The organism is Shewanella sp. 0m-6 (assembly GCF_052977325.1).
The window spans coordinates 57,672-142,771 of the sequence record NZ_JBRIMD010000011.1 but is presented as its reverse complement, the minus strand read 5'-3'; the positions used below and the strand labels follow the sequence as shown (position 1 = coordinate 142,771).

The following is an 85,100-nucleotide window of genomic DNA, read 5'->3' as shown; positions in this document are numbered from 1 at the left end:
CCCAGAACAGTAAAACCAAGGCCTCAACGGTATGCCAAAAATAAAAATGCCGTTCACCTTAAGTGAACGGCATTACTAATATTTAGGGGCTTTTTTTTATATGAAATTTTTGATGGGTAAGTGTTTTAGTAAACAAGATTGACTAAACAAGAGATTAGTGGTTGTTTAGTCAATCATGGAATACTAATTTAATGTGTTTTGGCCTAGTCAGAGCAGCTTTATCGATAAGCAGAGGTTATTAGTAGTCTTTGAAAGTAGTGGGCTTTTTTCGATGAGGTACGAGAATAATGAGTGAAGCATAAAAAAGCCCCCCTTATTACTAAGGAGGGCCGCTTTGCGCTAACAAAACTTCAAGATAAATCTTGCATTAGAAAGCAGTGTTTATAGCTCTCTAGAAGTATAAAGTTCAACGAAAACACGCTGATAGCTAACAACTAGACGCTCGAATAATTTTGTCATAATGGTATCTCCACCAAGATTGATAATAATAAGCGGAGTAAGTCTTTACCGGGCTACATCACCGGGTTAATCAGACTGTCTCCTTAACTTGGTGCTCATTTTAGGCGAGGTCTAATTTTTGATCAAACGAGAAAAATTACACTTTGACATTATTAAAACTTATCCGAAAATGTAGGTCTTGAAATCAATTTCCGCAGGATTTTTTGTAAGGCGTTGTTTTAAATGGCTTTACTGTAGAAATTCAATTTTTGCATTACCTATTTGCACTATGATTACTGTTGCTGGGTTTGTTAAGGAATGGTGTTTTGCAAGGTTAGGTGTGAAATAACTGCTTATTAGCTAAAACTGTCTACTTTGTTCACTTTTGAATCGCTCCTATCATGAGTGTTTTATGCTGTCAACGGTCTTCATGGTGGAACTGTGTGCTTCACCTCAAAACCCGTTGAAACCGAATGCTTTGATTGATTTGAATCAATTTTGAATGGTATAAAAACACTGCGGATAACCTTATTTCGTATTGCAAGTGACTGATATTAACTAATTTGTTTATTCTTTATTTGCGTTTTCGAGAAGGAAGTCACAACGGCCATTAAAAATGTGATCGCAAGCGTGGGCTTGCTAGTGTTTTTGGCTTTAAAATACAAAATTTATGAATTAAACAACGAAGCGCGGTTGAAGTTGGGGTTTTGTAATAAAACCTAACTATTTTACTGCATTAATATTCCTATATAGGCAGTCACTCTCGTTGATGGGGATCTAACGAAAGTGATTTGACGCACCACCTAAGGAGTCACAAATGATTTTAGAAGAGGTTGTTGAGCTGTCGCGTTTTCAGTTTGCGATGACAGCCATGTATCACTTCCTATTTGTTCCCTTGACCTTGGGGTTAGCATTCTTGCTAGCCATTATGGAATCACTTTATGTGATGACCAATAAGCAAATCTATAAAGATATGACCAAGTTCTGGGGTAAGTTATTCGGTATCAACTTTGCACTTGGCGTTGCAACTGGTTTGGCGATGGAGTTCCAGTTCGGAACTAACTGGTCATACTATTCGCACTACGTCGGTGACATCTTTGGTGCTCCACTTGCTATCGAAGGCCTAATGGCGTTCTTCCTAGAGTCTACCTTAGTCGGTATGTTCTTCTTCGGTTGGGATCGTTTCAGTAAACGCCAACATTTGGCGGTAACCTGGTTAGTTGCGCTAGGTTCTAACATGTCAGCATTGTGGATCTTAGTGGCTAACGGCTGGATGCAAAACCCAGTGGGTAGCACATTCAACTACGAAACCATGCGTATGGAAATGACCAGCTGGGGCGAAGTACTCTTTAACCCAGTTGCGCAGGTGAAGTTTGTTCACACTGTAGCGTCAGGTTATGTTGCCGGTGCGATGTTCGTTCTAGCAATCAGTGCTTACTACATCTTGAAGAAGCGTGACTTACCATTTGCACGTCGCTCGTTTGCGATTGCTGCAAGTTTCGGTATGGCATCTATCTTGTCTGTAATCGTTCTTGGTGACGAGTCAGGCTACAAGGTGGGTGAAGTACAACGTGTTAAGTTAGCAGCAATTGAAGCTGAGTGGCACACTGAGCCTGCTCCAGCAGCCTTTACTGCAGTAGGTTTCCCTAATCAGGAAACCCAGCACACTGATTACGCAATCAAAATTCCTTATGCTATGGGTATCATTGCCACTCGTTCACTTGATGAGCAAGTAACGGGTATCAAGGACTTAATTGCAGAGCATGAAGTGCGTATTCGTAACGGTATGGTTGCATACGGTCTGCTTGAGCAATTGCGTAACGGTAATGAAACGCCTGAAGTTAGAGCGGCATTTGAAGACGCTAAAGTTGACCTAGGTTATGGCTTACTACTGAAGCGTTACACTGACAAAGTGACTGACGCAACAGAAGAGCAAATCAAAGCCGCGGCTAATGACTCGATTCCAAACGTAGCACCTATGTTCTGGTCTTTCCGTGTCATGGTTGGTGCCGGTATGGTGATGTTATTAGTGTTTGCTGCTGCATTTTGGCAGAGCACGCGTCATCAAATCGAAGAGAAGAAATGGGTTCTTAAAGCGGCACTTTACAGCTTACCACTACCGTGGATTGCGATTGAGTGTGGTTGGTTTGTGGCTGAGTACGGCCGTCAACCTTGGACGATTTCTGAAGTACTGCCGACATTTATGTCAGCCTCTAGCTTGTCTGTAGGCGATTTAATGTTCAGTATTATTTCTATCACGCTATTTTATTCAATCTTACTAGTGATTGAGCTTTATCTAATGATTAAGTTCGCGCGTATTGGCCCAAGCTGTTTGAAGACGGGTCGCTATCACTTTGAAAAGCTTGATGCCTAAACTGGAGATCTGATTATGTTTGATTATGAAATGTTAAGATTTATCTGGTGGGCACTGATTGGTGTGCTTTTCATCGGATTCGCTGTCACAGATGGCTTCGATATGGGTGTGGGTGCCTTATTACCGATTATCGGTAAAGACGACACTGATCGCCGTATCATGATTAACTCTATTGCACCGCATTGGGATGGTAACCAAGTTTGGTTGATCACCGCGGGTGGTGCATTGTTCGCAGCTTGGCCTATGGTCTACGGCGTGTCTTTCTCAGGTTTCTACGTGGCAATGATGTTAACACTGTTTGCATTATTCCTACGCCCTGTAGGTTTTGACTACCGTTCAAAGATTGAAGATCCAAGATGGCGTAAGTCTTGGGACTGGGCACTGTTTGTGGGTGGTTTTGTTCCGCCACTAATCATCGGTGTTGCGTTTGGTAACTTGCTACAAGGTGTTCCGTTTAACTTTGACGAATACTTGCGTGCGACATACCACGGCGGTTTCTTCGGTTTACTAAATGGCTTTGGTATTCTAGCTGGCCTAGTGAGCGTGAGCATGTTTATGCTACAGGGCTCAACCTGGCTACAAATGAAGACAGAAGGCGAGCTACGCGAACGCGCTGCTAAGATGTCGCAGTTGCTATCTGTAGCACTATTCGTATTCTTCGGCGCTGCGGGTGTGTGGTTAGTGAATGGTATTGACGGTTACGTGATTACTTCAGCTATCGACACGTATGGCGTTTCTGACCCAACCCTTAAAACAGTTGCTGTTGAAGCAGGCGCTTGGTTAGTGAACTACGATAAGTATCCACTGACTATGGCGTTCCCAGTGATTGGCCTACTTATGCCTATTTTAGTATTGCTATGTAGCCGCATTAACCGTTCAGGTTTTGCGTTCTTCTTTAGCTCAGTAGGTATTGCAGCGGTTATTCTAACGTGTGGCGCAGCAATGTTCCCATTCGTTATGCCATCTTCACTAGAGCCAAACGTCAGTTTGACTATGTGGGATTCGACAGCGAGTGAGATGTCACTAACCGTGATGACATGGGCTGCAATCATCTTTGTACCGATTGTACTTAGCTACACTGTTTGGACTTACTTGAAGATGTTTGGTCGTTTATCTCGCGACTTCATCGAAAAGAACAAGACCTCACTTTACTAATAGGAGCCTAGATTATGTGGTATTTTGCTTGGATTTTAGGCGTATTGTTAGCCTGTTCTTTCGGTATTATCAATGCTCTATGGCTTGAAACGACTGAGAATATGGACCGTGACGCTGAAAAAGAAGATTAATCTTTAAACAGTTGAATGGTTAAGTATGAGCCCCGCTAATGCGGGGCTTTTTGTTTTTAAAGAAGGTAGAAACAGGTGCTAGGGAAAGCAGGTTCTAGGAGCTAGGAAAAGCTGAGACGGTGAAAGCTGAGACGGTGAAAGCAAAGACGATGAAAGCAAAGACGATGAAAGCGGAGCGGCCTGCGGCCTTACGGTTGACGGAACGTTCGCTGGCTCACTTACGGAAAGCTAAGATGATACGAGCTAAGATAATACTAGCTAAGATGATGTAAGCTAAAACGGTATAAGCTGGGTAGGCAAGGAGTAAAGCCTAACTCTTGTTTATTGTAGGTTGAGCCTCAGCCCATCAATCTTTTAAGGGTAAGCTGAGATGGTAAAGCAAAGACAATATAAGCTGAGACGGCAAAAGAAGGTGCTAAGAAAGGCTGGTACAGGCTAAGGGAAAGTAAAGGATTACTAGGCTTCAGCCGAAGCCTAGTGGCAGAACATGTCAATGAGTCAATTATTATAGCTCGGCGCGATAGATAAACAGCGAGGTGTCCATTACCATTTCTGATACGGGGGTGTCATTAAACTGCTCAGTTTTTTGGTCGACAATTTGATAGATTTTATCGCCTATTTTGTCTAGCTCTTTGACGCTATAACAATTTTTAGAGGTGCGTAGATCGCAGCCTTTGACCATCAGATCAGTAGTGAAATACGTTGCGTAAACTGCAATTTCATTAACCTTATCATTTTTAGTATGCAGCACTTTTATTTCAGCGACACCATCAATGGTTTCGTCGGTCATCAAGCGGTTTACTGCGCGTTGATACTCTTGCTTATAGGTCGCCGAGTCTTTGCTGACAAACAGATAAGACTCAAAGCCAAACTCTTCCAGTTTATGACCAAGATCTGTGGCAAAGGTTTTACCTACTTCAAAAAGAAAACCATTTGCGGCGGGGCTATCTTCATAGGTGGTATTGAGTCCTTCACCGGCAATGATCAGTAATTTCTTACCCTGGACCGAATTAATTTGCGGACTGGCACAGCCGGCCATAATCAAGATGAAACAAACGATGAAAAAGTTGCGTAACATATAGGTACTCAATATGAATGGTCGTTGTGTTGTATAACAGTATTGTGAAACAACACTGTTATACATGAATGTGGCCGGATTATAGAACGCTGTTAGTTAAAAAATCTAGCAGTTAATCAGTTAAATATATTTAAAATCATAGCTATAGCATGTGTCTTCGGCTTGTTTGAACAAAGAAAAAGGCAGCTCTCTTGGCTGCCTTTGTGACTTCATTGATGAGTCATTGTGCTCTTGGCTGAAACATTACGCCTTAAACACGCTGATCTTAGTATTAATCTCATTGGCAATAGAAGCTAAGCTTTCAGCTGAATCGACACTGTCTCCAGCGCGTTGTTCGCCGTCTCTAGCAAGTTCGGTAATTTGATGTAGATTGCGAGTGATCTCTTCGGCTACAGCACTTTGTTGCTCTGTCGCACTGGCAATACTACTGGCTGTTGTGGCGAGTTCTGCAATGCTGCTGTTGATCTCTATAAGCTGTACAATCGCTTCATTACCTTGAGCGGCAGAGGCATCACCAAGCTCATTACTTTGGTTCATCTGCCCAGCAGTCAGTTTCACTTGAGACTGCAGCTGAGTAATGGTTTTTCCAATCTCGGCTATAGACGTTTGAGTTCGCTGCGCTAGGGTGCGCACTTCATCGGCGACGACGGCAAAACCTCGACCTTGCTCACCCGCTCTCGCCGCTTCAATGGCTGCATTTAGTGCAAGCAGGTTGGTCTGCTCGGCAATGCTGTTAATGACTTCGGTAACTTGGCTGATTGCTTGACTCTCTTTATTGACCACTTCGACACTATTGTGGCTATCAGTCAGTTGATTACTTAGGCTTTGTAGGCCATTAACTAAGTCATTAAGAAGGGCTTGCCCACCTTTGGCTGCATCATCGACTCGCTGGCTCATGCTCGCACCTTCATTTGCATGGTTAGCAACATCGCGTACAGAGGCTGACATCTCTTCGATGGCTGTGGCGATTTGGTCTGTTTGTGCCATTAAGGATTGTGCTTCTTCACCATTTAAACGAGCGGTCTCTTGAGTGTGGTTAGAATGTGTTTGCAGTGCGGTGACCGACTGCTGCAAAGCTAATATAAGTTCCCTGAGATTCGTCGCCATCTTAGCGGTACTGTTAGTGATTAAATCTACCTCATTTTTGCTGTTAGCCTCGCTAGCTGCAAAGTGTTGGGACAGATCGCCCGAACCCAGCTTTTCAAGCTGATTTTGTAATGTTCCAAGTGGTTTGAGAGCTCGAACCAGAACCAAAGACAACAGCAAGGTAATGACCATCATGCCGATTAACGACACGCCCATATTAATGTTGAGTAAGGTAACACTTTCTTCGTTAAGCTCTGCGCCATCCACTTGCCCAATCAGCGACCAGTTCCAGCCTGGGATATCGATGGTATAGGCATAAGCGGTTTCTCCCTTACTATTGGTATATTCCCACGAGCCAAGGTGAGTTAGAGCTTGCTCTAGGGTTATCCCATCAAGGATGTCAGTGTTGACTTTGCTACCAGCAGAGTGCTTTGGATGAGCGACTATGGTGTGGTCTAATTTACGTACTAACAAATAGTGGCCAGACTCTTCTAACTGGAGCTTATTAATCGCACCGCGTAATTGTGCTAATGAACCACTGATATCGAAGCCTATGTATAAAATGCCGATTACGCTGCCACTACTATCTTTAATTGGGCGGTAGATAGTCATGTAGTCTTTACCAAACAGCTGAGCATAACCTTCATAGTCATTGCCCTTTAACATGGCATTATAAGCAGGATGCTGTTTATCAAGGTAGGTCGCTAATGCCCGTTTACCATCAGACTTTTTTAACGAAGTCGAGATGCGGATAAAGTTATCACCTTCGCGAACAAATACGGTTGCGTTGCCGCCAGTTAAGTTAGAGTAGCGGTCGACTTTACTCTTAGAGGCGTTAATTTGCTCCCTTTCATGCCTGAGCGCTGGCGTTTCAACTCCCATGACTCGGACCGTTTTATCTGGTTTATGGAAGTTACCAGGATACATGGCGCGAAACACGTCAGCATTACGCTTGGCGAGCGATAATAGACTTTCGTATTGCAGCTCGATTAAATCTGCAGTGCCTTTGGTTTGAGCCTGCATCGCGCTAATGCCCTTATCTCTTAACACATCTGATGCGGTTAAATAGGAAACGCAGCCAAGAAAGCCAAAAATGAGTACGGTGAGTAATAAAGCAAGCATGCCAATTTGCTTAGCAATCGGCCAATTCTTATAGTTCATACAGTTTCAATTTTTGCTGAGGGTTAAGTCAATGTAATTGAATTCTTTTTAAAAAGAATTGATGCAGGTCTATAAGTTAACCATTGATAACAAATTGGCTAAAGATATCTTTACAGTAAGCAGGATGTGAAATAACTGCGATCGCTAGCTAAGCGTTAAGCTAACGACGATAATGTCTACTGGTTGCATAATAATGAATACATAATAAGGAGAGAAATATGTTGGGTGAAAACCACTTGCTGACCCACGAGTTTCCAGAATACTTGTCAGCGATTATTGAGCTTAAGAGCCGCAATAAAGCATTTTGCGTGTTAGCGAAACGATATCATCAACTCGATCATCAAATTCGTGGTTTTGAAGAAAATGAAGTGCCGACCAGTGATGCGCACTTTATGGCGTTAAAGGCGGAGCGGGTGGCACTTAAGGATCAAATCTATCAGATATTAGTCGCACACTCCAAATTAGCTTAATTGTGCACTTAGCTCTAATGATTAGCTTTGATGATTAGCTTTGATGATTAGCTTTGATGTGTATTAGATTAACTTAGCTTTGATGTTCAACTGCTGTGCTCCCACAGCGACTTCTTATTACACGGCTATATGTTATAGCCGTTAAATCGTGTTTGAATAGTGTTGAAATCTCTTTTTAATCTCACTTGAATACTCATAGCATCAGTCTGAATGCCCTTGAATGAGTCGTTCTTGCAGTACTCTTCTTAATATAACCACTCCCATTACTTATGTGAGTAAGGGAGTGATGCTCAATACCGAGGAACAAACCGTTAACGACTGACTTCGCCACTTGCTAGCGGGGCATTTGGGCTTAGCTGTTTAACTTTCTTAGGCCGCATAATCAAGTAATACATTGTTGGCACCCATACTAATGAAAGTAAGGTCGTCAGTAAGGTTCCGCCAGCTATCGCAATGGCAAAGGGCGGCCAAAAACCGCCTCCTGCAATGATTAACGGCAGGAATCCACCAATGGTTGTAATGGTCGTTGAACCGATATGGCGGCCACAGCTGGAGACAAGTTCGACAATCAAGTGGGTATCGCCATTTCGCGTGGCTGGCACCTCTTCAAGCTCGGCTAAAATGACGATAGCCGCATTAATCGCAAGCCCCATTAAACCTAATAAACCGATAATCACTGTAAAGCCAAACGGATAACCAAATGTATATACCGCGAGTAGGCCTAAGCCTGCAGACTGAATGGCGCTAAATAAAATGATCCCAGTGAGTCTAAACGAGTTGAACGACAATACTACCGTGGCCAACAGCAGAGTGATCACAAGGACCAGATTAGACATTAAGTTGCCTACCGCCTCATTACGTTTAGCACTTTCACCACCGAGCTCTAGGCGGTAGCCACTAGGCAGCTCAATCGCGTCGAGTTTAGCATTCACATTATCCACTACAGTTTGTGGTAACACGCCAGCTGTAATGTAAGCTTCAATCACGTTGACTCGCTGGCCATCACGTCTAGGGATCGCGCCGCGGCTCACCTCAATTTGACTGCTTGAAATCGCCGATAACGGGATACCAGTACCTTGACCCGACACTAGCGTGATAGCCGACAGTTTGGTTTGTTGCTCGCGGGTGCTGTCACCCAATCTAACGCGCACCGGCAGGGATTCAGTTTGCTCCAAAATACTGCCGCCTTTAATACCAGTGGTGGCCATTTCTATCTGTTTAGCGATATCGGTTAATGACAGACCGCTGATTAAGCTGGCGTCTTCATTGATCTGGAACCAGACTTTGGGCGCCCCAGCACTTAGGGTGGCACGGGTATGGATAACATCTTGAGTATCCGATAACGCTTTGCGAACTTGCTCGCCAAGTAGCTTAAGCTGGTCAAGATTGGGGCCAAAAATACGCACCTCTACAGGGGCATTAAATGGTGGACCTTGCTCGAGCTTACGCACAATAATTTGTGCGCCTGGATACTGTTTATCGAGTGAAATTTGCAGCTGAGGGATCAACTGATTTGCGGTAGCAAAATCTCGGGCTTTTACCATAGCCTGGGCATAATTACTCGCCCCTTGCTGGCGCTGTAATAGGTTGTAATAGAAAGAGGGCACATTGCCGCCGACGACCCAATCAATTCGAGTTATGCCATCCGTTTGGCGTAAGTTAGCATCGATTTTTGCCACTTGCGCTCGGGTATTGCTAATACTGGCTTGCGGAGCGAGATAGACTTCAATTTGAAACATATCTCTGTCAGATGGCGGAAAAAATTGCTCGGTCATCTTGCCAGCGGCAATAAAGCCCATCACGGGTAATACGCCGATGACCACAGCTGCTAGCAAAGGGCGTGATAACGCAAGCGTCAATGTTTGCCTAAAGGCATTGCTCATAAAGGGTAAGTTAATACCGTGGTGATACCAGTGAGTGCCTTTGCCATCAGCGCCAAAGCGGCCGGCAAGGCCTGCAATAATCGTATGCGAGATAATAAAAGAGCCGAGTAAGGCAAACATGACCGAGATAGCAATGCCGCCAACAAACTCACCGGCAGCGCCAGGCATTAACACAATTGGCGCAAAGGCGAGCATGGTGGTAATGGTTGAGCCAGCTAAAGGTAACCATAGGTGCTGCAAGGTTTCTTTCACGGCACTGAGACTATCCATGCCTTTTTGGCGGCGCTGAGAGATGGCATCAACAATCACAATGGCGTTATCGACCATAATACCCAGTGCGACCACAAGACCTGTGACCGACATTTGGTGGATTGGTAGGCCAATATATTTCATACAGGCTAAGGTGAAAAGCGCGGTGAGAGGCAATGACAATGCGACTATAAGGGCATTTCTCAGTCCGAGTGTCAGCATCAACACCACTAAGATAATCACAAAGCCTAATAATAAGCTGCCCACTAAATCGCTTAGTCTATCTGTGGTGTAACCTTCTTGGTCAAATAGCCATTCAATCTCGATATTGGCAGGAATACTGCTTTGTAACTCATTAACTGACAGCCTAACTTGTTCAAGCCAAAGGTCGACACGGGTGTTACTGAGCATTCTTGCGGCGACCATCACGCCTTGTTGTTGATCAATGAGTGCAATACTGTTGGCGGGTTCTTTGGGTTGACGACTAATGTGTGCAATGTCACCTAAACGGATTATCTGCCCATTCTCGGTAACTTTTAACGGCACTTGGCCGATGCGTGCAATCGAGTCAAGTTCACCGGAGACTTCGATGAGCGCACGAAAGTTGTCGTTATTGATCTCACCTGCAGATACCTTAGCATCGGCAAGTTGTAAAATTTGTGCGATAGACTGCGCTGATAGGGCTAACTGGTTAACTTTATTACCGTCCAGCTGGACCCAGATCTCTTCAGTTGGTTGGCCATAGATGTTAACAAAATCGGTGCCACTGAGTAGCCGTAGCTGACTTTGCAATTCTTTAGCGTAGCGGTTAAGCATATCGGTACGCACTTCGCCGCCACCGCGCCAAACGATACCGAGTATAGCGGTATTAGCGTAACCGAGTTGGTCGTCAAGAGTGGGATTTTGTGCTGACGCGGGCAGCAGGCCTTTGGCATCGGCGATTAAATCTCGTGCTCTGGACCATACGGGCGCGGTTTCAATCACACTGTCTTTTAATTCAAGTTGGATGACAGAGATCCCGGGTCTTGATGTGGACTGCACCAGCTTTAACTCTTCAAGCCGTCTCAGCTCACTTTCAAGTTCCTCGGTAACTAATGCTTCAACTCGCTCGGCAGAGGCGCCAGGATAATGAGTGATCACCGATGCAAAGCGGTTGGTGATCTCAGGATCTTCCATACGTGGCAGGCTAGATATTGCGCCAAAGCCTGCGACAATCAGCAGGGCTATGATCAGACTGATTAGGCGTCCATTTTCAACTAATGACTTAACCATCTGCGTTACCTCGTCACGAGCTGAGTTTGGCGAGTGACCAATTGACCCGCGACCAGTTTATGTAACCCTTGTGAGACGTATTGTTCATTAGGGCTAACCGCGCCATTGATAAAGGCTTTATCTTTAGCGGTATAGATGATCTCAACATCCCGACGTTCGATGCTAAACAGTGGTTCATCAGTTTGAGTCAGGACATAAATATTCCATAATCCGCGCACACCATCGGTTAATGCACTTATCGGCACCCAATAGCCTTGATTGATGATGGTTTTATCGTAGTTTAAGTAACTTAGCTCACCGTTAATAACATTAGCGTCAGCGGGCAGAGTCAGCCTCACTTCAACTGTGCGAGTCACTGGGTTTAGCTCGGCACCAATACCAGCAATGCTTGCAGGGTAGTGTTGCTGCCTGACTCTTAAGTCGACACCTTGACCTGCCACCAAGTTATTGGCTATTTCGACTGGCACCCCTACATACGCCTGAACATTATTTTGCTCTATGATGGTGAAAACTGGGCTGCCGACACCGATGACCTCACCTAAGTTATGGCTTCGCTTGCTAATAACGCCATCAAAGGGGGCGAGTAAGTCTGACTTTTCAATTTTTAATTGGTTAGCAAGTAATGACGCATGTAAGCGGTTTTTGGCTGCCAGTAAACTGCTCAGTTGGCCTTTGAGTTCATCAAGCTGCTGCTCTGATACATAGCCTTGTTGTTGCAAGCCTAGGCTTCTGTCTAATGTGGCCTTAGCTAAGTCTACGTCAGCTTTGTTTTGCGAGAGACTTGCATCTAACTCATTTTTTTCAGCCATTAACAGGCGAGTATCGAGTTTTGCCAGTAGCTGGCCTTGTTTGACTCTGTCACCACTATCAACGGCTAAGGTATTAATTTTCCCCGCCAGTTCAAAACCTATACCAGTGGTGTTACCAGCACGAATGGTACCTGAAAATTCTTGAACAAATTCATAGCCCTCACTGAGATTTAACACCTCTGCATTAACAGACTGATAACTTGGCGTAGCAGCTTGCTCGACCGATGAGTCCTGGCATGCTGGCAATAGAGTGACTACAACTAAGCTAAGTAGCAGCTTACGACGAGTTATAACTCTTTTGATATTCATTACTTTCAGCCTGTATTGGTAACGCAATTTCGTGCATTAGGTTAAAAATTGGTTAAACTAGACTGCCTAGTCTAGTGATTCAAAACTAGACTGTCCAGTCCATTTGCGTACTAAATGGACTGGGTAGTCCATCTTATGCTTAAATAGCACGAGTGATTTACCAACAAGGCCTACCGCAGGAGTGAAGCCCTTTATGAATTCACCAGTATTGAGTCGAAGTGAGCAAAAGCGTGAGCAGATCTTGCAGGCTGCAAAAGATCTCTTTTGCGAGCAGGGTTTTCCCAATACCAGCATGGATGAAGTGGCTAAGTTAGCGGGGGTCTCGAAACAAACGGTGTACTCTCATTTTGGCTGTAAAGACGATCTCTTCGTTGCATCGATTGAGTCTAAGTGCCTAGTACATGGGGTCAATCAAGAGTTGTTGTCAGATCCATCAACGCCAGAGGCCAGCTTATCTTTGTTTGCCAAACACTTTGGCGAGGTGATAACCAGCCCCGAAGCTGTCACCGTTTTTAAAGCTTGCGTGTCACAAGCTGACTCGCACCCAGAGATCTCACAGTTATTCTATAGCGCGGGGCCTAAGCATATTTTAGGTTTATTGCGAGACTATTTAACACGGGTTTCTACACTTGGTGTGTATGAGTTCAATCATCCTCAGCATTGCGCGGTGCGCCTTTGTTTGATGATTTTTGGTGAGGTACGTATGAGACTTGATCTTGGCTTAGACGTGAGTGATTTACTTGCCGAACGTGAGCAGTACATTAACGAGACGGTAGAGATGTTCTTAAGGGCTTATAAAGTCAGTTAAGGATAAATAACAAGGCGCTTTAGCTCTTTGTTATTAGGGTCGTTCCGCTTTAGTAATAACCGAGCCATTGCGATGAGTGCTCGTGATGAACTAATGCTATGAACGAATGCTATAAACGATTAATTAGATACAAAATGATCCTGTAGCTAAGCTTTATCGTAAGGTAGAGTTGCAATGAACTAGTGTTATTACATGTTGCCTGAATAATGATTAGCTAATGGAGTTAGCAATATGAAAAAGCCTCTGGCAGTGAGCGTACTTGCCTTATCAACATTGATTGTGTCCCCAACAGTATTAGCTAAAGAGAACGGGAAACCATCATCTTATCGACCGAGCCCTTTTACATTAAGTGCTTCAAGGATAACAACGGGCACAGCATCTGTTGGTGATGACGGTAATGAGTTACAGCGTGACCAGTGGATGTTTGATTTTAAAGCTAATATGCGCCTCAGTAAGCAGTGGTCGATAGGTGCGGGTGTTGGTTATGATAATTTAGATTATGATTGGCGCTCGGCACGTCTAAAAGATAGCACTCAAACCTGGGATAAGATTGAACGTTACAAAGCGAGTTTATCTCTCTCTTATCGTCCCAACAAAAACTGGATGTTCATGCTTGCGCCAAAGTTGCAATATGCATATGCCGACAGCGCATCATCGAGTAATGCACAAAGTTATGGTGCCGTGTTATCCGGTATGTATCGTTTTGACTCGGGAAATGTATTAGGTATTGGGGTCGCGTATCTGAATGATATTGATGAAGTTAGAACCGTACCGTTTATTGCAGTTAACTGGCAGATCACTGAAAACTTGAAACTCGGAAATCCATTCTCAGCAGGTTTTAGTGGACCGGCAGGCTTAGAGCTTAGCTATCAGCTGGCATCTGATTGGAACGTCGGCCTTGGGGCATCTAAACGCACTAATCGTTTCTTAATTGCCGATAAACAAAATACTGCAGAAATTGACGAGTGGGTAAGCTTTGCAAGAGTCGGCTGGGATATCTCGCGCTCTGTAAGCGTTAATGCCTATGCGGGGTATTTCTTTAATGGTGAGTTAGAGCTCAATCCGCAAAACAGTGTTGAGGATATCGACAACCAAGGCGCAGCCGCCCTGGATGTCACATTTAAGTTTTAACTATTTATCGTCTACAAGTGGCTGCTATTGGCCCAGCATGGCTTCTTTCAAGCTGTTCTGGGCAGGCTCTTTACCTAACCAGATCTTTAGCAATGCCTGACGAAAGTCTTCACCCGCAATGGTTGCTTGAGCTTGACCATTTTTGTACGCGGTGACGCCGGTAGCTTTATCGGCTAATAAGGTAAATTGGTCACCTTCAACAATTTCAGCGCTAAACAGCCCCATAAATTGCTCGATTTGAGCGGCTATTGGCGTGGTATTGCCGTCAGTTGCATCAGAAAAACCTTCGGTGATGGCATCTTTCATCTTATCGGCGGTGATCATACCCGAAGTGATATTAAGACGAACGGCAGCGCTTGGCGCATCAAGTACCGCTTGGGCAGAGTCGAGGGCTGTTGGCACATATAAGCTACCAACATACAAGTCGATAAAGAACTTACTGCGCACACCTGCGCCATTGAGCACCAATGTTTGGCTGGCGATATTGATTGAGCCATCTAACTGAACGCCAGAAACCTCTTTAGCCTGCAATGACGATGAAACCAACACACTGGTTGCTAATAATAGGGTCGAAATGAACTTCATAATAACCTCGAAATGGTAGGTAACGGCCGGCAATTAGCCACGAGAACCTAACTGGAACTGACCATTTTGGTGAAATAGTGCTGTCTGCTTTTGCTTTGCAGAGATCAGCAGTGGACCATCATCAAAGAACAGGAAAGACTTCCAGTTACGCACAAATACATCCCAGCGAGTTTCAATCACTTGGTACTTGTCGTAACAGAAATATACGGGGGTGTCGTCAGCCCAATCAAAATGCTCGCTAAAACCTTCAGGTAAAGCAGGATCTTCACTATCCCAAGCACTTTGCCAGTGTTCGGTTAACACCCAAGCAGTGTCTTTAGCTGCCCAGTCACCTTTAGTGAACTGTTCTGTGCGGCTACTTTTGTTGCTTATCCACTTATTCCAAACTTCCATTGATGACTTCTGATCAAGCGGCAAAATAAGCGCCTTGTCTTCATCGGTAACAGGAAGGTCTTTATGATTAAAAATCCATTTACGTTTGTATTGTTCAAATGGAATATAAGTATGTGCCAAGCGATGATCTCCAAAAACCAAATCACAGGAAAATTAATGAAGGCGATTATAAAACTTTGTATAGGAATTAGATACCGCAGCTAACAAATGTAGACAGCGGCGCATTCGTCTAAGTGATTTTCGTCAGTTGATTGGCGGCTATCTGGTTCGTAGGGTCTAGATTAAGCACTTGCTGAAAAACATCTTTAGCAGTTTGTATTTGCTCTATTTCAATCAAGAAAGAACCTAATTTTAGCCATACCAAAATATCGTCAGTATATTTATTTAAATAATCCATATAGGTGTTGAGAGCAAACTGAGCTTGCCCCTGAAGCTTGAGTATATGGGCATATTGAGGCAGATAATCATCACTAAAGGTGACTAACTGTTGCAATGCGATTGCTGCAAGTTCTAATTGTCCTAACCTAAGCGCTAATATACTGATTTGTTTGAATTCAACTTCAGTAAATTGCTCTGAACTCAGCTCTAATAAGGTTGATAATGCTTGCTGACTATCACCTTGCAACTCTAGGTAATAGGAATTTGCTAAGTGGTATAGGCGTTTTGCTAAGTCACTTTCAGTGACTCTTGTACTTAATGTGTTAACCATCAAGGCTAGACCTTGTAGGTTTTTATCTAACACCAAGGTAACCAATTTATCGAACACATCTTCTAGTGAGTAACCTGCGGCAAGCTTAGATTTATATCGCTGATGATCGGTTAATTGCAGTTTGAATTCATGAACTAAAGGCTCAGTGGCCTCAAGTTCACCAGGCGTTAGCTCGCGAGGTAAGTGATGTGCCCATACTAAGGCTCGACCGGGTTGATTATCTTGCTGCCACTGTCTAATGAGTTGGGCTAATTCAGTTTGCGGGTTTAGTTCAGCAAGACGTGAATAACAACGTTTTTCAGCCTGTTTGATAATGGTAAGCAGTCGCTCTGATACGCTCACAAATGCTTGATAATAATCGATGCTCATCTGCTCTATCTGGCTTTGAGACCATTTAGAGCTATCAGAGGTAGATAAGAAGCGACTAAATGCCAAGTAGCCATAGAATTTGATGACTTTCGCTATTTTACTATGACGCTTATTAATCTTGTATTCAATTTTCTCCAGCAAGGCTGCATTTTTCGCTTTGTGAACAAGCGTTAAGGCTGATTGCGCTAATTGGGTTATCTCTTGTAAGTCCTTCACAACTTGGCTTACCTGTTTCAAACAATATTGGTAATGTTTTGTTGGTGACACCGTATAACTGTCTACAAAGGCCAATAGTGTTTTATGACAACAGTTCGCAGGTTCGATAATGATGTTATCTAAAGGCAGGTAGTCGATATTAGGAACGACTGCAGCATTGATTGATAAATTAATGACTTTACAATTATCAAGGGTATTAACTTGATACGCTAAGGCTTTCTTTGCTTCAGTTAACTGAAAAATCGTTTCGGCTTTATCTCCAGAATAGGTTTCGACCCATTCACCGATATGCCCCATATTGGGTCCAAGATTAGCCTCAAGCGTTCCACTTGTATGAGTATGGCCTGTTTGTGAATAACAAAAATCAGCTCCGGTTAACAATACTTGGGTAAAGCCGAGTTTTGCTGCTATTTCAATCGCGGCATTGGTGACCGTTGGGCCAACTGAGTCAATATTGCCTTTATCGTCAGTTTCATCCCAAAGTAATCGAGTGCCTGTAAAAAGGTGACGCCCAGACCACTGAGACAGAATGCGTGCGCATACGTGGTAGGAGTGGATCAATAAGCTCGTTTCATGTAGCGCCATCATCTCGCTGTTGACTTCTAGGCTTAATTCTTGAGGATCGACTGAAACAATAATTTGTGGCGCAACGCCTTCTTTAGTGAGTTTTGCAGCTACACGCGAGACGGCAATAATGAACAAATCGTCTCTATTGGCTTTAATCCAGCCTAAATGATCGTCTAAAGAGGGGCCGCCAGCAGTGACAATACAGGTTTTGCCTTGGTACCGATGTTTAAGGATCGATGCCGGAATATGATTCTCGGTTAGGTTCAGTAGTTGCTGTTCAACAAACACTTCTTGGTTAAATGAGCTTTTATGCTCACATCTGGCTTGGTTTACAAGTTTCATTACATCGCTATTTAACTGCGAGTATTCTTGTAAATGCTGACTTTTAACGGCTAGAGATTGATGAACCTGGAGCTTATCTTTAGTGATAAAGATGGGGTTATTACGGCAATTAAGCTCTTCGTTTAATTCATTTATGGAGCAGATGGTTATCTTTTGTTTTAACTCATCGGGAATATCAACACTGAGTACATCTAGGACGGTTTCTAGTTCAACAAATATAAATTGGCTATCTTCAGGGAAGGCTAATTCAAGAACATAGTTAGCCAGTAATCCAGAATCTAGACCTATGATAATGTGGAGTTGATTTTCTCGTGTAAACGACGCTTTAAACATTTTGTCAAAATGGGTCTTTGAATCAACTTTTTCAAAGGCTTGGCGGTTTACACTAGGTAAGTAGTATTCATTAAACTGACTTATCGCAAAAGTATTAAAGGTATTTAGATTAGCGCTTTGCATTTTGTCCTCAGTGTATTCATCTTGAGTGCTTAGAAACCGTTATAGCACGAGCATTACAACTAGAAAGTCGGTATGCTTGGGCGAAGCAATTTTAATACCACATTTTTATGTAAGCAGTGCTAAATTGCCATGATATAGCTTAATTAGTGGTATAAATAAGCAATTTTAGTTATTCGATTGAGTGATGAGTTTGTTTTCGCTAGTGAAGGGGTGATCGAATCGATTAGACTAGCATTTAGCGGTTTTATTTTTGGCACGCATATTGCGATAATCATAATTAAGCAGGTGCCAGTGATATTTTTTTGACAGCTTATATTTTGAAGGGCGATGGTGGAAAGTAATGTTTAATAATAAATCAATATTGATAACGGGTGGCACGGGTTCATTCGGAAGAATGTACACAAGAACCATTCTTGAACGTTATAAGCCAAAACGCCTTATTATCTTTTCACGCGATGAGCTAAAACAGTACGAGATGCAGCAAGAGTTTAATCAATCTTGTATGCGCTATTTTATTGGCGACGTTCGCGATGGTGATAGATTAAAACAAGCTTTTCGTGATGTAGATTTTGTTATCCATGCCGCTGCGCTTAAGCAGGTTCCTGCTGCTGAATACAATCCAATGGAATGTATTAAAACGAACATCCATGGTGCAGAGAATGTGATTAAAGCAGCCATTGAAAATGATGTTGAAAAAGTCATAGCGTTATCAACAGATAAAGCCGCCAATCCGATTAATTTGTATGGCGCTACTAAGCTGGCTTCTGACAAGTTGTTTGTGGCTGCTAATAATATTGTTGGTGAAGGAAAGACCCGCTTTTCTGCTGTTCGGTATGGCAATGTGGTTGGTTCACGTGGCTCAGTAGTACCTCTGTTTAAATCGATTGTAGCAAGAGGCGAAACCTGTTTACCCATCACCCATGAAGAGATGACTCGATTTTGGATTTCGCTGCAAGATGGCGTCGACTTTGTGCTTAAGAATTTCTCGCGCATGCAAGGCGGTGAGATTTTTGTTCCTAAGATCCCCTCAGTACGAGTGACTGATTTAGCACAGGCCTACGCCCCCGATTTAGAACATAAAATCATTGGTATTCGTCCTGGCGAAAAAATGCATGAAATCATGTGTCCTGCCGATGACTCGCACCACACCATTGAGTTTGACGACCATTTTGTGATCACCCCAAGCATTACCTTTTTTGGCCGAAGTAATGAATACTCAACCAACATGTTAGGTGAGCAAGGTCAGTTAGTTGAGCTAGGTTACGAATACCACTCAGGTAACAATCCTCACTTTTTAAACTCGGATGAAATTTTAGCTTTGGATGAGAACCTAGGTTTATGATCCAATACGGCAAACAGCATATCACTCAAAGTGATATTGATGCTGTAGTACAGGTCCTGCAATCAGACTTTTTGACTCAAGGGCCGCAAGTGCCTCTTTTCGAGTCACGCATTTGCCAGTTTACAGGAGCCCAATATGCCATCGCCGTCAATAGCGCGACGTCAGCTCTTCATATTGCCTGTTTAGCGTTGGGTGTTGGCGACGGTGACTGTGTTTGGACGAGCCCTATCACATTTGTCGCTTCGGCTAACTGCGCCCTGTACTGTGGTGCTTCGGTTGATTTTGTCGATGTAGAACCCGCTACTGGCAACATGGATATGGTTAAGTTGCGTTTAAAACTGATACAGGCTGAGGCGTTGGGGGGCTTACCTAAAGTGGTGATCCCCGTGCATTTAGCTGGTCACAGTTGTGATATGCAGACCTTGGCAAGCTTGGCTCAAGAGTTTGACTTTAAAGTGATTGAAGATGCATCGCATTGCATTGGTGCCAGTTATTTAAACCGTCCGCTTGGAAGCTGCCAATACAGTGACATTACAGTATTTAGTTTTCACCCTGTAAAGATTATCACCACGGCCGAGGGCGGCGCGGCAACAACCAATGATGCCGCTTTGGCCAAAGCGATGAAACTGTTGCGTAGCCATGGCGTGACTCGAGATGAGCTTATTTGCGAAAACGTAGACGAGCCTTGGTATTATGAGCAGCAAGTTCTGGGCTTTAATTATCGTATGACCGAGTTACAAGCGGCGCTAGGTGTGAGTCAATTTGACAAGCTTGAGCAGTTAGTTGCGTGTCGAAACGAGTTAGCCGATTATTACGCTAAACGTTTACAGTTGCTGAGTGTTGATTTTGTTCAACCACGCCATGATAGCTATAGTGCATGGCACTTGATGATAATCAAACTACCCGAGAACATCGCTCGAAAGCAGGTCTTTAATCATCTGCGTAAGGCTAATATTGGTACCAATGTTCATTATATTCCTGTCCACACCCAACCTTATTACAGCTCCTTAGGGTTTAAACGCGGTGATTTTCCTGCTGCCGAAGCTTTTTACCAAGGGATTCTGACCTTACCACTGCACCCACTGCTCGACACCACTCAAGTTGATTATATTTGTGACCAGCTTGCACTCGCATTAGCGCAATAGCCACGCATTATTATCTTTAGCCAGAGTGTATTCAATCTGGCTATTCGTTCGACAATAAATGTAATCCTGAACAGCCTATAACAGACTAGTTATGAGCTGCTTTAGCTGGTTGACACTTAATGCCTCAATTACATTGTTATTGCTGGTGGTCGAGTTTTGGGGCGTATTTTGCTGTGGGTTTGAACTGCAACATATAGGCGTGACGGTCACTGTGTTAGGCTCGATTGAGGCAGAGCTTATCTCACTCAACTCAACATTAAAGCAATGACCGAGTTCACTCCTTGATAGCTTCTTTGCTAATTGTTGCCCATTAGGAAATAAGCAAAGACCTAACGCTTTATCATCATTCTCTAATGCACTAATAAACAGCTCTTTATCGTTATAAATGAGGCAGTTTTGAGACTGGATTGACTCAAGAGGCTCATTCGCTAGCACATGGAGTTGAGTCCCAAAAGCATAACGCTCTTGTAGGGCGGCGCCGAGCTTGACGCTCAGTTGATAGATGGCATCATCTTCGGCGTCGTAAATGCTGTATAGCGAGACAGATTGATATTTCTTATTCGCTTTTTTCTGGGTGACATGGGCATTTACCTGCCGCAGCGAACCTTCCGCTATAAGGGTTTTCATCACCCAACTAAGCGACACGATAGAGTCTGCGGGTTGCTCTAAATACCAGCGCTGATAAAGCTGCTGCATAAAGCGATAGTCTGCATCTGTATCCACCGAAATTCGATGTTTGACACCAGAAAAGTCATCACTGTCTTGAATCACTTTCGCATTGAGGCAGCAAGCTCTTTTGTCTGCGTAACCCACATGCTCCTTTTCCATCTCGCTTAGGCTATTGGCAAACAAACTATTCCAACCTTGGCGAGTGTAAAAGGCCATCCCTTCGTGAATAGAACTAACACTTGGGTCGAGAGTAATGCTGTTCGATTCTGGGCTTTGGCGCAAAGCGTTAACGGCATGGTCGATAAAGCCCGGATCAATAAGCGGACAATCACCACAGATATATACCACAAGGTCAGCCTGATATTGCTCAACAACACGGTTAATGCGTCCCATCAAGTCATTAACGTCACCTGAGTAAGCAACGACTTGGCTATTATGGTTAGCCCAATCGATGAGAGGCTGGTTATAGTCATCGAGTGTGGTCGCAAGCACTATGTCTGTTAATGTTTCACATTTTTCAAGACGATTTTGAATATGCTGAATGATGGGTTTGCCAGCCAAAGGGAGTAGGTGCTTACCGGGAAGACGGCTCGAATTAAGCCGAGCCCCAATAATTGCGATGATATTCATAAGCTAGCAAAGCTCCGTTTTTAAGCAAGGTGTGATGCAGTAGCTAAAGTTTAGTAAGTCGCCGTCAGCTTTGAGTGTTTCATCAGCTTCGGCAAGAGAAAACCAGGCTCGATTTAAATAACGCTGTTCAATTGCCTGACTCGAAAGCATCGGCAGCGCGGCGCACAGGCCTGGAGACCAGTCAATTCTGAGGCCTAAATTATCGCTGCCCATGTAGAAAACACCTTCAGTGGCGCCTAATGCGCTATTGGCAGAGACTATCGAGGAAACAGGAGTACCGTGATTAAAATCTTGGTCGGCATGATAGGTTTCTAATAATGCGCCGCCATTATGGCAAGCAAACCAGCTTCGCCTCTCGCAGTTCAATAGCGTCAGATAACCCAGTCTTATGGTGGCTTCTGGTCTGGTGAGGTGGTCAAAGTCAAAACCACACTCCACTTTGTCACCTTCTAAGCGGTACCACTTACAGAGTCCCCCTTGAGGAGTCATAAAGTTCGCTGTGATTAGCAGACCCGTTTTAGAGGCGGTGATAGTAAAATCACATGAACTTAAATCGGTAACACGGTCACGGTGACTATATCGCTCCATCACTAAATGGTTGGAATAAAAGTCAGCGGCGTAACTGATATGGTCGAAAAAACCATGGGGTAGAGTACCGATAATCGGCTCGAAGTTATGACGCGCAAAAGCCAATGATTTAATACTCATGCCGCGCTTACCATTTAACACCAATGTCAGTTTTGGGTGTGTAATGCTTAGCGTGTTTCGTTCTTGGCAAAACTGGACGTGATACTCACTCTTTTCCAGATTTGATAGCGTATGTTTGGCCCTGATATTAGCTAACAGACTTGTCGTAGTGGTTAGTGGGTAACGACGGGTTAAATCTTGATAGCGATTAAGGGTTAAGTGCGTTCGTAAGTCGCTTGCCCAAAGGCGGCAAAGTGCACGCCATTGCTGTTCGCTTGTCTGGGTTGAACCATTTAATTTATCATAATGTTGATAACATAGGCTGTTAAGCATCAGGTCGTTGCGACCACTTAATGCCCAGCGGGTGACATTATATTTCGCCTGCTTTTTAACCGAGATAGGATGGGCAGCTGTTTGGACTTTGAGTGCTGAATATTGGCGTTCTTCTGCTAATAACTGCGAGGGCGTTACCCAATGATAATCGACATTGTGTTTAAGGGTGATAAACAGCTTTGCGATCCGTTGCCATTCATTAATATTGAGCTTACTTTCAGTGCTAAAACGGCCTGGGCGGTAATCGAATACTTCGGCATCGCTGCCATAAAGCGAAAACGCGCAGCAGTCGACGACAGCCTTATCTAGATATTCTAGGTACTCAACCAATGGGATCTCGTCATGGGCGTAACGCTGAAACTTTTGAAATGCAACAGCATGATTCCAAATAACTTTGATAGTACGGCCTGACGCTGCAATGAGCTTTTGGGGCTGGTAACGAGAAGATTTGTCCCAATCATTGTTGTGTGAAAATGGGTTGTCCCATTCAACGACGACAGCCTCGAAGCCACAATCGATATAGCAATCGAGTAATCCTGCCGAGACCGCTTGTTCATTGATATAGGCAATCTTAGGCTGGTAAGCTAACAAGTCCTGATAACTGCTTTGACCCAGTTGTAAGTTTTGCATGTTAACTTTACATGGGATCAATGGGCCGATAATTTGGCTATCACCACTGGCAATCAGCTCACAGCAGCCATCATGAAGTAGGGATGTAAATTTTGCTATCCAGCTTGGATCCACTGCTTGAATGCACTCTAATGTGTAAGCGGTTAGCTCAATACCCAGTGGAATCGCATCTGATTCAATTAAGTGTAGTAGCGGCCAATAACACAGATCAACGACTCGCTGATGTTCACTGCTATCGATAGAAGAAAACGCGAGGTTTAAATGGAAAATTGCGTAGATATTTGGGATCTTGGTATTAGCCATAAGGATTCTTAGCGCGATTTCAGTTTTATTATTGTGATGATATGCAGCGAGTTTGCCTGCTTTATGGGCTCAAGTTTAAGCATAAACTCAAAGATACTCAATCACTAGTCACTGCACGGTTTTCTGCTTTTAGCCGAGCCAATAGGATAAATTGACATAGATTGTGTTTTTTAGCAGCACATCTTCATTTTACCCTAGCCAATTCACGTCGCTAAGCTACCGTTTAGTGGCTAAAAATGTTAAAAATGCACTTCATTTTGTGTTAAAGCAAACGGTAGATTTTAATCTGCAAGGGTTGTTTTAAGCAGGCCAGTCACATTCAATTTATGAGTATTAAATCTATATGAGTGTTCAGCATGTGATGTTTCGTTGCGATGCGTCAAACCAAGTCGGAATGGGCCACATTGTACGTTGTATCTGCCTCGCGAAGGCTTTTACCAACGCTGGGCATAAAGTGACTTTTGCTATCAACAATCATCCTCTAGCAATACAGGCATTAGAAGGGCTCGATTTTGCGATAATGCTCGTGGAACAGGAATATACGCTGTGGTGCCAGCATGTAATTGAGCAGCGCTGCCCAGATATTTTTATCGGTGATATTCGCGACGGCTTGCCAATAGCAGCGATTGAGATGATGAAGCGAGCAAACATTTTGACCGTCGCAATCGATGAACCTAGTGACTACCGCATCGAGTGTGATTTACTCTTTTATCCTCCAAGTCCCTTGGTTGAACAGCTGGATTGGCAAGGCTTTAGTGGCCAGCGATTTTCTGGCTGGGAATATTTATTATTAAGAGAAGAGTTCTTTGTTTCGGTTGAGAAAAAACAACATAGTGCGACAAATGTATTGGTCATGATGGGGGGCACCGACCCGAATCAATTAACGCTCGCAGTAATAGCGCATTTGCGTCTATTAGACGCTGATCTAGCCCTGCATGTTGTAATTAAAGACACACATCCAGATCTGACTCAAATCAAGCAATTGCAAATACCTTTAGCCAGGTTAACCCTACATTCAAATGTCACCAATATGGCCAAGTTAATGGCGCAGATGGACTTTGCCGTGGTCACATTTGGGATGAGCGCTTATGAGTTGGCCGCCCTCAAGGTGCCTGCAATACATGTTTGTACGGAGTTTGATCACCACATTGCCAGTCAGAGCTTCGTTAATGAAGGGATTGCCCAGTCGGTCGCTATGAATGAGCTTGAAAACATTTGCCTATTCGAATCTAAAGGGATTTCAATTAGCAATGGGGTTGATAATATCGTGGCCAAAATACTCGAAACGCGATATTCACCTCGTGGTTTGGCCAAATAGTTAAGTATTTTAGAAGATTTAGTCTGTTAGCTAACACTGAGTCCAGCGCTATAGTCTGCGCACTTTAATCGTCAAAAAAATATCGGTATGCATTTTGCTTAATAGAGCGAAGAATGCGTATAGGAGAAATTAACATGGCTGGCGTAAACAGCGAAGCCCAACAGCACAGCGGTAAAGTCATCGATTCTCGTCATGGTTATGATGTTATCGATTGCGAAGAGTGTGGTTTTAAACATGTGATGCCTATGCCGACTCCAGAAGAGTTAGAGCAAGTTTATCGCGAAGAGTATTACAGCAAAGATAAACCACTATTTTTGAGCCAAAGTAATGAAGATGCTGCTTGGTGGGAACGAGTTTTCGCCGACCGGTTCGACACTTTTGAAGCCCATTTGCCTCAGAAAAGTAGAAGGGTGTTTGATGTTGGTGCTGGCCCTGGTTTTTTCCTTCACCATGGATTACAGCGTGGCTGGACAACACAAGGCATTGAGCCATCAAAGCAAGCAAGTGAGCATGCTAAAGAACTTGGCGTTGATGTCGTCACAGACTTTTTAAGCCCAACCAGCGTCGCTAACTTTGAGCCCTTCGATGTGGTTCATGCTTGTAATGTATTGGAGCATATCCCAAACCCTATTGAGCTATTAGCTTGTATAAGCGAACTGGTAAAGGATGAAGGGCTTTTGTGTATTTCAGTACCTAACGATTACAACCCTTTTCAAAAAACAGTAAGAGAGGTTGATGGCCTTGAACCATGGTGGTTAGCGCCGCCACATCACCTTAATTACTTTGATGTGAATTCATTGACGCAATTACTCAATAATTCTGGGTTCGAAGTCTTTTTAAAGGAGTCGAGCTTTCCTATCGATATGTTTTTATTGATGGGGGATAACTACGTCGGTAATGACGAGTTAGGCAGAGCTTGCCATAAGAAAAGAATGAAGTTTGAAATGAGCCTAATTGAATCAGGCCAAAACGACTTAAAAAGGGCGTGGTATCAATCGATGGCTGAAGTAGGGATTGGTAGGGAGATCTGCCTATATGCCCGTAAGCGCAGCAAATAACGCAAAGTGAACCCGCTTTAATAGGAATAGAAAATGATAAAAACAAAAGTACTCGTACAAGCCAGTTCGCGTTCATGGGCGGGTGGTGTCGATATCTGTATGGGCATGGTTGAAGACGAAATAGCCGTTGTTCGTACTATTCGACGCGTGTTGAGCCACTTTGTCGGTTTAGATGTTGTGTTAGTTGCGCCTGAATTTGATCGTGGCGGCGAGCTAGATGATATAATTAAACTTATTGATGACCAGCGTTTGTCTCTTTATTACGGTCATAATGCCAGTCCGCTTAACCGAATGATCGAAGCGAGCCACGACTTAAGTGACACCGACTATGTGATCCGCGTTGACGGTATTCATTTTTGCTTCGATCCACAGGCGAGCTTGAACATGCTCGATATTGCCATCAGCAAGCAACTCGACTGCATAAAATTACCGGATGATTTTCCGGTGCATTTCACCTCTGAAATCTTCCGTGTGGGCGCGCTTAAAGCGATAGATGCTGAACTAACACAAGCTGAAGATGCAAAGTATCGTGTGCACCCTAAGTGCTATTTCTCAATGAATGCTCAGCGTTTTAGCGTCGAGTTTTTAACTGACTTACCTTGCTATAGTGATGAATACCTTACCGAGTGTCGCCGCTTGGCAACACAAATTTATGCAATTCCGCGCCAAGAGGTAAACGAGCATCGAATCGTTTCTGGTGACAGGCTTGGATTCCATTATGAGCTCGCACTGCAACACCTTAAGCCTGATATGAAGATTATCGACATTGCCTGCGCCGATGGCTACGGCGTGAATATCATGTCGAGTCACCTAAAAGAGGTGCACGGAGCCGATTTAGACGAACTCAGTGTTGATTTTGCAAAGCAGCACAACAGCGCGGTTAATACCGAATACTTTGTCGAAGACATTACTAAGTTGTCATTTAGCGATGAGTCTTACGATGCGGTCACCAGTTTTGAAACTTTAGAGCATGTGCCTGAACATGAGTGCTTAAGTGAAATTAAGCGCGTACTTAAACCCGGCGGTGTGTTGGTATTAAGCACCCCTCAAAACAGCATTGGTCATATTCCAGTTAACTCATGTCATTTAATCGAATACTCACTAGACGAGTTACTGGCATTAGTGAATCAATACTTTATTGTCGTTAAAGTGATCGGTATTAAAGCTGGCATTATTTATGATGAAACAGACCCCTACGGCACCAATACTGTGCTTATCTGCGTAAAGCCTAATAGTAAGGATTGATAATGAATACCCATCAATTGATTGTGCCGACCCTCGATGCACTCAAGCAACAATCTAGCGCACAATTAACGCAGCTAGCCGAAGACATTAGACAGTTTTTGATCAGCAATATTTCGGCGACAGGCGGGCATATTGGCGCTAATTTATCAGTGGTTGAACTTACCATAGCGATTCATGCACTGTTTGATTCACCTGCAGATAAGATTATTTTCGATACAGGCCATCAAGGCTATACCCATAAGATTTTAACCGGCCGAGTTGATAACTTTGCCACTTTGAATCAATACCGCGGCATGAATCGTTTTGTGGCCCGTGATGAAAGTGATCACGATGCAATTGATGCCTCACATGCAGGCACTTCTTTGTCTATCGCATCGGGTTACGCTAAAGCACTTAAGCTCACATCGCCGACTAACTATGTGGTATCAATGATTGGTGATGGTTCACTGGTTGAAGGTATGGCATTTGAAGGGCTGAACTATTGCGCGGAAGATAAAGACAATAAGCTTGTTATTGTGATTAATGATAACGAGATGGCGATTGCTAAATCTGTTGGCGGTATGCGTAACCTGACCTCGGGTGAAAACTGGCAGCAAAATAGCCGCGCATTTTTTGAAGGCATGGGATTTGGCTATTTACTCGTAGAAGATGGCCACGATATCGCCTGCTTACTCGAACAGTTAGCGGCTGCTAAACAGTTAGCTCGCCCTGTTGTTGTGCATGTTAAAACAGAGAAGGGTAAGGGCTTAGCTTGCGCTAAAGAACATCCATACAAGATGCACTTCTCTATGCCTTTCGATGCTCAAACCGGTAAAGGTGCCGCCGCAACCGTTGTTGGCCGCACTTATGCTGTGGTGGCTGCAGAAGCGTTAAAACAAAAGATGGCGACCGATGAAGATGTATTTGCCATGACACCAGCCACGCCTTATGCATCATCAATGGATGAGTGTTTAGCACTGTATCCAGATCGTGCGCTTGACGTGGGCATGGCAGAGCAGCAAGCGGTAGGCATGGCTTGCGGTTTAGCGTTAGGCGGTAAAAAGCCCGTAGTATGCATGCAAACCACCTTTATGCAGCGCGCATATGATCAGCTTATTCACGATGCTTGTTACATGGACTTACCTGTCACGGTATTTGGTGTCAGAGCAGGTTTTGCAGGCTATGACGGCGCCACTCATCACGGTATTTACGATATCCCTTACTTGCGATCATTCCCTAACATGCAAGTGGTGTATCCAGTCAGTTCTGGCGACTTAACTGCATTAATTGAGAAACGCCTTGCTAACCCGAAAGGGCCGATGGTTATTTTGTATCCGTATGAGCCTATCCCAAGTCCAGAACCTGACGCTGGCATCGTTGAGTCTTGTGGCTTATCGGTGGCTGCAAAGGGAAGTGATGGCTACTTGGTGTGTTTGGGTAATCGTTTAGCGGCAGCATATGAGCTTAAAGCATTACTCAAAGCGCAGGAGAAAGACTACGGTATCATCTGCGTTCAGTCGATAAAGCCATTCCCAGCAGCGCGATTTATTGAGCTAGTTGAACACACTAAGCATCTAATCACACTAGAAGAAAGCGTGCTTAATGGCGGCTTTGGTTCACTGATCCTTGAAACTCTGGCAGACGCAAACGTGTCAAAGCAAGTACTTAGAAGTGGCGTCAATGACAAGTTCGTTTACCCAGGCAGTAAGGATGAGTGCAGCACTGAGTGCGGTATGATGCCAGGGCAGATCATAGAGCAAATAGCGCAGCAATGGCCAGATTATTTAGGAGTAAACAAGTGATGCGTTTAGCCGGTAAAGTTGCCGTTATTACGGGATCTTCCAGAGGTATTGGGGCTGCGATTGCGCAAGAATATTGCGCTCAAGGTGCCAAAGTCGTAATTAACTATGTTCATAGCGCAGAGCAAGCTCGGGCGTTAGCCGATAAGCTAAATCTAGAGGGGCATAATGCCATTGCGGTTAAGGCCGACGTTTCAGTGCGTTCGGAAATAAAGCAGCTGTTTGAGCAAGCGGTCTCGGCCTTTGGCAAGATAGATATCTTGGTTAATAATGCCGGGATCAACAAGCGCGGCTGGTTTGACGAAGTCACCGATGAAGCTTGGGATGAGATAATGGGAGTTAACCTTAAAGGCCCCTTTATTTGCTGCCAAGAGGTTTTTCCGTATATGCAAGCGCAGCAAGGCGGCCGCATTATTAATATCTCATCAGTGGCGGGGCAATATCATGGGCCTAAAACCGTTCATTACGCAGTGTCTAAAGCTGGGCTAAACAGCTTAACAAAAGTGATTGCAAGATACGGTGCAGAGCACAATATTTTAGTCAACGCAGTTGCTCCTGGAATAGTACGTACTGACCAAACTGCCGATGAGATCGATAGCCCTGCAGGTCAAAAGGTGATTGATATGACGCTGCTAAAAAAGGCGGCTCGCATGGAGGATATTACCAGTGCGTGCGTTATGCTGGCCTCTGATGAGCAGCAATATATGACGGCTCAAGTATTAGCAGTGAGCGGCGGCGCCATTTTAGGAGCTTAATGCATGTCGGTAATGCAAAATCAAAAAACGGTATTGTTACTCGGTGGCAGTCGCGATCAGTTATTTCTGATTAAAACGGCCAATAAAATGGGGTTATACACAGTCGTTGTGGATGGCAATCCAGCGTCGGCAGGCTTTGATATTGCCGACGATTACAGCGTTGTCAGCACCATGGATCTCGATGCGCTAAAGGCCTTTGTCGATGAGTATCAAAGCCAGCAACGTAAAATTGATGCCGTATGTGTGATGGGCAGTGATATATCGCAATATGTGGCGCAACTGGCCGCCTATATTAACGTGCCACACATACCGATTGAAGCGGCAACGATTGCCACTAATAAGCTTAAAATGAAGCAATGCTTTGAACACCATGGCGTGGCAATTCCATGGTTTAGCTTATTGGCATCAGCTAAACATTTGGCTGATATCGTTGCACAAAGAGGCCTGCCACTCATCATCAAGCCGCTTGATCGCTCGGGGGCAAGAGGTGTATTTTTATTGACTGAAGCGTCAGATTTAAACGCTTTATACAATACGGCTAAAGCAGAGTCTTTTTGTGGCGAGGTGATGGTAGAAGAGTATTTAGCGGGGCAACAAATTAGTACTGAAACCATCATGTACCAAGGACGCGCTTATACTCCAGGATATGTCGATCGCAACTATGAGATGCTCAGTCGCTTTGCACCCAATATTATTGAGAACGGTGGTTGGCAGCCCAGTTTAATCCAAGGTGAACAGAGGCAAAAAGTCGAAACCTTGATTGAACAAGCGGCACTGGCGTTAGGGGTGACCGATGGCGTGATCAAAGGCGATATCGTTTACACTGAATCGGGCCCTAAGGTTATTGAGGTTGCAACCCGTTTAAGTGGCGGTGACTTTTCAGAAAGCCTGGTGCCACTCGGTTTAGGTATTAACTACGTGGAGGCGGCGCTAAAAATAGCCCTCGGTGAGCAGCCAGAGCTCGAAAAGTTAACTCCTGTTATTGATACAGCAGTCGCCAATCGCTACTTTTTTCCAGCACCAGGCAAGGTTATTTCAATCTCTGGTATTGAGACGGTTCGTGCAAAGGATTTCGTTAAAAAGCTCGATATTTGGTATCAAGTGGGCGATATCGTGCCAGAGACCACGAGCCATGCAAGTCGATTCGGTGTGTTTATTGTCACGGCGGATAATCGACAACAGCTAGAGCAAAGAGTGAAGTGGGTATACGATACGCTTAACATTGAAACTAGCGTTTAATCAGTTTTGAGCTTGGCTGTCTCGTCTTAAAATAAAAGCCCTTTTAAATGTATTAAAAGGGCTTTTTTGTTTGTGTCGAATGATGGCTATTAATACTAAAACTATCCTTGAAAGCTTGCTCTAATCTTCTTAAAAGGTCGCAGGCCATCAACCGGATCGGCGCGCCACTCTCTATCTGAGGTTTCACAGGGTACAAACTGTTTAATCGGGTTACCATCAATGGCTTCAATCATCTTAGCACCATGGATCACTGGCGCTATTTGCTGAGGTAACCAGCAGTGACCCGCAGCGTATTCAGCGCCTTGCTCATCAAGGTCTAGGTGAAACTCAATCGTATCGGCCTGCCATTTATGAATCGCGCGGTTTAGCACAGCAGGCGACACCGTATGATCAGACCAGCCAACCTTAATCCCGTATCGTTCTCTAAAGCTTTGTAATACTGAAAGGTTACATTGATCTTCTGGCGTTGGATAAGCAGAGACGCAGTGCAGCAAGGTGATATCTTCTGCGCCGTGTTCCTTTAAGGTCGCGATAGCAGCGTCAATCTCTTCAATTGTCGCCATACCACTTGATATAACAATGGGGAGTTGAGTTTTGGCACACTCAATCAATAAGTCAGTCCACAGTAGTTCGTATGAGGCAATTTTAAAAAAGTGCACATAAGGTTCGAGCTCTTTCACAGCTTTAAGATAGAAAGGAGTGCAAGAGAACTGGATGTTAAAATGCTCGCAGGCCTCTCTAAGCGCAGGAATAAACTCAACAGGTAGCTCCCACTCTTTTCTGTCACGATGCATTGCGCTTTTCTCTAAAATTTCAGCAGAAAATAGCTGATCAATTTTAAAAAGTTGAAATTTGACGGCATCACAGCCAATCGCAGCAGAAGTTTCGATAAACTCGATACAGCGATCTAAGCTTTTATGGTGGTTGCTAGAGACTTCTGCAATAAATAGGGGGTGACTCATATTTTATACTTCCTATTTTCGAGGATGATTTTAGTGCTGCTTGCTTCAGTTAAAGTAAGCATATTGATTGCACTGGGATAATCGGCAGAGGATAGCACACTCTTTGATGTTCATTCTGGCCTTCGACTCCGTTATCCTAACGCATATCGTATTTAACGCTATCGGCAGGTTTTCGTGCAGTTTTAGTCGTTTTGGCAAAAAATATTGATGATAGGTGAGAGCACTGGTTAATGGCTCTGGTTAAAAGGCTCTGTTTTAATAAGCGCATAAGCAATATTGTGAGAAGCCAATTATTATGGAGAGTCAATTATTATGGAAGATAGTTGTAATGGAAGTGCGGAGGGAGCTGTTATAGAGGAGCGTTGCGATAAAGTTGGCTATCGGTTTTTTTGGTAGTTAAAGTCCATCTTTTGGTTTAGTGCACTGAACTGTACGCTTAAATTGACTCTCCTTGTAAGGTTTTATCGTGCACACATAACTTTCCGTAATTGTGGCGCAATGTCAGGGAGAATGGGCTGCTTTGCCTATAATGAACAAAATGTGAGAACTGTGCTTAAAGTGAGCATTTATCTGCTTCGCAAATATCGACAATTAGTATAGTATGCGCCACCCAAAAAATTCACGGTAAACCCCCTTGCTGACAACGCAAACTAACGCGCTATACACCGACCTGTCTGGTTATTATGATTTGATGTGTGCCGATATTAACTATCAAGCACAAAGTGACTGCATTCGCCGTCTGCATCAATTATTCGGCAATAGAGGCGTCCGCCATCTCGACTTAGCCTGTGGTACAGGTCCCCATGTTCAATATTTTATTGAAAATGGATTTCAAAGTAGCGGCCTAGATATCAATCAGCCGATGCTCGATATTGCTAAGCTACGTTGCCCTGAAGCCGATTTTGTGTGTCATGACATGGCCAATTTCACGGTCGATGAGCCATTAGACTTGATCACCTGTTTTCTGTATTCCATCCACTACAGCGATGGTATTGAAAAACTGAAAGAGTGCATTAGCAGCGTACATCGCGCGTTAGCAACGGGCGGTATGTTTTGTTTTAACGCCGTAAAAAAGACCCGAATAGACAACAGCTCAGTGGTTAGCCATAGCGCAGCTCATGAAGACAGTCAGTTTGTGTTTAGCTCAGGTTGGTATTACTCGGGTGACGGTGAAAAACAGGCGCTTAAACTCAGCATTCAAAAAATAACCGGCGATATCACCCAGTCTTGGCAAGATGAACACCCTATGGTCGCGGTCGGATTTGCACAATTGCAGCAGTTACTGCAGCCTTACTTTGAAGTGCATATCCTTGAACATGACTACGACAGGCTGACGCCTTGGGATGGCATTTCAGGCAACGCTATTTTTGCCTGTGTGAAAATCTAGTCATCGCGATAATATTCGCCGCGCAGTATTATTTGAGCAAACTTAAATGAAAAATGATCCTGCGCGTAAAGCAGAACGTGAATAGATAAAGTGCATGCTCAAAGTCCCATCGTAAACAACCTACTTAGCTTAAGCTTGTTTAATCTAGCGAAATTTTATTTTAGATACTGAAACGTTTAAGACGGTAGTGCTTATTGAATTGCATATACAGAGGTATGTATATGGTCTCCCCACAGGGACTCGAACCCCGATCGATCGCTTAGGAGGCGACTGCTCTATCCTGTTGAGCTATAGGGAGACTATGCTGATTATACTGGTTTTACACTAGATGAAAAGAGCTGATGAAAAGTCTTTAAATTTAGTTGCTTAATAAATGTTCTGCGGCTGAGCATTTTGCAGGCTAATCCCATTTATTTAGTGATTAACCTTCAATTTACGCCAGTAATGTTAGCCAGTCATTTTAGTGCAGGCTTAAGCCTGCTCCAGTTATAGCTTTATCGCCAAGTCATTAATTTGAATATTGAGCGATGCGGCGATGCCATCTAATACCGCTGTAGCACTTTCTTCTGTCACTTGATCTATGGTGATGGTCGCTTTACTTTTTCCTGCCACCGCGCGCATGTTATCGAGTCTATCGGGCATATTTTGCTGCAATACTAGTTGAAGCGTGTCACCGACTCGAATGCCGTGGCGTCTGCCTAGGTTGAGGATAATCCTATCGGCCTGTTTAGATACCACCTGACCGAGTAGTGGGCGGCAATTTAAGCTGTTATCTAAATCATTGCTAACTTGAGCCAAAATTTGATCAATTACCTGGCCGTAGTCAGAACTCCAGAAACTGGTGCTATTAGAGTTAACCGTTTGCTGGCGCTGAAACTCCCATTCTGCCGCTTGGCTGTATTGTTGACTCCAGACTTTCTCGCCGCTAATACCATGAAAGAGCGATACTCGAATTTGAAAATTACGCATGGGGTCGTTGTCCCACAGCCCAAGGGTACTGGTGAAATCTTCAGTTGATATATCGATGATCTCTGGCAGCAGAATATATTGGCTGTCTGTTATCTCACTCAACCAGCTAGGTAAGCGATAGCCACGCACATCAATTAAAGCTTGGTCTATGTCTAAACGCTCATTGGCATGGGTCAGTGGAAAGCTACTGTTAGAGTGTTGCTCTAGCGTGAAGGCTAAACGCTCTGACAGGTTTTGCTCGAACAGACCAATATTGCCGACTCTAAGCTGGGTTCTGTCTTTGATTAATGCCTGGGGGATTAAAATGGCCGCTTTAAGCTGGCTACTTTGGCAAGTGTCGTTGAGCGGTTCAATGATATCGATACGAACATTGACGGTGATTTCATTGTTTTCAATACGCTCACTGATAAGTTCAACATTTTGGCTTTGCGCCTGATGTGCCATGGCAAAAGTGTCATTGATTAATTGGCCGTTACTGACGGTTTGTTGGCTACTAAAGCGTGCACCCGACTGTAACGTGGCATAACTTACGGCTTGGTGAATGGCGTTTTCTCTTGCTTGAGTGACGTTGTTATCGGTAATTTTTGCTTGGCCACTGGCAGTGATCCACTTGGCTTGTGCTGGCAACGTGACAACGGATGACATTAAGCACACGAGTGCTGTGATTGAATATAGCGCTGGTTTCATCTTACCTGTCCAGTTTTCGAGAAATTGATGGCATGGTTATTGTGCATAGTTACTCTGCATATTTGTTTGACATAGCTTTTTGCATAGCTTTGTGCCGGATAACTGACAAACCTGCCTTTTAGCAATGAGTTAAGCAATTAACGTGCCTGTATCGGCAGATTTGTGGCTATCCTTTAGCAGGAGTACTCGATGATTTTTTATTAACAGCTGTGTAGAGAGGACACTGAGCTAGGTCTGAGAAGTTTAGGGCCAAAATAGATAAAGTTTTGGGCTGCTTTGCCGATATGAATTTAATAGCATTTATGCGTACGGATAAGGTCGGAACGATTGCTGCAACTCGCTGTAGTGATTAACGTCTGATAGGAAGTTTAAACATGTATAAGCCCATTATTTTTCTATCTTTACTGCTGACTATCGGCTGTGCAAGCACCGAGGGCGATAATTCCGCTGAGCAGCAGATGGCTAACGGTTATGGTTTGCCGCATACCGCTGCGATAAATCATTTGTCTCAACAGATGGCCAATGAACTGGTTCGGCAAAACGACAGCTTACGCCCAAATCAGCCATTGCTGGTGGCAACCCCGGTATTGGTATCAGATATGACATTGACCAATGCGCTTGCTTTGCAATATCAACAAGGTTTGATTGCGGCGTTACATGATCATCAGTTCAATTTAGTTGATATTAATGTCAGTGATGCCCTTAAGGTCACTGCTGATGGTGAGTTTATTATGAGTCGTGATTGGCAGCAATTGTCCTCAGACTTACCGGTTGAGAATGTGGTGGTTTCGACGATGAGTTTATCGACCCAAGGGGTGGCAATTAATAGCCGAATCGTCAATGTGACTAATAACCGTGTGGTATCGGCGGCGCAAGGTTTTGTTAATGCCGCTGCGATGCCTGGTTATATTCGCGTTTCAGAAAAGGTAGTGTCAGAAAATGGGTTACTTTATCGCAATAACCAAGGCGGGCTGCAATCGGTGAAAATAGTAGGGGATAAATAGATGAAAGCCGTTATTTTATGTGCCGCGTTAACCCTTTGTGCATGCTCGGCACAAGACCGCTATGTGCAGTATGAAACAGAGGCACCACGCTCTTTTCCCAAGTTGAGCGCAATCGGTTATGCACCGCTGGACACTCAACCTGCAGCTGAACATTCTCAGCGTGTATTAATGGCAATGCAAGCCTCGAAAATTGCGGCGTATCGCGAACTTGCAGAGCAGGTTTATGGTCAACAATTGAGTGCAAGTAGCCAGATGAGTGACTGGATGTTATCTAGTGATGAAATTCAAGCGTCTGTATCGGGCGTTATTCGTGGTGCTAAAATAGTAAAAAGTTATCCTGCTGGTGAGCATTATGTGACGGAACTAGAGTTAGATTTTGAGCAAGTATGGGCACTATATCAGCAGCAACACCGCTCGCAACGAGTGAAAGAAATTACGTATTTTTAAGGGGCAGGGCGTTCGCAGGCTCACTTCGAGGACGCTTCGCTTCTAGGTCCTAGGAAAAGCGCAAGAAAAGTCAAAAGCTTGCATTGGTTTTATTTATGCAATTGCTTTGATCTTTATGCTTTCCTAGAACCTAGAACCTAGAACCTAGAATCTTCTTTTTTCGTAGGTCGGCATTAATGCCGTCGTTTTTCTTTTCCTTAAGCGAAGCGCTCCGTAGTGACCTTCAATTAAATTAAACAGTCACGTGCCGTAAGGCCGAAGGCCGTTCGTCTTCGCGTTTCCCGTCTTAGCTTTAACCTAGTACCTGCCTTTCCTCGTACCTTCTTTATAAAGTAGGTCGGCCTTTATGCCGTCAGTTTTGAAGTGATACGTAAGCTTTGATGGGCTAAAGCCCAAGCTACAGCTCAAGCTACAATTGCGATGATACGTTATGTTAGTTGTTACGGTGGGCTCTGTAATGTCTAGGCTCTTTGCTTTTGTGTAAGCGAAGCGTTCTGTAGTGACCTTCAATTAAATTAAACAGTCATGTGCCGTAAGGCCGAAGGCCGTTCGTCTTCGCGTTTCCTGTCTTAGCTTTAACCTAGGATCTAGAAGTCGCAACGCGACGCTCTCGAAGTGACATTCAATTGAGACAAAGTCACGTCCTCGCAGCGAAGCGTCCTTCATTTAAAACCGTTAAGCTTTTAAATTATTTCCAAGCGTTGAAATACTAGAGGTTTTTCCTTTGCCATCGTAAGTTAGGCTCGACGCATTTCGGCTTACCTGTAGCGCTTGTGAGAATCGATTTAAGCTGGCTAAACTTAATTCAATCAGTGACTCATTTTCAGCATTGAGTTGTTGGCACTCGGCTAATAAGACTTTGGTGTCGGTCACTTGTGTAGATAATGTAGGATCGGTTTTTAATAAGGCTAGATCAGGCTGAACGGCAATCATCTCATCATTTTGTTTAAGGCTAGCCAATAGGTTTGCCTTAGTGCTGGCTAACGACAACAAAACATCGGCTTGCTGAGCATGCAAGGCTTGTTTTTCTTGGCTAATAACCGCGTTTAGCTCAGTCAACACTTGGTGTTGTGAGCTAAGGAGTTGAGATAAATTTGTCATAATGGCCTTGTTAATTTTCGCTCTATTGAGTTCGCTGCTTTGACCCGTTATGTCCTACTTTGCACATAAGCTAGCACATAGCGCTTACTTTAAATCTTTAAGATCATTTTCAAAGTTTGCGATGTTACTTGCAAGCTTATCTGGATCGATTTTGTAACGCCCTTCGGCAATTGCGGCTTTAATTTCGTCTACTTTCTTTTGGTCTATTTCTGGCATGTCAGCCATCTTAGTTTGTACATTTTGGATCTGTTGAGCCTGTGCGGTAATCGACACCGAGTCGCCTTTCTGTGCGGCGGGAGTGGGTGTTGTTGGCGCAGTTTGTGCTGATGTTGCTTTGGTACTCGCACCCGTACTAATTCGCGTATTGGCGTGAGGGTTTACTTGTTTAATATCAATAGCCATTTTGAAATCCAACAGTTAAAAAATAGTTTCTTACCCATGCTATCGGCAGCATCACTGGTTACTTTAGGACTTTTTACATTCTTCTATTCGTACATTCTTACATTCTTACTTCGACTTGGCCAACGCCAGTGACGCGAGCATCGAGTTTTTTATGGGAGTGGCTATTTTTTATGCGAACTTTATCACCTACGTTGCCATCATGCAGTGCTTCACCAACGGTTTTAATTTCAAAATTGTCAGAGCGCGCATATATCGACACGCTATCGCCTTTACACACAATACAGAGTTGGTTGGCAAAAATGGGGTGCCCCGGTGCGACACGTCGTTTTAATCTCGCCCCTATCACTTCGGAGATACTTTCAAACTGTTGGCCCCGCAAAGTGGTTTGCTCAATATATTCGAGTGCAATATCGTCTCTAGATAACAGATCACCCGGCCCCATGGTCGATTTTGCGACTACAACAGGGTACAGGATCTCCACTCTTACCGATAAGAACATCTGCCATGGATAACTTAAATCTGGACTGTTGCAGCTAATTTTAACTGTATTGTTACGGCGGATAGCACGATCGCTGGCGATTTCGGCGGTGATGGGTAAGTAGCAGTTGGGTAAGTTGACACGCGTATCTAGGCTCTGAGGGCTGATATTAATCTTTGCCTTATCAGGCGCTTCAATTTTTTCTTCAATAGCCGCTATAGCTAATTGAGAAATGGTCGATACAGATGGAATACTGGCAGCTGTAGTGGCAGTTGCCGCCATTGGGGTCAAAAGTACAACTAAAATGATGCAAAAGTAGATTTTCATAATGAATGCAGTGGCTTGATTCGCTAATATGCGACAATATTGTGTTATGTGCTGAACTGCAGTCATCTTTATCCTTTTGGATTGGTTGGCGTCATTAGTTTGACTGAAAAGGCCGTACTCGCTTGGATAGCTCCAAGTAAGCAATTAATGTGCCTAAAAGTGATGGTTGTGTGAAATATGGCGTGAAACCTTGTGTGAAATACACCGAGTGTAGCCAAATTATAACGACTATTTACACACACTAATTAAATTGAAATAGATATCGCCTACATGAGTAGGTACAAGGCAAAAAATGTATGTCGAATATTCTCGAATCAGTCAATAAACGGACTCAATTGGTTGGACAAAACCGCCTAGAATTATTGTTATTTAAGCTAAATGGACGTCAACGATTTGGTATTAATGTTTTTAAAGTCAAAGAGGTGTTGCAGTGTCCACCTTTAACAAACTTACCAAAATTGAACTCCAAGGTGCGCGGCGTTGCTCATGTTCGCGGTATGATGATTTCGGTGATTGACTTGAGTGCGGCAACCGGTGGTCGTCCAATCGAGAATATTGAAAACAGCTTCATTATTATCTCAGAATATAACCGCAGTGTGCAGGGCTTCTTGGTCAGTTCAGTTGAGCGAATTATTAATATGAACTGGGAAGCCATTATGCCGCCACCACAAGGGGCGGGCAAATCCTCTTATCTGACCGCGGTGACTGAAATTGAAAACGAATTAGTTGAGATTTTAGATGTTGAGAGAATTCTTGATGAAATTTCACCCGTTAACACTAACACCAGTAAAGAGCTGGATGATGCCTTAACGATTGACCGTGATAAGCATTACCACATTATGGTGATTGATGACTCATCGGTCGCTCGTAAGCAAATTATTCGCGCGCTCACTTCGCTCGATTTACAAATAGATACAGCCAAAGACGGTAGAGAAGCGTTGAATAAACTGCGGGCGATATCGGCAGAGCTTGATGACGTATCAACTGAGATCCCATTGATTATTTCTGACATTGAAATGCCAGAGATGGATGGTTATACCTTAACCGCAGAAATTCGTGATGATCCTAAGCTAAGAAACATTAAAGTGGTATTACACACTTCATTAAGCGGTGTGTTTAATCAGGCGATGGTGCAAAAGGTGGGGGCTAACGATTTTATCGCTAAGTTTAACCCTGATGAGTTAGCCGCAGCGGTAAACAAGCATTTAAGCCTGTAGTTGCCATTAGTTGCCGTTATTTAGTATCAGCATAAACCATAGCTTGCTTGTGTTTGTGTTGATGCTAAGGTATAAACCTGCGTTCGTTTTTACCCGTGGTCGATGTTGATTGACCACTGTGGTTTGTTTTACTGAATTAGGATATTAGAGTGGCGAATAAATCTCTTGCTGAGAATGAGTACAATCAATTTAGATTATTCTTAGAACAGCACAGCGGTATTGTGTTGGGAGAAAATAAGCAGTATCTGGTGCGTAGCCGACTAGCACCTCTTATGGGCAAATATAATTTGCCATCCTTATCAGACGTGGTTAAGCATTCGATGAAACCGACTGAGCGCCAATTGCGCACTGAAGTTATCGATGCTATGACGACAAATGAAACCTTATGGTTTCGCGACCGTTATCCTTTCGAGTTATTGTCGAGTACGATTTTACCCACATTTAGTCGTTTAGGCCGACCGGTAAAAATCTGGTCTGCAGCCTGTTCTTCAGGTCAAGAGCCGTATTCGTTAGCCATGACAATATTAGAGCATCAACAGCGCAAGCCTGGCAGCTTACCCGCCAGTGCAAGTATTCTGGCAACAGATTTGTCACCCTCTATGCTTGAGCGCTGTAAAAATGCGCAATACGATAATCTTGCCTTAGGTCGTGGTTTGTCTGATGAACGCAAACGTCAGTTTTTTGATGCTTTGCCCTCAGGCAACATGGTTGTTAAAGACAACGTTAAGCGCTTAGTCAATTTTCGCGCCCATAACCTGCTAGAAAGTTATACCTTACTAGGCAAGTTCGATATTATTTTTTGCCGTAATGTGTTGATCTATTTTTCACCAGAGGCAAAGCGGAAAATCCTACGGCAATTTGCTGCCGCGTTAAATCCTAACGGCATACTGTTTCTAGGCGCGTCCGAGTCTATAGCGGGTCTGTCTGATGAATTTGATATGGTGCGTTGTAACCCTGGGATCTACTATCAAAAACGAGGCTAATGCTTTGTTTGCTCGACTCTGCTCCTACTAACGCGTCTTTGTGACGCGTTTTTTATCTCTAGCATTCGATGTTGAATGTGTCTCCTAGCTAATCTTTCAAGTATCTCTCTAATTTGGCACAACTATTGCTATGTTCTAGCTATCGAGCTGAGGAGGCAATTTTATGGCGATTAGTTTTGACAAAGCATTAGGGGTTCATCAATACACTTTGGGCGTTCGCTCCCAGCGTGCAGAGATCCTGTCTTCAAATATTGCAAATGCTGATACGCCAAATTATAAAGCCCGTGATATCGATTTTTCTAAAGCGATGGGGGCGGCTCAATCTCAGCAATCGGGTTTAGCTATGGCTAAAAGCGATACTAAACACTTCGATATGGCGGCATTAACTCAGCAACATGTGGGCTACCGGGTGCCAAATCAGCCTGATACGGGTGACGGTAACACGGTTGATATTCAGCAAGAGCAGTCTTCTTTTATGCAAAACGCACTGGAATATCAAATGTCACTGGGTTTTCTTGACAGTAAGTTCGCCGGTATGAAAAAAGCACTTAGAGGCAGTTAATCATGAGCTTATTTAATATTTTTAACGTTGCAGGTTCTGGTATGTCGGCCCAATCGGTCAGACTTAACACCACGGCGAGTAATATTGCCAATGCTGATTCTGTATCAAGCAGTGTGGGTGAAACCTACCGTGCGCGTCATCCTATCTTTGAAGCTGAAATGAGTAAGGCGCAGCAGCATCAAAGTGCAGCGCAGTCAGTTGCCGTTAAAGGGATTGTTGAAAGTGATATGCCACTGAATAAAGAGTTTTCGCCAGGTCACCCTATGGCGGACACCGATGGCTTTATCTACAAGCCTAATGTGAATGTAATGGAGGAGATGGCTAACATGATTTCAGCCTCTCGCTCTTATCAAATGAACGTACAAGTCACTGAAGCAGCAAAATCGATGCTTCAGCAGACATTAAAAATGGGCAAATAAACTCAGTGAAAGCTGGAGGTAAATTTTGAGCCTTATTAATCCGCTCACCGCAACACAGCCGGCTGCTAGCCAGCCACAACAGGCTAATGCTATTTCGCCACAAACAGCGCAGGCTGCGGCTCAGAGTACGGCTGCATCGGCGACTAACACTGAGCAGACATCAACGGGTAACCCGTTTCTTGATGGCTTACGTTTGCCTGAAGAAAGCGCTATTCCTGAACCCAATAGCCAGGAGTTAACCCAAGAGGATTTCTTCTCTCTATTGAGTCAACAGCTGTCGATGCAAGATCCCTTTAAGCCTGTTGAAAATGATCAGATGATCCAGCAGATGGCGTCTTTCTCAACGGTAGACGGGATCAGCAAACTGAACGAAGAGATTGTTAATCTAAATGCGTTAACCAGCTCAAGTCAGGCGTTACAGGCCTCAGGCCTTGTTGGCCAAAAGGTACTTATCCCGTCGGATACTGCGCATATCTCTGCTGAAGATCCGAACATGAAAGGCATCATCAGTACGCCGGAACCTGTCGAATCAATCATCGTCCGTATCGAAGATGAAAAAGGTCAGCTAATCACTACCTACAATGTCGATGGCAGTGCGGGTGGCAATATCGATGTCAGTTGGGATGGTTTAGATAAGAACGGCCAGCCCGTAGCTGATGGTAACTATACCTTCAAAGCCAGCGGTAAAGTTAACGGCACAAGCGAAGAGCTACCGGTATCGACTTACGCACATGTTACTAGCGTTTCACTTGGCACAGCAGCGACAGGCGCTATCTTAAACTTACGTGGCGTTGGCGGAATTAAGATCAGTGATGTGTTAGCTGTATCTGAAACCTAATAGCTAGAAACTCATTTTGCGAGATGTTGCGGCTTAAGGTAAAGCGCCAATGTCTCGAAACCGAATTAAACAAGGATTGAGGTGAATCATGTCATTTAACATTGCACTGAGCGGTATTTCGTCAGCCCAAAAAGATCTAAATACAACGGCAAACAATATTGCAAACGTTAACACCACTGGCTTTAAGGAATCTCGCGCAGAATTTGCCGATGTTTACGCGAACTCTATTTTTTCCAACAGTAAAACTGCAGTGGGTGGTGGTGTCACAACGAGTCAAGTTGCTCAGCAATTCCATCAGGGCAGTATGGCATTCACTAATAACTCGCTCGATATGGCGATTAACGGCGGTGGCTTCTTTGTGACCTCATCTGAAGCGGGATCACAAGATCATTCATTTACCCGTGCAGGCGCTTTCAAGTTTGACTCTAATAACTATATCGTTGACTCAGCAGGTAACTTCTTACAGACCTTCCCTGTAGATAAAGATGGTAACTCGACGTCGGTGAGTTTAACCACCACTAAACCGGTACAGATCCCTGATACCGCAGGTAGTCCGGTTAAGACTGATAACGTCGGCATTCAGATGAACCTAAATGCGGGCGAGGCGACACTCGATCCAGCAGCGTTCGATCCAGATGACCCAGATACATTTAATAACTCAACCTCAGTGACCATGTATGATTCACTGGGTGAGCCACACATTTTAACCTCATACTTTGTACGTCCTCCTAATGCCGCTCACACCGGTGAGAGTAACTGGGTAGCGTTTTATGCAGTCGACGGCAAACCTGTCGATTTAGATCCTGCCGCGGGTGAGTATAAGACTGATACCAACGGTGACGGTACGGCTGATGGCACTGCTAATGCTGAAAACGCAGGGGGTTGGAAAGGCGCGGCTATTTCATTTAACGATACTGGCGCATATACCGGCAGCAATCCAGCAGTTATTAAAACAGAAGCCTTAGGTGTTGGTGGTGCAGATGTATTAGGCGCTGGCGCTGATGGTAGCCAGACCTTAACGCTAAACTTTAATAACCCAACTCAGTATGCATCGCCATTTGAGGTGACAGAGTTAACTCAAGATGGTACTACGGTAGGGCGTTTAACTAACGTTGAAGTAGGCGCTGACGGCCTAATTAACGCCAGTTACAGCAATGGTTCAACAGTACCACTTGCACGTGTTGCCTTAGTGAGCTTTGCTAACGAGCAAGGGCTAACGCAAGCGGGTAATACCTCTTGGAAGGCGAGTTTAGACTCAGGCCCGGCACTTGCCGGAGAGGCAAACAGTGGTACTTTTGGTAGTGTTCGTTCATCGGCACTTGAACAGTCAAACGTAGACTTGACGACCGAACTCGTTGATTTGATCTCTGCTCAGCGTAACTTCCAGGCCAACTCAAGAACGCTTGAAGTGAACAACACGCTACAACAGACAGTTCTGCAAATTCGATAAGCTTTAAAAAGCTAAGAAGGGCGCTCGCAGGCTCACTGCGAGGTCCCTTCTTGGTTTTATGACCGAGGAAAAGCACAAGAGCCGAACGCTTCGCTCACGGAAGACGGAACGTTCGCAGGCTCACTCACAGAATGGTATAAGCTAAGAAGTTACTAGGGCGTTCGCAGGCTCACTTCGAGGACGCTTCGCTTCTAGGTCATAGGAAAAGCGCAAGAAAAGTCAAAAGCTAGCATTGGTTTTATTTATGCAATTGCTTTGATCTTTATGCTTTCCTAGAACCTAGAACCTTCTTTTTTCGTAGGTCGGCATTTATGCCGTCAGTTTAATCTTTTAAGCTTTTCCGTAAGCGAAGCGTTCCGTAGTGACCTTCAATTCAATCAAACAGTCACGTGCCGTCATGCCGCAGGCCGTTCGTCTTTGCATGCCCGTCTCAGCTTTTCTCATCTTAGCTTTAACCTAGGATCTAGAAGTCGCAACGCGACGCCCTCGCAGTGGCATTCAATTAAAGTCAATAGTCACGTCCTAGCAGCGTAGCGTCCTTCTTTATATATCTTGGCACGATGTTTGCTATTAATTTCGTTAGACGGAAGTTTGACGGAGTGTAAAGTGGACAAATTGCTCTATGTCGCGATGAGCGGCGCAAAACAGAATATGAATTCGTTGGCGGTCAGTGCCAACAATTTAGCAAACGCAAATACAGATGGCTTCAAAGCCTCTCTTGCTCAAGCTCGCTCTATGCAGGCTTTTGGCGAAGGTTTACCTACGCGCGTGTTCTCGATGACAGAAAGTCCGTCAGCTAATTTTTCTAGCGGTCCAATAAAAACCACTGGGCGTGATTTAGACATTGCCGTCAAAGGTGATGGCTGGATTGCTGTGCAAGCTGAAAATGGCGGTGAAGCGTATACCCGTTCAGGCAGCTTGCGTTTCGATAACTCTGGTGTGCTGCGTAATGATAGAGGCACGGCAGTGATGGGCGACAATGGCCCGATTGTATTGCCGCTACCCATTGAAAAGGTCGAAATCTCTCAAGATGGCATTGTATCTGTTCGTCCGTCAGGTGCCACAGCCGAGGTGATTGAAGAGGTTGCTCGCATCAAGTTGGTCAACCCAGGTAATCAAAATTTAATGCGCGGTGAAGACGGCTTGTTCCGTTTAATGTCGGGTGAGAATGCGCAGGCCGATCCAAGCGTCGGTCTGCTAAGCGGCGCAGTGGAAGGCAGTAACGTTAATGCCGTCCATGAGATGGTATCTATGATTGACCTACAGCGTCAGTTTGAGATGCAAGTGAAAATGATGAAAACAGCAGAAGAGAACGATCGCGCGTCCTCTTCCTTAATGCGCATAAGCTAGGAGAGACACTATGCATCCCGCTTTATGGATAAGTAAGACTGGTTTAGACGCTCAACAAACCGATATTTCAGTTATTTCTAATAACGTGGCTAACGCCAGTACCGTCGGGTTTAAAAAGAGCCGTGCTGTATTTGAAGACTTGCTGTATCAAAACGTCAGTCAAGCTGGCGGCATTAGCGCATCGAATACTAAATTGCCCAATGGTTTAAGTATTGGCGCCGGTACTAAAGTGGTCGCAACTCAAGAGATGTTTACTCAGGGCAACATGTTGACCACTGATAACTCGCTCGACTTGATGATTGAAGGCCCAGGTTTTTTTGAAGTGCAGATGCCAGATGGCACCGCAGCTTATACCCGCAATGGTCAGTTTAGTTTAGATGAAACCGGCCAAATCGTAACGCCGGGTTCAGGTTATGTGATCCAGCCTGCTATCACCATTCCAGAAGGCGCCACTAGCATTACCGTCTCGGCAGAAGGCGAAGTCTCTGTTAAGACGCCAGGTAATGCCGAAAACCAAGTGGTAGGTCAATTAGCCATATCCGATTTTATTAATCCGTCGGGACTCGACCCAATGGGACAAAACCTGTACGTAGAAACTGGGGCAAGTGGCACACCTATTCAAGGTACGGCTTCACTCGATGGTATGGGTGCAATCCGTCAGGGGGCGCTTGAAACCTCAAACGTGAACGTGACCGAAGAGCTGGTAAACCTGATTGAAAGTCAGCGTATTTATGAGATGAACTCAAAGGTGATCTCTGCGGTTGACCAGATGTTGTCTTACGTTAACCAGAATCTTTAAGATATTTTAAGAGGCTTTGACTATGAAGCGTTTGTGGGCTGTTTTCTTTATGGTGGCTTTATCGGCTTGTAATTCGACCAATGGCAAGCCAATTGCTGATGATCCTTATTACGCGCCAGTTTATCCTGAAGCGCCGCCAACCAAAATCGCTGCAACCGGCTCTATGTATCAAGATAGTCAGGCATCGAGCCTTTACTCTGATATTAAAGCGTTAAAAGTGGGTGACATCATTACCGTGTTATTGATGGAGCAGACTCAGGCTAAAAAGAGCGCCAATAACGAGATCTCTAAAGGCACAGATCTGTCGCTTGACCCCATTTATGCTGGCGGCGGCAATGTGACCATTGGCGGCAATCCCATCGATTTACGCTACAAAGACAGCATGAATACCAAGCGCGAATCTGACGCCGACCAAAGCAACAGCTTATCTGGCAGTATTTCAGCTAACGTGATGCAGGTGCTTAATAACGGTAACCTGGTTATTCGTGGTGAAAAATGGATAAGCATCAATAACGGTGACGAGTTTGTTCGCATTACCGGTATTGTTCGCGCGCAAGATATTCGACCTGACAATACGATTGACTCACAAAGAGTGGCTAATGCTCGTATTCAGTACAGCGGAACGGGTACGTTCGCCGAAGTACAAAAAGTGGGGTGGTTAGCCTCGTTCTTTATGGGCAGCTGGTGGCCGTTTTAGGCTCTATATTGGCGCCTATTGCTAAGGATTTAGGATGATGAAATTAAAATTAGCATTGCTATGTGTCATGTTGGTATTGACGGCTCCCGTTCATGCCCAGCGTATCAAAGACATTGCAAACGTACAGGGTGTGCGTAGTAACCAGTTAATCGGCTACGGTTTAGTGGTGGGTTTACCGGGTACGGGGGAAAAGACCCGTTATACCGAGCAAACCTTTAAAACCATGTTGAAGAATTTTGGCATTAACTTGCCTGATAACTTTAGACCCAAGATTAAAAACATCGCGGTTGTTGCCGTCAGTGCAGACATGCCGCCGTTTATCAAGCCGGGTCAAACCCTAGATGTTACGGTTTCAAGTTTAGGTGAGGCAAAGAGTTTACGTGGTGGCATGTTACTGCAAACCTTCTTAAGAGGGGTTGACGGTAATGTGTATGCCATTGCTCAAGGCAGCATGGTTGTCAGTGGTTTTAGCGCTGAAGGGATGGATGGCTCTAAAGTTGTTCAAAACACACCAACAGTTGGACGTATACCCAATGGCGCGATTATTGAGCGTACTGTAGCAACGCCATTTTCTACCGGCGATCATTTAACCTTTAACTTGCGCCGTGCGGACTTCTCAACTGCAAAACGTTTAGCCGATGCGATTAACGATCTGTTAGGCCCTGGCATGGCAAGGCCACTTGACGCAGCATCAGTGCAAGTCAGTGCACCACGAGATGTATCACAGCGGGTATCTTTTTTGGCAACGCTTGAGAATATTGAAGTTGAGCCCGCCGCAGAATCAGCCAAGGTGATTGTTAACTCTCGCACCGGTACGATTGTCGTGGGTCAAAACGTCAAATTATTGCCAGCGGCGGTGACTCATGGTGGTTTAACAGTGACGATTGCTGAAGCAACTCAGGTTTCACAGCCAAATCCCTTTGGAAATGGACAAACGGTTGTCACCACCGACAGTACCGTTGATGTGGCTGAAGAAGACAGCCGCATGTTTATGTTTAATCCGGGAACCACGCTAGATGAGCTCGTTAGAGCGGTTAATTTAGTGGGAGCAGCTCCGTCAGATGTGCTTGCGATACTCGAAGCGTTAAAGATGGCAGGCGCTTTGCATGGTGAATTGATAATAATCTAAATATTGTCAGTTTTATTGGAATGGTGTCATGGAAAAGCTGTCGAACGCATCGCAATTTCTGGATCTTGGAGGCCTAGACTCATTAAGATCTAGAGCCCAAAAAGATGAAACCAGTGCGTTAAAGGAAGTCGCCCAGCAATTTGAAGGGATCTTCGTGCAAATGCTGATGCAAAGCATGCGTGATGCTAATGCTGTGTTTGAATCCGATAGCCCAATGAACAGCCAATACACCAAGTTTTATGAGCAGATGCACGATCAGCAAATGTCGCTCAATCTTTCTGGTGAGGGCATGCTCGGCTTAGCCGATTTAATGGTGCAGCAACTGGATCCCGCTAATAGCCCTATGACACCTGCATCTGTATTGCGTGGTGATATTAATGGTGGCTCTAAAGCGGCAGCGCTGACAATGGATAAGCCCGACATGTTACAAATGCCAAACTCTCAGGTTTCGGGGCTTGATAGTTCGGTGACTCAAATGTCACCGTTTGCAGCAATGACTCCCGCTTCATTAAGCCAAACTATGCAGAGCTCTAGTTTACAGAGCTCTAATTTAAAAAGCCCAACCATACACAGTCAAGCAACGCCAGCACCACATGCATTAACCAGTAGCGCTCAGACTCAAACATTAGATTCAGTATTGAGTGGCAAAGTGTTGCCGTCAGCGGCAGTCAATAGTGATAAGTCTCAAGCCAACTTTACCAGCCAAGATGAATTTGTTGCCCGTTTATATCCCCATGCACAAAAAGCCGCTGAGGCATTGGGCACTACGCCAGAAGTATTGATTGCTCAGTCAGCGCTAGAAACAGGTTGGGGGCAGAAAATGGTTAAAGGTCATCAAGGGCAGCAAAGCAATAATCTGTTTAACATTAAGGCTGACAACCGCTGGCAAGGCGATAAAGCCTCCGTTAGTACTCTGGAGTATGAGCAGGGCATCGCCGTTAAGCAGCAGGCGAATTTTAGGGTGTATGACGATATAGGCCAAAGCTTTAATGATTTTGTGTCGTTTGTATCTAATGGCGAGCGCTATCAAGACGCCATGAAACAAGCGGCAAACCCACAAGCGTTTATTCGTTCTTTACAAGACGCTGGGTACGCCACCGATCCTAAATATGCCGACAAGGTTATTCAGGTGATGAAAACCATTACTCGAGACTTTAACGATGTCTTGCAAGGGGTTAAGCAATGAAGAAAAGACTTGTTCAATCTCTTGAAGTCGGGAGCCAGTACTCATGTCTTTAGATTTAATGAATATTGCTCGTACAGGTGTACTGGCTTCGCAGTCGCAACTGGCTATTACCAGTAATAACATCGCCAATGCCAATACTGCAGGCTACAACCGTCAGGTAGTGTCACAGTCGACACTGGATTCACAGCGTGTGGGCAATGATTTTTATGGCGCAGGCACTTATGTGTCAGACGTTAAGCGTGTCTACAACGATTATGCGGCGCGCGAGCTTCGCATTGGCTCTACTGCGGTCAGTGAATCACAAACCACCTTTAGCAAGATGAGTGAGCTTGACCAACTGTTTTCGCAAATAGGCAAAGCGGTACCGCAAGGGCTAAATGATTTCTTCGCGAGCATGAACGCGTTGGCCGATATCCCTGGTGATATGGGTCTGCGTGGTTCGTTGTTAACCAGTGCTAATCAGTTAGCTAATAGTGTTAATCAGATGCAAGGTCATCTTGATGGGCAAATGACCCAAACCAACGACCAGATCTCTGCCGTGACCGACCGGATCAATGAGATCAGTAATGAACTGGGCAGTATCAACCGTGAGCTGATGAAGTCTCAAGGTCAAGATATGCAGTTATTAGACAAGCAAGATGCGTTGATCCTTGAGCTCAGTGAGTATGCCTCTGTCAACGTAGTACCACTAGAGTCTGGAGCCAAGAGCATTATGCTCGGCGGTTCGATGATGTTGGTCTCGGGCGAAATGTCGATGCAAATGGGAACCGCCCAAGGCGACCCTTACCCAAATGAGCTGCAAATTACGGCGCAATCGGGTAGCAAGAGCATGATTATTGATGCGAGCAAACTCGGTGGTCAGTTAGGCGCCCTAGTTAATTATCGCGATGAAACATTAATTCCATCGCAAATGGAGCTGGGTCAATTTGCTTTAGGAGTGAGCGATGCGTTTAACCAAGCCCAGGCTCAAGGGTTTGACTTAAATGGCCAAGTGGGTGGCAATATCTTTACCGACATTAACGACCCATCTATGCAACTCGGTCGCGTTGGCGCACTTTCAAGCAATACCGGTAATGCAAATTTAAGCGTTAATATTGATGATGTTGGCAGCCTAAGCGGCAGTAGCTATGAGCTTAAGTTCACCGCACCTTCAAGCTATGAATTAAAAGATGCCGCCAGCGGCAATATTACGCCGCTCACACTCAATGGCACCAAGCTTGAGGGCGCGAACGGCTTTAGTATCAATATCGATGCAGGGGCATTGGCTTCGGGGGACACCTTTGAGATCCGCCCAACATCGAGTGCTGCAGTGTCCTTATCGGTTGAAATGACCGATCCCAAAGGTATTGCCGCCGCAGGTTCAAAGATTACCGCCGATGCGGCCAATACCGGCAACAGTCAAGTGAGCGTGATCAGCATTGATGATAGAAGTGCGGCAAACTTTCCTGTAACGGGCTCTGAATTAACATTTGAAATTGACCCATCAGCCGTACCACCAAGCTTTGAAGTGTTTGATGTTAATGGTACATCACTTGGCGCGGCAGCGGCGTATACGCCACCGACAATCAGTGCTCATGGTTTTACTTTTGAGATTGATTCTACGGCATCGAGTACCGAGAAGTTTAGCTTTGATTTGTCATTTGCCGAAGGTGACAACAGCAATATGGTCAACATGGCTAAGCTCAGCGAGGCCAAGTTGATGAATGGTGGTAAAACCACGCTAACCGATGTGTTTGAGAACACAACCTTAGATGTAGGTAGTAAAACCAAGTCAGCTGAAATGTCTATGGGCTCATCTGAAGCGATTTATAACCAGGCTTACACTCGAATCCAAAGTGTATCAGGGGTAAACCTTGATGAAGAAGCGGCCAATCTCATGCGTTTTCAGCAGTCGTATCAAGCATCGGCACGGATCATGACCACCGCCAATGAGATATTTAACACACTATTTAGCTCATTGCGCTAGCACTGAACGCTTAAATATTTGAGACAGGATTAGGAAATCAGATTATGCGAATTTCAACTGCGCAAATGTTTCATCAAAACATAAATAGTGTGACCCAAAAGCAGTCGCAAACAAGCCAAATCATCGAGCAGTTATCGACAGGGAAGCGAGTGAACACTGCTGGTGACGATCCCGTGGCTTCTGTGGGGATCGGAAATCTAAATCAACAAAATGCAGTGGTCGATCAGTTTCTGAAAAATATTGATTACGCTAAAAACCGCTTGTCAGTGTCAGAGAGCAAGCTTGGCAGTGCAGCAACAATTACCAGTAGTGTAAGAGAGCAAGTCCTTAGGGCGGTGAACGGCACCTTGACCGATTCCGATCGGCAAACTGTTGCCGATGAGATACGCGGCAGCTTAGAAGAACTCATGTCAATTGCTAATAGCAAAGACGAGTCAGGTAATTACCTGTTCAGTGGATTTAATACTGATAGTCAACCTTTTGAGTTTGATGCCAGTGGTAGTGTGGTTTATCACGGTGATAGTGGGGTGCGTGACAGTATTGTTGCGTCTGGCGCGACGATTGGGGCCAATATTCCTGGTGATACCGCTTTTATGAATGCAGCGAATGGGTTAGGCGACTACAGCGTCAATTATTTGGCCACGCAAACTGGTGAGTTTAGTGTTGAAAGCGCAAAAGTGACAGATCCCGCAACCCATGTGCCAGATACCTATACATTCAACATGGTGGGGAATGATTTAGAAGTCAGAGATTCGACAAATGCCGTTGTAACCACGGTTACCGCATTTGACCCCAACACACCAGTATCGTTTAACGGCATCGAAGTTAAACTTGATGGTAAGCCGGCGCCAGGGGACTCATTTACCATGGAACACGCACCAGAGGTGAGTTTACTCGATACCATCAATAGCGCAATTGCACTGATTGAAGATCCAAATAAAGTGAATACACCTGCAGGGCAATCAGAGTTGGCACAAATGTTGAATAATATCGACAGTGGTATGAATCAATTAGATGTTGCACGAGGCGTAGCGGGTAATAGCTTAAAAAGCTTAGACAGTTATGCAGCAACCCATGAAGAAGAGAAAATTGTAAATAACTCGGCTTTATCGATGTTAGAAGATTTAGATTACGCCGAGGCGATAACGCAACTAGAGCAGCAACAGCAGGCTTTGAATGCGGCATCAAGTGTATTTACTAAGGTTGGCACTGTATCACTGTTTGATTATATCTAACCGTGTATGCCAGCTGGATAATAAGAATTCAAATTAACCGAAATTAGCCAAGCCTAAAGTCTTGGCGGTAACTTTAGATAAGGGAAATCATAATGGCTATTACCGTTAATACCAACGTTACATCTATGAAAGCGCAGAAGAACCTTAATACTTCAAGCCAAGGGCTTTCTACATCAATGGAGCGTTTATCAAGTGGTCTTCGCATTAACAGTGCTAAAGATGATGCTGCTGGTTTAGCGATTTCTAACCGCTTGAACTCGCAGGTTCGTGGTCTTGAAGTCGGCATGCGTAACGCTAACGATGCAATTTCTATTGCACAAATTTCCGAAGGCGCGATGCAAGAGCAGACAAACATGCTGCAGCGTATGCGTGACTTGGCAATTCAATCTGAGAACGGTGCAAACAGTGCCGATGACTTAACAGCCATCAAAGAAGAGATGGATCAGCTAGTAACTGAAATTACAGCCATTGGTGACAGTACCGCTTTTGGTAATACAAAGCTGCTTGCGGGTGAGTTCTCTGCGGGTAAGAAGTTCCAAGTTGGTCACCAAGATGGTGAAGACGTAACGGTAACGGTTAAGACTACTAACGCGACAACGCTTTCTGTCGCGGCACTTAACGTGACAACATCTGCAGGCCGTGACGTGGCAATTGGCCAACTTGACGCGGCAATCAAAAACATTGATACCCAACGTGCGGAACTTGGTGCGGTGCAAAACCGTCTTTCACACAATATTAGTAACAGTGCTAATACTCAGGCTAACGTAGCCGACGCTAAGAGCCGAATTGTTGACGTTGACTTTGCCAAAGAAACTGCAGAGATGACTAAAAACCAAGTACTACAGCAAACGGGCAGTGCTATGCTTGCTCAAGCGAATCAGTTACCACAAGTGGCATTATCATTACTGGGCTAATTTAACGTCGGTTATGCTTAACCCTAATTAACTGGGTAATTGCGCATTAAAGATCCATATTGACTGTTTGCACAGTGAATATGGATTTTCTTTTTGTAGCTAAAAGTCGACGCTTGTATCGTTCTTACTTTGCTGTATTTATTGGTTTTTTTAAATTAAATTATTTTTTTCAAAAAAAGCACTAAAGAATAAAAAATCACTGCCGTTAAAGTTACTGTAACCCAATAGACCCGCCTGGCGTAAATAGACAGGCAAGTTTTAAAGCCAGGTATTAAAGAGGAAACAGATTATGGCTATTACAGTAAATACAAACGTGACTTCAATGAAAGCACAAAAGAACTTGAATGCTTCTAGCCAAGGTTTGGCAACTTCAATGGAGCGTCTTTCAAGTGGTCTACGCATTAACGGTGCGAAGGACGATGCAGCGGGTCTAGCTATTTCTAACCGTCTAGATTCACAGGTACGTGGTCTAGAAGTGGGCATGCGTAACGCAAACGATGCTATCTCGATTGCGCAAATCTCTGAAGGTGCAATGCAGGAGCAAACAAACATGCTTCAGCGTATGCGTGACCTAGCAATCCAATCTGAAAACGGTGCAAACAGTGCTGACGATTTAACAGCGATTAAAGCTGAAATGGATGAGCTTGCAACAGAGATTACCTCAATTGGTGATACAACTGCATTTGGTAACACTAAGTTAATGGATGGCGGTTTCTCTACCGGTAAGAAGTTCCAAGTTGGTCACCAAGATGGTGAAGATGTCACGATTACCGTTAAAAAGACCGATGCGACAACACTTTCGGTTGGAACATTAGATGTAACAACTTCAGCGGGTCGTGATGCTGCCATTGGTAAGCTTGATGCGGCAATCAAGAACATTGATGGTCAACGTGCTGAATTGGGTGCGGTTCAAAACCGTTTATCACACAACATCAGTAACAGTGCCAATACTCAAGCTAACGTTGCAGATGCTAAGAGCCGTATTGTTGATGTGGATTTTGCCAAAGAAACTGCTGCGATGACTAAGAACCAGGTGCTACAGCAAACAGGTTCTGCGATGCTCGCACAAGCAAACCAGTTACCACAAGTTGCACTATCTCTTCTTTAATAGGGGCTCTCAATAAGAGAGCAGAACGTTAAAGTAGTAGCCTAAAAGGGAGATTCGTAATGAGTCTCCCTTTGTTGTTTACATTTCAAGGCGTTTAGTACGTCGTTAAATACAGTCTTATGGAGGTGAAGTATGACAATGGATGTAAGTTTCGCTAGTTCCACAAACCCTACAGCTGTAAAATTGGATACGAATAATAGCACTGCAGCTACAGGTTCAGAGCCGTTGCTAAGCTCTGCTTTGAAAAGCAAAGCTGAAGGCGCAATCAGTGGCATATCCTCAACGGAAGAGGCCAAAGAGCAAACGCTAGCGCTTCATGATGTTGCAAATGAGCTTACCGATATGATGTCGTTGATGCGAAAAGGTTTAGCCTTTAAAGTTGATGAACACTCAGGTCAGAATATTGTTAGTGTTATGGATGTAGACTCTGGGGATGTTATTCGCCAGATCCCAAATGAAGAAGCACTTGAGTTAGCGCAAAAGCTAGCAGAAGTGGCTGGATTCTTGCTTAAGACTGAAGCGTAACAGACGCGTCAACAATCAAATTATTTTGTCTAGGGGGCAAAAATGGCATTAACAGCAACCGGTATTGGCTCCGGCTTAGATATCAACACCATTGTTGGGGTGTTAGTTGATGCCGAAAAAGTACCCAAAGAAGCAATTTTTGATAAAACTGAAAAAACGATTGAAGCTAAGGTTTCGGCGATCGGAACACTTAAGAGTCAGTTGTCCACCTTCCAAGATGCTCTTGAAAAGCTGTCAGATCCCGCATCACTAAATATACGCAAAGTGTCTACGGGTGACAGTAGTTACTTCAGCGCTGTTGCTGACAAGAATGCTCAATCTGGTAGTTATCAAATTCAAGTAGAGCAATTAGCGACTTTCCATAAAGTTGCAGGTACTAACGTTGCAGATGCAAGCGCCGCTTTAGGTCAGGGTAAGTTAGATCTTTCTGTTAATGGTAAGGCTTTCTCTATTGAGGTTGAAGCGGGTGACTCGTTAGAGGCTATCGCAAAAAAAGTCAATGATTCTGCTGATAACTCTGGTGTTACGGCAACCATCATTAAGAGTGATGGTGGTAGTCGTTTGGTATTTAGCTCAGATGAGTCAGGTACTGACAACCAAGTGACAGTGAGTGCGACTGATACTGTTGGAACCGGCTTGAACGATATGTTCGGTGCAGGTAATTTGACCGAGTTGCAAGCTGCACAAAATGCGATAGTACACATCGATGGTCAAAAAGTGACCTCGCAAAGCAATGATGTTGAAAATGCGATTGCTGGAGTCACACTCTCTTTGACCGATGCCGATGTCGCTAAGACATCAACATTAAAGATTGAGCAGGATAATGAGGCTGTTAAGGATAACGTTAAAGGTTTTGTTGACGCTTATAACACCTTAATTGACTCAATAAACAAATTATCGAGTTATGACGTAGAAAAAGAAGAAGCGGCGGCGCTACAAGGCGATTCAATGATCCGCTCGATTGAGTCGCAGCTGCGTAATATGATCAGTAACAGGGTCGATGTAGACGGTGAAACCATTGCGCTTTACGATATTGGTATTGAAACCGACCGATATGGCAATATGTCGATTGATGATGCAAAGCTTGATAAAGCCCTTGCTGAAGATATGGGGTCTATCGAGGGCTTATTTGCCACCCCTGATACGGGGATCGCGACCAGCTTAGATAAGGTGGTTGACGGTTACGTTAAATCTGGTGGTTTAATCGATAGTCGAAATAATGCGTTAACGAGCGATAAACAACGTTTAGACGATCAGCGTGAGGCCTTTACTCGTAAGATGGATCTGCTTGAGGCTCGTCTATTTAAGCAGTTTAACGCGATGGACCTGATTGTTGGACAGTTAAACCAGCAGAGTGCGGGTTTGGCTGACAGGTTGAATTCATTACCTGGTGTTGTTAGCCAATAATTATTTAACTTTAGTTAGCTTAGGAGTTTAGTTTGCAGTCATTATCCGAGTTAAATGAAGCGTTGGAAAAAGTGCTTGCCACACTTAATCAAGTGCCTGCTGAAGACAACTCCACCGATGAGTTGGTATCATATTTGCAGGAGTTGGTTGGGAAGCGTCAACTTTTACTCACTAGTATATTTGCTAACGCAACTGATGCAGATGAATCTGAATTGAGAAAGCAATTATTGATAACTCAATCTTTTGAAGCGCAAGCTAAAGTGATTCTGGAGCATAGACAATCACTGCTGTATGCGGGACGTAAAAGTAAACGACAGCTAAATGTTTACAAAGCTATAGATGCTAATAGGTAGGTTTTAATGAGAAGTTCTCTTCAATCATATCGTAAGGTTTCGCTAGAGAGCGAAATAGCAGTGGCGTCACCACATCGCATTATTCAGATGATGTTTGACGGTGCGCTGCAACGTATTGCGCAGAGTCGTTATGCGATTGAACACAATGATCTTGCTAACAAAGGTATATTCATTGGCAAGGCCATCGGTATTATTACAGGCTTACATAATAGCTTGAACATGGACGCGGGTGGGGATGTCGCAAAAAATCTTAATGAGTTATATGATTTTATGTTACGCCGCATTTCAGAAGCAAACCTCAATAATGATGTTAAAGCACTCGATGACGTCAGTGGTATCATTAGAACGATTAAAGAAGGGTGGGATGCTATTCCGGCTGATAAACACCATATAGATTCCCATGCTAATGCAATGTAAGTGTTAGAGATGATAGGGAGGTAATTACGCCTCCTTTTTGTCACCTGTCAATAATATGTCTAACTACTGATTATAAAGTAGAGTTTTTAACCTAAAACTTAGTCTGTTCCTCATAAAATCCATCAGGGGCTTGCTAATAACGGGCTGATAATACACTATTCTATTCGGTAGATATTTGAGAATGAATTTTAGATAACTACCGGCCAGATAATGGCTTGTAAAAATTGGCTTGAGAAAAGCAACGAACACTAATAATTAATGCGCTGAAATATTTAAGCCTAACGGCCTTCGGAATGATGCAAACAGATCAACGAATTCTACTTATCGGTAACCAGTCTGAGCGAATTAATCGCTTGTCGTGTGTATTTGAGTTTTTAGGTGAGCAAGTCGAGCTGATCGATTTTGATAAACTTGAAATGCATACTAAGCAAACGCGTTTTCGTGCGATTGTTTTACCGTCTGAAAATCAATCGAAAGAACTGACTCAGTCTTTGGCTAGTGCGCTTCCATGGCAGCCTATTTTATTGCTCGGTGAAAGAGGCGACGTGAAAGCGTCGAATATTCTTGGAAGCATCGAGGAGCCATTAAACTATCCGCAATTAACTGAATTACTTCATTTCTGTCAGGTCTATGGACAAGTTAAACGTCCAGAGATCCCAACAAGTGCCAATCAGACTAAATTATTTAGAAGTTTGGTCGGTCGCAGTGAAGGCATTGCTAATGTCCGTCACCTTATTAACCAGGTTGCAAGCTCTGAAGCTACAGTTCTAGTTCTTGGGCAATCGGGTACGGGTAAAGAGGTTGTAGCCCGTAATATTCATTATATCTCCGATCGCCGTGATGGCCCGTTTATTCCGGTCAACTGTGGTGCTATCCCTGCCGAGTTATTAGAAAGTGAACTTTTTGGTCACGAAAAAGGCTCATTTACAGGCGCGATTAGTGCCCGTAAAGGCCGTTTCGAACTGGCTGAAAAAGGCACGTTATTTCTAGACGAGATTGGTGATATGCCCCTGCAGATGCAGGTAAAACTGCTACGCGTTTTGCAAGAACGGATGTTTGAACGTGTTGGTGGCAGTAAGTCTATCTCTGCTGATGTTCGCGTTGTCGCTGCCACTCATAGAAACTTAGAAACTATGATTGAAGAGGGCGGATTTAGAGAAGATTTGTATTACAGATTGAATGTTTTCCCTATTGAAATGCCAGCTTTGTGTGAGCGCAAAGAAGATATCCCACTATTACTGCAAGAGTTGGTGAGTCGCGTTTATAACGAAGGCCGTGGTCGAGTTCGTTTTACTCAACGAGCTATTGAGTCATTGAAAGAGCACTCATGGTCTGGCAACGTACGTGAACTTTCTAATCTGGTTGAGCGGTTAACCATTCTCTATCCGGGTGGATTAGTCGATGTAAATGACTTACCGATTAAGTATCGTCATATTGATGTGCCAGAGTATTGCGTAGAGATCAGTGAAGAGCAGCTTGAGCGCGATGCCTTAGCGTCAATTTTTAATGATGAAGAGCCAATCGACATTCCAGAAACCCGTTTTCCAAGTGAATTACCCCCGGAAGGTGTTAATCTGAAAGATCTTTTGGCTGAGCTTGAAATTGATATGATCAGGCAAGCGCTAGATCAGCAAGACAACGTGGTTGCCCGCGCAGCAGAAATGCTCGGTATTCGTCGTACTACGCTAGTTGAGAAAATGCGTAAATACGGTATGGGTAAAGATTGATAAAAGCCGGTTCAAGCTAAGACGAACGCTTCGCTCACGGAAGACGGAACGTTCGCAGGCTCACTTCGAGGACGGACTTCCTCCTGCTAGAGCGCTTCGCTTCTAGGAAAAACACAAGCAAAGACTGTTTAAGCTGAGATGGTTCAAGCTAAGATGGTTTGAATCAAAGTGAACTTTCGATATTTACCTACTTTCTTGAATAAGCCAGAAGATGAGTCTTCTGGCTTTTTTATGGCTCATCGCGGTTTTTCGGCTTTGTATATCAATTATTGCCGTCGTTTTAATCTTTTCCGTAAGCGAAGCGTTCCGTAGTGGCATTCAATTTAATCAAGCTGCCACGTGCCGTGAGGCCTGAGGCTGTTCGTCTCTGCATGCCCGTCTCAGCTTTAACCTAGAACCTAGAAGTCACGAAGTGACGCTCTCGCAGTGGCATTCAATTAAAGTCAATAGTCACGTCCTCGCAGCGCAGCGTCCTTCTTAGCTTTAAACAACTGGCACACTTCCTGCTTCACCCCATTCAAATGCAGTTTTTTTGACGGGGCCACCATGTCCGCTATTCCAAAACCACAAATCGATACAGCTAATGCGACTGATGCCGTTGGCAAAGCACATGTTGTTGATGTCAATGCTGTAAAGCGTCCACAGCTGGTTGATGTGCAGCAGGCCGCGAATATGTCAAATCGCTTGGATCATATTCTGCAGGCGATGCCTTCAGGCGTGGTGATTATAAATGGCGATGGTATGGTCACCGATGCAAATCCCGTCGCGATAGAACTGCTCGGTAGCCCGCTTGAAGGTTTACGTTGGCTACAAATAATAAATCGCGCTTTTTCACCCCAAGATGATGATGGCCATGAGGTTTCTTTACGAAACGGTCGTAGAGTTAAGCTTGCTATTACTCCGCTAACACCAGAGCCTGGGCAGTTAATTGTGTTAACGGATCTAACTGAAACGCGATTGCTGCAAAAAAACCTGTCCCATCTACAACGGTTATCAGCGTTAGGTAAAATGGTGGCAACTCTTGCTCACCAAGTCAGAACGCCGTTAAGTGCAGCACTGCTGTATGCCTCTAATCTTGCAAGCACCAAGATATCTGATGATGCTAGAAAGCGCTTTCAAGGTAAGCTTGTCGATAGACTTAATGAGTTAGAGCATCAGGTCAACGATATGCTGTTAATGGCAAAAGGACGTCAGCAAGAACTTGATAATATTATTGTTATTGAAGAAGTGGTTGATAACGTGTTGAGTAATTGCCAGCCAATCGCAGAGCAAAAGGCTTGTAAGTTGGTTTTTAATAATGAATCAAAGCAAAAAATTAGAGCCAATGATGCCGCTTTGTGTTCAGCAATCAATAATCTAGTGATGAACAGTATCGAAGCGGGCGCAAACCAAATCACGTTACATGCATTTGATACTAATACGGCTCTACACCTTGATGTCATCGACAATGGCAAGGGGCTGGATGCGGCTATGCAACAAAAGGTATTAGAACCTTTTTTTACTACCAAATCTCAAGGTACAGGTTTAGGTTTAGCCGTGGTGCAGTCGGTAGTGAGTAACCATGGTGGAAAGATGCAGTTTAGTTGCCACCCGGGCAATGGCTGCACAGCTTCATTGAAGTTTCCATTGCTGACAACCATCAAAAATGAGCAAGTACTAGGAGAGAGCCAGCATGTCTGAAGGTAAGTTGTTACTGGTAGAAGATGACGCATCACTGCGCGAAGCGTTACTCGATACCTTGATGCTAGCTCATTATGATTGCGTCGATGTTGGCAGTGCCGAAGAAGCCATTTTGACCTTAAAAAGCCAACGCTTTGATATGGTTATTAGTGACGTGCAGATGGAAGGCGTCGGTGGGATAGGTCTGCTTAATTACTTACAGCAGCACCATCCTAAAGTTCCAGTATTGTTAATGACGGCTTATGCAACTATCGATAATGCTGTTAATGCAATGAAGTTGGGTGCGGTGGATTATTTATCAAAGCCGTTTTCTGCCGAAGTATTAGTTAATCAAGTTTCTCGCTATATGCCGGCAAAGGCTGCTGAAGGCACACCGATTGTGGCTGATGAAAAGAGCTTGGCGTTATTGGCTCTGGCGCAGCGCGTAGCGGCCTCTGATGCATCTGTGATGATTATGGGACCAAGTGGCTGTGGTAAAGAGGTGTTGGCTCGATATATTCATCAAAATAGTCAACGCGCCGAGCAGCCATTTGTGGCGATTAACTGCGCAGCAATCCCTGAAAATATGCTCGAGGCTACCCTGTTTGGCTACGAGAAAGGAGCGTTTACTGGCGCCTATCAAGCGTGTCCAGGTAAGTTTGAGCAAGCACAAGGTGGCACCTTATTACTCGATGAGATCTCTGAGATGGAGGTGGGGCTGCAGGCAAAACTGTTGCGTGTACTACAAGAGCGCGAAGTTGAACGTTTAGGCGGGCGTAAAACGATAAAGCTTGATGTTCGGGTGCTTGCTACTTCTAATCGTGATTTAAAAGCCATGGCAACATCGGGCGAGTTTAGAGAAGATCTGTATTATCGTATCAACGTATTCCCGCTGACCTGGCCTTCACTTAATCAACGTCCAGCCGATATTTTGCCCTTGGCAAGGCATCTACTGCAACGTCATGCATTGATTGCTAATTACAGTGAGTTACCCGAATTAAGCGAATGCGCATCACGACGTTTATTGACTCATCGCTGGCCTGGCAATGTGCGAGAGCTTGATAACGTAATTCAAAGAGCCTTGATTCTATGCACTGCAAAAGAAATAACGGCAGCAGACATTATTATCGATTCAGTAGAATTAGATTTTAACCCTGAAAGCACACCTTTAGTTGTTAATAAACCCGCAGAGCTTGAAGGTTTAGGTGATGAGCTTAAAGCACAAGAGCATGTGATTATTTTAGAAACCTTGACTCAATGTAATGGCAGTCGAAAGTTAGTTGCTGAAAAACTTGGCATCAGTGCCAGAACGCTGCGCTATAAGATGGCAAAAATGCGCGACTCAGGAATTCAAATACCTGCTTAAAAGCTAAGACGAACGCTTCGCTCACGGAAGACGGAACGTTCGCAGGATCTCTCACAGAACGCTGCGCTGACGGTACAAGCTGAGAAGGTACAAGCTGAGATGAGAGCACATAAAATAATTTTTTGTAGGTTGGGCTTCAGCCCATCAATCAAGGAGGCACACACAAGGTTTGTCGGGATAAATCCCGACCTACGTTAAAAAAGGGCTAGGAAGAGACGGTACAAGCTTTTCCGGCTTTATCGTCTCAGCTCTATTCGGCTCTAAATCGTTTATGCTTTAATTGGCTTTTGCGTAAGCGAAGCGTTCCGTAGTGACATTCAATTAAATCAAACAGTCACGTGCCGTCAGGCCGCAGGCCGTTCGTCTATTGTTTTCCCGTCTCTGTTTTTAACGTCTTGGCTTTTTCTCGTTCTCTAGAAGTCACGAAGTGGCGCTCTCGAAGTGACGCAGTCACGTCCTCGCAGCGTAGCGTCCTTCTTGGCACTTCCCCTTCTTTTTACAAACTGGCAAGCTATTTGCTTTATCTCGCTATATCAACATTTTCGTCAAGAAAACGACATGGGAGCTAAGTATGCAAATTGGTGCGAATTCATTACTGCAAGAGATGCAGTCACTTAATGGTCAAATTGGTACTTCAAGCATTCAAACGGGCATTGCGCGCCAGGTTCAAAATACTTCAGGTAGTGATTTTGGTCAGCTGCTGTCGCAAGCTGTTGGAAATGTAAGCGAACTTCAATCAAATGCTGCTAATCTCGCCACTCGGCTCGATATGGGAGATACCACAGTCACTTTATCTGATACCGTGATCGCTAGAGAAAAATCAAGCGTTGCTTTTGAAGCAACCGTGCAAGTGCGCAATAAGCTCGTAGAAGCTTATAAAGAAATTATGAGTATGCCTGTTTAGGCCGTTATTACGTAGAAACAGGGTGCAATAGTGAGTACAGAAATGGTCGTAGGTACAGGTTCTGGTTCTGGTTTAGCAACCAACCCGCAAACATCAGGTGTTCAAGAAGAACATAAGCCTGGCTTAATGGGGTCCTTAGGTGGCGTCGATATGTTACGCCAAGTGACGATGATTTTGGCGCTTGCTATCTGTCTAGCCTTAGCTGTTTTTGTGATGATCTGGGCTCAAGAACCCGAATATCGCCCCCTAGGGCAGATGAGTACCGCTGAAATGGTGCAGGTACTTGATGTTTTAGACAAAAATCAGGTGAAATATGAGATCCAGGGTGACGTGGTTAAAGTGCCCGAGGATAAGTATCAAGATGTAAAGATGATCTTAAGTCGTGAAGGCTTAGATAGTGCTGCGAATAAAGATGATTTCTTATCTAAAGATAGTGGCTTTGGCGTCAGTCAGCGTATGGAGCAAGCGCGCTTAAAGCACAGCCAAGAACAAAATCTTGCCCGTACCATCGAAGAATTAAAAAGCGTGACCCGCGCAAAAGTGATTCTAGCCTTACCGAAAGAAAACGTATTTGCTAGAAACCGTTCAAAACCTAGTGCAACGGTTGTAGTGAGTACAAGGCGCAGTGGTTTAGCTCAAGAAGAAGTCGACTCCATTGTCGATATCGTGGCTTCTGCGGTGCATAACCTTGAGCCCAATAAAGTCACCGTGACCGATGCTAACGGCCGCTTACTTAATTCTGGCAGTCAAGACGGCGTATCAGCTATTGCTCGACGTGAGCTTGAAATTGTTCAGCAGAAAGAATCAGAATATCGCAATAAAGTTGAGTCGATTCTGATGCCAATCTTAGGTCCTGAGAACTTCACATCTCAAGTTGATGTCAGCATGGATTTCACCGCGGTTGAACAAACTGCCAAGCGCTATAATCCAGACTTACCAGCATTAAGAAGCGAGATGGTTGTAGAGAACAATTCCAATGGCGGCATTAGTGGCGGGATCCCTGGCGCCTTATCAAATCAACCTCCAATGGCATCAGATATTCCTCAGGAAGTTAATGCAACAGAATCGGTAAAGCAAACATCGGGTAGTAGCCACAAAGAGGCGACACGTAATTTCGAACTCGATACCACTATTAGCCATACTCGTCAGCAAATTGGCACACTACGTCGTGTCAGTGTTTCCGTGGCTGTTGATTTTAAAAATGCGCCAATGGCAGAAGATGGCAGTGTTAACCGGGTGCCGCGGACTGAGCAAGAACTTGCCAATATCCGCCGCTTACTAGAAGGTGCTGTCGGTTTTAATACCCAGCGCGGTGATGTGATTGAAGTGGTTACCGTGCCATTTATGGATCAGCTTATCGAGGCCGCTCCAGCGCCTCAATTGTGGGAGCAACCTTGGTTTTGGCGTGTGATAAAGCTCGTACTGGGAGCATTAGTGGTTTTGGTCTTGATCCTTGCTGTAGTGCGCCCAATGCTGAAAAAATTAGTATACCCAGATAGCGTCAACATGCCGGATGAGCCATCGGTAGGTGGTGAATTAGCAGAAATTGAAGATCAATACGCTGCAGATACCTTAGGCATGTTGCAGCGCCCTGAAGCGGAATACAGTTATGCTGATGACGGTTCTATTATGATCCCGAACCTGCACAAAGACGATGATATGATCAAAGCGATCCGCGCACTGGTGGCTAATGAGCCTGAACTATCGACACAAGTTGTGAAAAACTGGTTACTTGAAGATGACAAATGATATTAGTGTAGAAGCGAAAACGGCGCCTGGCTTTAAGCCCAGTGACTTAAGTGGTATCGAGAAGACCGCCATTTTACTGCTAAGCCTGAGTGAAAGTGATGCGGCATCGATTTTAAAGCATCTAGAGCCAAAGCAAGTGCAAAAGGTCGGTATGGCAATGGCAGCGATGCAAGACTTTGGTCAAGAGAAGGTCATTGGTGTTCACAAGCTATTTTTAGATGATATTCAAAAGTATTCATCGATTGGATTTAATAGCGAAGAGTTTGTGCGTAAGGCGTTAACAGCAGCATTAGGTGAAGACAAAGCGGGTAACCTAATCGAACAGATTATTATGGGCAGTGGTGCCAAAGGTCTTGATTCACTTAAGTGGATGGACGCGCGTCAAGTTGCCACCATTATCCAAAATGAGCACCCGCAAATTCAAACTATTGTTTTATCTTATCTTGAGCCTGATCAAGCGGCTGAGATTTTCGCCCAGTTCCCAGAAAATACCCGTTTAGATTTGATGATGCGTATTGCTAACCTTGAAGAGGTTCAGCCGGCTGCACTGCAAGAGCTTAACGACATCATGGAGAAACAGTTTGCCGGTCAAGGCGGGGCGCAAGCCGCTAAGATGGGCGGCTTGAAGGCGGCAGCCAATATCATGAATTACCTCGATACTGGGGTTGAAAGTCACTTGATGGAAACAATGCGCGAATCTGATGAAGAGATGGCGCAGCAGATCCAAGACTTGATGTTTGTGTTTGAAAACCTAAGCGATGTCGATGATATCGGCATTCAAGTATTGCTACGAGAAGTACAGCAAGACGTATTGATGAAGGCACTTAAAGGTGCAGATGAACAGCTGAAAGATAAGCTACTCAGTAATATGTCTAAACGCGCAGCCGAGCTACTTAGAGATGACCTAGAAGCAATGGGCCCAATCAGGATCAGTGAAGTTGAAGTCGCTCAGAAAGAGATCCTATCTATTGCTCGTCGTTTGAGTGATAGCGGCGAGATCATGCTAGGCGGCGGAGGCGGTGACGAGTTTCTATAATGACAGAACCTAAAGAGCCTCAAGGCGCCAGTGTGAATACGACTGACGAATTTTCCCATTGGGAACTGCCTGAAGTTAGGCAAGAAATTAATCCCTCCTCGCTGAATATGTTTGGTCGTAACAGCTTGCAAATACAGGTTGACGATCCCATTGAGTCAGAAGTTATTTTGCCGCCAACCTTAAGTGAGATTGAAGATATTCGTGCTCATGCAGAGCAAGAAGGCTTTAGTGAGGGGATGGATAAAGGCTTTAGTGAAGGCCTTGAAAAAGGGCGTTTACAAGGATTAGAGCAGGGCCATGGTGAAGGCTATTCTCAAGGCCAGCAACAAGGCTACGAAGAAGGGCTAAAAACGGCAGCCGAACAACTGCAACGTTTTGAAAGTCTACTGAGTCAGTTCGAAGCGCCATTAGCATTATTAGATACTGAAATTGAAAAAGAACTGCTCGCCACCTCGATGACGCTCGCCAAGGCTGTAATAGGCCATGAGCTTAAGACTTACCCTGAGCATATTTTATCGGCACTACGCCAAGGTGTTGATTCTTTGCCGATAAAAGAGCAAAGAGTCAATATTCGTGTCACTCCAAGCGATGAAGCCTTAATTGGCGAGTTATACACTCAAGCCCAGTTAGAACGAAACCGCTGGGAAATAGAAGCCGATCCAAGTCTAAGCCCTGGTGACTGTATTATTGACAGTGTTCGAAGTCATATTGATATGACGGTAGAAACCCGTATTGGCCATGTTTTTGCTGACCTTGATAAGCACCAACAAGATCTTTTACAGATGAAAGAGCAGCAAGAAGAAGCGTTACTTAAAGCAAGGCAACATAAAGCTGAGCAACACGCCGACTATCATGCCTCAATGACGTCAGAGCTTAACCGCGCGACTCACGAGCAAGTACTTGATGCGTCACAGGCACAAGCCTTAGGTGAGCAGGCTGCAGTGATAGATAATCAGGCCGCGGTGCTAGACAATCAGACTCAAGCTGCAGAACTCCAAAGCCAAATAACAGAACACAGCGAGCAAGTGCCTGCTGGAAGCCACTAAAGCAACTGAAGCAACCGAAGCCACTAAAGTAACTGAAGCAACTGAAGCAATTAAGGTGAACATGCCGACCCGTCAGCACCAATTACGTAATAAGCTGGCTCAACACCAGCAAAAAATCCATCCATTTTTGGTTGAAGCGAGTGGCCAGCTGGTGCGAGTGGTTGGTTTAACCTTAGAAGCCACTGGGTGCCGCGCTGCAGTTGGCAGCCTATGCGCTATCGAAACCATGGCGGGTAGCCTCATTGCCGAGGTCATAGGTTTTGACGATCAATTACTGTACCTCATGCCCATCGAAGAGTTGCGTGGCGTGCTGCCGGGAGCCAAAGTGACTCCACTTGGTGAGCAATCGGGATTAAACGTCGGCCTATCTCTTCTGGGGCGGGTACTCGATGGCAGCGGTCAGCCCATCGACGGCTTAGGTAACTTGAAAACAGATCAAAGAGCCTCTAGCCATGTTGCCGCAATTAACCCACTTACAAGGCGTGCCATTAGTGAGCCACTCGATGTTGGCGTAAGAGCCATTAACGCCATGTTGACCGTGGGTAAAGGCCAGCGTATGGGCTTGTTTGCGGGCTCGGGGGTCGGTAAAAGTGTGCTGCTTGGAATGATGACCCGCGGGACAACGGCAGACATTATCATCGTGGGGTTAGTGGGTGAACGTGGCCGCGAAGTAAAAGAGTTTATTGAAGAGATTTTAGGCCCAGAGGGACGTGCACGATCTGTTGTCGTGGCAGCACCTGCCGATACGTCACCGCTTATGCGTCTTCGCGCTTGTGAAACCTCTACTCGCATCGCCGAGTATTTTCGCGATTTGGGCTATAACGTATTGTTACTAATGGATAGCTTAACTCGCTATGCGCAAGCACAACGTGAAATCGCCCTTGCTGTGGGTGAGCCGCCGGCAACCAAAGGCTATCCGCCATCGGTATTTGCCAAACTGCCTAAATTGGTTGAGCGAGCCGGTAATGGTGGCGGTCAACAAGGCTCAATTACTGCGTTTTATACCGTATTAACTGAAGGCGATGATTTGCAAGATCCTATTGCCGATGCGTCAAGAGCCATTCTCGATGGTCATATCGTATTGTCACGCAGCCTAGCCGACTCAGGACATTATCCGGCTATCGATATCGAAGCATCAATTAGCCGTGTCGCACCTATGGTTATCAGTCCAGAGCACTTAGAGGCGATGCGAAAAGTTAAACAGGTTTACTCTCTGTATCAGCAAAACAAAGATTTGATCTCCATTGGTGCCTATAGCCAAGGTAGCGATCCACGCATCGATAATGCGATTCGCTTACAACCCGCGATGAACGCGTTTTTAAGGCAAACCATGAAAGACTCGATAACGTTTGATAGTAGCACCTTAATGCTGAGCCAATTGGGGGCGCAATGTCAGGCTTAACTTTTAAGCAGACCTCAATCATTAAGACCTTAGCCATTCAGGTGTTAGCCACTCAGACGTTAGCTCATCAGTGCTCAGGCAATAACAGAGTAGACTATCATGACTAAACCCGATCCACTGCATATGGTGCTTAAGCTGACGCAAGATGCCGAAGAGCAGGCTTCACTGCAGCTTCGCTCGGCGCAACTTGAGCTGCAAAGACGTCAAAGTCAGCTTGAAGCGCTGCAAAATTATCGTCTCGACTATATGAAACAGATGGAGCAGCAACAGGGGCAAAGCATTAGCGCCAGCCATTATCACCAATTTCATCAATTCGTACGTCAAATTGATGCGGCAATCGTGCAGCAGGTCAATACGGTGAAAGATGCCGATACTCAAAGGCAACACCGCCAAGCATATTGGCAAGAGAAACAACAAAAGCGTAAAGCGGTGGAGTTGTTACTCGCCAATAAAGCAGAAAAAGCCAAGCTTGCTGAATTACGCAGCGAACAAAAAATGGTAGATGAACTTGCATCGCAGCAGTTTTACCGTAAGCGGCAGCGTTAATTCTCAGCAGTTACCCACCTAAATAATCCCATTTATCCCTGATACAGAGCTCGTGTTAAAGCGCTCGTAATTAAGATCTCCTAATTAGAGAGCTCAGTATTTATTTTTTGACAGCATTCATTTCACTGTTGATAGAGCAATATTGGCTCTTTTAGGTTATCCCTTCATTGATCTGTATCCCTGCAATAACGAGCGATTAAAGGCTGCGTTTGCTTTTGGCACTATTATTGCTTTCTATTGTGTTGACTGCCCCAATTCAGCCGATATTTTGACATATTCCCTCGTAGGTCGGTTTGATGAGTTAACCCTAACGGAGACGTAATGCAGCAGATGAACAACATTTTACTCAGTGGCTCAGAACATAGTAAAAAGGCCACTGAAAATAACAATAAATCTTTGGAGCCATCTCTTAAACCTAGGGCTAACTCTGAAGGTAATTCTGAAGTTGGTAGCTTTTCGGCTGCGCTGGAAAAAGCGGGTAAACAGACTGACACTAAGGCAGAGTCAGCTTCTTCAGCAGTTGATAAGCAATCATCAAGTGCGAGTTCAAGTTTAGAAATTACAGCAGAAAGCAACATTCAGGCACAAGCCAAGGCTGAGAGTGCTACTGATGATGTCAGCCAGGTGTTTGCCCAGATCAATCTTGCAAATAATTTTGGTAGTGAAGTTCAGCTTGCCGCCAACGGCGAAAGCTTGCCGCTACAAGTGGCATCAGAAGCGACTTCAGAAGAGACATTAGCAAGTGAGCTTGAAGCGAGCAAACTTGCAGGCGATATCTTAACGGCGTTGAGTCAAGAGTCAGGCTTGTCAGAGCAAGAGCTAACTCAGCTTTCTGCCGCAGAGTTACACAAGCTGTTGCAGCAAAGCCAAATTTTAGATGCTAATGGCGAATTAACAGCGGAGTTTGCTGTTACGGCTAATGTTAATCTCGACTTGGGGGCTAATTCGCAGCCAAAACAGCAAGAGGTTGGGCTAGCCGGTCAAGCGGGAGTGACTGATAAAGCCGGTCTTGCCAATATTGCAACGGACCCTGAGGCGCTTCACTCTGCTCTAAAAAGCGCTGACGCGAATACGAAAAATGAGCCTCGCGACATTTTCGGTAAAGAGCTTGCCGGGTTATCTCAATTACAGTCTCAGTCTCAATCCCAATTACAGAAAGCCAGTGGTGAGCAGCTAAAAAATGCCGATGCCAGCAGCCAAACGATGACTAATCAGTTGGCTGCAACCGAACAACTTAAAACGGCTGAATTGTCGGTGCGAATGATGTCATCGCAAACGGGACAAGAGGCAAGTTTAACCGGTGCTGACGCAGCTCAGGATCTTAAAGCGTTAACGGGTTTGCAGGGGCAATCATTACAGCAGCAAGCAGGAGTGCAGCGTCAAGAAATACCACAGCTGCAATTGTCATTGAAACAAGGTGCTGAACAAACACCGCCAATGCAACAGATGATCCAGCGTTTCTCACCGATGATGAATCAGCAGCTGATCACCATGGTTAGCAACGGGGTACAACATGCTGAAATTCGCCTAGATCCACCAGAGCTTGGCCATATGATGGTGCGCATTCAAGTCCAAGGTGATACCACTCAAGTTCAATTTCAAGTAAGTCAGCATCAAACTCGTGATCTGGTTGAGCAAGCAATGCCAAGGCTGCGTGAGATGCTGGCAGAGCAAGGGATGCAGTTAACCGATGGCCAAGTGTCTCAAGGGGGCGGTGGAAATACCGACGGTGAACAAGGTAACGGTCGCAAAAATGACAGTGGTATGGCCGAAACGGATGAAATTTCAGCAGAAGAGTTGCTCGCAAGGTCAAATCTATCAACAAGTTCGGCATCAGGTATAGATTATTACGCATAAGCAGGTAATCTATAGCGGCTTAAGAATATTGATAAGAGTGATGACGTCGCTCTGCACTCCAGTTAGGGAAGAAAAATGGCAGAAGAAGCAACATTAGAACTAGAAGATAGCGCTGAGCCTCGCAGTAAAAAGAAGCTCATTTTATTCGGCGCAATTGCTATGGTGCTAATGACCATTATCGCTATTACAGCATGGATGTTATTGCGCTCAGATGATGTTGCAGAGGTTGCAGGTACGGGCGATACCGCTGTTGAATCTGCCTCAAGAAGCGGAGAAGCGTTTTATGCGGCTATGCCCAGACCATTTTTGTTCAATTTACCAGATAATGGCCGAACCCGCTTAGTCGAAATTAAAGTGCAATTAATGGTTCGTGGTAATGACGATGACACTTTGATTAAAAAGCATATTCCGTTAATTGAAGATGCACTGCTTACCACATTTAGTGGTGCTGATATCCAGAAGCTCAGCTCTCCTGCTGGTAAGGATGAATTACGTCTGTTAGCGCTGCGAAATGTACAAAATACCCTGCAGCCCGTAACTGGCCGCACAGTGGTAGAAAAAGTCCTATTTACCGGTTTTGTCATGCAATAAGTTGTGTGAAAAAGTAATTATTTTATATAAGCAAAGGCGATATCGTGAGTGATTTATTAAGCCAAGACGAAATTGATGCACTGCTCCACGGAGTCGATGATGTCGATGACGATATTATTGACGACAATGAGCTCGATGCACGTTCATATGATTTCTCGTCGCAAGACAGAATTGTACGTGGTCGTATGCCGACGCTCGAGATCGTCAATGAGCGTTTTGCTCGGCACTTGCGGATCAGCATGTTTAATATGATGCGCCGTGCGGCAGAAGTGTCGATTAACGGCGTGCAAATGCTTAAGTTTGGTGAGTATGTCCATACCCTGTTCGTGCCAACCAGTTTAAATATGGTGCGTTTTAGCCCTTTAAAAGGTACCGCGTTAATCACCATGGAAGCCCGTCTCGTTTTTATTCTGGTAGACAACTTCTTTGGTGGTGATGGCCGTTTTCATGCCAAGATTGAAGGCCGCGAATTTACCCCTACCGAGCGTCGTATCGTACAACTGCTGCTAAAGATTATCTTTGAAGATTATAAAGACGCCTGGGCGCCAGTCATGGATGTGCAGTTTGATTATCTTGACTCTGAAGTCAATCCGGCAATGGCCAATATTGTGAGCCCTACTGAAGTGGTTGTGGTGAGTTCATTTCATATTGAGGTTGACGGTGGCGGCGGTGATTTTCATATCACAATGCCGTACTCGATGATTGAGCCTATTCGAGAACTGCTCGATGCGGGTGTGCAAAGTGATACGCAAGATACCGATATGCGTTGGTCACAGGCACTGCGTGATGAAATCATGGATGTTGATGTGGGGATCGATGCGACCATTGTTGAGCATAAACTCACTCTAAGAGAAGTTCTGGCGTTTAAAGCGGGTGACGTTATCCCGGTTGAACTGCCCGAGCACATCATCTTGAAAGTCGAAGATTTACCGACTTATCGTTGTAAGATGGGAAGAACAAAAGAAAATTTAGCATTAAAAATTTGCGAAAAAATTCCAAGACCAGAAACGGTTAAGACAGAATTACAGCTAGTGACCCACAAAGGCCGTGGGCGCGAACGTTCAGATATATAAGGTGAAGGGTAAATGAGTACAGATACAGATGATTGGGCTTCAGCAATGGCTGAGCAAGCGATTGAAGAAGCTAAAGCTGTTGAATTCGATGAGTTTAACAACGATAGTGCGCCGTTAAGTGAAGAAGAAGCATCTAAGCTCGACGCGATTATGGATATCCCTGTCACTATTTCGATGGAAGTCGGTCGTAGTTTTATCAATATTCGTAATTTACTGCAGTTAAATCAGGGTTCAGTCGTCGAGCTCGACAGGGTCGCGGGTGAGCCTCTCGATGTGATGGTTAACGGTACCTTGATTGCCCATGGTGAGGTGGTAGTCGTCAACGATAAGTTCGGTATTCGTCTAACGGATGTCATTAGCCAAACAGAGCGAATTAAAAAGCTGAAGTAAAAGGGACGTTTAATGAGCTTTCAACTGGTATTAGCCGGAGTGAGTAGTGCGGCAGCTCAAGCTGAAACACCTGCTTCACCAACGAGCATCGCTACGCTTTCAAGCATGGTAGGTGGTTTGATCCTTGTATTGCTATTAATTTTCTTCTTAGCTTATTTGGTCAGACGTTTTAACTTAGTCCCCAGTAGCCAAGGGGTGTTAAAAACAATCGCTGTGACGCCTCTAGGGCAAAAAGAGAAACTGGTATTGGTTGAGGTTGCAGGTCAACAATATCTACTTGGAGTCACACAACAGCAAGTGAGCCTCATTGATAAATTAGCGCAGCCTGTTGAAATATCTGGCGAGTCATTTGCCAGCCGACTTCGTCAAGCTAAGTCATCATGATGAAGTGGATTTTACTTCTGGCCGGATTAGCGCTGACTCTTATAGCACCCACTGCACTTGCTGAAAACGGTATATTGCCAGCCGTGACGGTCTCAACGGGGGCCGATGGTTCAACGCAATACTCTGTGACCATGCAGATTTTGCTATTAATGACCGCGCTAAGTTTCATTCCTGCGATGGTCATTATGTTGACTTCGTTTACCCGTATTATTGTGGTGCTGTCGATTTTACGTCAAGCGATTGGTTTACAACAGACCCCGTCTAATCAGGTGTTGATTGGCATCAGTATGTTCATGACATTCTTTATTATGTCGCCAGTATTCGACAAGATATACGTTCAAGCGGTTAAGCCTTATATCGAGCAAGGTATGCCGCTGCAAGATGCCTTTACAACCGGGCAAGGGCCACTTAAAGATTTTATGTTGGCCCAGACTCGAAACTCGGATCTAAACACATTTATTGAAATCTCGGGTTATCAAGGCATTGTTGAGCCAGAAGATGCTCCAATGACCGTCATTATTCCGGCATTTATTACCAGTGAGCTAAAGACGGCCTTCCAGATCGGCTTCATGTTGTTTGTGCCGTTTTTGGTGCTCGATTTGGTGGTAGCCAGTATCTTAATGGCCATGGGTATGATGATGTTGTCACCTATGATTGTATCATTGCCATTTAAGATCATGTTATTCGTACTCGTTGACGGTTGGAGCCTAGTGATGGGCACCTTAGCCAACAGTTTTGGATTGTAGGTAAGCCATGAGTCCAGAGTCACTAATTGATATCTTTCGAGAAGCACTGGCCGTGATTGTGATTATCGTGTCGATGATTATTGTGCCTGGTCTTATCATAGGTTTAGTCGTGGCTGTCTTTCAGGCGGCAACGTCCATTAACGAGCAAACCTTAAGTTTTCTACCTCGTTTACTGACCACGTTATTAGCACTCATGTTAATGGGGCATATGCTGGTTCAGATGATGATGGATTTCTTTTTCCAGATGGTGGATATGATCCCCCAAGTCATAGGTTAACTATTTACAGGTGCTTATGAACATCGATTGTTATTTCCCGATGGTGAAAAAGAGCGGCTCACAGGTAATGATTAATCTGTATAGCAAGTTCTTAATGAATACGCGGAATTAATTATGGAGATCTTGCTCGATACCATCATGAACGGCATCGCAGGTTACATGTGGCCTTTAACGCGAATTTCCAGCATGTTTATGGTGATGGTCGTCTTTGGTGCAACGACGACTCCCACTAGAGTAAGGTTATTACTGTCTGTTGCCGTTACGGTTGCTGTCGCTCCAGTACTGCCTACTATGCCCACAATCGATCTATTTTCATTGAGTGCAGCCTTTATCACCGCACAGCAAATTGTTATTGGCGTCGCGATGGGGTTTGCCACACAATTGCTAATGCAGACCTTTGTCCTTACCGGTCAGATCATCGGTATGCAGACCAGTCTAGGTTTCGCCTCTATGGTCGATCCCAGCTCGGGACAACAAACCCCAGTTATTAGTAACTTCTTCTTACTGCTCACCACCATGATTTTCTTAGCGGTAGATGGTCACCTGTTATTGATAAAAATGGTGATCGCCAGCTTTGATTCTATCCCGGTGTCTATGCAAGGGTTAAGTCTGGCGAGTTACCGCCTATTTACCGAATTTGTGGGCTATATGTTTGGTGCAGCCTTGACGATGTCGCTATCCGCTATTGTGGCGCTGCTCACCATTAACTTGTCATTTGGTGTAATGACGCGCGCCTCACCACAGTTAAATATCTTCTCTATCGGCTTTCCTGTCACCATGATTGCAGGCTTGTTTATTCTTTGGCTAACTTTGTCACCCATCATGACGCATTTTGATGAAGTGTGGCGTGAAGTTCAGCTACTACTTTGTAATGTACTTGAGCTGCAATGCCGCGCCGATGGTGGGCTGTAATCATGCTTTATGGCGAATGTGTTCACGTTACAAGGTGGAGGGCGGCTATAAATGGCTGAAAACGATAGTAGCCAAGAAAAAACAGAGGAAGCCACCTCCAGAAAGTTGCAACAGGCAAAAGACAAAGGGCAGGTTGCACGCTCAAAAGATCTAGGAACTTCTGCCGTACTGATCGCGGCTTCGGTAGGCTTGTTAATGACTGGCCCCGATATCGCACAGGCGATGCATAACATCATGACGAAGTTATTTACGCAGAGTCGTGACGAGATTTTTGATACCAATCAGATGATGAATGTTTGGGGGATGGTAGGCACTGAACTTGCGGTCCCGTTGATGGGTTTTATTGCGTTTTTAGCCTTAATCGCATTTGCAGGTAATGTCGCCCTTGGTGGCATGTCATTTTCGGTTAAAGCTTTTATGCCCAAGGCCAGCAAAATGAGCCCTATGGCTGGGTTTAAGCGGATGTTTGGCGTGCAAGCCTTGGTTGAACTTACTAAAGGTATTGCTAAGTTCTCTGTGGTCGCCATTACTGCCTATCTATTATTGACCCTCTATTTAGATGATATTTTGATGCTGTCGCAAGATCACTTGCCAGGCAATATTTACCATGCTCTGGACATAGTGGTATGGATATTTATTTTACTTTGCGCATCCACTTTCCTGATCGTCATTATTGATGTGCCATTTCAGATTTGGAATCATGCCAAACAGTTAAAGATGACCAAGCAAGAAGTGAAAGACGAATACAAGGACACCGAAGGAAAGCCAGAGGTGAAAGGACGCATTCGTCAGTTACAACACGAGATGTCTCAAAGGCGGATGATGGGTGAAGTGCCCAATGCCGACGTTATTGTTGTTAACCCTGAGCATTACGCAGTGGCGGTTAAATACGATGCGACTCGTTCTACGGCCCCTTTTGTTGTGGCAAAAGGCGTGGATGAAGTGGCGTTTAAAATCAGAGAAATTGCTAGAGAGCACGACGTGGCAATAGTCTCAGCTCCGCCACTGGCACGTGCTATTTTTCATACTACTAAAATTGACCAAGAGATCCCTGAAGGGTTATTCACTGCAGTGGCTCAGGTGCTTGCTTATGTATTCCAATTACGACAATACCAAAAAGGCAAGGGCAGGCGTCCTAATCCTGTTCCAATTAAACAGCCGATCCCAGATGAATTAAAACATTAAAGTCCTTTTTATGCCCAAAAATCAACCACTCGCAACGTCAGATATTCTTTGCTAGTCGCTTTCAGGTTATAGTCGCGACAATTCTTATAAAAATAATTGGTACAGTATTTGCTGTATTGGCGTTAGACGTCAAAGATCGGACTCAGGGTGAATGGAACTTAAAGCAAGTCTAGGCCAATTAAAACAGATAAAGCCTGCGCATTTAAAAGGTATTGGTACGCCGTTATTGGTTTTAGCCGCTCTGGCTATGATCATTTTACCTATGCCCGCGTTCCTGCTCGATATCCTTTTTACCTTCAATATCGCACTGGCACTCGTGGTACTCCTCGTTGCCATTTACAGCGACAGACCGCTAGATTTTGCTGCATTCCCTACCGTTTTGCTGGTGGCAACCCTACTCAGGCTTGCACTGAACGTTGCCTCAACGCGTGTGGTCCTGCTTGAAGGCCATAATGGTGGTGACGCGGCAGGTAAGGTGATTGAGGCCTTTGGCTCTGTGGTGATTGGTGGCAACTATGCCGTTGGTCTAGTCGTGTTTTTAATCCTTATTATTATCAACTTTGCCGTTGTGACAAAAGGCGCGGGGCGAATATCTGAGGTAAGTGCTCGCTTTACCCTAGACGCCATGCCAGGTAAGCAGATGGCGATTGATGCCGACTTAAACGCTGGCTTATTAACGCAAGAAGAAGCGCGTTCTCGCCGCGCTGAAGTGACCCGTGAAGCCGACTTTTACGGTGCCATGGACGGTGCGTCAAAATTTGTAAAAGGTGATGCGGTCGCCGGTATATTAATTCTTGTGATTAACATTGTGGGCGGTTTTATTATTGGTATCGCTCAGCATGATTTATCTTTCTCTGCGGCAGTTGAAATTTATACCCTATTAACGATTGGTGATGGCCTAGTGGCGCAGATCCCCGGTCTACTCTTATCTATTGCCGCGGCTTTGATGGTAACGCGTCAAAATGAATCCGGTGATATGGGCGAAATGGTTATGGGGCAGATGTTTGACAGTCCCAAGGCGCTAGCCATCGCTTCAGGCGTGATGTTCGTGATGGGCATTGTGCCAGGTATGCCACATTTGGTGTTCTTATCATGTGCAGCGGCAGCTGGCGCGGGCGCTTACTTCATTAAGAAAAAGCAACAAACAGACCGAGAGCGCGCACTGGAGCTGGCAAAAACAGGTCCTGTTGAGCCTCGCGACTCGCAGCCAAAAGAGCTGAGTTGGGATGATGTACAGCATGTTGACACCATTGGCCTAGAAGTGGGTTACCGCTTAATTCCATTAGTGGATAAAGGTCAGGGCGGCGAGCTGCTTGGACGCATTAAAGGCGTGCGTAAGAAGCTCTCACAAGAGCTAGGCTTTCTGGTGCCAGCCGTTCACATTCGCGATAACCTCGATTTATCCCCCAATGCTTACCGGATCTCATTAATGGGCGTGGCATCGGGTGAAGCTGAAATTCGTCATGACTGTGAGCTAGCGATTAATCCTGGGCAAGTATATGGCAAGCTAGATGGTATCGAAACGAAAGACCCCGCTTTTGGTCTGGATGCGGTGTGGATCGCTCCCGAAATGCGTGAGCACGCACAAACCTTAGGTTACACGGTAGTCGACGCCTCAACGGTAGTGGCCACTCACATCAGCCAACTACTATCGAATAACGCCGCCAAACTGCTTGGCTATGAAGAAGTTCAGCAACTACTTGAAATGCTTGGTAAGCATTCGCCTAAATTGGTTGATGGCTTTATTCCAGATGTGATGCCACTGGGCAGCGTCGTTAAAGTGATGCAGAACTTGCTCAATGAAGGTGTGTCTATTCGTGACATGAAGACCATCGTACAGACGTTACTTGAATATGGACCAAAGAGCAGCGACACCGAAGTATTAACTGCTGCGGTTCGAATAGCCCTAAAACGTATGATAGTGCAAGAGATCAGCGGACCTGAGCTTGAAATCCCTGTCATTACTTTGGCGCCAGAGTTGGAACAAATGTTGCATCAGTCTATGCAGGCAACGGGAGGCGATGGTCCGAATATCGAGCCAAGCCTTGCAGAGCGTATGCAGAAGTCGTTAGTGGACGCCACGCAGCGTCAAGAAATGGTTGGTCAGCCTGCAATTTTATTGACGTCAGGCATGCTACGTTCAACGTTATCGCGATTTGTTAAGCATACGATCCCTAATTTACGGGTGATTTCATATCAAGAAGTCCCCGACGAGAAGCAAATACGCATCGTCTCGGCAGTGGGTCAGTAGAGGTCGAATAATTGAAGATTAAAAGGTTTTTAGCAAAAGATATGCGCTCGGCCCTAGCCCAAGTTAAAGAAACCTTGGGGTCAGATGCTGTCATCATGTCAAACAAGAAAGTGACCGGTGGCATTGAGATTGTTGCGGCAGTCGATTATGACGAGCCTAAGCCAAAAATTGCAGAGGCTAAACCTTCTGCTGCTATGTTTACCGATCTTGCGGAAGAGAGGGTGACCTTAGGTGGCGCGCAGCCGAATATGAGAGCGGCCAACGTAAAAGCTGAAAGTCGCGCTCAATCAACGCCAGCGCCAGATTCTTTGCAGGCATTATTAGAGCGTCAGCAAAGTCGTATTAGCCAACAAACGCCGTCAACGCGCAGTGACAATCTTGATATGCCTGAATGGGCTAAAGGACTGCAAGCACAAGTGAAGCCGTCTGAACCTGCGAAAGCAGAGTTTACGCCTCATCGAGCGCCAGACAGTTTTAATGGCAGCAAACAGAACAACAGTGCCGAATTTGACGCGATGAAAGAAGAGTTAGCGTCAATTCGTAATTTATTGACGCATCAAGTGAGTAGCTTGATGGTCGAACAGAAAAAGCGGGTCGATCCTGTAGGAGCAATGCTTGAGAGCAAGCTGCTAGAGGCTGAGTTCTCTCCCGCGATAGCAAAGAAGCTATCGAGCCTTAGTGAACATTACTCTCCAGCAGAGTTAGTGGCCTCTTTGCCGCGTAGCTTAGCCAACTTACTCGATAACCAAGGCGATGATATTGTACGCCAAGGTGGCGTGGTTGCATTTGTTGGCCCAACGGGTGTGGGTAAGACAACGACAGTGGCTAAATTAGCGGCGCGTTTTGCGGCTTATCACGGCTCAGATCAAGTTGCGCTCATTACTACTGACCATTATCGCATTGGAGCCTTTGAGCAATTGGCAACTTATGGCAAAATAATGGGGTGCCCTGTAAAACAGGCTCATGATTTTAATGAGTTAGAACAAATACTCTATCAATTTAGAAATCGTAAGCTCGTTTTGATTGATACAGCGGGGATGGGACAAAGAGATCAGCGTTTATTCCAGCAACTCGACAGTTTAGCCGCAAATAGCAGATTACCAATACGCAGTTATCTGGTAATGTCTGCCACGGGACAGCGTCGAGTATTAGAAGATGCAGTAAAACAGTTTACACGTATTCCACTTTCGGGTGCAGTACTAACAAAATTAGATGAATCAATATCGTTAGCGCCTGCGTTAAGCGTCTTGATTCAAAGTGGGTTGCCTTTAAGTTATGTAACGGACGGACAAAGAGTTCCTGAAGATATGCAGGTGGCTGATACATTATCGTTAGCCAATCGCGCATTAGCTGCATTAGATAACAAACCTATAGAACCATTACATAATATTGAAGGGTCGCAAGAAACGACCTATGCATTTGAGTGAAGCCATGACTCCGGATCAAGCAAGCGGTTTACGTATGATGAATCAGCCAAATAATGAAAAAGTAAAAGTAATCGCCGTATCAGGTGGTAAAGGTGGCGTGGGCAAAACCAGCGTCTCTATTAACACCGCGGTTGCGTTAGCCGAAAAGGGCAAACGTGTACTGGTATTGGACGCGGATTTAGGTCTAGCGAACGTCGATGTGATGTTAGGTTTGCGTGCTGAGCGAAATTTATCTCATGTTTTGTCGGGAGAGGCCGAATTAGATGATGTGATCCTTCGAGGACCGAAAGGGATTGGCATTATTCCAGCCACCTCAGGTACTCAGGCAATGGTGGAACTGACTCAAGCACAGCATGCTGGCCTTATTCGCGCCTTTAGCGAAATGAGAACTCAGTTTGATATCTTGATTGTTGATACCGCTGCCGGTATTTCAGATATGGTATTGAGCTTTTCTCGAGCGTCACAAGACGTATTAATTGTGGTTTGTGATGAACCGACCTCAATTACTGATGCCTATGCGCTGATCAAAATCTTAAGTCGTGAGCACGGTGTGTTCCGCTTTAAGATTGTAGCGAATATGGTGCGTAGCTTACGAGAAGGCATGGAGCTGTTCGCCAAGCTAAGCAAGGTAACCGACAGGTTCCTTGATGTCGCGTTAGAGCTGGTCGCCACGGTACCGTTTGATGAAAATTTACGTAAGTCGGTACGTAAGCAAAAATTGATTGTTGAGGCTTTTCCTAAGTCACCAGCAGCCATTGCTTATCAAGGGCTGGCAAATAAAATTATGAGCTGGCCAGTACCGTCTCAACCTGGTGGTCACTTAGAGTTTTTCGTTGAGCGTTTAGTTCAACGTCCTGATTATCAAGAGGATAAATCGGGTGAATAAAGCGGCTGCGTATACTCGTTTTGATAATAAGACGTCTATCGTTGAACAGTATGCACCGCTTGTAAAAAGAATAGCCCATCATCTTTTGGCTCGTTTGCCCGCATCAGTTCAGCTAGATGATCTGTTGCAGGCCGGCATGATGGGGCTACTCGAAGCGTCATCAAACTTTGATGGTAGTAAAGGCGCCAAGTTCGAAACCTTTGCCGGAATTCGAATTCGTGGCTCAATGTTAGATGAAATTAGACGCGGCGATTGGGTACCACGTTCGGTACACCGCAATCAGCGCCGCGTGGCTCAAGTGATTGATGAACTTGAACAAGAGTTAGGACGTGATGCTCAAGATAGCGAAATCGCCGAGCGGTTAGAGATGCCACTCGATGAGTATTACAGCATTTTAAACGACGTATCAGTGGGCAAAGTCGTTGGTATAGAAGATTTAGGCGTGGCCGTTGAAGGTTTGAATCAAGCTGACGACCACGAAGATGCTTCTTACGAGTCGCTCGCGGAAATACAGTTTCATTCTGCGCTCGTTGCAGCGATTAAATTACTACCAGAAAGAGATGCGCTGGTGTTGTCGCTATATTACGATGAAGCATTGAATTTAAAAGAGATTGGGGCCATTCTTGAGGTCAGTGAGTCTAGAGTTAGCCAGATCCATAGTCAGGCGATGCTCAGGCTCAAGGGTAAACTCAAGCATTGGACACAAGAATAAAATCATAATAATTGATACCACATTACTTGCGCATTTTAGGCGCGCTCCGCGGAGGAAACTTTGGACAAGAATATGAAGATTCTTGTTGTTGATGATTTTTCAACAATGAGACGTATCATTAAGAACTTGTTACGTGACTTGGGATTTAACAATACTCAAGAAGCAGATGACGGTTCTACAGCTTTACCTATGTTACAAAAAGGCGATTTTGATTTCGTTGTAACTGACTGGAACATGCCTGGCATGCAAGGTATTGACCTATTAAAGGCCATTCGTGCCGATGATAATTTGAAACACCTTCCTGTATTAATGGTGACCGCTGAAGCTAAGCGTGAGCAGATTATTGCTGCCGCTCAAGCAGGCGTTAACGGCTATGTCGTTAAGCCATTTACCGCAGCCACACTAAAAGAAAAGCTCGATAAAATTTTTGAACGCCTCGGCTAAGCAGGGATGAGCAATGCAGCAACAATTGTCAGGGCTGATTACTCTTGAACAAGCAGAGAGTCTAGTTGCACTTCTTAGTCAGGGAGAGCAGGAAAAAGCGGATGAATTGGTTAGAGAAATTTCTGCGCCCATTCAAAAAGATCTTTTTGATGAAGTCGGGCGCTTAACCCGTCAACTTCACAGTGCTATTTCTGACTTTCAATTTGATAGTCGTTTAATTGAATTAGCCAATACTGAGATCCCAGATGCAAAAGAGCGTTTGACTTATGTCATCGATATGACAGAGCAAGCGGCAAATAAAACCATGGATGCTGTGGAAGAGTGCTTACCTCTTGCAAGTGCATTAAGTGAAAATATTCAAGCTGTTAAGCCCGCTTGGGACAAGCTAATGCGTCGCGAGTTGCCGCTAAATGAATTTAAAACACTCTGCCACGATATCCAACAATTTGTAGAAAGAAGCGAGTCGGATGCAAGCCGAGTAAAAGAACTTCTTAATCAAATTTTATTGGCACAAGATTTTCAAGACTTAACCGGACAGATGATCCGTCGAGTGATTGAACTCGTTAGAGAAGTTGAGAATAGCTTAGTGTCGATGTTGACAGTATTTGGTGAGCAACCTGCAAACGCGGTTGACGACAAGCCAAAGCTAAATGTTGAAGCTGAAGGTCCTATTATGAATGCAGAGCACCGCCAGGACGTGGTGACAGGTCAAGATGAAGTTGACGATCTGCTTTCGAGTTTAGGTTTTTAAGGGAGTCAGAGAATGTCCTTTGATGTTGATGAAGAGATACTGCAGGACTTTTTGATCGAAGCTGGTGAAATATTAGAGCTTCTACAAGAGCAATTAGTTGCGTTAGAAAATAATCCTGATGATACCGATTTATTGAATGCTATTTTCCGCGGTTTTCATACGGTGAAAGGTGGCGCAGGGTTCCTAGGTTTAGCACCTATGGTCGATGTCTGCCACGAAGCAGAAAATACCTTCGATTTACTGCGCACAGGAAAACGTGAAGTCTCTGCTAATTTGATGGATGTCATTTTACAGGCTGTAGACTCAATCAACTCAATGTTTGCTGAAACTCAAGCAGGGCAAACTCAATCCCCAGCAGAACCAGCACTATTAGCTCAGCTTAAAACGTTAAGCGCGGGTGAATTGCTAGCATCTGAAATGGCCGAGACAGCGGCTCAAGCCTCAGCAGCCCTAGAACCTACTGTCACCGCTGTTGCAGACTCTATTTCTGTGGTTGAAGGTGTAGATTTCGTTGCACAAGCTCCAGGATCTGAAACGATTGCACAAGTGTCGGCAACAGACGGCAGTATCGATGATATTGATGATATCGAATTTGAAGCCTTGCTTGATGCACTCCATGGTTCGGGTAACGGTCCTGGTCAGTCAGCTGAATCTACTGCTGCACCATCCTTATCATCATCTGATGACATTTCTGATGATGAATTTGAATCTTTACTTGATGAGTTACATGGCTCTGGTCAGTTTAAAGTTCAGTCGGCAGCGCCTGCGGTTATTGAGACAAGCGGCTCTAATGTCGATTCAGATGAAATTACTGATGACGAATTTGAACGCTTACTTGATGAGCTGCATGGCTCTGGTACAGGTCCAGGTAAAGGGACCAATATTGCTGAAAATAGTGTTGTTAAAAATAGTGTTGCTGAAATTGGCCATGGCGCGTCACAGCAGCATAAAGCGAGTCAATCTGAGCCAGTTGTACAGGCAATAACGACCTCGCAGCAGGTATCAGCTGTTAAGCCAGAAGCTAGACAAGAGCTTAAGCAAGAGCCTAAACCTGCAGCTAAAGTCGCCCCAAAGCCAGCTGGCAATAATGCGCCCCAAGCGGAAACAACAGTACGAGTTGATACCTCAAGGCTTGATCAGATCATGAATATGGTCGGAGAGCTGGTATTAGTCCGTAATCGATTATTGAGCCTTGGCGTGGCACGTGAAGATGAAGAGATGTCAAAGGCCTTAGCTAACCTTGACCTGGTCACTGCCGATCTACAAGGCGCGGTGATGAAAACTCGCATGCAGCCGATTAAGAAAGTCTTTGGGCGTTTTCCTCGAGTGGTTCGTGACTTAGCTCGAAGCCTAAATAAAGAGATTGATCTTGTTATGATTGGTGAAGATACCGATCTGGATAAAAACCTTGTTGAAGCGTTAGCCGATCCCTTAGTCCATTTAGTCAGAAACTCGGTCGATCATGGTATTGAAATGCCTGATGCTCGTGAGGCGAATGGCAAGGCACGCACAGGTACAATTACATTATCTGCTAGCCAAGAAGGCGATCACATCCTGCTTAAAATTGAGGATGATGGTGCAGGTATGGATCCAGAAAAGCTCAAAGGCATTGCTATTAGCCGCGGCGTACTCGATGAAGATACCGCTGCACGCATGAGCGATGAAGAAGCTTATAACCTTATTTTTGCCCCAGGATTTTCAACTAAAGTTGAGATCTCTGATATTTCGGGTCGTGGCGTGGGAATGGACGTGGTTAAGACCCGTATTACCCAGCTGAACGGTTCGATTTATATTGGTTCACAACTGGGTAAAGGCACACGTCTTGAAATCAAGGTGCCATTGACGTTAGCGATTATGCCGACCCTGATGGTTGAAGTCGCCAAGCAAGTCTTTGCTTTACCTTTGTCGAGCGTGAATGAAATATTCCACTTAGATTTGACTAAGACCAATGTGGTTGACGGTCAGTTGACGGTGATTGTTCGTGATAAAGCTGTACCGCTGTTTTACCTTGAGCAATGGTTATCTCGCAAGGCATTGAGCTTTAGGCACGGTGACAAACAGCATGGCCATGTGGTTATTGTCCAACTAGGTACGATGCAAATTGGTTTTGTGGTTGATTCACTCATTGGCCAAGAAGAAGTGGTGATAAAGCCACTAGGCACATTGCTGCATGGTACGCCGGGCATGGCTGGTGCGACCATTACCTCTGATGGTGGTATAGCGCTGATCTTAGATGTACCGGGCCTACTAAAGCATTACGCACGTAACAGGAGCTAACACGGGTTAGCATAGGGAATAACAGGCATTGCCTTGTTATTCCCTTTTTTACATACAGCA

The 85,100-nt window shown here is 44.8% G+C and carries 75 protein-coding genes and 1 tRNA gene; 61 read left to right on the top strand and 15 right to left on the bottom strand.

The genetic code is table 11. From position 1 onward, the window contains the following. The first annotated feature begins 1,255 nt into the window (after positions 1-1,255). From ACVBJC_RS10845 to cydX, 3 genes are read left to right on the top strand one after another with little or no spacing between them, the layout of a single operon-like run. Positions 1,256-2,812, top strand: a complete 1,557-nt coding sequence (locus ACVBJC_RS10845; RefSeq protein ID WP_447161462.1) for a cytochrome ubiquinol oxidase subunit I — start codon at positions 1,256-1,258, stop codon at positions 2,810-2,812. 15 nt (positions 2,813-2,827) lie between these two features. Further along, positions 2,828-3,967, top strand: coding sequence for a cytochrome d ubiquinol oxidase subunit II (gene cydB / locus ACVBJC_RS10840; protein ID WP_447161461.1), 1,140 nt, complete (start codon positions 2,828-2,830; stop codon positions 3,965-3,967). Positions 3,968-3,981: 14 nt separating this feature from the next. Then, positions 3,982-4,098 (top strand): cytochrome bd-I oxidase subunit CydX, encoded by a 117-nt coding sequence (gene cydX / locus ACVBJC_RS10835; RefSeq protein ID WP_447161460.1) that lies wholly within the window; start codon positions 3,982-3,984, stop codon positions 4,096-4,098. 505 nt (positions 4,099-4,603) lie between these two features. Here cydX and ACVBJC_RS10830 read toward each other — a convergent pair. Then, positions 4,604-5,176 carry a hypothetical protein gene (locus tag ACVBJC_RS10830; protein ID WP_447161459.1) on the bottom strand — a complete coding sequence of 191 codons (573 nt, stop codon included), beginning with the start codon at positions 5,174-5,176 and terminating at the stop codon, positions 4,604-4,606. A gap of 243 nt (positions 5,177-5,419) precedes the next feature. Next, entirely contained in the window at positions 5,420-7,423 is a 2,004-nt protein-coding gene (locus ACVBJC_RS10825; RefSeq protein ID WP_447161458.1) for a methyl-accepting chemotaxis protein, read from the bottom strand. 218 nt (positions 7,424-7,641) lie between these two features. On the opposite strand from ACVBJC_RS10825, the gene ACVBJC_RS10820 reads away from it, so the two are divergent. Continuing rightward, positions 7,642-7,893 (top strand): YdcH family protein, encoded by a 252-nt coding sequence (locus ACVBJC_RS10820; RefSeq protein WP_447161457.1) that lies wholly within the window; start codon positions 7,642-7,644, stop codon positions 7,891-7,893. Positions 7,894-8,204: 311 nt separating this feature from the next. Here the strand turns inward: ACVBJC_RS10820 and ACVBJC_RS10815 are convergent, their stop codons facing one another. Both ACVBJC_RS10815 and ACVBJC_RS10810 read right to left on the bottom strand, forming a co-directional pair. Further along, entirely contained in the window at positions 8,205-11,297 is a 3,093-nt protein-coding gene (locus ACVBJC_RS10815) for an efflux RND transporter permease subunit (RefSeq protein ID WP_447161456.1), read from the bottom strand. 5 nt (positions 11,298-11,302) lie between these two features. Beyond that, the gene (locus tag ACVBJC_RS10810) at positions 11,303-12,415 is read right to left on the bottom strand and encodes an efflux RND transporter periplasmic adaptor subunit (RefSeq protein WP_447161455.1); all 1,113 of its coding nucleotides are present in this window, start codon (positions 12,413-12,415) and stop codon (positions 11,303-11,305) included. Positions 12,416-12,608: 193 nt separating this feature from the next. On the opposite strand from ACVBJC_RS10810, the gene ACVBJC_RS10805 reads away from it, so the two are divergent. Further along, positions 12,609-13,223 (top strand): TetR/AcrR family transcriptional regulator, encoded by a 615-nt coding sequence (locus tag ACVBJC_RS10805; RefSeq protein WP_447161454.1) that lies wholly within the window; start codon positions 12,609-12,611, stop codon positions 13,221-13,223. A gap of 231 nt (positions 13,224-13,454) precedes the next feature. Beyond that, a complete protein-coding gene (locus ACVBJC_RS10800) occupies positions 13,455-14,354 on the top strand; it encodes an autotransporter outer membrane beta-barrel domain-containing protein (RefSeq protein ID WP_447161453.1) in 900 nt (299 codons plus the stop codon). A gap of 24 nt (positions 14,355-14,378) precedes the next feature. On the opposite strand, the gene ACVBJC_RS10795 is transcribed toward ACVBJC_RS10800, so the two are convergent. The 3 genes from ACVBJC_RS10795 to ACVBJC_RS10785 all read right to left on the bottom strand — a co-directional run bounded on the left by ACVBJC_RS10795 (position 14,379) and on the right by ACVBJC_RS10785 (position 17,991). Beyond that, positions 14,379-14,939 carry a chalcone isomerase family protein gene (locus ACVBJC_RS10795; RefSeq protein WP_447161452.1) on the bottom strand — a complete coding sequence of 187 codons (561 nt, stop codon included), beginning with the start codon at positions 14,937-14,939 and terminating at the stop codon, positions 14,379-14,381. A 33-nt stretch (positions 14,940-14,972) separates the two neighbouring features. Further along, entirely contained in the window at positions 14,973-15,452 is a 480-nt protein-coding gene (locus ACVBJC_RS10790) for a DUF2947 domain-containing protein (RefSeq protein ID WP_447161451.1), read from the bottom strand. A 109-nt stretch (positions 15,453-15,561) separates the two neighbouring features. Further along, on the bottom strand, positions 15,562-17,991 hold the full coding sequence (locus ACVBJC_RS10785; RefSeq protein ID WP_447161450.1) for a 6-hydroxymethylpterin diphosphokinase MptE-like protein: 2,430 nt from the start codon (positions 17,989-17,991) through the stop codon (positions 15,562-15,564). A 340-nt stretch (positions 17,992-18,331) separates the two neighbouring features. Here ACVBJC_RS10785 and pseB point away from each other — a divergent pair, with 340 nt between their 5' ends. Both pseB and pseC read left to right on the top strand, forming a co-directional pair. Further along, the gene (gene pseB / locus ACVBJC_RS10780; protein WP_447161449.1) at positions 18,332-19,333 is read left to right on the top strand and encodes a UDP-N-acetylglucosamine 4,6-dehydratase (inverting); all 1,002 of its coding nucleotides are present in this window, start codon (positions 18,332-18,334) and stop codon (positions 19,331-19,333) included. Continuing rightward, entirely contained in the window at positions 19,330-20,478 is a 1,149-nt protein-coding gene (gene pseC, locus ACVBJC_RS10775) for a UDP-4-amino-4,6-dideoxy-N-acetyl-beta-L-altrosamine transaminase (RefSeq protein WP_447161448.1), read from the top strand. Before pseB ends, pseC begins: the two co-directional genes overlap by 4 nt. A 75-nt stretch (positions 20,479-20,553) precedes the next feature. Here pseC and ACVBJC_RS10770 read toward each other — a convergent pair whose 3' ends face one another. After that, the gene (locus ACVBJC_RS10770) at positions 20,554-21,777 is read right to left on the bottom strand and encodes a cytidylyltransferase domain-containing protein (protein WP_447161447.1); all 1,224 of its coding nucleotides are present in this window, start codon (positions 21,775-21,777) and stop codon (positions 20,554-20,556) included. Positions 21,778-21,780: 3 nt separating this feature from the next. Next, on the bottom strand, positions 21,781-23,730 hold the full coding sequence (locus ACVBJC_RS10765) for a glycoside hydrolase (protein WP_447161446.1): 1,950 nt from the start codon (positions 23,728-23,730) through the stop codon (positions 21,781-21,783). Between the two features lie 343 nt (positions 23,731-24,073). Between ACVBJC_RS10765 and ACVBJC_RS10760 the strand changes: the two genes are divergently transcribed. From ACVBJC_RS10760 to ACVBJC_RS10735, 6 genes are all read left to right on the top strand, one after another. Then, complete coding sequence (locus ACVBJC_RS10760) at positions 24,074-25,048, top strand: hypothetical protein (RefSeq protein WP_447161445.1); 975 nt, start codon at positions 24,074-24,076, stop codon at positions 25,046-25,048. Positions 25,049-25,161: 113 nt separating this feature from the next. Next, positions 25,162-26,106, top strand: a complete 945-nt coding sequence (locus ACVBJC_RS10755) for a class I SAM-dependent methyltransferase (protein ID WP_447161444.1) — start codon at positions 25,162-25,164, stop codon at positions 26,104-26,106. Between the two features lie 33 nt (positions 26,107-26,139). Continuing rightward, positions 26,140-27,351, top strand: a complete 1,212-nt coding sequence (locus ACVBJC_RS10750; protein ID WP_447161443.1) for a methyltransferase domain-containing protein — start codon at positions 26,140-26,142, stop codon at positions 27,349-27,351. 2 nt (positions 27,352-27,353) lie between these two features. Further along, positions 27,354-29,132: a 1-deoxy-D-xylulose-5-phosphate synthase gene (locus ACVBJC_RS10745; RefSeq protein ID WP_447161442.1), complete on the top strand. Its 1,779-nt coding sequence runs from the start codon at positions 27,354-27,356 to the stop codon at positions 29,130-29,132. Then, positions 29,132-29,884 carry an SDR family NAD(P)-dependent oxidoreductase gene (locus ACVBJC_RS10740; protein WP_447161468.1) on the top strand — a complete coding sequence of 251 codons (753 nt, stop codon included), beginning with the start codon at positions 29,132-29,134 and terminating at the stop codon, positions 29,882-29,884. The genes ACVBJC_RS10745 and ACVBJC_RS10740 overlap by 1 nt, the downstream gene beginning before the upstream one ends. Before the next feature lie 3 nt (positions 29,885-29,887). Further along, entirely contained in the window at positions 29,888-31,123 is a 1,236-nt protein-coding gene (locus tag ACVBJC_RS10735; protein WP_447161441.1) for an ATP-grasp domain-containing protein, read from the top strand. A 101-nt stretch (positions 31,124-31,224) separates the two neighbouring features. Here the strand turns inward: ACVBJC_RS10735 and ACVBJC_RS10730 are convergent, their stop codons facing one another. Beyond that, entirely contained in the window at positions 31,225-32,085 is an 861-nt protein-coding gene (locus ACVBJC_RS10730; protein WP_447161440.1) for an N-acetylneuraminate synthase family protein, read from the bottom strand. A gap of 634 nt (positions 32,086-32,719) precedes the next feature. Between ACVBJC_RS10730 and ACVBJC_RS10725 the strand changes: the two genes are divergently transcribed. Then, positions 32,720-33,472: a class I SAM-dependent DNA methyltransferase gene (locus ACVBJC_RS10725; protein WP_447161439.1), complete on the top strand. Its 753-nt coding sequence runs from the start codon at positions 32,720-32,722 to the stop codon at positions 33,470-33,472. Positions 33,473-33,694: 222 nt separating this feature from the next. On the opposite strand, the gene ACVBJC_RS10720 is transcribed toward ACVBJC_RS10725, so the two are convergent. Both ACVBJC_RS10720 and ACVBJC_RS10715 read right to left on the bottom strand, forming a co-directional pair. Then, a tRNA-Arg gene (locus tag ACVBJC_RS10720) sits at positions 33,695-33,770 on the bottom strand. Between the two features lie 188 nt (positions 33,771-33,958). Then, complete coding sequence (locus tag ACVBJC_RS10715; RefSeq protein WP_447161438.1) at positions 33,959-35,128, bottom strand: flagellar assembly protein FlgT; 1,170 nt, start codon at positions 35,126-35,128, stop codon at positions 33,959-33,961. 374 nt (positions 35,129-35,502) lie between these two features. On the opposite strand from ACVBJC_RS10715, the gene ACVBJC_RS10710 reads away from it, so the two are divergent. Both ACVBJC_RS10710 and ACVBJC_RS10705 read left to right on the top strand, forming a co-directional pair. Beyond that, positions 35,503-36,132 carry a FlgO family outer membrane protein gene (locus ACVBJC_RS10710; protein WP_447161437.1) on the top strand — a complete coding sequence of 210 codons (630 nt, stop codon included), beginning with the start codon at positions 35,503-35,505 and terminating at the stop codon, positions 36,130-36,132. Beyond that, entirely contained in the window at positions 36,133-36,579 is a 447-nt protein-coding gene (locus tag ACVBJC_RS10705; RefSeq protein WP_447161436.1) for an LPP20 family lipoprotein, read from the top strand. 675 nt (positions 36,580-37,254) lie between these two features. Here ACVBJC_RS10705 and ACVBJC_RS10700 read toward each other — a convergent pair. From ACVBJC_RS10700 to flgA, 3 genes are all read right to left on the bottom strand, one after another. Beyond that, entirely contained in the window at positions 37,255-37,680 is a 426-nt protein-coding gene (locus ACVBJC_RS10700) for a flagella synthesis protein FlgN (protein ID WP_447161435.1), read from the bottom strand. An 84-nt stretch (positions 37,681-37,764) separates the two neighbouring features. Next, positions 37,765-38,082 carry a flagellar biosynthesis anti-sigma factor FlgM gene (gene flgM, locus ACVBJC_RS10695; RefSeq protein WP_447161434.1) on the bottom strand — a complete coding sequence of 106 codons (318 nt, stop codon included), beginning with the start codon at positions 38,080-38,082 and terminating at the stop codon, positions 37,765-37,767. Between the two features lie 97 nt (positions 38,083-38,179). Continuing rightward, complete coding sequence (gene flgA, locus ACVBJC_RS10690) at positions 38,180-38,887, bottom strand: flagellar basal body P-ring formation chaperone FlgA (RefSeq protein WP_447161433.1); 708 nt, start codon at positions 38,885-38,887, stop codon at positions 38,180-38,182. A gap of 296 nt (positions 38,888-39,183) precedes the next feature. Between flgA and ACVBJC_RS10685 the strand changes: the two genes are divergently transcribed. The 44 genes from ACVBJC_RS10685 to ACVBJC_RS10470 all read left to right on the top strand — a co-directional run bounded on the left by ACVBJC_RS10685 (position 39,184) and on the right by ACVBJC_RS10470 (position 85,040). Continuing rightward, positions 39,184-40,104, top strand: coding sequence for a chemotaxis protein CheV (locus ACVBJC_RS10685; RefSeq protein WP_447161432.1), 921 nt, complete (start codon positions 39,184-39,186; stop codon positions 40,102-40,104). Between the two features lie 143 nt (positions 40,105-40,247). Beyond that, positions 40,248-41,087, top strand: a complete 840-nt coding sequence (locus ACVBJC_RS10680) for a CheR family methyltransferase (protein WP_447161467.1) — start codon at positions 40,248-40,250, stop codon at positions 41,085-41,087. A 163-nt stretch (positions 41,088-41,250) separates the two neighbouring features. Next, positions 41,251-41,649 (top strand): flagellar basal body rod protein FlgB, encoded by a 399-nt coding sequence (gene flgB / locus ACVBJC_RS10675; RefSeq protein WP_447161431.1) that lies wholly within the window; start codon positions 41,251-41,253, stop codon positions 41,647-41,649. A 2-nt stretch (positions 41,650-41,651) separates the two neighbouring features. Continuing rightward, on the top strand, positions 41,652-42,068 hold the full coding sequence (gene flgC / locus ACVBJC_RS10670; protein WP_447161430.1) for a flagellar basal body rod protein FlgC: 417 nt from the start codon (positions 41,652-41,654) through the stop codon (positions 42,066-42,068). 25 nt (positions 42,069-42,093) lie between these two features. After that, a complete protein-coding gene (gene flgD, locus ACVBJC_RS10665; protein WP_447161429.1) occupies positions 42,094-42,906 on the top strand; it encodes a flagellar hook assembly protein FlgD in 813 nt (270 codons plus the stop codon). 88 nt (positions 42,907-42,994) lie between these two features. Beyond that, positions 42,995-44,356: a flagellar hook protein FlgE gene (gene flgE / locus ACVBJC_RS10660; protein WP_447161428.1), complete on the top strand. Its 1,362-nt coding sequence runs from the start codon at positions 42,995-42,997 to the stop codon at positions 44,354-44,356. A gap of 606 nt (positions 44,357-44,962) precedes the next feature. Beyond that, the gene (gene flgF, locus ACVBJC_RS10655; RefSeq protein ID WP_447161427.1) at positions 44,963-45,706 is read left to right on the top strand and encodes a flagellar basal-body rod protein FlgF; all 744 of its coding nucleotides are present in this window, start codon (positions 44,963-44,965) and stop codon (positions 45,704-45,706) included. A gap of 10 nt (positions 45,707-45,716) precedes the next feature. Beyond that, on the top strand, positions 45,717-46,505 hold the full coding sequence (gene flgG / locus ACVBJC_RS10650) for a flagellar basal-body rod protein FlgG (RefSeq protein ID WP_447161426.1): 789 nt from the start codon (positions 45,717-45,719) through the stop codon (positions 46,503-46,505). A gap of 22 nt (positions 46,506-46,527) precedes the next feature. Then, positions 46,528-47,202, top strand: a complete 675-nt coding sequence (flgH, locus tag ACVBJC_RS10645) for a flagellar basal body L-ring protein FlgH (protein ID WP_447161425.1) — start codon at positions 46,528-46,530, stop codon at positions 47,200-47,202. Positions 47,203-47,239: 37 nt separating this feature from the next. Further along, entirely contained in the window at positions 47,240-48,331 is a 1,092-nt protein-coding gene (locus tag ACVBJC_RS10640; RefSeq protein WP_447161466.1) for a flagellar basal body P-ring protein FlgI, read from the top strand. A 28-nt stretch (positions 48,332-48,359) separates the two neighbouring features. Beyond that, positions 48,360-49,517 carry a flagellar assembly peptidoglycan hydrolase FlgJ gene (flgJ, locus tag ACVBJC_RS10635; RefSeq protein ID WP_447161424.1) on the top strand — a complete coding sequence of 386 codons (1,158 nt, stop codon included), beginning with the start codon at positions 48,360-48,362 and terminating at the stop codon, positions 49,515-49,517. A 43-nt stretch (positions 49,518-49,560) separates the two neighbouring features. Further along, positions 49,561-51,483, top strand: a complete 1,923-nt coding sequence (flgK, locus tag ACVBJC_RS10630; RefSeq protein WP_447161423.1) for a flagellar hook-associated protein FlgK — start codon at positions 49,561-49,563, stop codon at positions 51,481-51,483. A 44-nt stretch (positions 51,484-51,527) separates the two neighbouring features. Continuing rightward, on the top strand, positions 51,528-52,718 hold the full coding sequence (gene flgL / locus ACVBJC_RS10625; protein ID WP_447161422.1) for a flagellar hook-associated protein FlgL: 1,191 nt from the start codon (positions 51,528-51,530) through the stop codon (positions 52,716-52,718). A 92-nt stretch (positions 52,719-52,810) separates the two neighbouring features. Next, entirely contained in the window at positions 52,811-53,632 is an 822-nt protein-coding gene (locus tag ACVBJC_RS10620; protein WP_447161421.1) for a flagellin N-terminal helical domain-containing protein, read from the top strand. 289 nt (positions 53,633-53,921) lie between these two features. Then, complete coding sequence (locus ACVBJC_RS10615) at positions 53,922-54,740, top strand: flagellin N-terminal helical domain-containing protein (RefSeq protein ID WP_447161420.1); 819 nt, start codon at positions 53,922-53,924, stop codon at positions 54,738-54,740. Positions 54,741-54,878: 138 nt separating this feature from the next. Then, positions 54,879-55,265, top strand: a complete 387-nt coding sequence (locus tag ACVBJC_RS10610) for a flagellar protein FlaG (protein ID WP_447161465.1) — start codon at positions 54,879-54,881, stop codon at positions 55,263-55,265. A 42-nt stretch (positions 55,266-55,307) separates the two neighbouring features. Further along, positions 55,308-56,672, top strand: a complete 1,365-nt coding sequence (gene fliD / locus ACVBJC_RS10605; protein WP_447161419.1) for a flagellar filament capping protein FliD — start codon at positions 55,308-55,310, stop codon at positions 56,670-56,672. 32 nt (positions 56,673-56,704) lie between these two features. Then, positions 56,705-57,025 carry a hypothetical protein gene (locus ACVBJC_RS10600; protein ID WP_447161418.1) on the top strand — a complete coding sequence of 107 codons (321 nt, stop codon included), beginning with the start codon at positions 56,705-56,707 and terminating at the stop codon, positions 57,023-57,025. A 6-nt stretch (positions 57,026-57,031) separates the two neighbouring features. Next, positions 57,032-57,442: a flagellar export chaperone FliS gene (fliS, locus tag ACVBJC_RS10595; protein ID WP_447161417.1), complete on the top strand. Its 411-nt coding sequence runs from the start codon at positions 57,032-57,034 to the stop codon at positions 57,440-57,442. Positions 57,443-57,735: 293 nt separating this feature from the next. Further along, a complete protein-coding gene (locus ACVBJC_RS10590) occupies positions 57,736-59,169 on the top strand; it encodes a sigma-54 dependent transcriptional regulator (RefSeq protein ID WP_447161416.1) in 1,434 nt (477 codons plus the stop codon). A gap of 546 nt (positions 59,170-59,715) precedes the next feature. After that, a complete protein-coding gene (locus ACVBJC_RS10585) occupies positions 59,716-60,849 on the top strand; it encodes a sensor histidine kinase (protein WP_447161415.1) in 1,134 nt (377 codons plus the stop codon). Beyond that, the gene (locus ACVBJC_RS10580; protein ID WP_447161414.1) at positions 60,842-62,194 is read left to right on the top strand and encodes a sigma-54-dependent transcriptional regulator; all 1,353 of its coding nucleotides are present in this window, start codon (positions 60,842-60,844) and stop codon (positions 62,192-62,194) included. The genes ACVBJC_RS10585 and ACVBJC_RS10580 overlap by 8 nt, the downstream gene beginning before the upstream one ends. Before the next feature lie 571 nt (positions 62,195-62,765). Beyond that, entirely contained in the window at positions 62,766-63,098 is a 333-nt protein-coding gene (fliE, locus tag ACVBJC_RS10575) for a flagellar hook-basal body complex protein FliE (RefSeq protein WP_439267775.1), read from the top strand. A 42-nt stretch (positions 63,099-63,140) separates the two neighbouring features. After that, positions 63,141-64,847 (top strand): flagellar basal-body MS-ring/collar protein FliF, encoded by a 1,707-nt coding sequence (gene fliF, locus ACVBJC_RS10570; protein WP_447161464.1) that lies wholly within the window; start codon positions 63,141-63,143, stop codon positions 64,845-64,847. Further along, positions 64,837-65,883, top strand: coding sequence for a flagellar motor switch protein FliG (gene fliG / locus ACVBJC_RS10565; protein WP_447161413.1), 1,047 nt, complete (start codon positions 64,837-64,839; stop codon positions 65,881-65,883). The genes fliF and fliG overlap by 11 nt, the downstream gene beginning before the upstream one ends. Next, the gene (gene fliH / locus ACVBJC_RS10560; RefSeq protein WP_447161412.1) at positions 65,883-66,929 is read left to right on the top strand and encodes a flagellar assembly protein FliH; all 1,047 of its coding nucleotides are present in this window, start codon (positions 65,883-65,885) and stop codon (positions 66,927-66,929) included. Before fliG ends, fliH begins: the two co-directional genes overlap by 1 nt. Positions 66,930-66,990: 61 nt before the next feature. Further along, on the top strand, positions 66,991-68,331 hold the full coding sequence (gene fliI, locus ACVBJC_RS10555; RefSeq protein WP_447161411.1) for a flagellar protein export ATPase FliI: 1,341 nt from the start codon (positions 66,991-66,993) through the stop codon (positions 68,329-68,331). Between the two features lie 99 nt (positions 68,332-68,430). Beyond that, on the top strand, positions 68,431-68,877 hold the full coding sequence (gene fliJ, locus ACVBJC_RS10550; protein ID WP_447161410.1) for a flagellar export protein FliJ: 447 nt from the start codon (positions 68,431-68,433) through the stop codon (positions 68,875-68,877). Between the two features lie 321 nt (positions 68,878-69,198). Next, positions 69,199-70,734, top strand: a complete 1,536-nt coding sequence (locus ACVBJC_RS10545) for a flagellar hook-length control protein FliK (protein WP_447161409.1) — start codon at positions 69,199-69,201, stop codon at positions 70,732-70,734. A 75-nt stretch (positions 70,735-70,809) separates the two neighbouring features. Continuing rightward, entirely contained in the window at positions 70,810-71,325 is a 516-nt protein-coding gene (gene fliL, locus ACVBJC_RS10540; RefSeq protein WP_447161408.1) for a flagellar basal body-associated protein FliL, read from the top strand. A gap of 44 nt (positions 71,326-71,369) precedes the next feature. After that, positions 71,370-72,398, top strand: coding sequence for a flagellar motor switch protein FliM (gene fliM, locus ACVBJC_RS10535; RefSeq protein WP_447161407.1), 1,029 nt, complete (start codon positions 71,370-71,372; stop codon positions 72,396-72,398). 12 nt (positions 72,399-72,410) lie between these two features. Next, a complete protein-coding gene (gene fliN / locus ACVBJC_RS10530) occupies positions 72,411-72,788 on the top strand; it encodes a flagellar motor switch protein FliN (RefSeq protein WP_447161406.1) in 378 nt (125 codons plus the stop codon). Between the two features lie 12 nt (positions 72,789-72,800). Next, complete coding sequence (fliO, locus tag ACVBJC_RS10525) at positions 72,801-73,172, top strand: flagellar biosynthetic protein FliO (RefSeq protein ID WP_447161405.1); 372 nt, start codon at positions 72,801-72,803, stop codon at positions 73,170-73,172. Next, entirely contained in the window at positions 73,169-73,918 is a 750-nt protein-coding gene (gene fliP, locus ACVBJC_RS10520; RefSeq protein WP_447161404.1) for a flagellar type III secretion system pore protein FliP, read from the top strand. The genes fliO and fliP overlap by 4 nt, the downstream gene beginning before the upstream one ends. Positions 73,919-73,925: 7 nt before the next feature. Then, positions 73,926-74,195 carry a flagellar biosynthesis protein FliQ gene (gene fliQ, locus ACVBJC_RS10515; protein ID WP_447161403.1) on the top strand — a complete coding sequence of 90 codons (270 nt, stop codon included), beginning with the start codon at positions 73,926-73,928 and terminating at the stop codon, positions 74,193-74,195. 114 nt (positions 74,196-74,309) lie between these two features. Next, positions 74,310-75,107, top strand: coding sequence for a flagellar biosynthetic protein FliR (gene fliR, locus ACVBJC_RS10510; RefSeq protein ID WP_447161402.1), 798 nt, complete (start codon positions 74,310-74,312; stop codon positions 75,105-75,107). A 51-nt stretch (positions 75,108-75,158) separates the two neighbouring features. Continuing rightward, the gene (flhB, locus tag ACVBJC_RS10505) at positions 75,159-76,292 is read left to right on the top strand and encodes a flagellar biosynthesis protein FlhB (protein WP_447161401.1); all 1,134 of its coding nucleotides are present in this window, start codon (positions 75,159-75,161) and stop codon (positions 76,290-76,292) included. A 151-nt stretch (positions 76,293-76,443) separates the two neighbouring features. Beyond that, a complete protein-coding gene (flhA, locus tag ACVBJC_RS10500; protein ID WP_447161400.1) occupies positions 76,444-78,543 on the top strand; it encodes a flagellar biosynthesis protein FlhA in 2,100 nt (699 codons plus the stop codon). Between the two features lie 11 nt (positions 78,544-78,554). Then, positions 78,555-79,970 carry a flagellar biosynthesis protein FlhF gene (gene flhF / locus ACVBJC_RS10495; protein ID WP_447161399.1) on the top strand — a complete coding sequence of 472 codons (1,416 nt, stop codon included), beginning with the start codon at positions 78,555-78,557 and terminating at the stop codon, positions 79,968-79,970. Between the two features lie 4 nt (positions 79,971-79,974). Then, a complete protein-coding gene (locus ACVBJC_RS10490; RefSeq protein WP_447161398.1) occupies positions 79,975-80,856 on the top strand; it encodes a MinD/ParA family protein in 882 nt (293 codons plus the stop codon). Continuing rightward, a complete protein-coding gene (locus tag ACVBJC_RS10485; protein ID WP_447161397.1) occupies positions 80,849-81,568 on the top strand; it encodes an RNA polymerase sigma factor FliA in 720 nt (239 codons plus the stop codon). The genes ACVBJC_RS10490 and ACVBJC_RS10485 overlap by 8 nt, the downstream gene beginning before the upstream one ends. A gap of 60 nt (positions 81,569-81,628) precedes the next feature. Further along, positions 81,629-82,012: a chemotaxis response regulator CheY gene (cheY, locus tag ACVBJC_RS10480; RefSeq protein WP_012276572.1), complete on the top strand. Its 384-nt coding sequence runs from the start codon at positions 81,629-81,631 to the stop codon at positions 82,010-82,012. 13 nt (positions 82,013-82,025) lie between these two features. Next, positions 82,026-82,763: a protein phosphatase CheZ gene (locus tag ACVBJC_RS10475; RefSeq protein ID WP_447161396.1), complete on the top strand. Its 738-nt coding sequence runs from the start codon at positions 82,026-82,028 to the stop codon at positions 82,761-82,763. Positions 82,764-82,775: 12 nt separating this feature from the next. Beyond that, positions 82,776-85,040 (top strand): chemotaxis protein CheA, encoded by a 2,265-nt coding sequence (locus ACVBJC_RS10470; protein ID WP_447161395.1) that lies wholly within the window; start codon positions 82,776-82,778, stop codon positions 85,038-85,040. Positions 85,041-85,100 lie beyond the last annotated feature (60 nt).

Coding starts and splice junctions, on each gene's coding strand:
- ACVBJC_RS10845 (WP_447161462.1), top strand. CDS start 1,256: ATGATTTTAGAAGAGGTTGTTGAGCTGTCGCGTTTTCAGTTTGCGATG.
- cydB (WP_447161461.1), top strand. CDS start 2,828: ATGTTTGATTATGAAATGTTAAGATTTATCTGGTGGGCACTGATTGGT.
- cydX (WP_447161460.1), top strand. CDS start 3,982: ATGTGGTATTTTGCTTGGATTTTAGGCGTATTGTTAGCCTGTTCTTTC.
- ACVBJC_RS10830 (WP_447161459.1), bottom strand. CDS start 5,176: ATGTTACGCAACTTTTTCATCGTTTGTTTCATCTTGATTATGGCCGGC.
- ACVBJC_RS10825 (WP_447161458.1), bottom strand. CDS start 7,423: ATGAACTATAAGAATTGGCCGATTGCTAAGCAAATTGGCATGCTTGCT.
- ACVBJC_RS10820 (WP_447161457.1), top strand. CDS start 7,642: ATGTTGGGTGAAAACCACTTGCTGACCCACGAGTTTCCAGAATACTTG.
- ACVBJC_RS10815 (WP_447161456.1), bottom strand. CDS start 11,297: ATGGTTAAGTCATTAGTTGAAAATGGACGCCTAATCAGTCTGATCATA.
- ACVBJC_RS10810 (WP_447161455.1), bottom strand. CDS start 12,415: ATGAATATCAAAAGAGTTATAACTCGTCGTAAGCTGCTACTTAGCTTA.
- ACVBJC_RS10805 (WP_447161454.1), top strand. CDS start 12,609: ATGAATTCACCAGTATTGAGTCGAAGTGAGCAAAAGCGTGAGCAGATC.
- ACVBJC_RS10800 (WP_447161453.1), top strand. CDS start 13,455: ATGAAAAAGCCTCTGGCAGTGAGCGTACTTGCCTTATCAACATTGATT.
- ACVBJC_RS10795 (WP_447161452.1), bottom strand. CDS start 14,939: ATGAAGTTCATTTCGACCCTATTATTAGCAACCAGTGTGTTGGTTTCA.
- ACVBJC_RS10785 (WP_447161450.1), bottom strand. CDS start 17,991: ATGCAAAGCGCTAATCTAAATACCTTTAATACTTTTGCGATAAGTCAG.
- pseB (WP_447161449.1), top strand. CDS start 18,332: ATGTTTAATAATAAATCAATATTGATAACGGGTGGCACGGGTTCATTC.
- pseC (WP_447161448.1), top strand. CDS start 19,330: ATGATCCAATACGGCAAACAGCATATCACTCAAAGTGATATTGATGCT.
- ACVBJC_RS10770 (WP_447161447.1), bottom strand. CDS start 21,777: ATGAATATCATCGCAATTATTGGGGCTCGGCTTAATTCGAGCCGTCTT.
- ACVBJC_RS10765 (WP_447161446.1), bottom strand. CDS start 23,730: ATGGCTAATACCAAGATCCCAAATATCTACGCAATTTTCCATTTAAAC.
- ACVBJC_RS10760 (WP_447161445.1), top strand. CDS start 24,074: ATGAGTGTTCAGCATGTGATGTTTCGTTGCGATGCGTCAAACCAAGTC.
- ACVBJC_RS10755 (WP_447161444.1), top strand. CDS start 25,162: ATGCGTATAGGAGAAATTAACATGGCTGGCGTAAACAGCGAAGCCCAA.
- ACVBJC_RS10750 (WP_447161443.1), top strand. CDS start 26,140: ATGATAAAAACAAAAGTACTCGTACAAGCCAGTTCGCGTTCATGGGCG.
- ACVBJC_RS10745 (WP_447161442.1), top strand. CDS start 27,354: ATGAATACCCATCAATTGATTGTGCCGACCCTCGATGCACTCAAGCAA.
- ACVBJC_RS10740 (WP_447161468.1), top strand. CDS start 29,132: ATGCGTTTAGCCGGTAAAGTTGCCGTTATTACGGGATCTTCCAGAGGT.
- ACVBJC_RS10735 (WP_447161441.1), top strand. CDS start 29,888: ATGTCGGTAATGCAAAATCAAAAAACGGTATTGTTACTCGGTGGCAGT.
- ACVBJC_RS10730 (WP_447161440.1), bottom strand. CDS start 32,085: ATGAGTCACCCCCTATTTATTGCAGAAGTCTCTAGCAACCACCATAAA.
- ACVBJC_RS10715 (WP_447161438.1), bottom strand. CDS start 35,128: ATGAAACCAGCGCTATATTCAATCACAGCACTCGTGTGCTTAATGTCA.
- ACVBJC_RS10710 (WP_447161437.1), top strand. CDS start 35,503: ATGTATAAGCCCATTATTTTTCTATCTTTACTGCTGACTATCGGCTGT.
- ACVBJC_RS10705 (WP_447161436.1), top strand. CDS start 36,133: ATGAAAGCCGTTATTTTATGTGCCGCGTTAACCCTTTGTGCATGCTCG.
- ACVBJC_RS10700 (WP_447161435.1), bottom strand. CDS start 37,680: ATGACAAATTTATCTCAACTCCTTAGCTCACAACACCAAGTGTTGACT.
- flgM (WP_447161434.1), bottom strand. CDS start 38,082: ATGGCTATTGATATTAAACAAGTAAACCCTCACGCCAATACGCGAATT.
- flgA (WP_447161433.1), bottom strand. CDS start 38,887: ATGAAAATCTACTTTTGCATCATTTTAGTTGTACTTTTGACCCCAATG.
- ACVBJC_RS10685 (WP_447161432.1), top strand. CDS start 39,184: ATGTCGAATATTCTCGAATCAGTCAATAAACGGACTCAATTGGTTGGA.
- flgB (WP_447161431.1), top strand. CDS start 41,251: ATGGCGATTAGTTTTGACAAAGCATTAGGGGTTCATCAATACACTTTG.
- flgC (WP_447161430.1), top strand. CDS start 41,652: ATGAGCTTATTTAATATTTTTAACGTTGCAGGTTCTGGTATGTCGGCC.
- flgE (WP_447161428.1), top strand. CDS start 42,995: ATGTCATTTAACATTGCACTGAGCGGTATTTCGTCAGCCCAAAAAGAT.
- flgG (WP_447161426.1), top strand. CDS start 45,717: ATGCATCCCGCTTTATGGATAAGTAAGACTGGTTTAGACGCTCAACAA.
- flgH (WP_447161425.1), top strand. CDS start 46,528: ATGAAGCGTTTGTGGGCTGTTTTCTTTATGGTGGCTTTATCGGCTTGT.
- ACVBJC_RS10640 (WP_447161466.1), top strand. CDS start 47,240: ATGAAATTAAAATTAGCATTGCTATGTGTCATGTTGGTATTGACGGCT.
- flgJ (WP_447161424.1), top strand. CDS start 48,360: ATGGAAAAGCTGTCGAACGCATCGCAATTTCTGGATCTTGGAGGCCTA.
- flgK (WP_447161423.1), top strand. CDS start 49,561: ATGTCTTTAGATTTAATGAATATTGCTCGTACAGGTGTACTGGCTTCG.
- flgL (WP_447161422.1), top strand. CDS start 51,528: ATGCGAATTTCAACTGCGCAAATGTTTCATCAAAACATAAATAGTGTG.
- ACVBJC_RS10620 (WP_447161421.1), top strand. CDS start 52,811: ATGGCTATTACCGTTAATACCAACGTTACATCTATGAAAGCGCAGAAG.
- ACVBJC_RS10615 (WP_447161420.1), top strand. CDS start 53,922: ATGGCTATTACAGTAAATACAAACGTGACTTCAATGAAAGCACAAAAG.
- ACVBJC_RS10610 (WP_447161465.1), top strand. CDS start 54,879: ATGGATGTAAGTTTCGCTAGTTCCACAAACCCTACAGCTGTAAAATTG.
- fliD (WP_447161419.1), top strand. CDS start 55,308: ATGGCATTAACAGCAACCGGTATTGGCTCCGGCTTAGATATCAACACC.
- fliS (WP_447161417.1), top strand. CDS start 57,032: ATGAGAAGTTCTCTTCAATCATATCGTAAGGTTTCGCTAGAGAGCGAA.
- ACVBJC_RS10590 (WP_447161416.1), top strand. CDS start 57,736: ATGATGCAAACAGATCAACGAATTCTACTTATCGGTAACCAGTCTGAG.
- ACVBJC_RS10585 (WP_447161415.1), top strand. CDS start 59,716: ATGTCCGCTATTCCAAAACCACAAATCGATACAGCTAATGCGACTGAT.
- ACVBJC_RS10580 (WP_447161414.1), top strand. CDS start 60,842: ATGTCTGAAGGTAAGTTGTTACTGGTAGAAGATGACGCATCACTGCGC.
- fliE (WP_439267775.1), top strand. CDS start 62,766: ATGCAAATTGGTGCGAATTCATTACTGCAAGAGATGCAGTCACTTAAT.
- fliF (WP_447161464.1), top strand. CDS start 63,141: ATGGTCGTAGGTACAGGTTCTGGTTCTGGTTTAGCAACCAACCCGCAA.
- fliG (WP_447161413.1), top strand. CDS start 64,837: ATGACAAATGATATTAGTGTAGAAGCGAAAACGGCGCCTGGCTTTAAG.
- fliH (WP_447161412.1), top strand. CDS start 65,883: ATGACAGAACCTAAAGAGCCTCAAGGCGCCAGTGTGAATACGACTGAC.
- fliI (WP_447161411.1), top strand. CDS start 66,991: ATGCCGACCCGTCAGCACCAATTACGTAATAAGCTGGCTCAACACCAG.
- fliJ (WP_447161410.1), top strand. CDS start 68,431: ATGACTAAACCCGATCCACTGCATATGGTGCTTAAGCTGACGCAAGAT.
- ACVBJC_RS10545 (WP_447161409.1), top strand. CDS start 69,199: ATGCAGCAGATGAACAACATTTTACTCAGTGGCTCAGAACATAGTAAA.
- fliL (WP_447161408.1), top strand. CDS start 70,810: ATGGCAGAAGAAGCAACATTAGAACTAGAAGATAGCGCTGAGCCTCGC.
- fliN (WP_447161406.1), top strand. CDS start 72,411: ATGAGTACAGATACAGATGATTGGGCTTCAGCAATGGCTGAGCAAGCG.
- fliO (WP_447161405.1), top strand. CDS start 72,801: ATGAGCTTTCAACTGGTATTAGCCGGAGTGAGTAGTGCGGCAGCTCAA.
- fliP (WP_447161404.1), top strand. CDS start 73,169: ATGATGAAGTGGATTTTACTTCTGGCCGGATTAGCGCTGACTCTTATA.
- fliQ (WP_447161403.1), top strand. CDS start 73,926: ATGAGTCCAGAGTCACTAATTGATATCTTTCGAGAAGCACTGGCCGTG.
- fliR (WP_447161402.1), top strand. CDS start 74,310: ATGGAGATCTTGCTCGATACCATCATGAACGGCATCGCAGGTTACATG.
- flhB (WP_447161401.1), top strand. CDS start 75,159: ATGGCTGAAAACGATAGTAGCCAAGAAAAAACAGAGGAAGCCACCTCC.
- flhA (WP_447161400.1), top strand. CDS start 76,444: ATGGAACTTAAAGCAAGTCTAGGCCAATTAAAACAGATAAAGCCTGCG.
- ACVBJC_RS10490 (WP_447161398.1), top strand. CDS start 79,975: ATGACTCCGGATCAAGCAAGCGGTTTACGTATGATGAATCAGCCAAAT.
- ACVBJC_RS10475 (WP_447161396.1), top strand. CDS start 82,026: ATGCAGCAACAATTGTCAGGGCTGATTACTCTTGAACAAGCAGAGAGT.
- ACVBJC_RS10470 (WP_447161395.1), top strand. CDS start 82,776: ATGTCCTTTGATGTTGATGAAGAGATACTGCAGGACTTTTTGATCGAA.